Below are 115,343 nucleotides of genomic sequence, written 5' to 3' on the forward strand. Positions count from 1 at the left end.
TTCATCCAGGAAAAATTCATGTATTGTAAAGTATTCGAATAATTCATTAGTAAAAGTATGTAGGTCTAAATCTTTCATTTGAATAATAGCTTCTATTAATTGCTCTTCAAGTTTAGCTGGGTAAGATTGAACGGTATCCCGTCTCAATTGTTCTGAAACTATGAGGCTAGTACACTCAGTGAAAGCTAAATACCTTCCTTTATTTAGTAGTTCTGTTAGTACGACCATGAGTTCTTCAACAGGAATCCACTCATCGCTCCAAACAAATTGAAGGTTTAATCCATCATTTCGAATCAAACTTTGCCGGATATCCGACGTCATTTTCCGACCATCATCACTATGAACACAGGTAACTAGTATATTTTTTTCAGTAAAGAACGAATAAGAGGTAAGTCCATATTCTTGTAGTTTCCTCTCAATGCTTTTCTCCCATCCTCTTAAAAACTCTTCATATTCCCCTTCTGACAAACTAGTTATTTTTCGTTTATAATTTTGATGCATACTAATAAATGGATAAATCATGAAGTCGTTATAGTCGTCTGATTTAACAGGTGAAGACCTTTGTAAATTTGTAACTTGTTGGAGGATTGCATTTCTCAATCCTATTTTGTCCCGTTCTTTTTTTTGCTGCCGCTTTTGCTTCATTTCGTTGGTTATTTCTTTAACATTTTCCACGAGCTCATTAATATCAACCGGTTTAAGAAAATAGTTATCTACACCCAATTTAATAGCTTGCTGGGCATATTCAAATTCTTCAAATCCACTAAGAATAATCGTCCGAATATGAGGGTAGTTTGTATACAGAAAACGTGCCAGCTGCAGTCCATCCATTTTTGGCATCCTTATATCTGTAATAACGATATCAATATTCCCATATTGCATGACCTTCGCTATGGCATCCTCTCCGTCATGTGCTGTGTCTACTACTTCGACTTCGATGGTCTCCCAGGGAATCGTTAAACGCAGACCACGGGAAATAATAGGTTCATCATCCACTATTAACATTTTAAAAGTCACGAGTGTTCACCTGATTTCTCCATGTTTATGGGCTGCCAAAGTAGTGGCAGGATTAGCCTTACCAATGCACCGGATTCAGCTTCTAACACCAGCAAACCATATGGTTCTCCAAACGCAATCTCTAAACGTTCTTTTAGATTTTCCATTGCATAACCAGTTTCTTGCGCACCTTTTTCGAAACCCTTACCATTATCAATCACATCAATCCATAACTGATCTTCCGCTTGATAACAGTGAATAGTAATGATTCCTTGCCTGGGTAATTCTTCAAAACCATGCTGGATGCAATTTTCAACTAGTGGTTGCATTAATTGTTTCATTATGTAAGAGCGTTTGATTTGCTCATCAATAAAAATGTAAAAAGACAGTCGTTCTCCTAAGCGGCTTTTCTGTAATTCTAAATAGGATTCAATATAGGTTATTTCCTCTTCTATTGTAACCCACATTTTACCATTATTTAAATTCATACGGAAAACTTTTGAAAGCTGTTCAATTTGTTGACCTGTTTCCATCGCATTTTCCAGGCGTGCGGTCCATCGAATCATGTCTAATGTATTGTAAAGAAAATGTGGATCAATTTGATTCTGAAGCGCCTTTAATTCAGATTCCTTTTGTTTAATAGTCAGTTTGTATTCTGTATCAATATGTCTTTGGATTGTTTTGACCATTTTATTAAACTGTTTCCCTAGTTGACCAATTTCATCATTTGTTGAAACGCCCACATTCGCCGAGAAGTCCCCTTTCTCAAGCTGGTGTGTTTGGCCAGTTAATTCAATTACTCTTTTTATATTAGAGCGATAGAATCCATAAAAAGCGATAATTCCACATATGAGAAGAAGAAAAATCATATTACGAATCGAATTTCGAACGGTATACAGTTCCTTGACCAAGTGCTCCTCATTTACAATCACGATAGATGTCCAATTTGTCCCACTCAGCTTTTTTTTAACAGCTTTATAGTTATGGTTGTTTTTTGTAAAATCATAGGCTAGGTTCTCACTATGATTGACCCAATCGATAAAGGCAGGATCATTGTATTTTTTTCCTATTAGCTCTTGATTTGAATGAAGAATAACTTCACCGGACTTTGACATGACCAGGTAATTACCTTGTTTTACTTCTAAATTTCTCTTAATTTTTTCCTGATCAAGACGGATTCTTACGATGCCAATTGGTTGATTAATCTTATTTAAATCGTTAATGACTCTAGAGAGGCTAATAACATATTTTTTCCCATCCCACCCACTTGTAACCCCATAGGTATCGCTCCAAATGGGAGATCCTTTTCCGTCTATGGCAGCCTGATCTAACTTATCCTCGTTTCCAAAAACAGGTTCACCAAATGCCAGCTCCTCACTATTTCCTCCTTTTAATAAGATGGAGGATATATACTCATTTGACATCAATTGAAAAGTAAAATAGCCTTTTATCCCGTCCATACTACTTTTATCCGCAATAGGGATTTCATCTGTAGTTTTAAAAAATGTTCGAAAGTCCTCGCTGTAAATCATATAGGAGGACATACTTTCAACATCTCGTATGATGGACAAAAAGCTCTGTTCATCTTTTTCTAGTATTTCAAGGATATCCTCTTCCAGCTGTCTTTTAAGTACTTCCGTTGTTTGGTAGTAAATGAGAATTCCATAGCATACTGTTGGTAGTGTGATGAATACAAGGAATATAATCATAAACTTCTTTTTTAGGCCCCAATTTCGAATCATATTCATTTACCCTTTTACCGCACCAGCTGTCATACCTTTAACAATATTCTTTTCAAAAATCATGTAGAAAATGACAATTGGAATTAAAGACATCGTTAAACCAGCCATTTGGGCACCATAGTCGGTTGTAAATTGACCTGCAAAGTTTGCTAAACCTAGTGGCAATGTTTGAAGCTCTGGGTCATTAATTAACACTAGCGCAAATGAAAATTCATTCCAATTGTAGATGAAATTAAGAATGACAGTTGTAGCGATTGCCGGACGTGACATGGGCAGGATGATGGACCAAAATATTCTAAAAACTCCGCACCCGTCCATGATTGCAGATTCTTCAATATCCTTAGGAAAGCCCTTCATAAAGCTGGTGAGGATAAAGATCGTAATGGGTAAATGAAAAGCGATATAGGGAAAGAGTAAGGTGATGGGTGTATTCAATAGTCCTAAATTTTTCATTAGAATAAACATAGGTACTAATGTGGCATGAATCGGTATTAATAATCCAAAGATGAAAAATCCATATAACCACTTGCTCATCCTGAAATCAAATCGAGATAAGAAATAAGATGCTAACGCCCCGATAAAAACGGTTAATACAGTCGCTGTTACAGTAATAAAAATACTATTCTTAAACAGGACACCTAAGTTAGCAATATCCCAAGCGGCAGTATAGTTTTCTATTATAAATTTCTTTGGAAACCCAAATTGGTTTGTTGCAAACTCCTTTTCAGATTTAAAGGAGTTGATTGCCATCCAAATAATTGGATACGCATTAATAATTGCAAATATGATTAATGCTATATAGATGCTTACTTTTTTGAAGCTTCTTTTCTTAGGTATTTCATTTGTTTTCGCCATCTATACCTACCTCCTAAATCATTTTCTTTCCTAATACTTTGTTTATAATTGCTATTAAGATTAGACTAAAGAAGAAAATAAATACGGACACTGCACTACCATAACCATACTGCAATTTTGAAAATGTTTCATTAAACATATAGAGCGCCATAACATCCGTTGAATGTGCTGGACCACCATGTGTCATGACATAGATTAAATCAAATGTTTTTAAACTGCCTGCAATACAAAGCGTAATTGCAACGAGAATGGTTTCCCATATCATTGGAATCGTAATCTTCCAGGTTGTTGCCCATTCTGATGCACCATCCATTTTAGCGGCTTCTAATACTTCAGTAGGTATATTTTGTAATGCGGCCAGAAAAATAATTAAGTATAGACCAACAAACTGCCAAACAACAACTACTAAGACAGATGCCATTGCCCACTTTGTATCTCCTAACCAATTTTGTGCGAGTGAATCTAACCCGATTGATCGTAGAAATTCATTGATTAATCCATTACGGGAATTGAAAATCAAACTCCAAGTTAAGGAGATCACTACGGTTGATAAAACAACTGGCAGAAACCCAATTGTTCTAAATAATTTCGCGCCCTTCATTTTACGGTTCAATAAAAGGGCAAAAAATAAAGCAAGTGGAACTTGGCCTAGCACAGAGACTAATACTACGTATATATTATTTTTGACAGAGTTCCAAAATAGCGAATCAGCAAATAACTTTTTAAAATTATCTAACCCTACAAAGGTCATTTCATTAAATCCGTTCCAATCCATGAATGAATAATAGAAGGATTGGAGAATCGGATAAATGGCAAAAACAATATATAGTAAGAAAGCAGGCAGTATACCTAGTATAAACGCCCCTTTAGTCTTCTTAGTTAATTTCATTTTCTTCCCCCCTAAACATTCACAGGTTACTTGCATGAAGTAACCTGTGAAAGAACTTATAGACGATTATTTACTTTTGTTTTCTTTCTGCATCTCTTCCGCTAATTGTTCAGGTGTTTTGTCACCTAATGTAATAGATTGCAAGCCATTGTTAATAATATCTGTAAGTTCAGGAGTTAAGGTTGCATCATATACAGGCACTAGTCCACCTTGAGCAAAGCTGTTAGCATCCTGGAATATTTGTGGAATGCTGTCATCCATTTCAACAGTAGCTGGAACGATAATATTCGCTTTGATTAAGCCTTGGTATAGTTCATCACCATAGTAGTATTTTAAGAATGTGAAAGCAGCCTCTTGCTCTTCTTTACTTAACTTGCTGTTAACGGCAATCCCCCCGCCAGCAGCACCAGCAATCTTGGCAGGATCCCCTTTACCACCTTCAAATGTAGGAAATGGAGCTACACCAATGTTATCAATATTTTCTACACTGTCTAAAATTGGCCCAAGTGCCCATGAACCAGCAAAGTGGAGCGCTGCAGTTCCTTTAATGAATTCATTTCGCGATTGAGCTTCATCAAGGGTATTCATATCCTCATTAAATGCCTTTAATTTTGTTAATTCGTCGATTACGGATAATGCATTAATAAATTGAGGATCCTCGAAGCTGCCATCTCCGTTTAATGTATTCTCTAAGAAATCACTTCCAGTAAAACGATCAGCAATTGTAGAGATGTAAACAGATTGCAATGGCCAGATTGCTTTGTTACCTAAAGAGATTGGAGTAGTGCCTTTATCATTAAGTGCTTTTACTAGTTTTTTAAATTCCTCATATGTTTTTGGAAACTCATCAAACCCTACATCTTGAAGAATGTCCTTATGATAGTAGATTAATCCTGTAATACTAATGTTTGAAGGGATTGCGTAATAATTATCATCTAACGCATAGTCTTGTAGAATGGCATCAGGAATGACTCCATCCCAGTTCTCAATGATTGGGTTCAACGGAAGAATCGCTCCGCCTTCAGCAAGAGGCTCTGTTCTCGCCCCAGGCCATACACGCATCATGTCAGGTAATTGGTTACCAGCAGCTTGTGTTCTTAATTTTGTTTCATATTGGTCATGTGGTATGGCCTCTACCTTAACCTGAATATCATCGTGTTCTTTATTGAATTTAGAAATAATGTCTTTGTAAAGTGTGTTTTCCGGCCGATCCTCGGTCCAGTCAGTCCAAAGCGTAAGCTCAATTGCCCCATCCTTCGTGGATTGTCCTGCTTTATTATCATCATCGCTACACGCAGCTAAAGCTAGCACCGTCAGTAACCCCATTAGGACTAAACCTAATTTCTTCATCGTCATTTCCCCCTTTATCCTATAAATTAAAGCGCTTACAAAATTCATTATAACGCTTACCTATTGATTGAAATATCCTACAAACCTATAAAAATATCTAAAATTCTTGGGAAAGGTGATTGGGATGCAATGGTTAAGTACAAGGACTGTTTCCTCTCCCCTTTTTCAGTCTAAATTAGAAAGAGTGCTTGTACATCTTATGCAGCCGAAGGTCTATATACTCTTAAAAAGCGTTTTTCTGAGTTCTGTATTATTTCCAGTACTAATCTGTTGTTAAAGATGGATTATCTGGATCCTCGACCGAATTTATCTTTATATACTCCACACAAGAAGAGACAAAAATAGAGAAGTACTTTTATATAATTATTTTTATCAACGGAGGTATTTAAATGAAGAAATTATTAGTAGGTTGTACAAAATTCCCGAACATGAAAGCTGGACAGATTACTTCGCTTCCAATAGTAAAGAAAATGGTATGGAGCCACAGAATTATTAAAGGATTCTATTAGAAATATGGACGGTTATCCGCAAGTGCTGAAAAACCTAGTTTTGATAACAATAATATCAATTAAACAATTAGCACAGTCAGATAAATAACTTATAATATTAGTATAATACTGAGAGGTAAGGTGAATATATAGTGGACGAGAAAAAAAGTATAACCCACGATGCTATAATGAATGCCTTAGATTGGTCTTATGATAAAGCAATTAATGGCGGAATAGCTGGAATGGATACAGCCATAGAGTTAGCTGAAAGTTATTTACAAAAAAGTGGTACACTTGATCAAAAAGTTCAAAGTTTAATTAATTGGCAAAATACTAAAAGTGCCACAAGTGGCTTCTTAACAGGAGTAGGAGGACTTATTACTTTGCCAGTTGCTGTCCCAGCAAATATAACTAGTGTTATATTCGTACAAATGAGAATGGTAGCAGCTATTGCACATATGGGTGGATATGATCTAAAAGATGATCAGGTTAAAACTTTTGTTTATGTATGTTTAGCAGGAAACGGAGCTAAAGACATTCTTAAAAATACGGGTATTCAAATTGGTAGGAAGCTTGCAGTAACGGGGATAAAAAAAATACCTTTTGAGGTTATTAAAAAAATTAATCAAGCTGTAGGATTTCGTTTACTAACAAAGTTTGGAGAAAAAGGAGTCATTAATTTAAGTAAAATGGTTCCTGTAGCAGGTGGAATTATTGGAGGAACTGTAGATGCTTTTGCAACCAATACAATAGGTAACTTAGCCAAGAAGATGTTTATTCAAGAGCCTAAATCATATAATGATGACGAACCTGATATTATTGATATGTTGTAATAACCTTACCTTAATGTACATTTTAATGTTAGATAAATACTCGGTTTTCCAAGTAACGTATTCTACCTCCATTCTCTAATATTCATCATACAGAGGTAATATAATATGTATTTTTTATCTTCAATTATTACACTCTAGAATGCCAATGAATGACCTATTACCTTTCAATGGTATTCTTAATTTATAATTTGTTGAATGAACTCATCAATATAAACCTAAGCACAAGTATCCTAATATTTACAATTAGCATCTTCAATATTTTTAGGAAAATGAAATATTATCTCGATATCACGACCGTACTTAATATATTGTGCATACTCAACGTTTTGAAAAGACAGATCAATAATATGAATATCTTTTTACAAAAATACTCCTCCCAAGGTAGGCTGATTTTAAACAAATCAACTCTCTTAGGCGGAGTATTTTAAACTTCTCTATTTCAACTATTAATATGGATTTGAGACGATACTGCGGAAATGGTCTCTTGATAGATTTTTTTCCTATTTGGGTCCTCCAGGAAATGCATACAAATTAAATCGATGAGGTAAAGCGCGCTTAAATCAAGACCAGTCGACAGATAGGCATTGCGAACGGGATGGACGGTCCATAGCACTTCATCCGATAATTTTGTTAGATATGTATGATCATAAGCCGTTAGAGAGATTAATTTAACATCTTTTTTCTTCGCTTCATTTACGGATGAAATTAACTCTCTGGTTTGTCCAGAACGTGAAATAGCTAATAGCAAGTCCCCTTTTTTTAATAAGGTACTTCTAATAATCATTAAATGTGGATCGGTTACAGCTTCACTTGCAAAACCCATCCTACTCAATCGGTAATTTAATTCCTGTGCGGCAAGTCCCGAACTTCCTAAACCATAGATAAAAATCCGCTTAGCATTTGTAACTAATTTGAGTGCTTTCATGATCGATTTGCGACTGTTTAGACCCTGTATATCGCGGATTACATCCATATACTGACTCCTAATTTTGGAATCCATATCTTCCGCTTCTTCGTGGTGCGTCTCTCTTGCCAGGTTCATTTTTAATTCCACGAAATTTTTACAGGATACTTTTCTACAGAATCGTGTTATCGTTGCAACGGATACATTCGTCTTTTCAGCTATTTCTTTGATCGTGCACTTGGAAGCTTCTGATGGCGAAGAAAGCAAATAATCAGCTAAGCCTTTTTCTTTATCGGAGAATGAAGAATATTTCGATTGAATTTCCTTCAAGAGCGTAACCATAGATGACTCCTTCCTCCTTAATGATTGATCAGCAACCCCTCTTTATTTCTTCAACAAAGCGACTTGTTATTTGCTGTGGCCGAGTGATTGCTCCCCCGACTACAACGGAGTAAGCTCCAAGGTCAAGTACCCTTCCCGCCATTTCAGGAGTGATAACATTTCCTTCAGCTATAACAGGGATTGAGACATTTTTTAAGACTGTTTTGATAAATTCAAAATCATTCTCATATAATTTACATCCTTTTGTCTCATTTGTATAGCCATAAAGGGTTGTGGAAACACAATCAAAGCCCAATCGTTCCGCATTCATTACATCTTCCAACGAGGAGATATCTGCCATCAACTGAACCCCTGGATAATACTCTTTTACATATGAAACTAGATCAGCTAATGTTTCTCCATTCGGACGTTCTCTTAGTGTTGCGTCCATCGCAATCATTTCACAGCCTGTCTCAATTAGTTCATTGACTTCTTGTTTTGTTGCTGTGATAAAAACTTCACTATTTGGATAATTTCGCTTTACAATTCCTACGACAGGTAAATCTACTTCTTTTTTAATCGCGATAATATCCGGTTTCGATTCTGCCCGAATACCAGCCGCTCCACCTTGCTTGGCAGCCAGAGCAAGCTTTGACATGATAAATGAGCTATGAAGAGGCTCACTCTCTTGGGCCTGACATGAAACTACAAGACCCTTTTTTATTTGTTCTAACATTTTTTATTCACCTACTATTTCTGTTTTTCTACCTTGATGATTACTATTGGAACACGATCCTAATATAGCAAATCCAATTAACGAAACTTAAATAGTGGAGGTAGCTTAGCATTAATATATAGATTAAAGAAAGAAAAAACATAATACCGCTACAGCTCCACCTATTAACCTTTTAGTATTATTTAACGTTGTTTATCTCATTCTTTAAGATCTCTGCGAGGGCTCCATATACGACTTGAACACCCTTGCCTTTCTTAAAGAGTCCCTTTGCCTTCAGTTCATCTTTCCAAACTGAATCTTCGGCAACTTTATCGATATCCTTAACGGTTACTCTTAATCTTGTTATACATGCATCCACGTCCACTAGGTTTTCTCTTCCACCTAAGGCTGTGATTACATCCTCGATATCAATATCTTTTAATAAAGCATCTTTCTTCGTATATAACTTATTCTCAGATTCCTCCCCACGACCTGGAGTTTTTAGATTCAATTTTAGAATAAGAGTTTTAAATACAAAGTAGTAGATAAGTGCTGTTGGAATTCCGAGAATAAGAATCCAAATGTAATTCGTTTTATCATTACCCTGCAATAGACCGAATAATGTAAAATCAATGATACCCCTTGAAAAAGTAACCCCTACCGATACATCTAAAGCATATAAAGCAGCATAGGAAATCCCCTCTAGGATGGCGTGGATCCCGTAAAGTAATGGTGCTACAAAAAGAAATGTAAATTCGATTGGTTCAGTAATCCCTGTTAGGAAGGATGTTAAGGCAGCTGAAAATAGAATACCACCCACAATTTTCTTATTTTTACTGTTAGCTGTATGATACATAGCAAGTGCAGCTGCCGGGAGACCAAACATCATTGGTAAGTATCCACCTGTGAAATACTTCGTTGCTTCAGCTGAAAATTTGGTAACAGTCGGATCAGCCAATTGGGCGAAGAAAATGCTTTGTCCACCTTGTATGATTTTCCCTGCAACCTCTAATTCTCCACCAAGTGAGGTATACCAGAATAGCGGATAAATAGCATGATGAAGTCCAAAAATATTGAGAAGTCGCATAAGGGATCCATAGAAGAACATTCCGATCGGGCCTGTTCGTCCAAAGAATTCTGAGAAGGTTGAAATTCCAAGGTGGACATATGGCCAAATAAATGGAATTATCACCCCTACTACACTGATTGCAAATACTGAAATAATTGGAATAAATCTTACTCCAGAGAAAAACGAAAGTGCTTCTGGAAGCTGCTTGTTGTAATATCTATTGGCTAAAAAGGCTACTAGTAAACCAACAATAATTCCTCCAAGCACGCCAATTCTAACTGTAAAAATACCAAGCTCGTACCCATATACGTTTGCCTGCTTCGCTGCTTCAACTGGATCTAGACCCTGAGATAAGAAATAGTCTACAGTTGTCGTCTCTGGTGTATGGCCCAGGAAACCTAGAATGGTACCAACGATAACATGCATGACAAGAAAAGCGATTGCTGCCGATAAACCCGCTGCACCTTTTTCCTGTAATGCTAACCCCGAAGCAATCCCGACAGCAAATATCAAAGGCAAGTTAGCAAAAACAATATTACCAATTGCAGACATGGTGCTTAAAATATAAAACAAAAATGTCCCTTCCCCGAGTATTCCTTCCAACCCATAGGTTTCTACCATAAGGGGGTTGGTAAAAGCTGCACCAATACCAAGCATAATCCCCGCTATTGGCAAAACAGCAATAGGAATCATAAAGGCTTTTCCTAAACGTTGTAGTTTTTCAAACATTCGTATCCCTCCATTTTCAATCAATTATAGAACCCTTTGCCCAATCATTTGTTACTTTTGAAAATAATTATCATAAATCACATTTTATGTAATTTATTATCTTCTATTATATGAAAGTACCAGATTAATATGCAAATAATTTTTAGAATTATTTTACTATATTGATAAGATTTATGATTCTTCCAAATTCCATATGTACTGTTCGCCCTTTGGTAGATTATTTGTAGGGCAATAGATATGGATATAGGACTAGAAAGGAACTGAACTCAAAAAATATATGTATTTTGATTGGTTATTTTTGCTTTTGGTAAGATCACTGATTAAATTTGTCAGTAACACATTTCTTGGATCAACACTCTCGATAGTTTAAGAACATACGTTCACAAACTATACAAACAAACACCAGATGTTTATTATCCATCTGGTGTTTGTTTGAAAATATATTTTATTTCTCTCATTTGATTTATATTTTTACTGCAGGTGGTCCAAATAATCCGCGCTGAAAATCGCGGAACGCCTCCCTGATTTCTTCCTGTGTATTCATTACAAATGGTCCACCAAGAGCTATTTCTTCCCGGATTGGAACGCCTGAATAAATCAATACTTTAGAACGAGATAATGCTTTTATTTTTAATTCACTTGAGTTAGAATCTGAGCCTTCATCATTAAAGGAAAGGGTAGCCGCCCCTGTTTTAGCTATCTTTGTCTTACTTTCTCCGAACTCCATCTCCCCCGCCAACATATACAAGAATGCATTATGATTCTCAGGCAAAATATGAGTGTAATCAGATCCTTCACGGAGGCTAATTTCTGTCATCGTAATAGGAACCAAACTATTCATAGGTCCTGTTACCCCTGCAATATCGCCTGAGTAAACTCGAATGTAACCCCCTTCAACGTTCACAACTGGAGCATCTTCTACATAGATGTTTTGATAACTTGTTTCTGTATGCTTCAGACTTTTTGGCAGATTCAGCCACAGCTGTAAGGTATGAATAAGATCATCATCAAAAGCCTCTTCCGCATGCCTAGCTGCCCAACCAGCATTCATGTATTGGGCATCACCAGCATCCAAAATGCTATACCCTCCTGCATTATCTATATGTTCAAGCCTTCCATCAATAACATACGTTATAGTTTGAAAGCCTCTGTGGGGATGGTCGGAGAAGGTTCCACGCTTAAACCAGTCTTCAGCCATTAGAATAAACGGGGAAAATTCCTCATTCCTCTCAGGATTTAAAATCATTCCTTGTTGAACATGAGGGTATCCATTTTTGTTGTATTCAGGATACCAAAAATCTTTTACTTCTCTCTGAAATGTTGATTCATTAGACATTTCAATACCTCCTTTATTTTAAAACCAATTACTATTTCCCCCTATTGATATCCCACTATCTTACTTACCACAAACATATTACCATAATATTCCCATTCTTTGTCCGCTAAAAGCCCCGTTCACTACTAAATTCTGAGTCTAGCATTTCTTTTGTTACTACATTTCCTTTACATGTTCTATCTTCAATTGTTAAAAGAACATTATTATTAACATCTTTCAAACTATAAATATTGCTATTCTGCACCCAGTAAACTTTATTACGCATATTATTTTCCTCCTAAAATAATTGCAGCTTTTTCAACTTTTTATAATAAAAAAAGACCAGGCGATTAACCTGGCATAAAGAAGATTCGAATATGGAACTCACTACTTCAAGAAGGAATTCGATTTGGAAAGAGAGATAATGTTATTTACCTCTCTATTATTCATATATATAATTCTACAGAAATGTACGTATTTTTTATCTTTTTGCAACCTTTATGTCTCTAATAAATAATATATGTAACTTCAATTAACCAGACACTTTTTGATAATAAACTTTTAAAAGGCTGTTTTTGCAAGGATTCTTGCTATTGAATAGTATTTTTCTAAGTTGTGAAAACAGCCCCCTCTAGAAAGGATGTAGCTGTACTCGTTAATTAACTAAAGCCATAAATAATTTAAGTACGTTTATTTACAAACTTGACCCGCACCTATCATTGATTACGGAATGCCCCGATAGTTTAAGAATACCCATTCACAAACTCTCCTGTATCACTTTAAAGGGAAAATGACACGGTTACACAATTAAGAAAATACTAGTCACTGCTTCTAGTGAACGATTTCAAATCATTTATTTTATAATTCCAACATCCTTGAATAAGAAAACCTCCAAAACGATATCCCTTTAATATATACTTCAGAAAAGGAAGTTACTCAATCTGTGTCTTTATCCATTTAACCATCTCGGATATATTTTGTTTATTTTTGCTATTTCGATAATCATTGCTATATATATTAAATAAATCTGTAAATTCATTAAATGTAGCTTTATTTACTCTTACTTTTTCTTTTTTCACCCAAGCGTGGTATAGTCGGTGCACATTAACATGGAGTGGTATACCCAAAGGTTCCGTTTGATGCAGGATTTTAAATTTTGTAAAAACTCTTTCTTGCTCTTCAACGCTGAAGGAGTGCCAATCTCCAATGTTTAATCCAACCTTTTCCACTGTTATATGAATTAAATCAATAAAGGAAGTTTCACAATGATGTACTTCAATTTTAACTGTCTCATTGTTTTCCCCTTCTATAGATCCCTTAAGAGAATTTGTTAAAGCACATCTATATCCTGTTGACTCAAGTGACTCTTTTTTCCATCTACTAGATGATACCGAAGATCTTAATCTTTTATATAATTCACCGTTTAATGTACTTTCGTCAACTTTACGTATCTTTCCAGGGTGCCCTTTTCCAGCTTTAAATGCATCCCAACTCGTCAAAAAAACAGGATTTTCACCACGATAAAGGTCTTCCCAAAGATATTCGAAATATAGTTTACTTTTTGCATTTATATATTTTTGATCAGGACAGAGTCTATAATTCGGGCGCTCTAAGCTGCAATACCGTTCAATATTATATATAACATTTGAGTTACTTGCCGAGAATATTAAAGGACGTTTCCCGTTTTTTATTTCTTGATGTCGCAATTCAACAAGATAACCTTCACTAGTTATCCCTGCTTTTTTATTTTTATCCACTTTAATATCATCCATACCTTGTTCATTTAAAAGTAATTGTAGGTTTTCATAGTAGTATTTACATCTACTGTCAAATGGGATTGGATGACTAATAATCTCACTATCTAATTGGTAAACGCATACTGTAATTGAATACCCTTCAGAATTTATCGCATCTACAGTTTTTTTTGTAGGATTAAGAGTATTAGGGATAATGGTGTATCCGTGTTTTTTTAATGTTATATTAATATTATCTAGTAGATAGGGGCTGTCCTTATCATATTTAAAAAAAGAACTTATATCCCTTGACAACAAATTACCAATGTACACCTTATATTTATAGCAATCCTTATCTTCTACAATATATGGTGCATCATAATCAATGTATGATTTTGATAATAATTTACTGAATCCCACTTTCTTACATAAGACACCTAGGTTGTGATATTTGTATTTGTTGTAACGGCTAAATGGGGAAGGAAAGTTACTACCTACACTTTCTTTAATGTTTTTTTCAGTAACTAAGACAATATAACCTTCTTTAGTTATACAATGAATAGCACTTCTATTATCAAAATATTCATCTTCAATATTAATTGGTTCAAGTCCAAAAGATTTTAGTTTGCTTTTTGCATTTTCTCGTGATTCTTTAAGACGACAACATTTACAAGGGTTTAATCCATTTTCGATATTTTTATTTATAGTAGCTAGATAATATTTATTAATTGTTCCTTGAGGACATCTCATATTGAAAATAATAGCTTTATTATTTGGAATTTTTTCAAGAACTTTAAATTTATAACCTTTATTACTTAATGTCCGCTCTACAATTTCACAACTGTAAATTTCTTTTGCCATTATTCACATCACCTCTTTACATTAGGAAGACATTTATAAATTCCCACAAAAAAATACCATCTTGCTATTCACAAGAAGGCTATATTTTAAGCGTATCGACCGCTCGTTTAAGATTTTTAATCATGTCAGAACTACAGGGTGTAACTGCATATGTCATATTACATTTTGGATAGTTCATAATAACGGTTTTAAAAACAAAAGTCTCTCCACATTCACAGTTAATATTATGAGCTACTTTAGGTTGATGAGTCTCTGTCTCTCATACTTTCACATGGTCAACCACAACTCTACCATCATTTTATGTCGAACAATTCACAACCTATTAAAAATGCCTCTATCTGGTTTCTAAAGATTCAAAATTATTATAACATAATAAAATAGTTTGTGATAAACGCATAAGAATTACAATAAAAAGGGCATAAACCCTTCTTGGATTACTGCCCATTCGCTTCATAAAATTATTTATAAATAATATAATAAGTTGATTTTACATAGTTCTCATTTCTTCATTTTACACTTACAACATATCTGTTATGCATCATCAAACCCCTTTTTATCCAACATAATGTTACAAGATAAAGTGACCTACATCATATGTACTAAAGTAACATAACAATAAATAACAAAAGAAATCCCAACCTCTTCCCGTGTCTCCATCATAAATTCCTCTTTTACCTGGATATAATGAAATATAAAAAGTAATCCTTTTAATTAAAGAAAAAGTTAATAACTAATTTTTGCGAAGTGTCGTGTAATTCACTTCCTTTTTATCTTTTAAAACATTGTCTTTGATAATAGCTTTAAAAGAGTGCCGATGAATCTAATTATTTATTTTCTATATCATTCTTTGAAGATAAATGAAGAACCATATCGTAACCATCACTTTTCTCAACATTTAGTTGGTCGTCAACCCTTTCTATTATCCACATTTGTCCAATTGCTAATGCGAGTTCAATAGTGTTTTCCTCTTCACTTATAACATTAAATGAATAACCCAGCGGACTTAGCTTATCATCCCACCAGATTCATCAAAAGTTATTTCCATAGTATTGCCCATCTCTTGGTAATGCCGAAACCCAATTATTTCTTTTAAAGATGAAAAAATGGGACAAACCTATTTAGGTAGTCCCATCTAATAATTAAAGATATAATTTTCCATGCCCAAGGATAATGTGGTCAAGAAGCTCTATCCAAAGGATAGTTACAGTGTAATGTCTGTTTTAAATTAGTGATTATAAACCACTGTGCTATACTTAGCCTACCATTTGATATTACTAGTTTCATACGTTTGTTACAGAGGCTCTATTCATTTCTTGAATTGAATAGGGCTTTATTTTTATTCTCAAAATTATTGATTAAACAAAAAATAGACCCTACTAATGTAGGGTCTATCTATTAGCTGTTATTAAGCTTTTTGAACGTTTGTAGCTTGTGGGCCACGTTGTCCTTGTTCTACTTCAAACGTTACACTTTGACCTTCGTCTAAAGATTTGAAGCCTTCGCTTTGGATTGCTGAGAAATGTACGAATACGTCTTCTCCACCTTCACGTTCAATAAATCCAAAACCTTTATCTGCATTAAACCATTTCACTTTACCTTGTTCCATAATTGTTGCCTCCTAGTGTGTTTCCACACAATGTGTTACTATCCTTGCTCAAAAACCTTAGACGAAAATCAAAATCGCTTCTCAATCTGAAAACGAACAAAAATAATTCTTCTTTAGAATAACAGATAAATTCTAAAATAGCAAATTATTAGACTTATACCTTCTATATCACACTAAACATGTGAGTTAATATTCTTCAAGGAGAAATGTTTACATTTGGTAATTTCAGGCGTATCACCAAATAAATCAATGATTCACTAGTGAACTGAGATAATTATAGTCATTGGCTCTCAATCTTCTGTGAATTTTATTACTTAAAAACCTTCATTAACGTAAAACAAGGTAAACCATTAGATTTACCCTGCTCTCTTTAAACATTATACCGGTAAGCTTAAATCATTTTCTTAATCTTACCTTTTTTCTTCTATTATATTTGTTTCTCTAATGCACTTTTAGCAAGTAAGGTCAATGTAGAATCATCCATAGGAGGATTATGCAGACCAGCTCGAACATCACGATAATATCTTTGCATTGGATTTTTCCGTTGCAGGCTTTGTGCGCCGACTATTCGCATGGCTGTATCGACAATCGAGATTGCTTGATTGGTTATAGCCGTTTTAACAGCTGCCAATTCAGGACCCATTTGTTCACGTTTCTCAGGATACTGCTCCCATCTTTGAGCAATAGAATATAAAAAGCTCCTAGACTGCATCAGCTCAAGCTCCATTTGACCAATCTTTGCCTGAATATGCGGCAGTTCAGAGATTGTGCCCTTTAAACTGTTTGGTGAATACGTTTTTGCAAATTGAATCGCATAGTTACGCGCTCCCATTGCAATGCCGATATAACAGGCAGGTATATGTAAAAGCCAGCCTGATGCTTTTCTAGCAGAAGCTCTTTCCACAAAATCTTCTTCACGAAGCACTACATTTTCCATAAGTAAATCATGGCTGCCAGTTCCCTGCATCGAGATCATATCCCATGTTTCATCAATACTCACACCGCTCTGGTTTTTGTATACTTTAAACCAACCAATCGTTTCCTCGTCAGGAATCCATGCACTTACAAGAAAAATATCCAAAACCGGAGCCAGTGAGGTGTACGTTTTTCTTCCGTTAAGAATCCATTTATCTCCTTTTCTAAGAGCGATCGTCTCTGGTCTACCTCCCCTTGTTGGGCTACCTGTCGCTGGTTCAGATGCGGCACGATTAACCAAAGCTCCGTCAGCGATTTCGTTAAATAGTTTCTTTTTATTTTCTTCTGTCCATGTTTTATTTTCTAAGAGCTCCAGGATCACCATATTGTGCCACCCAATTGCTAGTGACGTTGAACCGCAATGCTGGGCGATGATCTCCTGGCCAAGCAAAAAAGTCGTTAACCCTTCCCCTGCTCCTCCAAATTCCTGTGGCAAGGTTAAGGTTGTATACTTCATTTTTTTCAAATCGGTAATATTCTCGGCTGGAAATGAGCGTTCCTCGTCATATTTTTGTGCACTTACAGAAAACTCTTTTGCTACGTCTTTTAATTGCTGCAAAATAGTTTCTTGTTGCTTTGTTAAATATTCCTCCATGTTGCCAGCTCCCTTATCGAAAAAACTATTCTGGGTTGAATAGTATGGTTTATATGTTTATCATATCACTTTGCCGTTTCTATACCATTACCAAACTATAATTATTCCCCTATTCCCTAAGCAAAACGCCTATGCAAATGATCTATAACGTGCATTAACTAATTATAAAGAGAGGGGAGACTACATTTGAGTAATGAAAGTGATAAAGATTTTTTTGATTATGCTTCTGATCTAATTAGTGAACAAGTCCAGGTTATTACAGTTGAAGGTTCATATTACGGGGAATTAAAGGCGTTAAAGAGCGACTTTTTGTTGCTGCTTACCACAAATAGAGGTCAAACTAGCATAATAGCCATCCGCTTCAAGAAAATAATTGGCATTTCAAGAAACCTATACAAGGAAAGAAGACGTCCATTATTCTTCGGTCAACAATGGAACCAAGAGCAGGATCATACAGACGACCAATATGATGATCATGTAGAGGATCATTATGAACATTCAGCAGACAATGATCATGGTGAGCATGAAAATCATGATTTTCATGACGAAAAATAATTCAAAAGAAGTAAGGACTCTGCTTTTACCTCCGCGAGTCCTTTCTTTGTTTTACTAATTGCCTTAGAGCAGACCTTAAATCCGGATAGATAAATGAGTATCCGGCTTCGATTAATTTTTTGGGTATCACCTTTTGCCCTTGCAGTATTAACGTACTCATTTCTCCAAGAGCTGTCTTCATGAAAATAGAAGGAATGGTTGTCCAATGCGGTTTATTAAGTACCTCACCCAGAGTTCTACCGAAATCCTCCATTCTCATTGGATGCGGAGCTGTAAAATTCACCGAGCCTTTTATTTGGTTATTTCGGATACAGAATAACATTGCATTTGCTACATCCTCAACATGAATCCACGAATACCATTGTCGGCCTGAACCTAAATTACCTCCGACAAATAGCTTATAGGGCAAAACCAATTTTGGAAAAGCCCCTTCTTTGGCACCAAGAATTAGGCCAAAACGGGCAAATACGACTCGCATCCCAAAATCCGTTAACTTTTGTGCACCCTGTTCCCACTGAACAACAGTTTCCGCTAAAAAATTGTCACCTGCTTGTGCCCATTCCTCATGATAGGTTTGTTCTAGAGATGGCTCATAATAACCAATAGCACTTGCATTTATTAAAATGCGAGGTTTAGGGTCAAGCTTTGCTATTATCCTATAGATCTCATTTGTTGCATTTATACGGCTTTTTAAAATTTGCTTTTTTCTTTTCTCCGTCCAACGACCAGAATTCAGGGATGTCCCAGCTAAATTAACAATAGCTTCAATCCCTTCCAATTCCTCTTCTGGTTTACTATATTCATTAAGCCATTCGACTGGTTTAACAGTTGACATTGTCAGCTTATTTTTATTACGGGTCAAAATATAAACCTCGTGACCTTCCCTGACTAATAATGCAGCAAGTTCCTTCCCAACAAAACCGCTACCGCCGGCAATCGCTATCTTCATCCTCCGCACCCCCCATTCATTTGCGACTATCAATTCAGAAAGACTTTTAATCTATTTTTGCTTACTTTTCTACTTCCCTCAAAAGAAAAAGATGTAAACATCATAATAATTACAACGTGGTATTCTCTCTATAAGTCTTCCTTTCCTAAATAATAGGGTTCCAGGATTTTTTCCTCAATGCCATCTTCAGAAATTTTAACACTATAGGCGGCGGCGTTCGGTCTGGAGCTCACTACTTTTACCAGCTCTCCATTTACATAATGAAGCCCTACCCCTTCATCAGCAGCAATACCTGGATTTATTAATCTATCTTTAACCATTTGTAAATAGGCAGGTCTTCTATTCATTTCACCGTCGTAGTGAGGTGAATGACTCCCCTTTAATATCCCCAATGCCTTTATTGGTTCAAGTGTATCTCCAAATGAATCGGTCAATCCTTCCTCATACCAGCAAATTGCACCTGCACTTATACCGCACAATAGGATTCCTTGGTCATAAGCAGTTTTCAGTATTCGATCCAATCCCCACTCTTTCCAGAGAATTAATAAGTTCTTCGTATTACCTCCACCTACATAGATAATATCCTGTTCGAGTATGTAATCCTGCAAATTTTTGGTTGGAGGCTTAAATAATGATAAGTGAGTTGGTTCGCACTCCTGCTCATTAAAAAAGGTATAAAACCTTTGTACATACCCGTCCGCATCCCCGCTGGCAGTTGGTACAAAGCATATTTTTGGCCTATTTACAGTAGCCTGTTTTAAAATATATCGATCCAATAACGGATTATCCGGTTCCATTGAGAAACCTCCGCCTCCTAAGGCAATAATCTGTCGCATAGCTCAATCCTCCCTAACTTTTGACGACCAATAACGTTCAGGCAAAACTTAGTCTATAAATAACGTTTAATATATGTTTGTTAACAGCGTTTATAATGAACAAATGCATAAAAAAGCCTTACTTAAGGCTTCTTTAAAACTTCAGTACTATTGATTTACCATCATCCTTAGAATGAATAGTTACTTGTTTTTGTACAGAGCGATTTTTTTCTAAATGGACATCATATGAACCAGGTTCTATGGTCAACTCATATTCACCTTTACTATTAGTTTGAACATTTAAGGGTTTCTTGTCTTGATTCTTAGAGTTTTTCTTAATCAAAATATCAGTTTCACCAAGTGCATGACCGGATGAATTCAAAAGGATAAATTTTATTTGAACATTTCTTCTGATATCCTCATCCGAGGAAGCAGTGATTTGTTTACTAGACGTGTGATTTAAATTCAAATCATGATCCCCAAAAGAATAGAAAATGGCATACAGATAAATCGAAAATACGATTACTGCATAAAATATGAGTTTAACCTTCGCCATCATATTCACATCTGATCGCCCCTTCATTCCCTTTAAAAAGTAATCATGAGCCTGCCTACTACCATTATATTTCCATCCTTAAGCTATCATTCCCTTCCAGTAATTTAAATTTGTTACGAAAATACTAATAAGTGGCTCTAATAATCAGTTTGATAAACAGTATTGGAAGAGCAGAAAAAATGAACGAATTTGAACATTTAATTAGTCTATTACAACATGGAGCGATCTGGTCCATATTTACAACCATAGGATATTTATTTTTATTAGTTTGGTGGTTTTTGTTCTTATTCAAAAGTAAAAATAAAAGATAAATTATAAATTTACAAACTGGTTCAGAATCCCTTTTGATTCTTCTTGAAGAGATTGTATTAATTCTTTAACCGATACTTCCCTGCTTAATCTTGGGCTCTGCCCAGACCAAAGTGACATATATTCCTTATTATTTTGTTCAATTGCTACCCTTCTTATTTCTTTAGTTAATGCATTTTGATAAGGATAAGCCGGCAATTCATTTTCGTACTCTCTCATATTTTCCATGAATTTATTGTTAACACCCCGGGCTGTCTTACCAGAAAAGACCCTGGTTAATAATACATCTTCTTCTGATGCATTAAGAATAGCCTTCTTATGTAATGGATGTGCTCCACTCTCTTTTGTAGTTAAAAAAGCTGTGCCTAATTGAACTGCTTTTGCACCAAGGCATAAAGCTGCTATGATACCTCTCCCATCCATAATCCCTCCTGCAGCAATAACAGGTATGGAAACATTGTCTACAACTTGTGGAATTAAAGACATTAATCCTATTAAGCTATCTGGATTCATAAATGATCCTCTATGTCCTCCTGCTTCGCTCCCTTGAACAACCACTGCATCCATTCCTATACTCTCAACTATTTGGGCTTCTTTTACATTTGTTGCAGTACCTATAACAACTGTTCCGACCTTTTTTAATTCTTTCACAATCTCTTTACTTGGAATACCAAATGTGAACGAGCAAACCTTCAATTTTTCTTTTAATACTATTTCAATTTGTTCATCGAATTCTGATTTAGTAGAAATCGACAAATCCTTTACTATCTGAAGTTCTTTTCGATATTGGTCTAATAAACTATTCGTTTTTAAAATTTTATCTTCTATTAATTCATGATTTTCAGGTACAAAAAGATTTATACCAAATGGATGTTTAGTTAACTTTTTTACATTATGTATGAATTCTCTTGTTTTATCTGCTGTTAAATAACCGGCTCCAATACTACCTAAACAATTATTATTTGAAACTGATGAAACTAGTTCCGGAGTGGTCACGCCTGCCATAGGAGCTTGTAAGATGGGATATTTAATCCCTAACTCTTGAATCAATTTATTCTCCATAACGAGTTCCCCCTCATTTTTTTGAATTTATAATAAAGTTTTTCCCCAGGATGTATTGTATTTTTTACTTTTCATTGCTAGGTTGCCAAACGTTGAATAACCTTGAATGGATATTGCAATAATTCTCTGATAAAACAAGAAATATTTAGCTTTTGTAGCTTCTTAACTGATTAATGCTAATATCAATTAACCGTTTGATAACGGTTGATAGGCCGTCCTATCCCGCCATACTGTAATACAATTTCTACTTTGTTTTGCTTTTCGAGATGTTCCAGATAACGACGAGCTGTGACTCTTGCAAGTCCAGTCCCTTCGGCAACTTCTTCTGCCGAGATTGGTTTCTTTTTCTCTTCGATGAATAGAAGTATTTTCTCCATTGTTGCCGGGTTAAGTCCTTTAGGGAGTACTTCCTTCTTCATTTTATGCCCCTGTTCAGGTTGGCTGCGCAAGAGACGGTCCAATTCATCCTGAGTCAACTCCTCTTTCTGTTTGAATTGCTCCCTGTATGCCTTATAGTTTTCGAGCGCTTGCTTCATTCGCTCAAAGGTGAATGGCTTCATGACATAGTCAAAAGCTCCAAACTGCAGAATTTCCCGAATTGTCTGCTGGTCATTAGCTGCCGTAACGACGATGACCTCTGTCGAAATGGCCTTTTCCCTGATTTTGCGGATAGTAGCAAGCCCATCCTGTTCAGGCATGAATATATCCATTAAAACAAGTTCTGGCTTCAAGATTTCTATTTGTTCAAGCCCCACCTTACCGTTCGGGGCAAAACCGACGACATGGAAGCCTTCTATTTTCTCAATAAACCCACGATTAACCTCGCGTACCATTGGATCGTCCTCAATTAGTAATACAGTAACTGTTTCCATTTCATTTCCCCCTTAAAAAGTAATGACAATGCTGGTCCCTTCACCAGGAGAACTATCCACTTCAATATTGCCGCCGCCTTTGGCGACAATTTCATGAATCAAGTACATGCCAATCCCATGTCCTTCTTCTTGTTTGGTGGTGTATCCATTTTTGAATAGATTATTGATGACGGCTTCATCCATCCCAATTCCATTATCCTCCACCAAAATTGATGTAGATTCATCCGTTTGGTCCAAGCTAATAGACACTTTACGCTCTTTTTGGATAGATTTCTGTACAGCCTCGAATGCATTTTCAATAAGATTTCCGATAATGACGACAAAATCATGATGGTCAAGCCCATTGGGAAAATGAGTCCAATTGCTGTTCTTATCTATTTCGACTTCGATACCTAGTTCTTTCCCATGGCTAACCTTACTTAAAAGCAAACCTGATAGATTGTCATCTTTAATGCGTTCATGTAGGAAATCAGTGAGCATTTCTTGTTCTTCTTTAGCTTGGAAGATATATTCAGTTGCTTTTTTATATTTACCAAGCTGAAGCAAGCCTGCGATTGTATGCATCTTATTTTTATGTTCATGATTTTGAACACGGAGAGCCTGAACAAAAGCCTTTACGCCTGTAAGCTCCTCGGCTAGCTTCTTCACGTCTGTCCTGTCCTGAAAGACTGCGACGGCTCCAATCGTTTTGCCCCTTACCTGAATAGGAATACGATTACTCAAAATGGAATGCTGGTTGACCAATAACTCCTTATTATAGACCGGGTGATTAAAATCAATGATTTCTGGCAATCTTGTATCAGGCAGAACATCATAAATATTCTTGCCGATTAGATTTTGCTTATCTACACCAAGGATACGATAGGCCTTTTCATTAAAAACCGTAATGGTCATATCATTATCAATAGCGATAATTCCTTCATGCATGGCATTGAAGGTTTCATTCCGTTCGGCATAGAGACGAGCTATTTCATGTGGCTCAAGCCCAAACATTTGGTTTTTAACATGCCGTGCCAGTGACCATGCTCCCCATGCGCCAAGTAGCAGCGAAAAACCAATAGCCAAGAAGATTTCAATCCTTGTCCCCCATACAATTTCCCATAGAGTTGGGGTCAGATATCCTGTGATAACCACCCCTACCTGATTATGTTCATCATCCATAATAGGAACAAATCCGCGCATAACTGTGCCTGCTTCTCCATTCGCTTTAGAGACATAGCTGTGTTCCGTAAACGCAGCATCCTCATCTGCCGTTTTTGACACTGTACCTATCATCCTTTTGACAGGATGGGACAGTCGGATACGATTATTATTGAGCACAACAATATAATCAGCATTATTGATAACCCTAATCCGCTCAACAACTGGGTTTATTTCTTCCGCTCTGCTTTTGTCACCGCCTTCTGAAAGCAGCTTCCTCACCTCAGGCAATTCAGCAACCGTTCTTGAGAGGAGCAGGCTCCGTTCGCTGATTTCTGCCTCCTTCTTTTCCATGAAACTTCCGAGCACAAAGATACCTGCAACAGCAAAAGAACAGATAATGATGAAGAAAGTCATAGTCATAATCTTCCAATGGATAGATATTTGCTTCATGCCCAAAACTCCTCGAGTAACTTTTTTCCATTGTACCACCAAAAAACATGGTAGAATATTGAAAAGAATAATATGGCGGGGATATGATATGAAAAGTTTTTTAATAACAGCTGTTTCCATCATTGCTGTATTGGTGATATACATGGGAGTTCGGCATGATTTTGGGCAGAAAGCAAGCTTACCGCCTGATTTTGAACAAGAGGGCTTAAACGAACAAATTGTCATCAACTTTAGTCATGTTGTTGCCGAAAATACACCAAAAGGGCTCACCGCTGATAAATTTGCAACGCTAGTCGAGAAGAAGACTAACGGAGCTATCCAGGTAGAGGTATATCCAAACAGCACACTCTACTCAGATGGGGAGGAACTGCAAGCTTTGCAAAATGGCGATATCGAGATGATTGCTCCCTCCTTCTCAAAAGTGACAGATTGGATTCCCGAATGGCAAGTTCTCGATCTGCCGTATTTATTGAAGAATTATAAAGATATAGAAGAGATTTTCACAGGTCCCATAAAGGGAGAGCTATTAGGGATGCTTGATGAGTATGGTGTAAAGGGCTTGGCCTTTTGGAATAATGGATTTAAACAAATTACAACGGCCCATTCTCCTGTTAAACTGCCAGATAATCTTGAGGGACTTACTCTGCGTACCATGCCAAGTAACATGCTCAAAAGGCAGCTGAACCTTGTTGGTGCAGAGAACCGAAGCGCTTCCTTTGACCAGGTTTATAGTTTATTAGAAAGGGAGAAGCTTGACGGCCAAGAAAATACGATCTCTAACATTGATTCTAAGGGTTTCTATCAAGTGCAAGATCATATGATACTATCCAACCATGGTATTCTTGGATATGCAGTCATGATTAACAATGAGTTTTGGAACAGTCTTCCAAAGAATTTACAGCAGGCAGTCATCGAAGCAATGGACGAAGCGACAGCTTGGAACTTAACGCAATCCGAGCAAATGAACAGAGAATCCTTAGCGAAATTGGAAGCTTCCGCTGAGCTTGAAATCTATCATCTAAGTGGCGAAGAATTACGGCAATGGCAGCAAACTTTCTTGCCACTGTATGATTACTATAAGACCCAATTCGACGAAAAACTATTAAAAAAGATTCAAGAGTCGATTGACTGATGAGGCCTTCCCCTACGGAAGGTCTTTCTTTTTCATATAGATTAGATGCTGATTAAAGAAATATGCTCATTCTTTCGATTAAGAAAATTATCCTGATGACCAAAAAGACCAAAAAGAACATTAAAACCATAATCCCACAATTCCTTCTTTATCCTTTAAGATAAACACAATAAATTGTAAGCGCTAACAATAAAACAGAAAGAAGGGGCGGCTTTGAAAATCTTTAAGAATCTAACTGTCCAAGTTGTCACCGGTATCATTTTAGGGATTATGGTAGGGGCAATTTTCCCTGAGTTCGGTGCCAGTTTAAAAATCCTTGCTGATTTATTCATAAAATTAATTAAAATGTTGATTGCTCCAATTATCTTTTTGACAGTAATCATTGGGATTGGAAGCATGGGCAACCTAAAGAAAATCGGGAAGATTGGCGGCAAGGCTTTATTGTATTTCGAAATTGTATCCACTCTTGCTTTAGCAATCGGTATTCTTGTCGTCAACTTTGTTCAGCCTGGAAGCGGGCTTAATACAGAGAATTTAAAAACTGGCGATGTATCTCAATATACGGCACAGGCTGCTGAATCGGATCAGGGCTTCGGAGCATTCATTCTGAACTTGATTCCTGAGAATGTTGTCGGCGCCCTTGCTTCAGGGGAACTGCTTCCGGTCTTGTTCTCAGCAATTCTATTCGGACTGGCTGCTGCTTCTGTCGGCGAAAGAGCCAAACCAGTCATCACCTTCTTTGAAATAGTAGCTGATATATTCTTTAAGATTGTCAATATGGTTATGAAAATATCCCCTATCGCCGCGTTTGCCGCAATGGCCTATACAATCGGAAATTTCGGTCTTGGATCGCTTGTTTCACTCGGAAAATTGATGGGCTCTGTGTACCTCACTATGTTTTTATTCGTCGTCTTGGTCCTCGGCTCAATTGCAAAATATTACGGTTTTAATATCTTTAAGTTCATGGCCTATATTAAAGAAGAGATTCTGCTGGTTCTTGGTACATCATCTTCCGAATCTGCCCTGCCGGGAATGATGCGAAAGCTAGAAAACTACGGCTGTTCAAAGCAAGTCGTCGGTTTGGTCATCCCTACAGGGTACTCCTTTAACCTTGATGGTACATCTATATATCTATCAATGGCCGCCATCTTTATCGCCCAGGCCTATGGGATTGATTTGACCATCTGGCAAGAACTGACCTTGCTTGGCATATTAATGCTAACCTCAAAAGGCGCTGCAGGGGTGACAGGATCCGGCTTTATCACACTGGCCGCCACTTTGGCTGCCTTCCCAATGATTCCGGTAGAAGGAATGGCGTTATTAATTGGTGTCGATCGTTTCATGTCTGAAGCACGTGCAATTACGAACCTAATTGGCAACGGTGTGGCAACTGTTGTTGTTTCTAAATCAGAGAAAGAATTCAATGCGGATTTTGTGCCTGATGAACAAGCAAAGAGGTATGATGCCACTTCTCCTGCAGACAATCTATAAAACAAAGAGAAAGACAAGCCGTGCCTCCATCTGCCAGCTTGTCTTTCTTTTTAAATACTTTTTCTAATTTTCCATTCATATACGGATGATCAACCTGTGATACTTATTATTTTTCATTTTCAGGTTAATTTAATTATTGCTCTTAATCCATACCTGAGAAGATAGCTGCATAATGAAAAGACTGCCTATCTGACGTCCCGTCTCTGAAGAACAGTTAAATAAAAAAAACGCCGAATCAATCGGCGTTTCAGTAGTATATTCGATTTCCTTTTTCCTTCTGCTTTTTATAATACTTGTCGTATGCAACCAATGTTAAGACTGCTAGGATGGGATAACACAGTACCATGGAGTTGTATGAAGTGTATCCTGCAAAATTAAAATGGAATAGCAGGAAACCAATCGTATTAATGACAAGCAACCTCATTTTCAATGAATGGTTTTCTTTCATTTTCATAAAGAATAAGCCAAATAAAAGAATTGTAATCCCGATGGACATGGAAATATAGGAACCCAGGAACATTCCAAATGAATCAAAGAATACCACTGGTATCAATCCACTGAACATCACGGTCAAATAACAGGTTAGCAGCAAGAGAGAATATCTAACATATTGCATGGTTTCTTCCCCCTTATTGATTTAATAACTTCGTTTTCATTTCTCTGTTCATATCATCCAGCTTCGTTACAAACTCTTTACTGCTGGCGATAATCCTTCTGCTGGATGCTTCCTGGGTCTCAATAGCAGAATAAATATCCTGGTAAGCCTTTTGAAGCTTTTCAATCGAGATAGATGGATTCTCCAGGAGCTTCGTTGTTTTTTCTGTGTTTTCTTTTAGCATTTGCGCGTTTGCCAAAATCATGTTTTCTGTAGCTTCATTTACGTCATTGATTGCTGTAATGATTCTTTCCTGATTTTGCAGTGCCAAATGAATAGCAGATGTAACGGGAGCTAAGTTCTTAGTCGTATCAATTGCATTCCGAATGGCTTCTTTCAATTTATCATTATTTTTCTTGATAATATCAACAGAAGCAAGGGATTGCTGTAGCACATTTACCATAGAGCTCATATTCTTTGTTCGCACAATAATTTTCTCCTGTGCCTCCATGACAAGCTGCTGCTTATTCTGCCATTCTGGATCGTTCTTTTTATCCTCAATCATTTGGAAAAGATGCTGACCCATATAGATTTGTTTATCTAAGAGATAAATTTTTTCATGGACATCTTTTTTGATGACATCAAGCTCAGCATTATCCTCCTGAAGCATATCTCTTCCTCTAAGTAAGGACTGGACGATTTCATCAATATTCTTTTCCACTGTTTGATACTTTGCAATAAACTTTTCATTTGAACTCTTGCGCAAAAACTTCGGAACAATCTTTGCTATTCCTTTTGTCTGATAGGCATTTGGATTTAGGTCAGAAACCGCCTCGCGAAGCTTGAGCAGATTAGTTGGTATATCGTGATTGTCCTTGTTGTCCATCATGTCCTTGACTGGTCTGCGTAGACTGTTTAATGATTCCCCAGCCATACGTTGCTCATTGCCGCCGAAATTGCTTAAATGCTCTAGGACGGAGTCAATATTATGTGCATCCGTGTCAGATATTTTTTTGACGACCTGAGTTGCTTCATCATTTAATTTTTTCATATCTTCGGGATTTATGAATGATTGAATCGCTGTTTCATCAAATTCCCTATTTTGTTCACTCATCGGTTTTCCACCTCTTGTCCAACATTATTTTTCGTATCTTTGATCGATTGTAGTCAATGTTTTCTTTAAGTCAAATTCCCTTGTATTGTCAATATGTCTGCGAATTTGTGTAATTCGCTCCTGTATGATAATCAGTCGATTTAATGTATCATGTTCATACTTTTCTTGTTGTTTGGATTCCAATTGACTAAAGTCAGCTATCAGCTTTCGTAAATCTTTAATTATTGTCTCCTTAACCTGATGCTCATAATCAACATCAGAGATGAGATCCACATGCTCCAGTAAATAACCCAGGCTTGGGATAATTTGAGTAAAGGCATGATCAATCGGTGATGAGAGATAGTTTCTTTTTCTCGCATCTTCCAGCTCGTTTATAAGAGCAGTAAAGTTATTGTTATTTTGATATATCATTTTCATTTTTTCCGGCTGAAAACTCATAATAGCCCATCTTAAAAACAGGTCAATCTTTTCTAGATCGCTTTCTTTCTTTAATAACTGTTCAGAGATTTTCTTTTCTGTATAAACTCTAGATCTTGTATCGTATCGAACATCCAGTAAAGGCTGTTTGGTTTTAGCTTTTTGCGCATTAATCGTAATGTAATCCGGTCCAGCCAAGATAGATAGTATATTTGAATCCAATTCATATACATAATGGGCATAACGATCATCCAATTGAGTGCATACAAACTGGTCTTTTTGATTTTTACCTGCTATTCGCTTCATCACATTTGCCAAACGTTCCTGTTTTGGTCCTGCTGGTTTTGCGTCCTGCAGAAAAACTACAGCTGTAGCTCCTACCAATCCAAGAAGGATCATATAGAACATAAACAGTCACCCCTTTCTAAGGCAATTTTACCATACTATACATACGAACAAACAGACAGATAGTTTCAAAAAACATTGGTAATTTTCATTTCCTGTAGCACTTTTATCAAAAATAATGGATATCTCAAGAAAAACTATATTTATATATTATTTCTTTCCCTAAGCGAATATCTTAATTTAAAATTTCAGAATAGAAACTATTTTACACACCTAAAATATGGATTGTTTTGGTAAAATACAAATTGAAAGCTGACCCAAATCGTAAAACGGCCAATCGACGGCGAATTTCCATTAATTCACCTGTTAATTTGAAGGGTAAATTACATCTACATACGTACCACCAAGAAAGTATAAATTCAAACGAATAGAGGATGATAGCATGTATTTTTCATCAAAAAGAGACTTATGGATAACCGCTACCATTTGGTTATTCGCATTTATTTTTATTCTTTCACCCATTTTCTTTCCAGACCTTGGTGTTTGGATGACCCCTGAGTTCTTAGACAAGCAATGGATTAAAATCGTACTCTTAGTACCAGTTGGTTTTTGTTTAATGTGGATATGGCTTAAAACGGGATATACAATTGCGGAAAATCTCCTCACCATACACTACGGTCCATTTAAGAAGGAAATTAAGATTGATACGATTAGTAGTATAAGAAAAACCAGAAATCCTTTTACAGATCCTGCCCAATCTATGAATAAAATAGAAATTAATTTTACAGGATTTAATACGATTGCCATTTCACCAAAAAACCAAACTGAATTTGTTCGTCAATTATTAAAGCAAAATCCACATATAAAAACGGATTACCATTTTGAAAATCGTACGGAGAGTTAGGATAAGAATTAATAGATTAGCCTTTTTAAGTGCAATCTGCCTGCAGCGTCGGTCTAATACCATGAGCACATAAAAAACACCGGAAAACACCGGTGTTTTAATTAATTATCTATTTGTTGTCGATTAGCTTAAAAGGAAAATGCAGTTCAAAATTGGCTTTTCTTTTTTCAGGCTCTTTCTTAATCACTTCCCCTGTATTCAGCCAAGATGCTACATCAAAGTATTTCTTATAATCCGTTAGCTCATTTTGTAATTTGGTTTCTATGTGTTGATTTGAAAAACAAATCACATTGTCTAAATGTCCCATTGGCCTAGCCGTAAAACAGACTTTGTTTTTTAAAGGCAACTGATTGAACGTTTCAATACATTCTTTTCTGCACTGATACTGATCGCTGAATTTAAAAAACAACTGATCCCAATTTATGCGTTTAACTCTTTCATTCCAGTCATTTAATGCTGTCTGTTTATACTTATAGGAATAGAAATGGATCTCCACTTTCTGGTCCAACAGCCCAATGGGATAGATATCCGTTATTCCATCATATTTTGAATGGAGTGTAAATTTAAGGGGAGATTTCATATAATGCTCAAAGTTAGATAAAAGCTCAATATAGTCCGGTGCAAATATGAACATTCCAATAAATGGAGAGTTGTATTCCATACCTAAATCATCGTATACTTTCTTGCCCCAATCATTGTCTGAGACAATCGTGAAATGACTGTTTTTCACTTTCTTTTTCATATCCAGATGAAAACAATAACTAGATATCTTTTTCGTTATTTTTTGTAGATAACCTTCCATTTTATCTCCCCCTTTCTACATTATTATTACCTTTATTCCTTTTTTTAATGAAAAAATAACATCTAAATTATGGAATCTTACATTTCTCGCTAAAGATTTCCCAAATTATGCCGATATGTGATATAGCACCCTCTATGACATTTTATGATGGAGACATTTTTTAGTTACTCATTTTATCCTTAAATTTGTTTGGGATTGATTTAACTGGTCTTTGCAGTTGTCTGACAAAAATATATGCCATACAGCCTTGTAAAACTGAGGGAGAATAAAGGAGGATGTACATTTGCAAAATCAAAAGGCAAGCCATAAGCCATTGGTCTATAAGGGTACAACACTTTTATTATCTGCAGGATTTATCCTATATAGCGGGGATACATCATTAAAATTATTGGACACCAAAAAGGCAGAAGCATCTAGTGTTACGTATTACGAAACCACTTCTAATTTAAATTTACGAGTCAGTAATTCTACTAAAAGCACTGTACTCTTAACCATCCCTAAAGGGGAAAAGATTAGCTACCTTGCAAAAAGTGGTTCTTGGTTCAAAGTGAAATTTAACAATCGCACAGGATGGGTCAATAATAAGTATGTGAAGAAAGCTGAAAATATTACTTCTAGTAAAGCAATTGTCTCTGGCTATCAAACTACAGCTAATCTTAATTTACGATCCAAAGCGTCAACCAATGGGAAAATCCTGAAAACCATACCTAAAGGGAAAACCCTAACCTATATTTCCACTAGCGGTTCTTGGATTAAAGTAAAATATCAAACTACTACGGGCTGGGTTAGTTCAGATTATGTAAAAAAAATAAATAAGAAAGCTAAGGTTGAACCTGCTGCTGTGGTGAAATCTGCTGTTGTTACCAGCAGTTCATCAGCCTATACAACGAAAGCTAACCTTAATTTACGATCATCCGCTTCAACAAAAGGAGCTATTTTAACGACCATTCCTAAAGGGAAATCCGTAACTTATGTTTCCAAAAGCGGTTCTTGGTTCAAAGTAAAATATGGCGGTAAAACCGGTTGGGTCAGCTCCAGTTATTTAAAAGCTAACTCAGCTGCTGCTAAACCAACGAGCAGCACCCCTTCCGCTGTGGCAAAACCACAGCAAGAGGTTACGTACCGAGCAACAGCTAATTTAAATTTACGATCCTCTTCTTCAACAAAAGGATCTATTCTTACGACGATTCCTAAAGGGAAATCCGTTACTTATGTTTCTAAAGGCGGTTCTTGGTTCAAGGTGAAATATAGCGGTAAAACCGGTTGGGTCAGCTCCAGTTATTTAACTGCTGCTATACCAACAAACGGTACAGGCACACCATCTACCGTGGCAAAACCACAGCAAGAGGTGAAGTATCAAGCCACAGCAAATTTAAATTTACGTTCTTCTGCTTCAACGAAAGGATCCATTTTAACGACAATTCCTAAAGGGAAATCTGTTACTTATGTTTCCAAGAGCGGTTCTTGGTTCAAGGTGAAATATAGCGGTAAAACCGGTTGGGTCAGCTCCAGTTATTTAAAAGGTGTTACACCGGTTAAAAATGAGAGCCCCTCCCCTTCTGTTGAAAAACCAAAGGCGAATTTGACTTATCAAACTACTGCTAAACTGAATCTAAGAACTGAGGCTTCTACCCAGGGGTCTGTATTAACGCTTATACCAAAAGGAGAGAAAGTTACCTATCTATCAAAAAACAGTTTTTGGTTTAAGGTGAAGTATGGAAACAAAACAGGTTGGGTCAGCTCTGAATTCCTAAAGGAAACAACTGAAGATAAAAAAGAGGAAGTAAAGAATAAAGAGATTTATACGACAACTGCTAATTTGAAGTTTCGAATTTCAGGCTCTACCAGTGCAACAGTCATTACTACTATACCTAAAGGAAAGCAGGTTACGTATTTATCCAAAAAAGGGTCATGGTATAAGGTTTCCTTTAACTCACTTACAGGCTGGGTCAACTCATCCTACCTGGTAAAAGGAGCATCTACCTCCGATTCCTCTAATCCAATCAGTTCAGATTCCTATGTAACGATGGATTTAAGGACAAAATCATCCGTAACAGCTGCTCAGATTAATACGTATATTGCGAAAAATGCAACCTCCTCCAACAGTGTTCTATATAACAGGGGAAGCATATTTATTGATGCAGCAAACAAGTATGGCGTGAACGCTTTGTATCTTGCAGCACATGCCATTCATGAGAGCAATTTCGGTAAATCGACTATATCATTGGCAAAAAATAATCTGTTTGGTTACGGAGCCTACGATGCAGCTCCATTCGTGGGTGCTGTCAAATTTAATACAATCAAATCAAATATTGAATTTATTGCTCAAATGATGAAAGCAACGTATTTAAATGAAGGATACTGGTCCTATAAAGGTGCTTATCTTGGTTCTACCGTTAAAGATAGTAATGGGAATAGAATCGACAGCCTAAGCAGCGGGATGAATTTTTATTATGCGACCGATTCAAATTGGGGAAAAGCGATTGCCAAACATATGTCGGCGATGCTTGATTACAGTAACGAGGGTGCAAAAAATGCCACCCCGAATAAAACGGTGCCAAGCAGACCCTCTTATCCTGATGCAAAAGATGTCTTTCCTACCGGTACTCTTGCTGTAGCCCATAAAACAATTAATCTGACATCAGCAGATAACACAGGTTCAACCGTTTATCAGACAACTTCAAACCTAAATTTGCGATCAAGTGCTTCAACAGATGGTTCTATTCTGCTCACCATTCCTAATGGGAAAACGATAACCTATCTTAGTGCAAGTGGTAGCTGGTATAAGGTTCAATATAACGGAAAAACCGGCTGGGTCAGTTCTGAATATGTCACAAAAACAAACTCAGGATCTTCTGTCAGCATTCAAGCTGGTGAAACCTTTAATTTACTAGAAAAACATAACAATGAGTCTTTAAAAGTAAAATACAAAGGGGAAATGTATTATACATCCAGTTTTGGATTAAGCAGTTATTATAACTACATGTCCGTTAAAAATCTGGCGCGTGTGGATGCTACATCCTTAAATGTCCGTTCTGCTGCGAATACAGGCAGCAGTATAGTCGGTACCCTATCTAATTATCAATATATTGAGCTATCGGTTGATTCAAAAAACAATCCGGAAACCAGCAATGGATGGTATAAGGTGAAACTTTCAAATGGTACACAAGGATGGGTTTCCGGAATGCATATTATCCGTGAATTGAATAAATAATAGATTGTGAGATTGTCATATCTTAGTTTTTAGCCCAGAGATTCACTCTGGGCTTTTTTCTATAAGGATATATTTGTTTTGTCACAACAGCCCATTAGAAAACAAAAGGAAACATTCACTATTTATCCGCCCTTACGTTTTGTCCGACTCCTCATATATTAATTATAAAGATTTATATGGAGGTGGAAGTATGCAAAGAAGAAGACGTGCAGGCAAAGGACTATGTTATCCAGGATATAATTGGTGCGGTCCTGGCTGTTCTGGTCCATGGGGACCTACTAATCAAGTAGACTCATGCTGCAAGAAACATGATGACTGTTATAAGAGATTTGGACCCACCAAACAGTGTGACGAGATGCTGTTAAACTGCCTTCAATCACAAATAAATCCTCGAACAAAAATGGGACGAGATGCTCGATTGTTTTACAATGTCATGCGCCTTAGGTGTGATCTCCGATAATTTAATCAGAAACTATAAAAAGCCTCTCAAATCTTTCTGATTAGAGAGGTCTTTATTTTTACCTATACATTACATCAGTACTATTAGATCTGGAAATTTTATATTTAACTCCATATTTCCCTCAGCTATAATCACTCTTAAATATTATGTAAATTGCATTCCCTCTTGTTCTATTCTTTTTATTATGCCGTGTTGCTTTATCGGAATGTTTAATATCTATATATATGGGCAAAACATTTAATATACCTAGAGAAATGAGGCGGAATTTATGTATTTTGAGTTGAAAGAAACGAAACATCGCCCTTTCCCTTTACCGAAATCACCGTGGGTACTGACCCAGGTATGGAATGATATGCTATTTTTACATTATCAAATAGACCCCACCCTTCTTCGTCCATATGTGCCGGAGGAATTGGAGATTGATTTATATGAAGGAAAAGCATGGATTTCGATTATTCCCTTTAAGATAACTAAAATGAGAGCAAGAGGGCTTCCACATTTTCCATATCTTCATACTTATTTAGAGCTGAATGTACGTACATATGTTAAATACAAGGGTGTTCCTGGTATTTATTTTTTTAGTTTGGATGCTGATAAACTATTAACCGTCTTGGGAGCACAAGTGGGCTTGGGCCTACCTTATAAAAAAGCACATATGTACTTTCAACAGGAAAGGGATCAATTTTATTTTCAAAGTGTACGAGATAGCAGTAAACAAACCTATCAACTCGATGTTCAATATGAGCGTAAACAGATTTTATACGAACCCCTGCCGGACTCTTTGGATTTTTGGTTATTAGAACGATACAGTATGTATAGTATTTGGGGAAATTTAATCATACGCGGAGATATTCATCACGATCAATGGAAAGTAAGTATGGTTCATGCGCATATTTCAACTAATACTATGCTCGACTTTTTAGGAGATGAAACACTCGATCCTGCACCACAGCATATGCATTACTCGAGAAGAAAGCGATTTTTATTTTTCCCTCCAAAAATTGTGGGCAAAATTAAACACTCCACAGACAAATAATCTATACAATAGGTGTAATCTCGACTATATTATGTTAAACGAAAATATACTCTCTTTAGTCTGGTTAGATAAAAGGATTCAAAGAATTTAACTGAATCCTTCTTAATTCATTCTCCCTTTTATCATACCCATCAGTTGGGTAAATGATTGCTACCGTAACTTAATCCTATCTTTTCGGTAAATTGGCTTTCTTTTGACTTCTTAATAATATTAAAATGTAAACTCCTATTAATCTATTCGTAACATTGTAACTATATAATGGTACTATAATAGTTTTCCAGAAGGATAGATGCTAAAAATGGACATAAAAGAGCCAACGAAAAAAACGAATTCAATAACCATACCTCCGGTGATTAAAGATTATATCGGAAATAAAACTACATTAGAAGATTTAGAGCAACTGAAGCATTTGGTTGCAAAAAGATATGCTGAACTTAAAGTACCCCGTCTCGATTAACGGGGTTTTTTATTTGCCTACATTCAACCTCTATTCTTACTTTTCCTACTTAGTGTTTTCTCTTCATTTTTTCTATAATTCTTACCCCGTATTTTCCTATCCTAGTTCATCAAATCTGCACCTTAACTTCATTAAGATGTTAATCTATTGAAAATAAAAAGCTCTCTCCTAGGCTCATTCTGGCTATAGTATTCTCTCAGCCCTATATTTAATAGAAGAAACTCGATATTTTTTACTAAACGATATTTCTAACTTCAAAAAATTGAGGATTCGGAGTCAATACCTTTCTAAAAAACAATAGAATCATGACTTTTTACTTATATTGACTATAACTTTCAATTGAAAAATGAATCTAACCACCCTGTACTAATTGCCCTCTTTTTTGTAGTATATGGGAGAAATGATAGAAATTTAAAGGAGAGTGTCGAATGTCAAAATCCAATATTAATCGTTTCTTCGTCCCAGCCTTTCTCGTGTTCCTGCTCCTCTTATCGTTCATTCCTGCGGTAACACCCAAGGCAGATGGACCAATTACTGTAACAGAGGCAATAGCAAACAATACAGGCAATGCTACTGTTGAAGGCTATATCGTTGCCCATACGACAGGAAATAATAGCTACGATTTTGAAGCACCATTCAGCAGTGATTTTAATATTGCGCTAGCTGATTCACCCAATGAAACGGATAAAGAAAAACTGCTTCCTATCCAGCTCCCGGCTAAATTCCGAGCAGAATTTGGGCTGCAGTCTAATCCATCCATCATCGGCAGTAAAATTCACGTTACTGGAAATCTTGAGGCTTACTATACAGTGCCTGGATTAAAATCACCTACCTCCATTGTTTTTGCAGAAGAACATGATCCAACTCCGAAAGCTGCCGCTGCTGCGAGCTCAGTCTCTCCCGGACCAGTATCAGTCGGTACAGCTATTTCCTTAACAACAGAGACGGAAAACGCAACCATCCACTATACAACAAATGGGATGGAACCTACCATAGACAGCGAAGTGTACACGACCCCCATCATCATCACAGAAAACACGACAGTTAAAGCAATCGTCGTAGCAGACGGCTATAAAAACAGTGATATTGTATCACTAGCCTATTACATTGCCACTAGTGGTTTACAGATACATGACATTCAAGGTGCCGAGCACTACTCCCTATTTCAGGATCAATATGTGGCAGATGTTGAAGGCATCGTAACTTATATTGCCGATGCTAACAACTTTTACATGCAATCTCTAACGCCTGATAAAAACCCTGCCACCTCAGAAGGCATACTTGTCTATAAAAGAAACCATGCTGCACAAGTTGGTAATACCATTAAAGCAAGCGGTCAGGTTAAAGAATGGGTACTTGAAGGTTATGCAGAAAAATTAACAACGGATTTACCGGTTACAGAAATCAATGCTACTAACATTACGATTGTAAATGACTCACAACCGCTCCCTAAGCCGATTGAGATTAGCCCGCTTAAAGGACAGCCAACACGAATCATCGATAACGACCAGTTCAGCAAGTTTGATCCATATCAGGACGGGATTGATTATTACGAGAGCCTAGAGGGAATGCTCGTAAACATTAAACAGCCGAAGGTTATTGCACCGCAGGATTATGGCGAACTATATGTAGTGTCAAAATATACTTTACTCAACACCCTGGCAAAAGGCTTGAGGATTTCAGAAAACGATTATAACCCAGAGCGACTCATCATTGATACTGGTGATTCAAGCTTTGTTACCAAGACAGGCGATTCATTTACTGGAGATATTCATGGAGTTGTAAGCTATGGTTTCAGCAATTACCGGATCTTATCTGATAAAGAAAATTTACCAGAGCTTAAAAATGGTAGCCTGACACAAGAGGTAACGAAATTTAAGCAACATGCAAAAAAACTTACAGTCGCTTCCTATAACGTAGAAAATTTCTCCCCGAAGGAAAGAGACGAGAAAACTACTAAACTTGCAAAAGCCATTACAGACAATCTAAATCAGCCTGACATCATTGGACTTACTGAAATTCAGGATAATGATGGTGCCACAAATAGCGGTAATACAGATGCAAGTGCAAGCTATCAAACATTGATTGATAAAATCAAAGAGTTGGGCGGTCCTGCTTATTCATTCACAGATATTGCGCCGGTTAATAATCAAGACGGAGGCGCTCCTGGAGCGAATATTCGCGTTGGATTTTTATATAACCCAGAGCGAGTGTCACTCACTCCTGCTCCAAAAGGCAGTGCGAATGAAGCAGTCAGCTATGAAGATGGCAAACTGACAGCTAATCCAGGACGAATTGATCCTGAAAATCCTGCTTTCGATAGTAGTCGTAAGCCTTTAGCTGCCCAATTCACCTTTAATGGGAAGGATGTTATCGTCATCGCTAACCATTTTAATTCAAAAGGCGGAGATGAGCCGCTCTTTGGAAAAAACCAGCCGGCTATATTGTCTAGTGAGGAGCAGCGCATTAGCATAGCAAATGTGGTGAATCAATTTGTAAAAGAAATCCAGTCCAAGAACAAGAATGCCAATATTATTGCTCTCGGAGACTTAAATGACTTTGAATTTACAGATACACTCAAAACACTGAAGGGAAGGGAACTGACGAATATGATTGATTTGATTCCCTCAATTGACCGCTATACGTACGCCTATCAAGGGAATTTACAAGTGCTAGACCATATCCTTGTTTCGAAACCACTAACATTGCGTACAGCTGTTGATATTGTTCACATCAACGCTGCCTTCATGGAAGAACACGGACGGGCAAGTGATCATGACCCTGTATTAATCCAAACCATGCTAAAATAATGCTCAATAAATTCTTGAGAAGGCGGTCCTAAAAGGATTGCCTTCTCTTCTTTTATGTAAGGCAGAGTTTTGAGAGGATACGTCTTAGGTAACGTATATTATGAACACAAGAAACCCAATGGTACATATACATCGGGTTTGTCATCTCTTGGCACTTCATAAGTCAAGGCTTGTCTACTGTTTCCTATTCCTTTAATGGCAGGATCCTGAACAATACCAATTCAGCTAAAATAACCACAAAAATCAAAACTAATTGTGGTGTAACATCATCTTCTGCGACAGACGGCATGACTCCTATTAAACCGAGCAATTTATATATAAAGCTGGTGACTAAAGTAGCAAATGCAATAATAAGGTTGGGTTTTTAAAACGTACTTTCCAATTCATTCTATCACTCCATTAACTTAGTATGCTTAACTTCAAATATATTTAAAAGGCTGAATGCTGACAGTAAAAAGAAAATCCCTGCCCCCCAATTTAAGGACATTTCACTCGTGGCATAAGAAACAGCAATGATTAAATAAATTAAGGCGGATAACCCTAACCCAAACTTTCTCATTACATAACTATTAATAACCAGCCCAATAACCTTAATGGTAGCTGCAGAAAAGAAAATGAGAGCAAACAATGTCTCGCTTCCCAACTGACTTAAAGTTCCATATAACTCTGGCAATTGCTGAAACATATCATTGTTGAACATACATACCATAGCAAGGTAATAGCTCAATATACTGACTAGTGCCTCAAAATATGGTATAGATCTTTTCATCATGCACCCTCCTTAGTTCAGTTTTTGTATAGCAAACACAATAAAACCGATAACCGCTGGAATAGTTCCACCTATAACGGCAGCGGTCACAGTTCTTCTTAACCATACAGTATCTCCTTTAATGTCTTTTAGGGTTTCTAAAATACCAGCAATCTGCTGATCGTGTACAATTTGTGTACTACGCATTTGGTCCAACCGATCCTCCTGCTTGTCCATCCGGAGTTCATGTTTTTCAAAACGCACGTCCTGTTTATCAAATTGCCCTTCCGTCTGACGCTTGTACTCTTTGAACTCTTCTAACATATTGATCACCAACTGTTTTAACATCTGTAACCTTCACCCTCATCATATGCGAAGAATCTTTCTTTTGTGCCATAATTAGACTATATAACTATCATTTAATGTCTGAATAGTTGGCCAAGAGAATGGCTCACTTTACACGAGCATCACTTTAGGCAAAAAAAGAGGACTCCAACTAGAAGTCCCCTCATACTATGTGATTTGATCATTATTACCCGTGAAAAAACTCAATGGTTTATTACTTATAATTGCATTCAAGTCTACATTACCAGCATATCCATCTACTATTCCTTTGTCTGTAAACTGCCATAAGTCGCAAGCATAGTCAGGTTTCCTGCTACTTGCTCGCCTGCCATTGTTACGCCCATAAGAAGGTATCCAAACAGCATCAAAGTCTCTTATATCGATATTAAAGGATTTATAGAGATGATTGGCAATATATATCCCTACTTTCTTTGCCCCAAGAGCTCTCAATTTCTTTGCACAGGCCTTAACCCCTGTTCTCATATCTTTCATGCTCTTCTCCTCAACATCAAGCCAGTAAACAGGCGGGCTAAATTCTTTAGTCCGGTTATAAAAATCAGTAGCCTCTTTCTCCATATCAGAGATCGAAATACCTCTTACCCACGCATAGGCATTAGTTGGTACACCACGCTTATTAAATTCCTTGTGATGAGTTTTATAATGTCTGTCGATTGTAGAAGATCCATACTGAGTACGAACAATAACTAAATCCACTTCCTTGGCTAGTTTGTCATAATTTATAGACGATGGTGGCTGGTGATGTGAAATATCTATAATTTTCCCCATTTTTATCAGTACCCCCTTTTATTAGAATATATAAAAAGAGCCCTGGGGGACACTTAAAATAAATTAAACGGCAACTATAGTTTTTGACAGAGGCGAGCAATTTTGCTGGGCATAAAAACTGCCTCGGTTTTTTTATATTAAATCCTTAAATGGTAAGACTTCTCCCCTTCCCTTAAGGGATTGTGTGCACTATATCGGCAGAGCATACACCTGGATTCTGCTTGCCGTTTTTTATCCAACTAAGGCGATCTATAAAGGGCTTTTCGCTATGTCCTTCACCGCTATAACAGCAAACTTCTCTTTAGAGTATATTCTTAGTTGTTTCTCCAGAAATTCATCCGCTTCCGGTTCCCATGGAATTCTAGCATCAGTTTTCCATGTGTCTCTCATTTTTATCGCCTCCTACTTTTATAATATCAGTCAGAGGCGATTTATTAATAAGAGGGGAAAAGTTTTTATAAAAAAGAGGACTTCCAGAGTGGAAAGTCCCTTTAATTTTAAATTTTCAGCTTTTCTAATTCGTTTAATTTTAAATGCAAAAGAAGAATTTTTTGATTAACTTCCTTAGATGATTCCACATGTTGAAGCAAATAGCGTAACCGCATGGTGTGGAAAATACACAAAAGTTTCTTCATATATAATCATCCTTTATCCGACTTACGTTAATAATAGCGTTGGTATATAACTTCAACAAGAGGCTCAAGATGCGGTTCATTTGTCATATACAAATAAGAGGAATCCCACTTAGGAACCCTCTTATTTTATTCTTCTCATGTTACCGTATAGTATGTTCCAATTATACTTTAAATCCACGAAACCTTTCGCACAGGATATTCATTACCTGTAACTATTTAATGCTATGGAACGAATCCATAAAAGAGCCGGATTGCCAAAGATACCAATTCACGCTTTAAGGCATACTCATGCTGTTCTACTCCCATAATCAGGAGCTTCGATGAAATACATCCAAGTACGATTGGGTCATGGATCCATGCAGATCACTCACCGCTGATCTGTACTCTCACATATCGAAGAAGATTGAAGCAGATAGCATGAATAAATTCGAGGATTACACCAAGGACATATTAAATTAAATGAAAATTCGTGGGCGGTTTTTCAAAACATCATGAATTAACGTATTTGACCACAAAAAGAAAAAACCCTCAATACCGCAGTATCAAGGGTTTCAGCTATTAATACATTTGAAGATATTGTTCTCTCTCCCATGGATGAACTTGAGTTCTAAACATATCCCATTCAATCTCTTTTGCTTCTACAAAGTGTTCCAGAATATGATCACCTAGACCATTCATGATGACTGGGTTTTTTTGTAATTCTACTAACGCTTGATATAATGTAGACGGAAGATCTTTAATACCTTCTTCAGCACGTTCTTGTGCAGACATTACATAGATATTACGGTCAATTGGTGCCGGAGCTTTTTTCTGATTTCTAATGCCATCAAGACCAGCGCTAAGTAATACTGCCATAGCTAGGTATGGATTTGCTGTTGGGTCAACAGAACGTACCTCAACACGTGTGCTCAATCCACGGGAAGCCGGAATACGGATTAGTGGGCTACGGTTACGAGCAGACCATGCAACATAACAAGGTGCTTCGTATCCAGGAACTAGACGTTTGTATGAGTTAACTGTTGGATTTGTTACTGCCGTGAACGCAGGCGCATGCTCAATGATACCAGCTATGAATTGATGAGCTGTCTCGCTCAATTCGATATTTCCTTTTGTATCGTAGAAAGCATTCTTTCCATCAGAGAATAAAGATAAGTTCATGTGCATACCGGAACCATTCACACCGAACAATGGTTTTGCCATGAAAGTTGCGTGCAAGCCATGTTTACGAGCAATTGTTTTTACTACCAATTTGAACGTTTGGATTTGGTCACATGCTGTAATCGCATCAGCATATTTAAAATCAATCTCATGTTGTCCTGGAGCTACCTCATGGTGGGAAGCTTCAATTTCAAATCCCATCTCTTCTAGCTCAAGAACGATATCGCGACGGCAATTTTCACCTAAATCTGTAGGAGCAAGGTCAAAGTATCCGCCTTTATCATTTAACTCCAAAGTTGGTTCCCCTGCTTGATCCAATTTGAATAAGAAGAATTCTGGTTCAGGCCCAAGATTGAAATCTGTGAAACCTAGCTCTTTCATTTCCTCTAACACACGTTTTAAATTAGCACGTGGGTCACCTGAGAAAGGTGTGCCATCCGGATTGTAAATATCGCAGATTAAACGAGCCACTTTTCCTTTTTCAGCAGTCCAAGGAAAAATTACCCATGTATCAAGATCTGGATATAAAAGCATATCAGATTCTTCGATACGAACGAACCCTTCAATGGATGAACCATCAAACATCATTTTATTTTCTAATGCTTTATCAAGCTGACTTACTGGAATTTCTACGTTTTTAATTGTTCCCAGAATGTCGGTAAATTGTAATCGAATAAATTTCACATTTTCATCTTTAGCTAACTTTCTAATATCATCCGCAGTGTATTTCCCCATCTTCCTTTTTCCTCCTTAAATAATAAAGCTTTTTATATTTTAATTTTTAATTAAAAAACCGATGCATATCACCAGATTGGTTGCTGCCTCTCGTTGTAAAGCGGCCAGCCTTCAAAATTTCATCACGCAATAATTTTCTTAATTGCGCATTGGTCAATTCTGGTTTTGTTTCTTCTTTAGAATGTTCATCTTTAGCAATTATTTCAGTTTCATTATAAATAGAAGGTTCAAGAATTTTTTTAATCCCAGCCATATTTATGCCTTGATCAAGCAATTCTTTAATTTCCAAAAGACGATCAATATCGTTTAACGAAAACATCCTTCGATTACCCTCTGTTCTGGCTGGATAAACCAATTTGTGTTCTTCATAATAACGGATTTGACGTGCAGTTAAATCGGTCAGCTGCATGACAATACTCATTGGAAAAAGTGGCATGGTTCTTCTGATGTTACCGCTCACCACTACATCCTCCTTCAATACCTCTTCTTGATATTGTTAGTTTATGCCATGTAAACTTCTTTGTCAATCATATGTAAGGTTTTCTGACATGGAATCTCTGGAGTAATGTATCATTTTAACTGCTTTACTTCTTTTACCCCAAACTCAGACAATTAACCTATTAATTTATAAATAAAAGCAACAAGCTGGTCCTTATTGAATTTCACATAAAAAAGCACTTCTATTTACACATTAATTCAACTCTTTTCCACTAAAAAGTATACCTACCTCTATGGAGCAAATAGACCAAGATACAGAAAAGATATTGCACAGACACACTAGAGGTGTATAGAAGATGCAGGAAAGCCACGGTATCCTACGCCTATCTTACATCTATCAAACACCTTTAATTAGGAATAGGTGTAACAAAGATGTAGCATAGCATCTATTCAGCACCTTCCAGACACCTTTGACCCCGCATAGGTGCGGCATAGGTGTGCCATGGGTGCAGCATAACACCTATCCTCCACCCTTCAGACACCTATGCTATGCGATGCCATTCAATAAACAGCTAATATGATATAGATAAACAGAGTTCACTTTGAATCCCACTCTGCAAATAATCGGTTACTTGTAACTCACACTGACCATTTTTACTAATAAAAAACTCCCCTATTCCAAAAATAAGGGAGTTATTATTAGTTACTTTATTAATCCTTTTTCAATCATCTGATCAATTGCTTTGCAAATGGCTATTTTAACATGGGAGTACGTTAGTCCGCCCTGTACAAAAGCGGTATATGGCGGTCTTAACGGACCGTCAGCGGTTAATTCGATACTCGCTCCCTGAATAAACGTTCCGGCAGCCATGATTACATCATCCTCATATCCTGGCATATAAGCAGGATATGGTGTTACATGAGAGTTAATTGGTGAAGCAAACTGAATCTGCTGACAGAACAGCACCATCTTATCTCTGTCATGAAATTGGACTGATTGAATGAGATCTGTTCTTGGTTCGTTCCATGTAGGTGAAGCGTTAAATCCCCATTTTTCTAGCATGGCAGCTGTAAAGATTGCTCCTTTTAAGGATTGTCCAACAACATGCGGAGCCAAGAAGAATCCTTGGTACATTTCTAATAAACTGTACAAGGAAGCACCCGCTTCAGCACCAATACCCGGTGTTGTTAAACGATATGCGCATCGTTCTACCAAATCAGCTCTACCGGCAATATAACCACCCGTTTTCGCTAAACCGCCGCCAGGATTTTTAATTAAGGAACCAGCCATTAGGTCCGCACCAACCTCAGTAGGCTCCATTTTCTCAGCAAACTCTCCATAGCAGTTATCAACAAAGACAACGACATCCTGTTTGATAGCTTTTACAAACTGAATCATTTCCTTGATTTCTGCAATTTTAAATGATGGGCGGTTATCATAGCCTTTTGAGCGTTGAATTCCAATTACCTTCGTATTTGGTTTAATGGCTTTTGCTACTGCATCAAAGTCAACATACCCATCTTCCTTTAAAGCGACAGATTGATAGGATATTTGATATTCCTTTAAGGATCCTATACCACTTCCGCGTATGCCAACAATCTCTTCAAGCGTGTCATATGGCTTTCCAGTGATGTATAAAAGCTCATCTCCAGGGCGTAACACGCCGAATAAGGAAGTTGAAATAGCATGTGTTCCAGATATGATTTGCGGGCGGACAAGTGCCGCTTCGGCTCCAAATACATGAGCAAACACCTTTTCCAATGTATCTCTTCCCATATCATCATACCCATAACCTGTTGATGGATTAAAATGGGCATCACTAACCTGATTTTCCTGGAAGGCTTTCAATACCTTCGCTGTATTAAAGTCTACATTTTCTTCAATTTCTAAAAATCTTTCAGCAATCATTTTTTCAGTTTCCTGAACAGTTTCTTTAATTCTCTCACCGTTCTTTAATTGTTCAAACATGTTGCATTCCTACTCCTACTCATAATTTTTAATAATTCCCATGATTGCATGGTCTGCTAAAGCAAGTCCCTTTAGATGATAGGTCTCATTGCTTTCATGAAACTCGGTTGATTTAACGATTGTCTCATCCTTTAACCGGGCTATAATTTTCCCTTCATTAGCTGGAATCATTACGGAATATGGTTCCATAAAGCTTTCAACCAATTTTTCCATTTCTAAAAGGAGTTGTTGAATCCCTTCATCCTGACGAGCAGATATATGAATGGATTTTTCCTTGGATGTCGGTACAAATTCAGAATGGGCGGCATCTTTTTTGTTATAGACAATCAATTGAGGAATATCCTCAGCACCCAAATCCTCGATAATTTTTTGAACGGTCTTCTCATGATTATAAGCATCAGGATGAGAAGAATCCACTACATGTAAAATGGCATCGGATTCTGTCACTTCTTCAAGCGTGGATCTAAATGCCGCAACAAGGGAGGTAGGTAAATCCTGAATAAATCCAACAGTATCACTGATAAGGACCTTGTATCCAGATGGAAGAAGACATTCCCTGGTCATCGGATCAAGGGTAGCGAACAGTTGATTTTCCTCATAAGAATCCGCTTCAGCCAGACGGTTAAACAAGGTTGATTTACCGGCATTCGTATAGCCAGCCAATGCAATTTGGAAACGATTATTTCGTTTTCTGCGCGCTCTGTAACGTTCCCTATGCTTAACAACTGAATCCAACTGCCTTTTGATCTCATCCAAGCGACGTCGAATGTGGCGTCTGTCAGATTCCAGTTTGGTTTCCCCCGGTCCCCTCGTTCCAATACCGCCGCCGAGTCTTGATAATTCAGTACCTTGCCCCGCCAATCTTGGCAGCATATATTGCAATTGGGCTAACTCTACTTGCATTTGACCTTCGCGAGAACGCGCACGTTGAGCAAAAATATCTAAAATCAACTGGGTACGGTCAACGATTCTAGTTCCCAGCTCTTTACCTAGATTTCGTATTTGACTGGGAGACAATTCATCGTTAAAGATTACGACATCCGGTTCTAGCTCTTCAACTAATGCAATAAGCTCCTCGACTTTCCCTTTCCCGATATATGTAGCAGGATGAGGCTTAACTCTCTTTTGAGACACTAATACAAGAGCCTGCCCTCCGGCAGTTTCCGTTAGTGATTCAAGTTCCTCCATAGAGGATTCAAATCGACTGTCATCAATATCTTCTCGCTGACAACCAACTAGTATAGCTTTTTCATATGTTTCTTCCATTATGTCACTTCCCTCAATAGTTCACTATTCTTCTTATCATACCAAAAAAATCACCCGTTCCAAACACTGTATTCAAATGATATGATAAATTAGCCAGATTTTAAATGATTATTTGAATTTTATTTAAGGAGAAAAAGAAAAAAGTATGACATGGGATGTATTAAGCATTATCGGAACAATCGCTTTTGCGATTAGCGGAGCCTTAGTGGCAACAGAAGAGGAATATGACTTATTTGGCCTTTATTTACTCGGATTTGTAACAGCCTTTGGGGGAGGTGCCATTCGCAATTTGCTGCTCGGGATCCCAATAATCCATATTTGGGAACAAAACGGATTATTTTTTATCGCATTCATTTCTATAACTATTGTTTGTTTATTTCAGCATTCGCTTTTAAAGCATTGGAACAGGTGGGGGAATTTTTTTGACGCTATCGGTTTAAGCGCATTCGCTGTACAGGGCGCTTTACTAGCAACGGAAATGAACTTACCGCTTATTGCGGTTGTATTTGCTGCTATCCTGACAGGAAGTGGCGGCGGTATCGTACGAGATGTCCTCGCAGGCAGGAAGCCAATACTGTTAAGATCTGAGATTTACGCAATTTGGGCAGGTATTGCAGGTCTCTTAATCGGCCTCGGAGCGATGACATCCAACCTTGAATTATACCTTTTATTTATTATTATTACCTTTTTACGAATGCTTTCTTATCTATACGAATGGCATTTACCTGTTGTTAAAAGAAGTTACTGATTAAGAGTTACTACATAAATATCCTACTAATCCACTTTCATAGATTCGTATTTATATAGGATAAATGATAAGGGCCTTGCTGTTTTCTTAGCAAGGCTCTTTAATCTGTATTGATGATTATCTTAAGTGCCATACTCCACAACTGGCATGAATCCTTTTACCTCATAATCAGAAATCTCTATAAATGAAAAATTATGACGATGAAAAATAGCTCTGATTTTAGAAGAGAACTCCCTCTTATACTCAAGAATGCGTTTTGTTGTTTCAAATTCCCATACACATAGTTTATTTTCTTCTATAAATAAGCCGTATTTGTAGGTAAGTGCAAAGGTAATTAAATTTCCTGTATCAAAAGGAATTTTCATCGTTTTTTCTTCTTCAAGCTGCTCGTTTAGTATTACTAACTCATTTCTCTCCGAGTTGATACAAGCATAGGGCTTATAACGAGTAACCAGAGGGTCATAGAGAAGATCATATTGGATAGCATTGTTATAAAAAGACTCTAAACCACTGAATGGAGATACACAGTTCAATATATTTACTCCAGCACCCTTTCCGTATACACCTTGATCTCCATATGTACATAGAACGCCATCTTTGTAAGGAAATAACTCATGAATATGTGAACCAACCTCAAATTCAGATACAAATTTACCCGTTAATGAATAAAAAGATAGAGTCGTATTGTATAAAAGACAGAAATGGTCTTTTGTGAATCGAATAATATGGTGACCCTTGGGAAGAGTTAAAATAAGTTCTCCGTTTAATTGAACCGTATTTTCACCGGTGTTTTTTAACAAAACAATCAAATCTTCTTTTTTACAATCTGCATCAATTATTACCTGTTTGCTTGTAAATATAATTTCTTCTATCAAATTCATCTCGTTTAACCTTCTACTCTCATTCCACTTCTCGATCTTTATGGCAAGAGATTGTTAATATAAAATCTACCATTCCAACCTATGCAACTAACTAAAATTTACCACAAAATATAGATTACTTAGACGTGGTAGTTCGTTAATTCCCTGCGTTTGATTTTAGTATTCTAACCTACTAATAATCACCATCTTAGAAATATTTCATTATGACTATTTCTCAAAAAAACAAATGCCCCAAAAGCTTTATGACAGCTTACGGGGCACTCATATTTATTCGTATCTCTTACTCAAACGTATCGAACACTAGGTCATCACTTCGGATGGTCATTAATTCCCGACGTTCATATTGATCCGACAGCAAAAGACGCATTGCCTGAGTTCTGATTGATTTTTCTATTACATTCCTTACATATCTACCATTGGAAAAGGATTTAAGATGTAGAACATTTGTTAAATAATATAGATGATCGCGCAGTTTTCTTTCCGCGTCCAGACTATAAACGTATTGCCTGGCACTTAACATTCGGTTCCCTATATCCATTAATTGATCAACCGTGTAATCCGGAAAATCAATGACAATCGGAAAACGGGATTGCAGGCCTGGATTCAAGGTTAAAAAATACTCCATTTCCCGTGAATATCCGGCAAGAATAAGAATAAATTCATGCTGCCGATCCTCCATATGCTTTACCAATGTATCAATCGCTTCCTTACCAAAATCCTTTTCACCACCCCTTCCCAAAGAATAGGCTTCATCAATGAAAAGAATACCCCCAATTGCCTTTTTGATTAAATCTCTCGTCTTTTGAGCTGTGTGTCCTATATATTCTCCTACAAGATCTGCCCGCTCAGCCTCGATTAAGTGGCCTTTGCTCAAGACATTCATCTTTACAAATAAATCTCCTATAAGCCGTGCGACCGTCGTTTTTCCAGTACCGGGATTACCTTTAAACATCATATGAAGCGCCTGTTTTTCAGCCTTAAGGCCAGCTACTTCCCGTTGTTTATTCACATAAATCCATGCATAAATTTCCTTTATAACTTTTTTCATTTCCTCCATGCCTACGAGACTATTCAATTCAGCTTCAATTTCTTTTAGGGCTATATGATGAGAAGGTATATCCTTTGGTAATGGAGGAACATTTAGAATCGGCTTAACCTGAGCCTTTGCTTGACCATTTTTCAATACAACATTAATTTGCCCATTATTTCTCACTCGCATTGGCTGTTGCTCCATTTGATCACCTCTTTAATGAAGCCGTGTCCCCCCTTTTTTACCTAACACATTCGACAAAGTGAAGGCAAAATAGACAAGGGCACCCCTGAAACTACAATATAAATTTATTTTTTACCAATAAAGGTGTGCCTGATTGTCACATACTGCGATTGCCCGGAAAATAATTATATTTCCTCTCCTTATTTATATTCCGGGCACCCTCCATACAGAATGAAAAAATCAGTTAAATAAAAAACAGACTCACCGTAGAGGGAGTCTGCCGTACTTATCCTTAACCTTCAAGGTCAACTTGTACATTTTTTTGAGGAGCAAATGTTGAAATCGCATGTTTGTAGACCAGTTGATGTTTACCCTCTGTTTCAATTAAGACTGTAAAATTATCAAACCCTTTTATCAGTCCGCGTAACTGAAATCCATTAAGTAAAAAGATTGTTACATATACATTTTCCTTACGCAATTGATTTAAAATTTGATCTTGAATATTGATTCCTTGTTTCATTTTTTTGCCTCCTCTTTTCTCTCTATAGTTTATCTATTCGCCTTTAAAGCGAGCATTCCTGCCACTTCAAGCGATATTTCTTCAGAAATTTTTTCGAAATCAGCCAAATTGGTCATATCAAACCAGTGAACATCCATCTTATTTCGGAACCAAGTAAATTGTCTTTTTGCAAACCGACGGGAATTCCGCTGTATTTGAGCTATAACATTTTCTCGTGTTTCAGTTCCTTCAAAGAGTCCCTCAAATTCCTTATATCCAATTGCTTGCATGGATTGTGCATCTTTTAATCCTTTTGCATATAGTTTTCTGACTTCCTCTTCAAGACCCTGCTGCATCATTGCTTCCACTCGTTCATTGATCCTTTTATATAAAAGATCGCGGTCCATCGTTAATCCAATCAAAGCCACATCATATAATAATGTTCTCTCTGTGGATTGTTCCTGTTCACTGAAACGCTTTCCTGAATCATAAAATACCTCTAAAGCACGGATAACTCTTTTTGTGTTATTAGGATGTATTTTTTCTGCAGCAACGGGATCAATCTCAACAAGTGTTTGATAAACAGCATCAGGCCCTTCTTGTTCAATTCGTTCTTCCAGCTCTTCTCGAATATTAGGATTTGCTGTGGTTTCAGGGAACTGGTAATCATAGAGGACGGATTGAATATACAAACCGGTACCACCCACTAATATAGGAAGCTTTCCCCTATTCGTTATATCATTAATCTTCTGCTGCACTTCTTGCTTAAAATCATAAACATTATAGGATTCAGATGGTTCCCTGCAATCAATTAAATAATGAGGAATCCCTTCCATTTCGTCCTTTGTAACTTTAGCAGTTCCTATATCCATACCCTTAAAAATCTGTGCTGAATCGCCACTTATAATTTCACCATTGAACTTCTTGGCCAAATTGATTGATAATTTGGTTTTTCCCACTGCCGTTGGTCCAATAATCACGACCAATTTCTGTTTTTCCATTTATGCTTCACACTGCCCTATTCATTTTTTTCTTATCTTAACATAAATCATTATAATCTGAACATGAGCGAGTAACATCTAACCAGTATAGTCAGTTTAAATGGTCTTTATTCAATTCTTTTTTCACACTTTTATTATTTTTAAATAATTTTTAGATGAACTTTAACCTTAAGATAAGTTCTATTAATACTAACCCTATAATTAAGGTGCTTCAGTAATCAATCATATAACAATTACCTAATCAATATTTATTATAGAGGTTTCATACATTTGAAGGCGTAAACGATATTACGCGCAGCAAATTGCTGAGGATGGAGAAAGGTATCTTACATATATAGAAATGAGGAGATTGTTTTCATGCTCCGGTTCATACAGGTGTTAACCGGCTTACTTACGTTTTTCTTACTGGGTTATATTTTTTCATATAGAGTCTTCTCCTTGGTGCAATTACTTTTTGTTTATTTATTCGTCCTATTTTTAATAACCGGTATTAGAGAACTTTATAACTATAAGACTTTTATAGGATCCATGTATGTTCTTGTCTCGCTTCTTCTTTTCTTATTTTTTATCCACAGATGAAATAGCGGGTTCAATATGACCACTGGCATCTCGATTCCATAGGAAACTTACAAACCCATCTAATTCTTCACGTTGGAAAGTTCTTTCTACAAGGCTTACATTTATCTGTAAGATCCTGAATTTAAATCTACAATAGTTACTTTAAAATAGATTAATAATATAAAATCATTTCAATTTAACGGTATAATAGGTATTAATTAGGTTGTTTCTCTCCATGTAAAATTGCAAAATCAATGCTAATTCTCATGATGTTTTTTTAAACTTTTGATGTAGTTTTACTTAACTTCAGTAAAGTGGTAACGATTATTTTAGAAGGAGTTCAATTCCAAAAAAAATGTTAAGGAAGTGATGGCTTTGGAAGAACAACTAAAGCTCGATAAAAACCAATGGGATGACAGTCATCGTCCATGGGCTCTCCCGAATTTACCTTGGACAATGAAGCAGACATGGAGCGATCTTTTATTTGCCCATTATCCAATTAAATATGAAGTATTACGAAAGTTAGTACCTGAAGTGCTCCCTTTGGATTCATATAATGGCATATGCTGGATTGGGGTTGTACCGTTTCGTATGTCGGGTATTAGACTCCGGGGATTACCCCCTATTCCAGGAACAGATCAATTTCCTGAGCTAAATGTTCGTACATATGTCATTCTCGATGGAAAGCCAGGTGTGTACTTTTTTAGTTTGGATGCTTCCAATTGGCTTGCTGTAAAAGGGGCTAGAACACTATACCACTTACCGTATTGGTACACTGATATGAAGATCCAGACTAATGATACAAACATTGAATTTAAAAGTAAGAGACTACATGACCATGAAATCGAGTTAGCCTGTAGCTATAGACCAATTTCAGAACCATTTCAGGCAGCTAAAGGGTCTTTCGAGGAATGGATGGCCGAGCGTTACTGCTTTTATACCTTAAATTTATCAGGAGTACCGCTTCGCTGTGATATTTTACATGACCCTTGGATATTACAAGAGGCAGAAGCAGAATTCAGTAAGAATTCCGTTCTATCCAAGCAAGGTATTGATATTAATGGTGAAATGCCTATATTTCATTTTGCAAAAAAAATTGAGGTGCGTGCTTGGCCTTTGGTTCACCATTTCACTAATCGTTTCAGTACATAGAATAGTATAAGGTCTCAGTGCCATGGACTAAAATACTGACTCCTTTTATACACATCTCCTTAGAGCCAAAAAAAAAGAGATTCCCTCATCCTTTGTTAGATGCTGAAATCTCTTTTTATGTTTAAATTGTTCCATTTTATCCTTCTTTGTTTTCGTCATTCTTGTACTCAAATCAATTGTATATAGGCCGCCCCGTAGAGTCTCAGGATTGCGCTTGCCTTCCCTCTCCAATTTCAACCTATATTTTTTAGCCCGACTTTTACTCATAACTCTATACACCTCAATTTTTCTCAGGATAGGATTAGTATACACAAATTTAGGGAAAAAGACATTAAGCAGCACTTCTAATGAGAGGTATTTAATTTATTTTCAAGCCAATCACTGAAATGTTGTTAGTTGAAGAAATATACCTTAAAATGTAAACAAGTTGTCGTTTAGGAGGAATGAGTAATGGAAGAACAAAACAAAGGAATACATAAATATAAAAAATACATCGATTCAGCCAAAACCTATTTAAATAATACAAAAAAATCAAATGAGCTATTAGATGAAGCAACTACGAAATCAAATACAAACAAAAATGCACTGGAAGAGGTATGGGACAATCTTCAATTACTTATCACCATGTTTCGCTCTTGGGTAAAGGGTGATTATAAAGAGATTCCTAAAAAGTCGATTATTTCTATAATCGCAGCCATTATCTATTTTGTATCACCTATTGATTTTATCCCTGATTTTATTGTAGGTCTTGGTTTTGCTGATGATGCAGCCATTATCGGATTTACGATTAAGCAAATAACTGAAGATCTCGAGAAATTCAAACTATGGCAAGCGAAGCAAGAGCAAACTATTGATATTGAGTAATTAAAAAGGTGTCTGATCAGTATTATAGACTGATTTGACACCTTTTTTGATTTTCAAGATTGATTTCTCGGGTCTGATACACATATATTTGATGAAAATAATAAGCTAAGCAGTTTGGCACATCCCTTGCAACTAATAGTAGCTGCTCATAAATTATATATTCACGAAGATGACTATGACTACCTTTTAGACACCTTTACCCGGTATAGGTCGGGCATAGCTGCCTCGTAGGTGGAGCATAGCTCCTTTCCTACATACTTCACCTACCTTTCAACCACCTTTACCCGGGTATAGGTCGGGCATAGCTGCCTCATAGCTGGGGCATAGCTCCCTTCCTCCATACTTCACCTACCTTTCAGGCACCTATACCCGGGTATAGGTCGGGCATAGGTGCCTCATAGCTGAGGCATAGCGCTTTCCTCCATACTTCACCCACCTTTCAGACACCTTTACCCCGGTATAGGTCGGTCATAGATGCCTCGTAGGTGGAGCATAGCTCCTTTCCTACATACTTCACCTACCTTTCAACCACCTATACCCGGGTATAGGCCGGTCATAGGTGCCTCATAGCTGGGAGATAGCTCCTTTCCTCCATACTTCACCTACCTTTCAGACACCTTCACCCCGGTATAGGTCGGTCATAGGTGCCTCATAGCTGGAGGATAGGCCCCAAAAAAGCGCAGCTTAGGAGCTTTTTTGTATCCAAACTTATATTATAAACACAAAAAAAGCGGAGGAAAACGACTTGTTCCCCCGCTTAATTAAAGTTTAATGCATTTTTATTTACTTACTACATTACATAACCCGTTTAAACATTTTCTCCAGCTCATAAATCGAATAATGAACGATAATTGGACGGCCATGCGGGCATGTGAATGGATCATTTGTATGACGCAATTCATCCAGTAATGCACTGATTTCATCATTACGCAAATGCCGGTTGGCTTTAATTGACCCCTTACAGCTCATCATAATTGCCGCTTCCTCACGCAATTTCTTGATATCCACCTTTTTCATCGTTAATACTTGGTGGACCATTTCATCGATGATCGTTTCTTCCATGCCTGCTGGGAACCAGGTTGGATGGGCGCGGACAATATAACTATTTAATCCAAATGGTTCTAAAAATACTCCGACCGCTTCCAGCTCTTCTTTATGTTCTTCCAGCTTCACAAACTCATCTGTTGAATACTCCAGTGTCATCGGTACCAACATTTCTTGCAGTTCTTTGTTGACCTCTCCCACCTTATGCTTGAAGAACTCATACTTAATCCGCTCTTGGGCAGCATGCTGGTCAATCATATAGAGCCCTTGTTCATTTTGGGCCAAAATATACGTTCCATGCAGCTGTCCAATCGGATATAAAGGCGGAATTCGGCTTTCTTGCATGTCCTGATTGTCTTGAATCGGCTCTAATTCCTCTTCTTTTTGCTCTACGATCGTTCCGACACGTTCGGAACCCGCTTCTGAACTGATAAACGGTTCAGTTTCTACCTGTTCTTCTACTGATTCCCTTCCAGGCTCGTTCAACTCGATAGGACTAGGAGCCTCGAATTCCCGCTTCGGCTGTTCAATCTCAGGCGGATCATAAATCACTGAAAATCCTTCAGTTGCCTTTACCATTGGAGGAGTCTGCTTTGGCGGCTCAGGCCGCTTGGCTCTTTCCTCCGTAAACGTAAATTGAGCTTGTTCCGTTTTTGCTTTTTCCTCACGTTTAACAGGAGCGCCTGTCGGAATTAATGTCTCTTTTTTAAACGTATTCCGGATGGCCTCGCTAATTAATGTCATCAGCTCTTGCTCTTTACTGAAACGAACCTCCATTTTGGAAGGATGCACATTCACATCAACCAATAAAGGATCCATTTCAATATTGAGCATCGCAATTGGATAACGTCCAATAGGCAATAAAGTATGGTACCCTTCCATGACTGCTTTGGCGATCAAATAATTCTTAATAAATCTTCCATTTACCAAAATGGTCATATAGTTACGCGAAGCCCTCGTCATTTCCGGATGTCCGGCATAGCCTTTTATTGAAAAATCAAGTGTTGATGCTTCAAACGGCAGCATTTTTTGAGCAGTTTGTATCCCATATATCCCGGCAAGCACCTGAAGTGGATTGCCGTTGCCTGATGTTTGTAATAAGGTACGGTCGTTGTGAACCAGCTTAAACGATACATCCGGATGCGACAGTGCCAGCCTATTTACGACATCGGTTATATTCCCAAGCTCTGTATGAACGCTTTTAACATATTTCAGACGAGCCGGTGTATTAAAGAACAGTTCACTCACCGTTATATCGGTTCCTTTACGGCTTGAATAGGACTCATGAGTAAGGACCTTGCCGCCCTCGAGTAAAAGACGGGTTCCAGGTCCATCACCTGTTGAGGTCTTTAATTCGAATTTGGAAACAGAAGCGATTGAAGGCAATGCCTCACCCCGGAAACCTAGCGTACGAATTCTGAATAAATCGTTTTCGTCCTTTATTTTACTGGTCGCGTGCCTGTGAAAAGCATTGAGGGCATCGTCCTCTTCCATCCCTTCCCCATTATCAATAATGCGAATGGATTCTAGACCGGCTTCCGTAGCATAAATCTCAATTACCGTACTGTTAGCATCTATTGAGTTTTCCACTAACTCTTTTACAACAGATGCAGGTCTCTCTACTACTTCTCCGGCAGCGATTTTATTGGATAATAGATCATCTAACAGTACAATTTTCCCCATATCGTTCTCTCCTTCCTACTTTAATTTTTTCTGTAATGCATATAAGGCGTTTAAAGCTTCTAAAGGATTCATCTCTAATATAGATAAGGATTTAAGCTCTTCCGCTACCTTCCACTCTTTTGAGTGTCGGGATGATGAAGTCGTTTTTTCCTTTTTATCTTCTGTGAAAAAGGATAATTGCGCCTGTTCACTGACAATTTCAGCATCAGTTTCAGTTTTTACAGGCGGCGTAGGTTTTGGTTGCTTGTCCCCTTGTTCAAGGACGTTTAATATCTCTTGCGCTCGCTTAATCACCGTCTCCGGCATTTCCGCAAGCTTGGCAACATGAATACCATAACTGCGATCAGCAGGTCCATCGACTACTTTATGAAGGAAAATGACTGTGCCATTTTGCTCAATTGCACGAACATGTACGTTACTCAGCTTGCTGAGTTGATCAGCTAGAGCTGTTAACTCATGATAATGCGTGGAGAAGAGGGTAGCTGCACCAATATGATGATGAATATATTCTATGATTGATTGGGCCAATGCCATTCCATCATAGGTTGACGTTCCTCTTCCGATTTCATCGAATAGAAGCAAACTGTTTTCTGTTGCATTCGTAATCGCATGGTTCGCTTCAAGCATTTCGACCATAAAGGTACTTTGTCCTGATATCAAATCATCTGCTGCACCGATTCTCGTAAATACCTGATCGAATATTGGCAGGATTGCTTCGTCTGCAGGTACAAAGCAGCCGATTTGGGCCATAATCGCTGTCAAGGCAACCTGGCGCATATACGTACTCTTACCGGACATATTTGGTCCAGTAATTAATAAGATTTCCTTCTTTTTATCCAAGAAGCAATCATTCGGTACATATTCCTGTGCTTTTAAAACCTTTTCTACGACTGGATGTCGGCCATTTTTTATACTCATTTGACGTGTATGAGAGAATTGTGGTTTTACATAGTGGTAACGTTCACTAATAGTAGAGAAACATTGTAAAACATCCAATTCACTGATTTCCATCGCTAATTTTTGCAGACGAGGTATATAATCTTTAATTTGATCACGTAATTCACAGAACAAATCGTATTCCAGACCTGTACTTTTTTCCTCTGCTTCGAGGATGATTGTTTCTTTTTCTTTTAATTCTGGAGTGATATAACGTTCTGCATTTGCAAGAGTTTGTTTTCTGTCATATCGATCATCATTCAGAAGGTGGAGATTTGCCTTTGTTACTTCCAAGTAATAACCAAATACACGATTATAACCAATTTTTAGAGAACGGATACCTGTTCTTTCTCTTTCCTTTTGTTCCAACTGAGCGATCCAGGTTTTCCCGTTCTTGGAAGCATCGCGATAACGATCTAAATCTTCGTTATACCCTTCGCGAATAATGCCTCCCTCTTTAATGGAAATCGGCGGGTTCTCATGCAGCGCCTGCTCGAGTAAATCCGTCACTTCTTCACACGGATCCATCCGGGATGCGATTTCTTTAGCCGTATCAATAGGCAGCCTTCCAATCACATCAATAATAGCCGGTACTTGCTGCAGGGAACGCTTCAGCTGCAATAAATCCCGTGCATTTACATTGCCATAGGAAACACGGCCTGTTAAACGTTCCAAATCATACACTTCATGTAATAGCTCACGCAGCTCTTCCCGTTCAAAAAATTGATTCATAAATGTTTCAACCATCGATAACCGAGCTTCTATTTCAGATTCGCTGACTAATGGGCGTTCAATCCATTGCTTTAGTCTTCTGCCGCCCATGGCCGTCTTGGTTTCATCAAGAAGCCATAAAAGAGAGCCTTTTTTACCTTTTGAACGAATAGTTTCCGTGAGCTCTAAATTTCTTTTTGAATAGTAATCAATTTTTAAATATTGTTCCGTTTCATATAATTCAACTGGTTGAATATGTTCAATCGTCCTCTTTTGAGTACGCTGTATATAATTGAGCAAACGGGCTACCGTATGCTTTAGGTCTTTTTTCGGAAGCTCATTTACCAGATGGTTAAACTCGTCTTTCGTTTCCGAATCGGCTTCATAAGAAATCGTGACAATCCCTCTGTCTTTTAATAAAATTTCTTTTTCATCGCCGATATCGGGCTGAACCACAACTTCTTTAGATCCTATAACGGAAACTTCATTTAACACATCTTTAAAATTGGAAAAATGGGTTACTCGATTTTCGCCAGTCGTTAAATCAATATGAGCCACTCCAAATCCCAAGCCATCTATGGAAGAAATAGTCGCAAGATAGTTATTCTCTTTTTCGGCGAGACTCTTTCCTTCCATCACCGTACCTGGAGTAATTAATTGGACAACTTCACGTTTAACGACCCCTTTTGCCGCTTTTGGGTCCTCTGTTTGTTCGCAGATGGCCACTTTAAAACCACGATCTACCAGTGTTTCAATATAAGACTGCGCTGAATGATAAGGAACCCCGCACATTGGAATTTTTTGTTCTCCTCCACCATTCTTCGCTGTTAAGGTTATCTCCAATTCTTTTGATGCCTTAATGGCATCCTCAAAGAACATTTCATAAAAATCACCGAGACGGAAAAACAAGAATGCATCTTGATAATCTGCCTTTATACTCAAGTATTGTTGAATCATAGGAGTATAGGTTGCTACTGCCATTTTCCCAAAACCTTTCTTTCAATCAAATATATAATAGAAGTATTATATCATAGGAGCCAAGCTCATCTAACAACAAAAAAACTAGAGAGTTTTTCTCTCTAGTTCCTTAATCCCGCTTGCTTTTGCTTTTTTTCCTGCCTGATTCATAGGAGCTGGACTCTTCACTGGATGACTCACTATGATCAAGGAAATCAGGATTAATTTCCTCCAGTTCGTCATCATCTACCTCAAGCTCCCAGCTTTCCTCATCGGTGTCTGCATTTTCCCTGATTGAAACAGTTACTTTTGTTTCACCAATAATCTCCACTAAAAATTCACGTTCAACATGAACAGAGATCTTTTCGCCATCTGGAGTGATGAGACATTCAATACAATTTGGTTGCTGAATTACTTTGGCTATGACTTCATTATCATCATAAACTGTTTGGTCCCGATACTTTAATTTTATGGTGTCTTTATATGGAACCTTTTCTGTTCTTACTTCTGTCTTTGTATTATTGCAATATGAATACCAAACATTGATATCATAATATCCTGCAATTTCTACCTTTTTACCCTGTTTCTTAGCTTCGTACGTATGATTAATAATCCAGCAGCCCAGTATACTGGTAGGATCGTTGTCCGGACAAACCGTATGATTTGCCTTGGTAAACTTACGCCCCTTTGCTACTACTGCCTTCGTGATAATTTCTCTATATTGCGACATACAAGGTTACCCTCCTCAACCATTTTCATTTCATCCTATGCATGATAAATGTCTAGCGTGCAAATTAATTATCAGTTCAACAAGGATTGCATGCTACAGTTTATGCCCATGCTGAAGAAAGGTGACCTTGATTTAAAAATAGGAGCAAGTTATACAGAATTTAAATAAGAAAGCTAGGAATGATAAAGTGTTACTACTCATTTCCCTTTACTATTAAAAATAGAGGATAGACTTTAAAGCTCTCAACAGATGAACAAGCATTATTACTGAAAATATAATTAACAGAAGAAATGAGGCATTTATCTCCGGAGATCATGCCTTTTTGAGTTTTAGTTTTATCTGGAATTAAAGGACAGGTAGAATTATGACAGTTTTTCACTTAAATAGTACAATAAGGAGTATAAATAACACATATTTATAATAATACAAAAGTTCTGTACTCAAACATTAGTACTTAATTATGTAAAGAGGAGGAAATTATTATCATGAAAAAACAGGAGGATGTAATCTTTCGAGAAGTTCAATACCCTCGCCAACCCTTGCTATGGATTTTTATTATAGCTCTCGCTACATTATTTTGGTATGCATTTATTCAACAGGTCATTTTCGGAATTCCATTCGGTGATAAACCTGCATCTAATCCGTTTTTAACAATTCTTTGGCTTGTTTTTGGAATAGCAATCCCATTAGGACTATTACTGGGATTCTGTAAGCTAGAAACTGAGGTGCGTAAGGATGGATTGTATGTGCGTTATATGCCGTTTCACCTCCATTATAAATCATTTTTATTTAAAGATATGGTTCAATATTCTAGTATTACCTACAATTCGTTACTACAATTCGGAGGCTGGGGCATAAGATTTAATTTAAATGGGGATACAGCATATAATATAGGCGGCAACAAGGGAATAGAATTGCAATTAAGAGGAAAAGGAAATGGAAAAGTGGTAGTGGGTTCACAAAATCCGGATGAATTAATAAAAGCATTAAATTCAAAGTGAATATTTTCCACCTTACTCGATATTATGTATGTTTCTTGAGTTTGATGGTGTATTTTTTTGCTTTTTCACAGAGATATTCGGAAATTATCCATACTATATATAGAGAGAACACAAGAAGTCAGCCAAAAAAATGTTTCTTTTGAATGCATCTCTTCACAATGAGTTTTCAGACTATTGATTATATTCAGATATTAATATATAATTTCCCATATTAAACAAATTTATCCCTGAGGTGAAATATGAAAGCTTTAGAACGTTTCAGTCAATTTGTAAGTAACACCTTTGCAGTATGGGTACTTATTTTTGCAGCACTTGCCTTCTTTATTCCAGATGGTTTTTCTTGGATTGCAGCCTATATTACCGTTTTATTAGGGATTGTCATGTTTGGGATGGGATTAACAATTTCACCTGCTGATTTTAAAGAAGTATTAACAAGACCGAAGGATGTTCTCATCGGTGTAGTCGGTCAATTCTTGATTATGCCCACATTGGCATTTTTATTGGTCAAGCTATTCGATCTTCCACCAGAAATTGCAGTCGGCGTCATTTTAGTAGGCTGCTGCCCAGGAGGAACGGCTTCTAATGTCATGACCTTTCTTTCAAAAGGAGATGTTGCATTATCCGTAACCATTACTTCCATCACAACATTGCTGGCTCCAGTTGTCACACCTGCACTCATTTTCTTATTCGCAAGCGAATACATCGATGTTGCACCTACTAGCTTATTTATCTCGATTGTGCAAGTAATTGTTATACCAATCGCACTTGGCTTTATTGTTCAGAAATTGTTTAATAAGCAGGCGAAAGCAAGTGTTAAAGTAATGCCTCTTGTTTCTGTTATTGCCATAGTTGCTATTGTTGCAGCTGTAGTTGCGGCAAATCAGCAAAAAATTGCTGAAACAGGATTGCTCATTTTCGCTGTAGTCATTTTACATAATGGCTTAGGCTATTTAATCGGATACTTATTCGGTAAATTATTAGGCATGAATCTGGCGAAAAGGAAAGCAGTCGCGATTGAAGTCGGTATGCAAAATTCAGGATTGGGTGCTTCATTAGCGGTAGCACATTTCTCACCTTTGGCAGCTGTTCCAAGTGCCATCTTTAGTGTATGGCACAATATATCAGGACCGATTTTAGCAACGATCTTCAGTAGAATGAAGGATAAAAATGAACCTGTTGATCTGGATGAATCGCAATCTATTTAAGTTGGAGCCTCTGCAAAGCGATAGCCTTGCGGGGGTTTTTAATTAAGTCGTTAGCAATAATTCTACGATTCTGCCCAGAAAAAAGGATCCTGCGATAGCATGCAAGATCCTTTTCCTTCTTTTAAACTGTTTTATTTACTGATTTCTTATACCTATATTGCTGCCACTGGAAACGAATAAAACAACCAATACAGAATCCAAGAATAGCTACAAATGAAGCAATAGCAACCATGGCCGTAAATACATATCCAGCAATCACCCAATCAAGTAGATAACTGATCAGGCCGCCTGCAAGACAAATAACAGCGATCACTTGATTAAATTGTTGCTGAGCCCACTCTTCCGGGATATAATCAGAAGGTTTTTTTCTTAAAAATAACTTACCTCCTTGCATGATTGGATTGAATCCAAAGACTAAACCCATAATTCCTGCAAATAAAGGCAGTGCTAAAATCCATTCTATACCTGTTACCCAAGTAGCGACCACGCTAAGAAAAATCACCCATTGGTTTAAACGTACCAATGGTCTCGGAACTGTGCGGACCGTTTCTCCCATTATTTCACACCTCTCCAATATGTTTTATATGTTATTTTTCATCTTACTCTGTTTAACCATAAATGGGAAAGTATAAGAATTTAATTAAATTATATTTCTCATCAATACTTTTAGTCATTAATTGTATTTAGAGGAAGAATCATGAACCATTCTAATTGACAGCAAGGAAGTTGATAAAGGATAATAACTTTCCCATTCATTTTGTAAACGAACTAGTTCGATAGTAGATTTTTTATAAACTTGATAATTTTATACTCTAATTAAAAGAACATAAATAAGAATACCTGCTTCTTAATTGAGAATCTCCTTGCTGCCTCTCTTGCTTGCTTTATTTCTAAAGGTAAAACCCCTACCTGTAAGAGCTCTCTCACAATGAATTAAATAAGCATCCTTTCACTAAATCTCCTTTTATTTATAATTATTTTAAATAAATAGTAGTTTTTAATTGATAATATTATAAAAAATAAATATAATAGGTTTATCATACGAAAAAGGTGGTATAAATAATGTCCAAAAAATTAACAACTAGTTGGGGAGCTCCTGTAGGAGATAACCAGAATTCCATCACAGCTGGAAGACGCGGACCAACTTTAATTCAAGACGTACATTTATTAGAAAAATTAGCTCATTTTAACAGAGAACGTGTACCTGAGCGTGTAGTTCATGCAAAAGGCGGCGGAGCACATGGTTATTTCGAAGTTACAAACGATCTAACTGAATATACAAAAGCTGCTTTCTTATCTGAAGTTGGCAAAAAAACTCCTTTGTTCATTCGTTTCTCTACAGTTGCAGGTGAACTTGGTTCTGCTGATACATTACGTGATCCACGTGGATTTGCTGTAAAACTTTATACTGAAGAAGGTAACTATGATATCGTTGGTAACAATACTCCTGTCTTCTTTATCCGTGATGCAATCAAATTCCCTGATTTCATACATACACAAAAAAGAGATCCAAAAACACATTTGAAAAACCCTAATGCTGTTTGGGATTTCTGGTCACTTTCACCAGAATCTTTACATCAAATAACGATTCTTATGTCTGATCGTGGTATTCCTGCTACTTGGCGTCATATGCACGGATTTGGTAGCCACACGTTCAAATGGACGAATGCTGAAGGTAAATCCGTATGGGTTAAATACCACTGGAAAACAGAACAAGGGGTAAAAAATCTATCTACTGATTTGGCTGCTGAGCTTGCAGGTACAAATCCAGACTACCATATCGAAGACTTACACAATGCAATTGAAGCTGGCGATTATCCTGCATGGAAATTATGCGTACAAATCATGCCGCTTGAAGATGCCAACACATATCGTTTCGATCCATTCGATGTAACAAAAGTTTGGTCTCAAAAAGACTATCCTTTAATCGAAGTTGGCCGCATGGTATTAGACAGAAATCCAGAAAACTATTTTGCAGAAGTAGAACAAGCTACATTCTCTCCTGGTAATTTTGTTCCTGGTATTGATGTATCACCGGATAAATTATTGCAAGGTCGTTTATTCGCTTATGCAGATGCTCACCGTTACCGTGTGGGAGCAAACCATAATCACTTACCAGTCAACCGTCCTAAAGTTGAAGTAAATAACTATCAACGTGACGGCCAAATGAACCCAAGTATAAATGGCGGTTCTTCTGTCTACTACGAGCCAAACAGCTTCGGAGGTCCACAAGAATCTCCTGAAGATCAACAAGCAACATTTGAAGTGGAAGGCTATGCTGCAAGCACTTCTTATGATAATGATGATTTCTACACTCAAGCTGGTGATCTTTACAGATTGTTAAGCAGTGAAGAACGCGCTAACCTGGTTAACAACATCGTTGGATCTATGCAAGGTGTGACTGTACCTGAAATTATCGAACGTCAAATCCAGCATTTCTACAAAGCTGATCCTGAATACGGAACACTTGTAGCTGCAGGACTTGGTTTAACAGTAACTGAAGAAGTTTAATAGAATAATTTAATCGTATTTTACATTTTCAATTATATTCTCATATTCTCAATTAAAAAAAGGTGCTGCTACTTGCAGTACCTTTTTTATCTAAAACTCTATCTCCCCTTCTCATTTCTAAGCCATATTTTTCAACCAAGTAAGGACTCGAATGAAATAAAACGGCTCAAACCAGCTAATCACAAAGAACACAATAAAAAAAGAACTGAGTGAAATGAATTTTAACCAACCTTCTTCCTGTTTTGCAATCGCCACAAAACTGAAGACTATTCCAACTACAAAAGAAAGACTTCCTAAAAGAAATAAAAGTTCCACATGTTTTTCTATACCTGCGGTTAAACCGAATAATATCAGCCCTGCTATCATCATTCCCATCGACCATAAACTGAATTTTCTCAACACTCCACCTCCATTCATAAGAGTATCACCATTTGGAATAATATTACAAAACGTTTTCCATTTAGATTTCATTTAAATTTAATAACTCGGAAAATAAAGATCTGTAAAATTTAAGATCAAAATTAATAACCTTTCTCCTTCATCTTGAACACATACACTATATGATAAGGTTAATCAGATTTCTAAGGCTTAATTATTAAACAAAACATTACAGATACTAAATAAATATCTCTTAAAAGAATTGATTATTAATATATAGTTCAAATTTACCATTTATTTGAAAATTATGTCGATTGCCTCGAAAACTAATTTATAATCAGATATGAGGCCTATATCTTGGCCATATCAAACAAAAGGGGAGCGGTATATGAAGTTTCGATTGAAGTTTTCTCGTATGTTGGCCATTATGACAATGGTTGTTGCGCTTGCTGGAACATTGCTTGCGCCGGCAGTCGATGCAAAAACATCTGATCGCCAGAATGAAGCACGTTTTATTCAGGAACTGGGCGTTTCGTCCCAAAGTATGAAGAAACAGAAATCCATATCTAGAATTGATGCAGCTGCTCTGATGGCGCGTGCATTAAAACTCGATAGCCAAAAAGCTCCAAAGACAAGCTTTACGGATGTGCCAAAATCGTCCCAAAAAGCTGTAAACTCATTAGTCTATGCCGGTATTCTTGATGGGAAAAGCAAGAATAAATTTGGCAGCTATGAGCCCTTAACTCGTGGGGAGCTTGCTGTTTGGATTGCGAAGGCTTTCGATTTGAAAGGAAGCACAGTAACAAACTTCTCTGATGTACCTGCTAAACACGCTGAAAGAATCGGTTCTATCCTTCTATACGACATCGCTGAAGGTATTTCCGATACTGAATTTGGTTATAACCAAAAGGCTAGCTTATCCGAGCTTATTTCCATGCTGCAACTAGCCCTAAAAGCCCCAGATTATCAGTTGCGTGTTCTTCATGTGAACGATACACATGCTAATATTGAAAATACACCAAGACAAATAACCGCAATTAATGAACATCGCAATGGAAATACGAATAATCTTCTTCTCCATGCTGGTGATGTATTCTCTGGCACCCTTTATTTTAATGAATTTAAGGGACTAGCCGATCTTGAATTGATGAATCTTGCCGGATTCGATGCTTTTACCTTTGGTAACCATGAATTTGATCTTGGCACTGAGACCTTGCTGCTATTCGTTCAAAGCGCTGAGTTCCCATTTGTGAGTGCAAATGTTGACTTCAGCGATGATGCCCTCATGAAAAGACTTCAGAATAACACATATACTGCTAAACCACATGATGGAAAAATATACGACGGTATTATTAAAAATGTAAACGGTGAGAAAGTTGGTATTTTCGGCTTAACGACCGCTGAGACTACCAGTATCTCTAGTCCTGGTGATGTTAAATTCGAAGAATATATCAATTCAGCCAAAGCCTCCGTTAAAGCATTCAAGAAACAAGGAGTCGATAAAATCATCGCCCTTACCCATATTGGCTACAATGACGGCGGCGGTGACAATGACCTTGAGCTTGCTAATCAAGTCGAAGGCATTGATATTATTGTTGGCGGCCACTCTCATTCACAGCTGAATGAGCCAGTCGTTGTAGATAAATACAAAGAACCGACAGTTATCGTCCAAGCAAACGAGTATTCCAAATATCTTGGTGAGCTTGATGTGAGCTTTGATAAAAAAGGAAAAGTTATTGCCTATGATGGCGAACTGATTAGCATTGATGCTAAGAACACAGAAGGATCTTATATCTTTGCTGAAGACCCGGCAGCAGCTCAAATCCTAGCGAAGTATAAGCCTATTGTTGACGCAAAGAAAAAACAAGTTGTCGGAACAACAGCTGTCGATCTGATTGGTGGCAATCCTGCTGCAAGGACAGGCGAAACAAATCTTGGCAACTTGATTGCTGATGGAATGCTCGATAAGGCAAAAGCCATCAACCCAAATACTGTCATCGCCCTACAAAATGGCGGCGGTGTCCGGACAACCTTAAAGGCAGGACCAATCACTTTAGCTGACGTTATGACAGTCCTCCCCTTCAGCAATGCACTCGCAATCATGGAAATAAGCGGAGCGGAATTGAAAACAGCTCTTGAACATAGCGTTAGTGCTGCTCCAAGCGCTAGCGGCGGATACCTGCAGGTCGCAGGCATGCGGTTTATCTATGATAGCTCTAAACCTGCTGGCACACGCGTGCAATCAGTCGAAATAAACCAGAATGGCGAATATACATCACTCGTGGATACACAGAACTACTTCGCTGCTACGAACATCTTCACTGCCAAAGGCGGGGATGGCTATTCTGTCTTTGCTGATATTTATGCAGATGGACGCGTAAGCGAACCTGGCTTCGTTGATTGGGAAATTTTCTCCGATTACATCCAGTCCTTCCCTGAACAAACTGTTTCACCTAATGTTGAAGGCAGGATTATTGATTTAGCTAATTAAGATAAAGCTATTCGAGATAAAGAATATTAAAGGCATCAGTTTAAGACTGATGCCTTTTTTCAATGAATTTTACATTAATTTTGTTAACCTGAAATAAGTTTGCTGAAGGGACATGCCTTTTTACTTATTCCATAAATACCCATTTTAACTTTATAATGAGATAGGATGTTCAATATATTAAATAAATCGAGATAGGATGCGGTGATTATGGATTATATTAATTATACTGAGATTATCTTGAGGTACGCTCTCCTGGCGTTTTCCTTTTTTTGCGTTTATGCAGTAACCAGGCAAGGGAGTAAAAGCGAGCGTTATGCAGCACTATTAATCTACCTAGCTACCTTTGGCTTGTATACGTTCTTAATTATTGCTGAAGTGATTACCCCCTCTGAAGATGCGAACATTGGATTAGGCTTTTCTATATTGCTAATGGGATTTGTGAGCATCGCAGGAATCATCTTAGCAGGCATCATCTACCTGGTGAGGAGAATTAAATCCCGTTAATCGATTTACATCACTATTATTTTTTCAGATTACTAGTTTATCTATTTAAGGTGCACTCAGCAGAAGATAGTAAATAACTAAAAGTATTGATGAAAAAATAAAAAAAACTATTAACTTGGATGATGCAAAAATAAAACCTGTAAAGAAGCGTGAAAAAAGAAGCTCCCACCCTTACTTGAAAGATACCCCCGGATAGTGGCACTTTTTTATCAGTGTCCGCTATCCAGAGTATCGTTCATGTTCTGAATGGAAGCTTCTTTTCTATTTTTTGTTTACCTTTTTAATTAATCAATTTCAGAGGAATCCCAATCCAAGAATGTCTTTTGAACAATGGATTGAACATTTTTACCTCCGCCATTATTTTGTACATCTTCTATTAACAGTGCCATGACAGCCTTCGGATTTTTTTGATCATAGGCTACGAATAACCCATTTTCAATACCTTCTTCTCCTTGTGTGCTTTTCAGCTCAGCTGTACCTGTCTTACCTGCTAATTCCAGTTTAGGTGTGTTTGCAGCCTTTCCTGTGCCGCTTGTAACAACCTTCCTCAAGTCAGTTTTCAATGTTTTAGCCTGTTCAGCAGTAATAAAAGAATCATGCCAAACGGCAGTTTCAGTATCAAGGTAAAGACGAGGCTTCATCAATTTTCCATCATTGACAATTGTACCGTAAATACTGGATAAATGAACCGCACTCATTAATACTTCTCCTTGACCATAGCCAGTATCAGCTAATAATTTACTGCTCTCCAATTTGCCGCTATTTGAATATTGTGATGCGCGGACTGGATATTCGAGCGGGAATTTTTCTTCGCCAATCCCTAATTCCTTAAATCCATTAATCAAATCAGTCTCACCAATCGAAAGAGCTGTCTGTGCGAAATAAATATTATCTGAAATTTGTAAGGCAGTTTGAAGATTAACAGGTTTTCCTGGATCGCTTACTCTTGTAATAGAGGCATTTCCCCATTCTTTCCCTTTAGACCATTTTAAGCCTTTAATATTCAGCTGTTTTTCTGGGTCAAGCTTACCCGTTTTTAAACCAATTGCTGCAATAATCGGCTTGATCGTTGAACCAGGTGAATAAGCGGCCGCAAATCGATTTAACAATGGCAGTTTTTTATCATTTTCCAGCTGACTATACTTCTCTGAGCTAATTCCCAGTACAAAGTCGTTTGGATTAAACGACGGAGAACTTACAAGCGCCAATACATCTCCTGTATTTGGATGTACCGCAGCAAATGTCCCCGCAGCTCCCTTCATATTTTGAAATGCTTGTTTTTGTAATTCACCATCCAATACTAACCTAAAGCTTTCCCCATCCTCTGCTTCTGTTTCAGCAATGACTATAGGGTCATCTTCGCGGTTAATATAAATCGTATTGCCATCTTTCGGGCGCAGTTTATCCTCTAATAATTGCTCAAGCCCTCTTTTGCCAATTATACTGTCATTTGAATAGCCCTTATCTTTATTTTTCTCTAGCTCTTCAGCAGTAATAGTACCTACATATCCTGTCAAATGGGCTGCACTTTCACCATATGGATATTCCCGAATCTCTTTTTCTTGGAAACTGACACCATTAATAACTTTTAATTTTTCAATCAGCTCTGTTTGGTTATTTTGGATTGTTTTAATTGGCACAAAATAACCTGGCTGAACCCAGCTTTGATTAAGCTGTTTATCAATATAGTCATTGCTAAGATTCAATAATTTTGTTAACTCAGCTTTTTTGGATTCATCAAACTTCTCTGGTGTTATACCTACAGTTTGAGCAATTCCATTTATCGCAAGTCCATTTCCATTACGATCAAGGATTTCGCCCCTTTTACCAGTTGTCGTTTTAATCCCAATCTTATCGTCTGGCTGAAGTTCAGGGAAAATATAAGTTGTATCCCAGTCTACATACCAATTCTCTTCCTTATCCTTCGTTTCAAGCTTCATGGTTAATTCTTTTTCAAATTCAATCGGTCCTGCAAGGGAATTCATTTTTACTTGAATGGGAAGTGTTATACTTTTTTGATCCCTCTTCAGCTCTTTCTCATCCTTGAATTCGCTTTTAACTGATAAATCGGAAATCTCCAGGTCCTTATAGACCTTTTGATATCGATCGACATATTGTTCTTTTTTAAACTTGTCTTTGGCTGAGTCTGCTACATAGTTCGAATACATCTTATCAAATTTCTGATCGTTCCACAGGTTTATGTATTCCTTCAATCGCTCTTCTGGACTGACAGTTTCATTACAACCAGCCAAGATAAGAACCATTAATAACATTCCTATACTTCCCCATATGGTTTTTTTAACCTTCAACGTGAGAGCCCCCTTTCACATACAAGACTATTATACTAAACTAATCAATGATTTTCACAATGTTTCATCTTCAAAATAAAGCTTATAAACAATTTTACTAAAGCGAATAGACAAAAAAACCTTTTAAGTTTAACTACAAAGAGTTAATTTAAAAGGAATTAATTAGAATAAACTATTTATTTTTTGTGTATTTTAATTGAAGTTATGCTTATATTTTTTTATCAATTTAATAAAATCAGGAAGAGTCTTACAAATATGAGTAGGCTTTGTTCCATACAAGCTCGTTTGAACTGTGCTAAACCATTGAGCTGCGATGGTCGTTACGTGCGCTGAAGCTCCTGCAGCGATATCAGCCTGGCTATCTCCAACAACGATGACCTCAGATGGATCATTATGGAGTAAAAATAGTGATTTCTGTATCCCTTCAGGATCGGGTTTAGGTGCTTTAACTTCATCGCCAGAAATGGTCACATCGAAATAGTCGTATAGATTCAACAACTCTAGTGAGAGTGTTAATGATCTTCTGCTTTTTCCAGTAACAATTCCCAGATTTATATCCATGTCCTTTAAAACATCCAGCATTTCCTGAATTTCTGTTAAGTATTCAAACTCACGATTATGCCCTTTTTCATATAAATCATAAAAATCTTCTATGGCATGCTCCACCTTTTCCTTATTACGTAAATGATTTCTTATAATAACATCCTCAATGGGACCAAATAATTGAATAATCTCTTCATCAGTTAAACTTCTTTGATCATATTTATTAAACACATACCTAAAAGCTTCAAAACTAACAGGTAAAGTATCGGCAATAGTTCCATCAAAATCAAACAGAACGGTCTGGAGACTCACCGTGCCACTTCCTCTCTGTATTAGCCCTATCAATAGTTTATTACCCTTTTTGTAAGAAGGTTAATACAGAACTAAAATAAAGTTTTACTCCCACCGAATGAAAGCGCTTTAAATTTAAATAAAAAAATTATTTATCATATTCATAGGCTTTGTAAATCTCAGTTGCTTCTTCCACAGATATCTGAAATGAATCACTTGCCATTTTCATAAGCCGATCATCATAGACTGCCGGATTATAATTAGGAGCTGTACTGAGATGAGCTTTTGCTTTCTTAATATATGTATGTACGGCTTTTTGTCCAACAGAACTCTCAATTTCCACCTTTTCGTTTACCTTTATTGAACTATCGCTAGCACTGCACCCTGTAAATAATAATGTTACACCTAATGTGATTAACATCTTTTTCATTATATGGACCCCCCTTCCATTTGCCTATTTCTAGTATAAAAGACTTATAGAAGGAACGTATATACTGTTTTTGAATTTGTCATATTTCATTATTTTCTAAATCAATATTCAACACATCTCTTAACCCCTATCTTCGCAGCAAAAAAGCCCCAAGCTTGGATGTTTATACTCTTAACATTAATAATCGGTTATTAAAAAATCAGCTCTCCCTCTAATAGTTATATCGCCAATTCTATCATTTACCAAATTTGTATAAATCCCTTTCTAGAGGGGTTCAAATGGCAATATTAGTAGATTCCTGATATTGACAACCAATTCTCTTCCATTCTTTTATATAATCGAACCCGTAATAAAAAATTTTAAGGAGAGGAAAGATGAAGAAAAAAATCACATCAGTTATACTCACAACCACTTTACTGCTACCTACAGCCACCGCTTTTGCAGACTATCAATATACGGTTGTCTCCGGTGATACTTTATGGAAGATTGCTGTTAAAACAGAGACAGGAATCAGCGAAATTATTGCAGCCAATTCTCAAATTTCAAATATAAACTTGATTTATCCTGGTCAAAAGATCAATATTCCTACTCAAGACGATGTTAAATCCTATGAGCAAGAAGTTATCAGACTCGTCAATGTTGAAAGAGCAAAACAAGGTTTGCAGGAATTAAAATATGATTGGGAGCTTGCTAGAGTAGCTAGATACAAATCAGAAGATATGAGAGATAATAATTATTTTAGTCACACTAGTCCTGTATATGGTTCACCATTCGACATGATGAAAAACTTTGGTATCAGCTATAAATCTGCTGGTGAAAACATCGCAAAAGGTCAAACAACACCTGAACAAGTTGTAAAGGCGTGGATGAATAGCACAGGCCACAGAGCAAATATTTTAAGCTCGAAGTTTACTCATATTGGTGTAGGTTATGCGAAATCTGGTCACATTTGGACTCAGCAATTTATATCTAAGTAAAAAGAAAGCCTATTTTGGCTTTCTTTTTTCGTTTTCTAAACCTTCCTTTACTTGTCTTAGGGGATAAACTGGCGGGAGAGGTGGGTTTGATACCCGGGGCATAGGTGTTGCATAGGTGTTCGATAGCTGCTTTCCTTCACCTTTGACACACCTTTGCTCCGCCTTTGACCGGGGATACCCGGGGCATAGGTACTGTATAGGTGTTTGATAGCTGCTTTCCTTCACCTTTGACACACCTTTGCTCTGCCTTTGACCGTGGATACCCGGGGCATAGGTACTGTATAGGTGTTTGATAGCTGCTTTCCTTCACCTTTGACACACCTTTGCTCTGCCTTTGACCGTGGATACCCGGGGCATAGGTACTGTATAGGTGTTTGATAGCTGCTTTCCTTCACCTTTGATACACCTTTGCTCCGCCTTTGACCGGGGATACCCGGGGCATAGGTTGGTTATTGAAGCCTTAGCTAATTCGTTTTATAAAAAACAAACAGCCCTGTCATTATGATGACAGGGCTGTTTGGCCTTGGATAAACTATGCATCAGCGCTTCTTTTTATATCTTTTCCCCTTTTCTTGAAGCACAACAGTACTTAATGCAGGAATGGTCACCTTTTCCCCTTTCAGTTTATATATGGGTTTCGAGGAAGCCTCATTTGCATTTACGAGTACATTCCATACAGCGTTTCGTGGAAGTACAACTTCAACATCATTTGTGTTGGCATTATGTGCTACAAAATAGCTCCCATTTTGCTTTCCTCTTGATGGTTCAGTAATCGTATAGGCAATCGTATTTACCGGTGCATTTAAAAAGCGAATACTATCCTTTATTGCGCTGGCCTCCGTCATTCTGAATACTGGATGGTTTTTACGAAGTTCTATCAAACCCGACATATATTTCACTTCATTCACAAATTCTGCATTCCGTTTCCAATCTAATTGATTAATTGCATCTGGGGATTTATAGCTATTATGGTCTCCATACTTCGTTCGCATAAATTCCTGTCCGGCGTGAATAAATGGGATCCCCTGTGAAGTTAAAATGATAGACGTGGCCAGTTTATGCCTTTGCTTTTTCTCTTCGTAACTTGCATTTGGATTCGTTAATTCCAACTTGTCCCAAAGGGTATGATTATCATGTGCTTCGACATAGGTGATGACCTGTTCCGGATCACGATATGTTGCCTGATTATCATCATAATCAAGACCGGCCATAATGCCTTTTTTGATCCGATCTTCCATATTCAATTTTCCATTTACGAATCCATTATCCTGCTCTTCAAATACACTGCCCTTCAGTCCGTCTCGAATGTCATCATTAAAATGAGCAATGCCGGGCATTTTTTCAGCATTTTTCTGATTTGCCTTTATGTCTGCTGCAAGCGGAGTATTTAAATCCCAACCTTCCCCATGGATAATAAATGATGGGTCAATACGCTTCAAAGCCTTCCTTACATCATTCATTGTCTCAATATCATGAATTCCCATTAAATCAAATCGAAATCCATCCAGTTTATATTCCTTCGCCCAATAGGTTGAGGAGTCGACGATGAATTTACGCATCATTCTTCGCTCGGAGGCAGTATCATTGCCGACACCGGTACCATTTGCCAATGTACCATCCTCGTTGTAGCGGTAGTAATAGCCAGGAACTAACTTTTGGAAGTTTGACTCTGCAGCATCATACATATGGTTGTAGACAACATCCATTACTACACGTAGGTCCTCCTTATGGAGCGTTTGGATCATTTGCTTCAGTTCTTTTATTCTCACTTTAGGCTCATAGGGATTGGTAGAATAAGACCCTTCCGGTACATTGTAGTTTTGTGGGTCATACCCCCAGTTATACTGTGGCTCATCAAGCCTTGTTTCATCTACTGTTTTATAATCATAGATTGGCAGAAATTGAACATGAGTTACTCCCAATGATTGTATATGATCAAGACCGGTTGGAAGCCCATTTGGTCCCTTTGTACCTTTCTCGGTAACGCCTAAATATTTCCCCTTTTGCTTAATTCCGCTTTCAGGCTGGATGGACAAGTCGCGTACATGCAATTCATAAATAATTGAACTCTCTGGATTCGCTAACTTTGGTTTCTTATGTTTATTCCAGCCCTTCGGATTTGTTTTCGATAAATCTATCACGGCTCCTTTTTGACCATTGACTGACGCTGCCCTTACATATGGATCAACAGCCTCTGTCCATTTCCCACCTATATTCACTTTATATGTGTAAAAAAGACCATCCTGATTTCCTTTTAATTTAGCCGTCCAAGTCCCCTTCTTATCCGGCTTCATTGTAATTTCCTTTCCCTTAGGATCATTCCAATTTTCATAAAGTACGAGCTTTGCCTCTTGAGCTGTTGGAGCCCATAAACGGAAGTTGGTCGAAAAACGTGAGTAAGTGTTCCCAAGATCCTTGCCACTATAGTAATACTGGCGATCAAACTCCTCTGTCCGCACCACTTCTCCTATCTCAACGGCCTGCTCTCCATAGCCTTCAATTTTTACAGCATAGCTGCCACGCACATCAAGCCTATTGTTTGTTTTTATCTTAAACTTATTTGTTACTGAGTTATTCCCATCCTCAGGGATAATTGCTTGAATGGGTGCATTTTCAAGCTCAATCGCTGTCCCATTTATATCAAGTGGCTTATTTGTCGTAACAGTAATTTCTGTAAAGCTGTCCATCTCTGCCTTTTTGATGCTCGGATCACTGTTTGGTTCTGAATAGTACACTTCATCATCTCCTGAAATAACCCATACCTCCGACTTTCCATCCTTTATTCCTTCAATCCAACGGTCGCCTCCATCTTTTTCCCATGAATCAGTACGAATAATAAAGCCAACCCGCTCATGAAGTCCCTCCAATGTAAATCTCGCAACCTTTCCAAATGCATCCTCGTCCTCAAACTGTTCGACATGGCCTTCTCCATTTTCAGGCCATACCCATAGATTCCAATCCTTTGCATCATCATTTCCTTGATAATGGATGACAATCTCCGTGTTTCCATCTTCTGCTTTTGCACTTAGCTGAGGGAGCATTGTCAATAACAAGCAAAATGTGCCTAGCAACGCGATAATTCTCTTCTTTCTCATAAACATCTTCCACTCCTCCTTCATTCTTCTCTTAGTAGGCAAACGATTGCATAAACTACTATATGTAATCGTTTTCATAGTTACACCCTTCCATTCTAGTAAACTAACTTTCTGAAGAACAGTTTACGTTTTCCTATTTTTAGAAGAATATGATTAAGAAATATGGACTTTATGCCTATACCTTTATATAAATTAAACGAAAATAGGATCATCAGAGTTGAATCATTCTTCCTTACCAAACAAATCCAGCAATTCTTGAATACGTCCCCTTTGGTAGAAAAAACATTCAAATATCAATAACTATGTGTGTCTGCTACTCTATTGCTGAATTCTCTTAAATAATCGAGCTAATTTTCTCTCCAATAATAATCTGATTATTGATTACGAAGTCATAAACCACCCCAAAGAATAATCGTAATATATTGTAGCCATATTCTTAAACTCATGGCCTACTTGAAACGTTCTTTGGACTTAAAAGTAAACTGAAGTACTTTATATTTTAAATCAACAAGCAACTAAGCTATCATTCTGTACACAAAGAAAGATGGTCTCTGCATCATACAGAAACCATCTACCCACCACACGTAAAATTTTTATATGTTCATTACAAATGAAGATATAATAACTTTCTCTATGCATTGTTTAGGTTCATTTTTAGCATATTTTCTCAAAATAGATTCTCTTCTTCGGTTTACACAAACCCTATCTGAGTCAATATGTCAAAAGAGACAAAGCAGACAACTATTGAACTTCAAGATGAAGATCACCTGCTTTAACCTTTCCAGCCATTTTTAGGAGACGGTGAATCGCAAGAGCAATCATAACAGGAAGCACCATCCCTATTCCAACATAGATGAGGAATATGCCTATCCCTTGATTAGCTAGGATGTTTATTGGTGCAATCAACGAGCTTAGCCCCATCCCGCCTAATTCATACGGTACTTTAAAATCAAAGACCATCGTAGCTATTGGCGCAGCAATTGCGGCAGCTGTAAACGCAGGTATAATATAGATTGGGTTTTTTATCAAATTAGGAAACTGTACCTTTGGTGTCACGATTGATTGGGCAAGGAAGCCACCTAAATCATTATCTTTATAGCTCATTGCTGTAAAGGCTACAAATTGTACTGTACAGCCAATCAAAGCTGCTGCACTTGATACTGGATCCAACTGCAGAGCAATCGCAAGCGCAGCTGATGAAGCTGGAGTCATTAATAAAAGACTAAATACCAAGGATAGGACAATCGATCCAATTAAAGGAGAGCCTTCTACAGAGGCTGTAATTTGTGCACTTATCCATGTTAGTAATGGTGTCGTCACCGCCGCTAATCCAACTCCTGAAACCCCGCCAATAAAAATAGCTGTAATTGGAATTGCCATAATATCCAATTTCGTTTTACCAACCATCCTCTTGCCTATATATGTAGCGATGAGTGCAGCCAATACAGCCGATATGGGTTGTCCAGTAACGATTGTAAAAGCACCTTCTGCTGTTTTTTGTATAGCTGCTCCACCAACTGTGGCACATGCCATTGCACTAAATTGTACTAATGAGTTACCTCCAAGCTGATAGGCAATCCCTGCACCAAGAGCAGGCGCTAGCAAAACCTTTGCCGCTCCTCCAATAGTAAGGAACATTTGCCAATCAAAATAACCCCCAATTGATTCAAATAATAGACCGATTCCCAATGTTACTAAAACGGCATTTGCGATTCCCGTTGACGCCTTATACATTCGATTAACTATATATTCTTTTCTCTTCATCCCCATCGCCCCTTAGTAGTTAATTAAATATTCTGAAAAATAAAGGTATTATGTTTTCTTTTTCTTATCTATGCATCCTTCCTTTATTGGAGATATTAGTATTTAGATATATTAACACACCTAAAATAAAAATAGCAAAATATTTTGAAAATTTTATCTAAATTAATAATTTGTACTTCAAAATAATTCCATAACGTTTTTATCTACTGAATTTTCATATTCATATTATATTTTTAACTTGCAGCCACAGTTGGTTTCCGGCATTTTCCTTTTTTTATTCTCCACTTTCCACAGCCAATAATTCTATTTTTAAATATAATCTAATATACACATTTTGATTTACGAATACTTATTAATTATTTTAGTCGTAAAGTAACATAAAAACGGACAAATACACAAAACTTGTCCTACCTCATAACCAGTGCGAAGTATCTATGAATGATTTTGATCTGCGTCTAACCTTTCTGGTCCAAAAAAAGGATTTCCGCACTTTTACGGAAATCCTCGCTCTTCTTTATAATGATAATGTTAACTTGATTGTCCCATCATTCATCTCATACGATTTAATTTTTCCAACGGGTATCTTTTTCACGATATCCCAAGAATTAAAATCCATTTTAACCGTCTGATTTGTAGAATCTGAAAATGGCGGACTGTTAAAAATTTTAATTTCATCTTTATTCATATCAGTAGGCTTCAAACTCTCAATTTCAAAAATAATCATTCTTTTTTCCATATGAATAGGTTTCAGACTTATCATATATGAAACATTTTTATCTGTTGTACCGCGAATATTCAAGTGGCCTGTTGTTATTTCTACTTTTATATCTTTTTGGCCAGACTGTCTTTTTATTAGTTGTTCTAACATTACTGGCTTAATAGGAACGGTCACTCCATTTTTACTTATTTCGTTAAATTTCTGTTTAAATTTATCCAGCACGGTGGCAACACTCCTAAAGTATTTAGTTTCCGGTTTAATTAAACTCAAATTTTACTTCTGCTTGTTTCTTTTTAATATAACTTAATCGTAACATGGCTAGAATTACATTCCCTACTAATGTGTCCTCTTTTCATCCATAAAAAAGCACGATTCTTTCTTTGGTTATGAAAGAATCGTGCTTTTCTTTTTATCAAATCATACATTCTCTCTTCATTAAAAATGGATAACAAGATCTATCTAACTCTATTATTTTAGATGTAGGCTTAAACATTCATTTCTTTTTCACAGCATATGATTTACTGACAAAAGGAATTTCCTGTATGCCGTTCACCTGATTTACATAAACAGCCATCACAAAACAAACATTTGCGAGCAATCCTAGGAAATCAAATAAGATGTCTAGCACTTCTCGCTCTTCACTAACTTTATGCAGGGCACGATAGGATTTCTTGGCCTCACTGCGTACGACATGAAGTGCGCATGCAGCGTTGCTTCCTTGCGGTAATACGAATTGTTTTACCTTTTCCCCTGTTTTCTCAACATAAAAATCATATCTATCACTCAACCACTGTAAATCTGCTTCAGTTATCGCCAATTTTCCGCGCACAGAACCGTTCACATGATAGCATAGCGCTTGAACCTTACGAAGGTCATCAATGACTGCTTGCTCTTTCTCAGTCAATAACGGGAAAACAGCTCCAAGCCTTGTGGTTAAACTATCAGTGCGAATCTCATAATCAACTAAACAGCTTTTTTCTCTCATGAATGGATAACTGGAGTAGCGCCAGTCTTTTTTCAAGGTTCATTCCTCCTTATTTAAAACTTAGGTTTTAGTATGAAATAATGGTAACTCCGCGACGCCTTCACATAGAAGGCCATCGCACATGAATTCTTCATGCCTCCCCTTTTATATCTATGGCATAAGGAATCATCTGCCTTTTTCCAAAATAGGAATCATTGTATGTATACGTATGAGTTTTAAAAATACGCATCAAGTTAAGATCCGTAATGACTTGTTCGGGTTCCCCTGCTGCAACGAGTTCTCCATTTCCCATAAGTATGAGTCGATCACAATAGCGAGTGGCTAAATTAATATCATGGATGGCCGCGAAGACAGCCTTTCCCTCTTTTACAAGCTCCCGGATGACCTCGGCAATTTGGACCTGATGATAAATATCCAGATCTGAAGTTGGCTCATCCAACAAAATAACCTCAGAATTCTGAGTGATGGCTTTAGCTAAGAAAACAAGCTGACGTTCTCCTCCTGAAAGGGATGTGATATAACGGTCTCTTAAATGATAAATTCCTGTTTGTTTCATCGCTTTCTCTGCCAATTGATTATCATCTTTTTGTGAGAATTGCCATTTCTTCCGATGCGGATGCCTTCCCATAAGTACTACCTGACTCACTGTAAATTCATAGTCAAGGACCGTGCTTTGTGGCATATAGGTGATTGCTTTGGCCACTTCAAGAGTAGTCATCTCAGAGAGAGCATGATTCTTAAAGGCTATTGACCCTGCAGGTGGCTTTAGCAATCCTGCCATTAAGCGCAGTAAAGTAGATTTTCCGGTACCGTTCGGACCAATCAAGCAGGTAAATTGGTTAGTTTCCAAAGAGATATCCATTGCTTTTAAAATCACCTGTTTGCCACGGCTAAAGCTGAGTTTCTCCGCATTCAAAATAGCTGTCATCTCAGATTTCCCCCTTCTTTTTATTTTTTAAAATTAAATAAAGGAAAAACGGAGCGCCAAAAAAAGCTGTAATAATACCGATTTGAATCTCAGCAGGCCTAATGGCCAAACGGGATATTAAGTCAGCAAGAATCAAGAAACTCGCTCCCCCTAAGACACTAGCCAGTAGTAAATTTCGATGCGAGGGCCCAATGATCATACGGATCATATGAGGGACAATCAGACCAACAAAACCGATGGCTCCCGTTAATGAGACACTCATTCCAGTTACTAATGAAGCAGTAATTAACAATAGATTACGGGTGCGCTGAACGGAAATCCCCATATTCTGGGCCTGCTCTTCACCCAGCAGAAAGATATCTAAGTCGTTGGCATGGTACAAAAAGACACAAATCGAAAATAAAACAGGAACAGTTAATATTTGTACATGACTCCAATCACGCCCGTTTAAGTTCCCCATCATCCATTGGACAATCTGCTGCATCACTCCTGCATTCGAAAAAGAGATTAGCAGAGAGGTACAGGCTGATAAAAAAGAACTAATCGCAATACCCGTCAGCAGCAATGTCAGTACTGAGGTCCTTCCTTGATTGGTCGCAATCATATAAATTGCAAACAAAGTCAATGCAGCCAGGATAAAGCCCATTAATGGGACGAAAAGAGAATGGATCGCGGCCAAACCAAAATAGATGGCCAGTACACCTCCGAATGCTCCACCTGATGAAACACCAATTATGCCGGGGTCAGCCATCGGGTTGCGAAACACACTTTGCATCACGACTCCCGATATTGCCAAGGCTGCCCCGACTAATCCAGCCACAACAACCCGCCCCAGGCGAATCTGCACAAGGATTGTTTCATACATTGGGTTATAGTCAAACTCTATAAATGGAAGCAGTGAGAGTAATACTTTCACAGTTTCCGTAAATGGAACGATGACCCCGCCATACATGGTTGCTAAAAGTAACGATACGAGCAAGGAACAAATCAGGATTCCAAAAATAAGAACCTGTTTAGACTGTTTACAAACCATATTATTCTCCATATAAAACTTGATAAATATCTTCTGCTCCCTCAATCACAAAATGGGAAGCCGTTGTTAAATTTGCGCTATCTATCACATGCACTTCATTATTCTTAAAGGCTTTAAGATTTTTAAGTGCCGGATCCTTTTGCCATTCCTCGACGAATGTTGCTTTTGAACCGTCATACTGCCAATCGCTTGTAATAATCACATCTGGATTTATCTCAACTAATTTTTCCTTTGAAAGATTTGGATAATCAGGATACTCTTCACCGGTAATGCCCGCTTCTGTAATGGCATTTATCCCGCCTGCTAAGGTGATGATTTCTCCTATTGTAGTATTCTCAGTAACTGAAGAATTTTGCTGTGTCCAGTAAACCACTCGTTTTTTATCTGTTTGTGCTTTTGCTTTCGTTTGTAAATCTGACATCCTCTTTTTGACATCAGCTATGATTTCTTCTGCTTTATCTTCCTCGCCAACAATGGTACCAACCTCCATTAGACCATCCAATACACCTGATATAGAGGAATCATCTTTAAGTTGGTAGGTGGTGATGTCTGCAGCATCAATTTGTTTAAGAACCTCAGGATCTACATAGGAAGGAATCAGCACTAAATCAGGCTGAAGTGACAGCACCAATTCAGATGTGACTGATTCAATTTTTGTATCAATTCCATCTGTTAGATCTGCTACATTCGAAATCCCTGAGTCTGTAGACATTTTCGTTACCGCGGCAATCCGCTCCTCATCAACCAAAGGCAATAAATATTCATCAATAGCCAATGTGGTCGAAACAATCCTTGAAGGTTTTTCTTTAAGGGTCACCTCTTCCCCACGACCGTCTGTTAAGGTTTTCGGATACTCACTTGTTTCCTGGTTTGTTTCTTTTTCCTGGTTGTTTACTGTCTCATCATTTCCGCATGCAAACAATGCAAAAACGGATAAGAACACCAAAAGTGATAAGCTTGCAATCTTTTTCATCTCACTATTCTCCCTTTTTCAAAATTTATTTATATTTAGCGAATTTACGCTGAAATATTAAACATAAAAAAGCCTGTCTTCCCGATTAAGGAAAACAGGCTTGATTCATGCACAGACAAAAAAACGCTGTCAAAATCAGCGCAAAGACACAATCATCTCTACGTTCGCCATCCCTTTTCCCACCGAAAAGTAAGCAATACACATTCATAAGCAGGTTTCCTGACTCTGAGCTTCACTTTACTCTCACACCTTCCCTCTTTTAAAGGTGGTCACGTGATTTCATCAGCTCTTACAGTAGCGGGGGCTGTTCCAGATTTACACTGGATTCCCTTTTACCTCACAAAAGTGAGCACTTATGATTGTTTTAAATTTTCGTACTATTAATATATCATGTTGAAAATGTAAACGGAAGATATTTTTGATATATAGGAATTCACATAAATTTAAACAAGTGAAATGACTGTTCTAATTGACCAACTGAATTACACGCATCTTCTAGTCGATCTATCACTTTTATCACCATCCAATATATGGATTCCCTTTCTGTCCAACCCATATATCGGATTGCTCTAACAACGCTCCTATTTTAAGAAGCCAATCTTCCCTTCCCTTTGGAGCCATCAATTGCACTCCAAGGGGTAAGCCAGAATCTGTCATATGAACAGGCAAGCTAATCGCAGGCTGTCCGATGATGTTCGCCAACTGTGTAAAAGGCGTATACGTTAAACTTGGTTTAAACATTTCATAGACCATTGCTAACTGTTCAGAGGGTTTTAGTTCATTTACTTTCAATAACTGCAAGCTCTGTTCATCCGTATGCGTCAATTCGCCCACCTTTGGAGCTGAGAAAGCTGTTGCCGGCGTCAAATACAAATCATAATCCTCATTGAACCTGGCCATTTGTGCAGCTGCCGTATCCCATTCAGCTAAACTGCGTGTAAATTGAACAGCTGATACATTCTGCCCGGCAGTTCTGAGTACCCATGTGACTATCTCTATATCATTAACGGTAATCGGCCGTCCAATGGCTTCCTCAATGGACAGTATATCTGCTGCCATTTCTCCGCTATTCATAATATAGTAATTTTCCATAAGGCGGATTCCATCTACCCCATTATCACATTCTTCAACGGTGAACCCTGCCTGTTCCAGCCATTTGACTGTCTTATGTACCGCTTCTACAGCTTCTTCACTAACGGGTGTTCCCACCGGAGACTTTGTGGAAAAAGCAATTTTAAACCTTTCTTTCAATGGATTCGAAAGCTCCTTCAAATAGCTCCCATTATATAAAGGTACCTGAAAGGCAGTATCCGGCTGAATGATTTGCAAGGCATCCAGCATAGCTGCACTATCACGAACCGTTTTGGTTAAGGCAAAATCTACCGCAGCTCCATGCCATTGGCGGCCCACACCTGGACCAACGGGTGTCCTTCCCCTTGTTGGCTTCAAGCCTACTAATCCAGTGAATGATGCCGGTATACGAATAGAGCCGCCGCCATCACTGGCACCGCTAATTGGGACCATACCTGAAGTTATACTGGCTGATGCTCCGCCGCTTGATCCACCCGATGAATGCTGCAGGTTCCATGGATTACGTGTCGCTCCATATACAGCTGGCTCAGTAATATTTTTCAGACCAAACTCCGGAGAACTCGTCTGTCCAATAATGACAAATCCTGCCTCACGAATTTTTTTCACAAAATTAGAATCCCGTTTAGCAATCCGATTTACATGTAATTTTGAACCCGCTGTAATCGGTTCGCCTTTAATAGATTGTGATAAGTCTTTTAATAAGATAGGTACTCCTGCAAAAGGTCCGTATATAGATTCAGACTTTCCAGTTTCCATCATTGCCTTTTCGAATCTAGTTCGAACAACTGCATTTGTTTTAGGATTTAGTTCATTTATTTGTTCAAATGCGTCCTCTATTAATTCTATTGCGGATACTTGTTTTTCCTTTACAAGCTTCGCTAACCCAAGTCCATCATATTGGGTATAACATTTAAGATTCATTGCTCCGACACTCCTACTTTTTGGCTACAAATCCTGTTTAGTGTTCTGTTTTAATGCTTTTTTCGTATATAGAATAATACTTATCATTTCAACATTAAATTTTATAGGTATCAATCAATTCATACAAGCGTTCCAGTCCATCTTCTTCCTCAAAATTGTTCATTTTATCGATAATCATCTGTTTGTTTTTAAATATAGTTTCTACCTTATCAGCTAACGTGTTTAACGAAAGCTCATCCTCTTCAATAACATAGGCAAAACCCTGCTTTTTAAATGATTCAGCATTCATGATTTGATCGCCTCTGCTGGCTTTCCTTGATAACGGGATTAAGACCATTGGAATTTTTAAACTTAAAAATTCAAAAATAGAATTTGAACCGGCCCTTGAAACAGCCACAGCTGTCATAGCCAATATATCTGCCAAGCCTTGGTTAATATATTCAAACTGAGCATATCCATCACGATGTAGGGTGGAATCTACCTTTCCTTTTCCGCATAAATGAATGACATTAAAGGTTTTGAGCAATCGATCCAAGTCCTTACGCACAGCCTTATTCACTGCTTCAGAACCCTGACTGCCTCCCATGATCAATAATCCAGGTTTCCTTGTATTAAATTGGCATATTTTCATTCCAATCGATGGGTCACCCTGACGCAGTTCATCTCTTACGATGGGCCCTAAGAAAAAAGACTTTTCTGCAGGAATATGATTTTTAGCCTCCGGAAAGGTATAACAAATTTTTTGAACAAAAGGCAATGATAGCTTATTGGCCAACCCTGGTGTAATGTCTGACTCATGCGAAATGATCGGTACTTTTCTACTCGCCGCAGCAAGAATGACAGGAACGGAAACAAAGCCACCTTTTGAAAAGATTATGGACGGCTGTAATCGCTTAATAATCTTTCTTGATTGCATAAAGCCTTTCAAAATATTAAAAGGGTCTTTTACATTTTTTATATCCATATATCTGCGAAGTTTACCTGTGGATATTGGAAAATAAGTGACACGATCAAACTCCTTTATCAAAGAGACTTCAATTCCCTCTTTAGATCCTATATAGTAAATCTCCCAATCCCTTTCAATCAAATAGGGAATGAGCGCCAAATTGACAGCAACATGCCCAGTTGATCCCCCACCTGTTAAAATGATTCTTTTTTTCATTTTATAAACCTCCGACAAATTTAAACGAGTCATGGAAAGTAACCATTAATATGTATGCTAAGACATGAAATCTAAATTTTATTCTCTCCTATTCACCTTGCTAATCAAAAACGGAGATGTCATCAGTGACTTACTTCCACACCCTTGTGATATTGCTTTGATCCTCATCTATCTTTAAACAATACACATCCGGATTAGTCAGACCCAACCAAGTTTCGTAACCAAAGGATTCATCCAGATGATTTAGGATTAAAGTCAGTAAGTTACCATGTGTTACGATTAATATATTGAGATTCTCGCTATCCAATGCCTCCTTTATTACAGTAAAACCTCTTTTAGCAGCCTCATTGCTGGATTCTCCTCCGGCTAATTTAACATCACGTTCCAAAAACGATTGGTATAATCTATTTTTCCAATCAGGTAAATCATGTCCAGATAAGATCCGTTCCTTTAAACGATCATCATATTCGAGCTGTATATTCTTTTCTTCAGCAATTGCTTCAGAAGACTCAATTGCCCTTTTATATGGACTGCAGACTATACGCTCTATTGAAATAGAGTTAAAAAAATCAGCTAGTTCCCTCGCCTGTATTTTCCCTTTTTCTGTTAAATCACATTCAGAACCCTGTCCGGTAGCCTCACAATGTCGAACTAAATATATGTATTTCAACACGACACTCTCCTACTCCCTATAAATTTTATTTACTATATTCTACCATATAAGGAATTCCATTAGAGCTTTGGTTAGTACGTCATCCTATTGTTGATAGTTAAATAAAAAATAAGTACCATTAAAATATAGAAATATGAATTCTTAAAACAAGTAGTGCTGAAGCACCTAGTCTTGTACACTCATGTAAATTCTAAATATTTGAGATGCTTGGGATTAAAGATATTGGGATTCTATCTATATATCAGAATAGGAGGATAAATAATGAAGCAATATCACATAATTGTCTCTGGGATTGTTCAAGGTGTAGGATTTCGCTATTTTACTCTGCTTACAGCAAAAGATTATGATATACATGGGTGGGTGCGTAATTTAGTAAATGGTGATGTAGAAATTGTTGCACAAGGAACAGAAGAAGCATTGGATCATTTTCTTGGCAAAATTAGAATAGGCCCAAAATATAGTCGAATAAACCATGTAGAGGTTAACACTCAGGTCGCTACTGAATATAAAAATTTTACAATTAAGTAAACTTATCCAAAACACAGAAAACTCACTTTTATTACAATAAACTTTCTGTTTTGTTACATTTAGGAAACATACCTAGTAATTTTTTGTCGAATCTACTACACTAGGCTAGTACTTTAAAATTTTACTAAGTTTAGTGGGGGTCAACATGAAGAATAAAGTTTTATCTATTACTGCTACCGCTGTCCTGGCGTCTTCTATTTTTGCTGGTGCTGCTTCTGCTGCTACCGTCACAGTTTCTAAAGGTGATTCTTTATGGAAATTAGCAGTTAAATATAATACTACTGTGTCTGCAATCAAAAAGGAAAACAACCTAACGTCTGATACTATTTACATAGGTCAAACACTTAATATTGGTGAAAATACGACTGCAAGCACTTCTACAAAGAAATATACAGTAAAATCCGGTGATTCTTTATGGAAAATTGCAAATACCTATAATACAACTGTTGCAAACTTAAAATCTTGGAATAATTTAAAAAGCGACACCATTTATGTTGGACAAGTATTGGTTGTAAGCAAATCAACTACTTCAACTGGTACCACTTCAGGCAGTACGGTTACAAAATCAGAAGCTGAGCGCATGGTTGCTACGGCAAAAAGTTTAATTGGCACTCCTTATAAATGGGGTGGAACAACACCATCAGGATTCGATTGCAGCGGGTTCATTTACTATATCGTTAAACAAGAACGCCCAAGCTTTACACGTACTAACACAGCAACTTACTTCTCTACTATGAAGAAAGTAAACACACCTTCTGTAGGTGACTTTGTATTCTTTGAAACATATACTTCCGGTGCTTCTCATATGGGAATCTATGTTGGAAACAATAAATTCATCCACGCTGGCTCCAGCGGTGTTGTACAGGCTGATATGACATCATCCTATTGGAAACCAAAATACTTAGGTGCAAGAAGCCTATAAGCATATCTTTATCAATCAAAATCGGTAAGCTACTATTGCTTGCCGATTTTTTATTTTTTCTTCTGAATTATGATTTCATTATTTGAGGATTTATCTAAATTTATACAATTAGGAATTAGCCGTATAGCTGAATATCATTCGGACATCATATTCTTAAATCGGTTATGTAAGGAGATTGTCAGATGGCTAAAGTATTTGGAAATGACCCATTACATATACTATTTGCATCCATTCAAGGAGAAACTGAACGAGATTACTGGGAGCAACTAAATGATGGCTTATCCTATCATAAAGGAATATCATGCTTGGAAGATGGCAGCTATCTGATTATTGAACAAAGGCAATGGATTGAACAAGAAAGCATTGGCTACCCCATTTCAAAGGAAGATGCCCTAAAAGAAATTCTCTTATCAGATAATCTTCATTTATTAAATCACCCTAAATTTTATGATTTAAAAATTCTTTATGAAAAAACAAGGAATACTCCATAATCGAAAGGAGTATTCCTCTTAAATTAGCCTATTCTTTTTCTACCCATTCGCCATCATCGTTTTTCTTGTATTTATTTTTCACCGCACTCCAGGCTACTTTAAAAGCTGTTTCTTCTTCATCATATTCTTCTCTTGCCGAATTAAAGGCTTCTTTAAATATTTCCTGAGCATGATGCGGTAACGAGTCCTTTACGGAATCTGGGAGTTCACTAACAGATTTGTAGGGCATATGATAAACCTCCAGTAATAAATGTTTTAACATTTTATTACCTTGTATCCCCCTTCTTTAAACAAAAAGTCTCTCCAAAGGAATACCCCGGAGAGACATTAAATAAAATTATTCACCAAGATCAACATTATGATAAACTTGCTGAACATCCTCTAAATCTTCAATTGCATCAATCATTTTTTCAAATTGCGCCTGTGCATCTGGATCCAATGTTACATCATTTTGAGCAAGCATGGTAAGCTCTGCCACAGTGAATTCTGTAATTCCCACATTTTTCAATGCTTCTTGAACAGCATGGAATTGATGCGGTTCTGCATAGATGATAACCGCCTCATCTTCTTCCAGGATATCACGAACATCTATATCTGCTTCCATTAGCAATTCAAGCACTTCATCAGATGTTTTCCCTTCAATACCAAAAACTGCTGTAGCATCAAACATATAGGCAACAGATCCGCTGACACCCATATTCCCGCCATTCTTACCAAACGCTGCACGGACTTCTGAAGCTGTACGATTAACATTATTCGTTAATGCATCCACAATCACCATGGAACCATTTGGCCCAAAACCTTCATAACGAAGCTCATCATAGTTTTCTTCTGCTCCGCCTTTAGCTTTCTCAATCGCACGATCAATAATTGCTTTTGGTACACTGTATGTTTTTGCACGTTCAAGTACCATTTTTAATGCTTGGTTAGATTCGGGGCTTGGTTCACCCTGTTTTGCAGCTACGTATATTTCACGTCCAAATTTGGCATAAATACGACTGGTATTAGCATCCTTAGAAGCCTTTTTCTCTTTAATGTTATTCCATTTACGTCCCATTATGAACACTCTCTTTCCACTATATATCTACTTAAAAATAGTAATACGAATAAGCTTTTACTTCAATACTTTTTGTTACAATCCCTAAGTTTCTCCAAGTTTCTATGTATAAATGAAGCAACTTTACTATTATACCTCATATATTATACATTTAATGGTTAAGATAATGAAGGAATAGAGATTTTAAATTTAATATCAGGGAGCGATTCACTCAGTAAAGAAACCCTTTAATTAATCTTATTAATGCTACTCAATATCTAACACAAATGTATAAGATATCGTTCCATCATTCCATTCAGCTAATACTTCATCCGCGACAATTACTGAGCTGCTATCGAACCAATCAATGGCTCATCTAACTCAGCAGTAAGTTCAATTTAATATTCTGATTTTTTGACATGGGCTCAAGAAAATCAGGAATAATCTTATCATCTCCGCTGTATATCAAGTTAAATCCCCCATACAATAATTTGAGGTATCCATATTTTAAATAACATCTTACTTAATAATAAAATAAGCGTTACATCTGTTACACTCAGTATTTACAAGAGATTCAAGTGTTTCACTGTTTCATTTTTTATACATCCTTGTTTTTAAGTTTAAAATACATGTTATATTAAAGAATTAAAGTCTGGTGCATTCAAAAAATAAGAGGAGCTAAATAAGCTCCTCAAAAATTTATTACTCCAGATATTTTACTACCAATTTTTGCAATAACGTTATAGATAACATTAATAATATAAGATAAAATAAGAGAGCAACAAAATACAACTGGTACTATAATGAAATAATATGGAGTTTTGTCACCTACATTTTCGATATTAGCATTAAGAATCGCATAAAAATGTTTGTCAAAAATCCATGAGACTATATAAATTCCAAAAGACAAATCAGCTATTACTTTAAAAATTTTTCTTACAACTAAATTAACTGATTTAGTATTTATTCTGATAAAAAATATAAACACCAAAACAGAGTTAATAACGTTCCCTACGCTTCCCCATGAACTCCATATACCCCATATAAAATTGGAATCATATGATCTCCAATATGAAAACAGACCAAATACTATCATACAAATAATTATTGCAAAGAAATTCTTTCTGAGTGATAACTTTATTGAGTCTTTATATTCTCTAATATAAGCACCAATAAAGTAATAAACTAATGGGTAAAAGCCAGACCACCAAAACGGTAATATTTTTTGATAATCATTAGAAATACTAGGCTTATCAATCCAATTCATTGTAAAAAAATCATATATATTTGTCATTGTTGGTATAGTAACCAATATCAATAATGTAATAATTAAGTATAATTTATGTTTTTTTTCTGAAAGATTATTATATATCAAATTTAAGAAAGGTATTAGCATAAAAAGTCCTATATACATTTCTACATACCAAGAATATTGCTTAAAAGACAAAATGTTAAAAATACCTTGATTTATACTAATTTCACTTTTCAAAAAAATACCTTGATATATTAATATACATATTGTAGCTAGTACATAAATAGAAAGTGTTTTTATAATACCAAAATAATAACTTTTAGATAATTTCTTATAACACATTAGATAGCCTGTTAAAATTATAAATAATGGTACACATATCATAAAAGAGCTTCTCATTATTGTAGCAATTAACATATCTCTTCCCTGAATATTTTCTGAATAAAAACCATTATTCAAGAAAAAATGAACTGAGAGTACAGCAAAAACAGCAATAGTTCTAATAATGTCAACATTTAGATTTCTATTGTATAATTTTTGCTTTTCATTATCTAATTTAATCAAAAACTTCCACATCTCCTGTATTAAACTATATTAAAATAATATATATTTTAGTATAAGAATCAACACCTGTAAAGGCGCATATTCCTATATATTAATAAGCGCTTTAGGATTATTACATCAATTTATATTGTTTAATTTAGAGAGAGAACGATAGAGGGTGGTTTAAAGTACCTATATCCTCCAGAGAAATGTTAGGAAATATACATGAGGTTAAAGTACCACTTAAGTTCGACAAACAAAAGTAAAAGTCATCTATGAATTAAGGTATAAATACCCGGTAAAAGCACTAGTGGCAGTTTCACACACCCCACGTGGTACATATTACAATTTAGTAAGGAAGATGGAGCGTCCATACCCAGATTTCGATTTAAAGACTGAAATTCAAGCGATTTATGAGGAACATGAAGGGCTTGGACGTTATTGCTACCGCCGTATACGGGATGAGTTAGCGAACCGTGGGCAAAAAGTGAATTATAAGAAGGTTCAATGCTCGAATTACTTTATTGGAAAGAAATTTGAATGTGTAGAGCATTTTAAAATCGAATTAGAAAAATCATAACCTATTACAACACGAAACGAATGAAGGCGAATTTAAAATTAAATCCGGTGTAATACCTAACACATTTTACCCAAGTTGCCTAATGAAAACCATGTCTAACTTCTTGGGATCACCTTAATGCTAGTCAATTTCTAACACAAATGTATAAGATATCGTTCCATCATTCCATTCAGCTAATACTTCATATATATAACGGCCTTTACTTGCAGGAATATAAAACTGTTTATTTTTATGTTCGATTTCTTGTCCTCTGCCCTTTTCATTCCATAAATAAATTTTAATATCTGGGTTATCGTCAATTTGGATAGTGGCTTTTTGATTAGATTTAACCTTAATTGATTCTATGCTGTCCGCCATCCGATAAGGAGAGGCGTGATCTGTTTCCACCATTTCTTCTTCTTCTCCGTTAATCCTTTTCCATTTATAATTTCCTTTTTCCAGCTGATACTCTATCCCATTAATTATTACTTCTCCCTTCATATGTGGAGGAAATTCATTAGCATTAGCTTCATTTTCTTTACCTGTATTATTTGAACAACCTGTAATCAGAAGTAAAACGAAAATTAACATCCCCATAAAAAAGTTTCTCATCGACTGGTTCCTCCATTCTCTTACCCTCTAAGATGAGTTTTTTATATTTTTAAACGGTCTACTTTTATATAAGTACAAAACCATAATTATATTATGTAAATTAAAATCCATCTAACGCATATGGTTAGCTTAATAAATCTCTTCCTATAGCGGACATTGCTGATGAACAATTTCCAGTAGATGTTTAGATTTTCCCTTGGAAACATGCTCTGCTAATCTTGCTCCAGCAATAATTGGGATCCACTGCAAAACCTCCTTTTCTGATAACCCGCTTCTCACGCAATACAGATGCAAATACATTTCGGCCAACTCCATTGAAACTTCTGAATACAAAAGATACGTCCGACATACATCAGCACGAATATCTCCTACGCTGCTATCTACCCAATCAATAATCGTTACTTTATTGTCTGAATCGATTAAATTAAATAAATGGAAATCACCATGGCAAAGTCGCTTATCATATGACATTTCATTCATTTTTTGTATCAAAATATCCTTATGTTTTCTTTTTAAAACTGCTGCCTGTTCAATTTGGCGTATTAATTTATCTGTCATGAATTCAAGAGAATCAGCAATAACCGAATGTATTTCCTGTTGTATATCAATCGACATACTCATGTAATATTCAGCTTTACTCATGTTTTCAGATACGATACTGCCAAATGTTCTGCCCTTAATGTACTCCATTATGATTGCTTGTTTTCCATCTATTACTGTCACATCCACTATTTCTGGAACAGAAAGTCCCAAAGAGAAAACTAGCTTTTGCTTATTAGCTTCATACCTTGCTTCCGTCGCTGGTAAATACTCTTTAAATACTTTGATAATCTTATTATCCCAAAGATATATATTTGCTGTATTCCCCATCGCGAATGGAGCGGCTAATTCCATTGAATATCTCCCCTTGATTCATACTCATGTAGCTTCCACTGTAGACATTACTCTAAAAAACAATATATATATTGCCTGATTACTTCTTTATATTTCAACAAATACTGTGTAATTCCTCTTTCTATAGTACGTTTAATGCCGCTTATCAACAAAAGAGCCTCATTTAAGGATGAATTTATACAAAAATAAAGATTGCAATTAACTTCTTATAATTGCATCCTATCTATATTTCCTGAGGTTCATCAATCAAATAGAGCTATTCCCCTCCAGTCATATTATTAGATAATGCGGAATGTTATGGTGGTTAACTGATAAATTTAAACATTTCCTGTGTTTTATTTATACATTCATTCTGGCAATAGGGACATTCGGAAGTTTCTTTGGCCTAATCCGTAAGTATTCGAATTCTCTTTGCCTTAGCGCAGTCATCAAGAAAATGTAACTTATTACCAAAAGGCATAAAACTATTTCTTTCTTCCCTGATGTTCATTAAAATGTAATTACAAAAATAGGTATCTTACGTGAGAAAGGAAAAAAAACATGAAGAAATTTTTTTTCATAATACTTGCACTTGTAATGTGCACGGGGTTAGTTGCATGTGGCGGTTCATCTAGTAGTAAACAGGAGGGATATACACCTGCTAAACCACTAGATCTTTCAGGTACATGGGTTCAAATTAATAGCAATTCTGATGAAGCTTGGCAGGAAGCCACTATTGCAGATGGCACAATTGAAATCAACTGGATCAGTGATAAAGGGGAAACAAAATCATTGTACTGGTCTGGCACATATGAAGCGCCAACTAAATCCACTAATGAATATGAATGGACATCTAAAAATGATAAAGAAAAAACTGACAGTGCCTTGTTAGCATCTGGTGCTGACACTAAAGATTTCACTTATAAAGATGGTGTGATTTCCTATGAAGCATCAGCTATGGGAACAACTACTACTATCAAATTGGAAAGACAGTAAATCATCTTAGCATAAATTGAAAGCCCATGAAAAAAAACAGGTCAGAGGCCAAATGCCCTCTGGCCTTTTCTCATGAACATCTTTTTTGATTTCATTAATTTGGATACCTTTTCAAAGAAAGTATCCCCTCTAAATTAGCAACGCCAACTTTCGCTACTATATAAGATCCTTTGGGTTTTACTTTCGCAAACTAAATACATCACTGCACCGATTGCTAATAACAAAATCTAAATGATTCATTTTTCACCTTTTTACTTCCGTAAATTTTATGCTCAACAAACAATGAATTCCTGGAAATCAGCCCTGCGTAATTAAGGATATCTTAACAAAAAAATAATTAAGCATTATTTGTTCACAAAATATACACAATCTGTTACGATAATTGTAACAATTTAAATTTTTTTACTATTCCTACAAAGGGTGGGGTTCAAATGAAATTAAAAACATACGGGTTATTTATACTTTCCATTATTTTTGCTGTTATAGGACATTTTAAAGTTTCCGGAAGCATACAGCCAAATGGTATTGAGGTATACTCCAACACAACCGTTCTTGAGAGTATTTCCAACGGAGTTTTGTTAGGCGGGTTTGTCTTCTTTATCGGAATGGCAATGCTAGGATATTCTGTTTATAACTTTGTAAAAGAACATTCTTAATGTTTGGCCCTCAGGTACTTGCTGAGGGTTTTTTTATTTGCTTTTTTTGTCCTACACCTTTTTACTGTTAAGCTACAAACTTCACTTTTTTCTACCGCAAAATATTTCAACCTATCCTGTTTCCCCCTTTATCGTGCATATAATTGCCATGCCTCGTCCGTATTATGAATCCTTCCCAGCATTCTCTGTTTTTAGATAGGTAAACCTCCCGAAATGAACATAAAAACAAGGACTCTGAAGAAATACAACTTGTTTTGATAGCTTTTGTCATGCAGCAGGAAAAGTATATTGCCTGTGAAGAATACATGTATTAGAAAGATACAAATATACCTAAACGACAAAGGGAAAGGATTGTTAATTATGAAAGATAATCAAATCTTACGAGCATATTCCATTAAAGAAGTTTCACGGAGAATAAATGTACCTGCAGGAACAATCCGCCAATGGGAAAAGGACTTAAATGGCGTATTAATTATTCCGCGTTCTAAACAGGGAGCCCGTTTTTATACTGAAGTTGAAATTTCAATTTTAAAAAGAATAAAGGAAATGCGTGATAAAAATCTTAGTAAGGAAATTATTAAGGACATGCTACAAAAACATTTAACTCAAGAAAAACAGCCTGTTTCAGAACCCCCTTCTGAAGATTCCGGAACCTCTTTGGCTGTTGTAGAAAAACCAGCTGAACCAAGGATGGAGGATTTCTTGGTAGCCATGGATGATTATAAGAATAATTTAATGAAAGAAATGTCAGCAGAGTTACGAAATAATCGGAACCTTATGATTGAAGAGGTAAAAAAAGAAATTTCACAAGGTTCAATTGATACGATTAAAGGCCTATCGAAAACGATTCAACGATCCAATATAAAAACAAACGGAGAGTTACGAAAACTTTCTCTAAATGTTTCAAAAGCATCAGAGCGTACATCCGAAACATTCGGAGCACTAACGACCACCATTGCGAGGTCTTCAGAGGGAGCCTTTGAATCGTTTTCCAAACGGATATCCGAAGCGGCCGCAGATGGTTATCGTGACTTACTTGCAGACCTCTCTGCGTCCGTAACTGAAACACAACAAGAAATTAAAAGTGTAACAGAGGCCATGTATCAGGATCGCGAGCAGTATTTCGAAACGATGAATAATGAATTAGACCAGTATCGAAATGACATCCGTCAACGAGAGGAAGCTTTTAAACAAATGGTCATGAGCTTCCGAGATGCGGCACCTACAAAAGAATTAGAAAAACCAAAAACAGTGAAATTTAAAGACGTTAAAAAGAATAAAACAAAGGAAAAGGGAAAAGTCAAAACAGAAAAAAATAAGCAAGATAAACAGACTTTAAAGGAAAAGGATATGGTTCCAGCAGAAAAGAAATGGTGGAGTTTTCGACGCAAGAAGTAAAATCTAAAGGTGGTATTAAAAATGAATACAAACGAAGTAGCTAAAATCTTAGGAGTTTCATCGAGTACAGTTAAACGTTGGGTTAAACACCTATCTATTGAACCTGCCAGAAATTCTAAAGGGCACTTTATCTTTACAAAGGAAGAATTCAGCCAATTGGAACACTATCATAATCAAGATCAAATTCAATCCGTTCAAATGCTCTCTCATCCAAATAACGAAGAGGTAGAGAAACTAAAACTAAAAGTTAATGAACTTGAATTAAAACTGTATAAAAAAGCGGATGGTGTTGTGTCCATCCAGCTACTCCAACATCGAAATGAACTTGAGGATTTACTGTCCATCGTAAATGAACTAACAACTCGAATGGATCATCTTGAGACCCAATTAAGCGGAACAAAAAAACCTCCCGCTATTTCTAAGCCGATTGCACTTGATACAATAAAATCCAGGCGAAAAAGGAAACGGAAAATAACACAAATCATGTTTGGGTTATAAGGATATTAACTTAGAAGTATAACGGGACTTTTTCAATAAGTTCCGTTATTTTCTTTATTAATGTCTGTATACGTCCAACCGCCGAAAAATAATACAGCGGAGTATTTATCAGTGTTTCCATTCCGGTTTCGTAATTGAAAATACATAGGCATCATGTGATTGATTTCTCTGATATAAATATCCTCGAAGTGTCCCTTCTAATGTAAAACCCATTTTCAGCAACAAATGATTAGATGAAGTATTAGCCGGATACGTAATAGCCCCTATCCGGAATAAATCAAGTTGATGAAAGGAATAGTTTACTACTGATATAATAGCTTCTGTTGCATATCCTAACCGCCAAAAATCCGGATGAATCTCATACCCAATCTCGGCACGTTTGCTTTTTAAACTAAGATTATTTAAGCCAACTGTACCAATTAACTGACCAGATTCCTTTAAAGTAATACCCCACCTTATGGATTGCCCAAGTGCCAGCCCTCTATCCAGAGTTGCAAAAATTAAAGCAGCATCTTCCTTTTTGGTCAAAGGCTCCATCCCATAATACTCCATTACTTCTTGTTTAGACATGATCGTAAAATACTGGTTTAGATGAGAGGTATTTAATCTTACTAATTGTAAACGCTTAGTTTCTAATTCTACAAAATCCATTTAAACTCCTCCATTTCTTATCCCCTTTAAATCTTCAAATGCAAAACCATTTGTTCTCCTCTTTTCCCCATCCTCCTCTCCCCCATATCCTTAAAGCCGCAGTTTATGTATAAGGATTGAGCAGGGATATTTTTCATATTCACTAGCAGAACAACTTCATCAATTTCCTCAAAATGATTTTTGATAAAGTTGGAGATCGAGTATAATGCTTGTTTGGCAAACCCTCTCTTTTGGTATTTATAATTAACTGAAAAACTGGTTAATAACAGTGCTCTATGGTTTGTCGTCACTTCAGCCACCCTTTTGCCACTGTATAAACAGAAAAAGCCGACTGCCTTTCCGTTATTAAGAATCAACACTGGAAACTTATCACAACCCTGATATACTTGTTCTAATGCTTCGAGCGGATATGATGTAAATAGATATTGTTCAGGGGGTAGCTTATAATCTCTTATACCTTCTATATATTCGTCGGAATAACTAGCTAATGTAATTTTAGAAGTATCCAAATGTTTCATCCTCCATATTTTTCAAAATAGAAGTAATAATTTATAATACCTAATTTATTTTAAAGATTCAATTTTTTATGAACAATATACTTTTGACGAACATATTAATTAGAGTATAGAATTATAATCTATAGAGTTATATTTTGATTTTACTTGATTCAAAAAGGTACACTATGTTTAAGTTATAAGGTTAGAGAGGTTTTCATAATGGATCAAACTATTTTATTTGCCTTTGCATTAACACTCATGGCTGGTTTAGCAACAGGAATCGGGAGCTTGATTGCTCTGTTAACATCTCGTACCAATAAAGTATTTTTATCCGTTTCCCTTGGCTTTTCTGCCGGCGTCATGATTTATGTTTCAATGGTTGAAATTTTTGTTAAGGCAAAAGATTCTCTTGTCAGTGCTTTAGGCTATGAAAAGGGCTATACAATGACTGTGGTTGGTTTTTTTGGCGGTATCTTACTTATCGCCTTAATTGACCGTTTTATCCCAAAGCAAGGGAATCCTCATGAACCAAAAAAAGTGGAGGACATGAATAAGCCGCGAAGTGAAATTCATAGTGATGAGCTTATGAAAATGGGTGTGTTTACCGCTTTGGCAATTGGTATTCACAATTTCCCGGAAGGTATCGCTACATTTACATCAGCAATACAGGATCCTGGCTTAGGAATTGCTATTGCAGTCGCCATCGCTATTCACAATATTCCCGAGGGGATAGCGGTTGCCGTGCCTATCTATTTTGCGACCGGGGACAAACGAAAAGCCTTTAAACTTTCATTTCTCTCCGGATTGGCAGAGCCAGTCGGTGCTCTAGTAGCTTACTTACTGTTAATGCCATTCTTAACTGATATGTTGTTTGGAATTATCTTTTCGGCGGTTGCAGGGATTATGGTATTCATTTCGTTGGATGAATTATTACCTGCAGCTAAAAAGTATGATGAAGGTCACCATGCCATTTATGGGTTGATAGCAGGGATGGCGTTAATGGCAATTAGTTTATTATTATTTATTTAACCAGCTATTTCAAAAAAAGTAGGTCCTGAATTTTCAGGGCCTACTTTTCTTTTACTTAAAAGTTTTAAAGAAATCTTTTGATAGCTTGTTGAAGACTGCCCATTGTAGTAGCTTTGTTTTCAAAATTAATCCCCATATGGATAATTTGCTGTACAATATCGGGGCGAAGTCCTGTGATAATGGATTCACACCCCATCATTGAAGTACCCTCAATTAACTTCATTAATTGATCAATAACATCAGGATCCATCTCAGCTATACCGGATAAATCAATAATTAAGGTTTGGATATGGTGTTCTCCAACTGCTTGTAACGCTTTCTTTTCTATAATTTTGGACCTATTATCATCCCATACACCGATTAGTGGTAAGATACAAATCGTCGGTGTGATCGGTATAATCGGGACGGATAAATTTTCAACCATTTTAGTCTGCTTTTCAATTAATATATCTTTATAATTCGAATAGCTGATAAAGAAAGTATTCAAGAAACTATCAATTTGATTGTTAATTTGTTTTTCCATAATAAAAAAATCTTCCATATTAAAAGATTCTTCTGATTGTTGAACAAATTGATTGATAAATGCCCACATCGTTCTTCTTATTGCCTGTACCCATTCCAATTTAAAATTCAAAGTAAGGGAATGAGTAGCCCAAGCTATGCCTTCTTGCTTAGCAAAATCAATAACTTCTTTCTTCTCCTGGTCAAGAACGTATATAACCAGTTTATGGGCGTTATTTATCAAATCAATATTGCCAATCAGTAAGATTTCTTCTATTTTCCGCCTGACATTTACTGCTTCAGATAATAACATATCGCTAAAGGACTGGCGATTTTCCACGATATATTCTTTGATCATGGCAGCTTTATCCAAGGTTGTATCCATTCTATCCCTCCTATTATAGTCGTCTGGCTACATAAATTTTATCAGACACTTCAATAATCGTAAAATATTAACTCTTCCTTTCTAAAGTATTTAATAGGTCATCTTATTAATTCGTATGACAGAAAAGCTACAAAGGATTTTACCCTTTATAAAGGCTTTTCGTATAGTTTGTTGTTAGTAGTCAAAGGTTGAGTGCGAAAACCCAAATTAGAGGAAAATAAAGTGAAAAAATCCAATAAATACAAAGAGAAATGTGATATAAATACTTGTAGTATTTTAATTAGATGGGGGATTCAATGTATAAAAGATATTGGGGATCTTTGACATTTTTGAGCTTGTATGTAGTTGTGTCTATACGTGTTTTCCACACCTAAACTCTTTCCTAATTTAAGCCAGCGAAACCAATTGAGGCAGTTATCAAATATTAAGTTGCAACAACTTAAATATGCTAACGGATCTTCAGTCTACTATAAAAAATATCGTTATTCCCTCTTTAAGCTTAATATATCAACCCCCATTTGGTATAACCATCACGAAAACAGCCTTTAAAAAAGAAAAGTCATGAAGGGTTAGTATTCTGGAACGAATCGTTGGTCACTTAGAAGAACATAAAAAAAACTAGAATGAACCCATATAATCTCGCTTACAGAGTTCATTTTAGTCTCATAGCATTTGTTTGATTAAAAATTGTTACTCTTAATTTCTACTACTTTTTTGTAAATTCAATCATATACTAATATGGATTATGAAAATTTTTAACGGAGGTTAAGGATGATAACGATAAAATCCTTATATGGAGTCACAGCTATGAATTTATTTATCCTTTTACCCTTATTAACAGAGTCCTTACTTCAGGATTGGACATTTTCTTTTTCCCAGCTCGCTTATTTTGTCTGTCCCATTATTACCATGATAACACTTATTAAGATTATCCAATTAGATATATTAAAAACCTATCATGGTGCCTTCAACTTTATTGTTCAATTACTTATTGGAGGCACTTCAATTATTATCGCGTTCAATCATTCTGGCTAAGTCACCTCTATTTACTCTTTTAGTTCTATCAATTAAAGTTTTAAAGAGTAATCTCTCGTTTATACGGTACTGTTCGCAGCCGAATGACTCCTTTTTTGAATAGCATTTACACCCATGACAACAGCTATCATTTCACCTATTTCGATTTCATTGGAAGTTTTAGATAATTCATAGGCAGGACTTGATAAGATGGAGTTGACTTTTCTAAATCGGCCAACTTGCTTTCCTTTTTCACTGAGGATTTCATATCTTTTGGAAAAGGTTTCTGAATCAATGCGGAATACTCCCCGGTTATGAGCTGTGTACTCGTATTTTTTGGCAAAAAAGCTAAATCTTGCACGTACGAAGCCAAGTTCATCCCCCTCTTGATTTGTAACGATCCACCTGTTGCTGAAAAGCGGGAATTTGCCGCTAATCAAAATATTTCCCTTCAAATCTAATACATCGATTGTGGAAGTAAAGGCACTTTTTAAATCTAATTTACCAACAATGTGTTCATCCCTTGTATAAATATCTTTTTGGCCAGATGAAAAAAAACTATCTGTAAAGTATAAATTCTTATAATCCATATTGCCACTCCCTGACATTCTTAATTCCCTCTTCATTAACATTTCTACATCTAAAACCGTATTCCTGCCTTAAAATATATATTGCCACTGAAGTTTGTCTACCTTTATAATGAATACAAAATTATCCATTTTCACGATGTACCCCTAAATGATTGGCATTCGTTAATGAAGCCCTTTATCCGCCCTGCCCACCAATCATTTTTCATATATTAAAAGAATAACTAATAAAGGAGTGGAGACATTGGATTGGAATTTATTTGGCGCCCTAGCGATTGCTCTCTTTCTTATTCGCTGGGATCAGAACAACATTAAACTTATTAATTTATTTAAAGAACTGTTAATGATAGGCTTGTTTGTACTTATTTTATCTTTTAGCCTTAAAGTTGAGAATCTAGCATTTTCCGTTTTCAACTATGTTCCTGAACAATTTGAAATTTGGACTGGCGCTCTCCTCTTCATTTCCTTTATTGGCGCATTGACTCACAGAGGCTGGCGCATCTTCAACACAAACCATATCAATCGTCATCATTAAAAAAGAATGCTAATCCATTTCCTACATAAACGAAAGGACTGCCATACTGAGCTAGCTATTCAGTGTGGCGGTCCTTTTTATGGTTACGCGGCCAATCTTACTATCACTGTTATAATGAAGCTTTTCAAATCTTCTCATTCGCATCATAAATCTTTTTAACGATTCAAGAATACTTTTGTACTGTCAACAATCTACATATTTATAGCATCATCTAAGGACAGTTTATTAACCAGCTCTGTTAAATAGTCAGGGGCTGTCAAATACAGCAAGCCATTTCCCTCTAATTTAGGTGAGTTCCCAAGCGGTATTGTTCTCTTTATTAATTGTGCATATATTTCCGGCTCACTTAAGTTACGTTCAAAGCTGTTATTGGTCATAACCTTAATAAGAGCCATTGCTCCTGCCACATGAGGCGTAGCCATAGATGTTCCACTTAAAGTCGCATATTTTCCGTTCAAATAAGTGGATAGAATTTTCTCACCAGGTGCTACCAAATCAATCTCCTTATTCGAATTAGAGAATCGGGATGACCGGTGTTCGAGATCAATTGCGCCAACACTGATGACTTCGTTGTAAACTGCCGGATAGCAAAGCTCTTCCGTCTCTTCATTACCATCTCCATCATTGCCTGCGGCACAAATAACTGCAATATTATTCATTACTGCCTTCTTAATTGCTTCATGCAGCTCAGGTACATCTTCTGTTCCCCCTAGAGACATAGAAATAATATCTGCTTTTTGCTCGATTGCATAAAGAATCCCGTTAATAATCCAGTCATATTCACCGAAGCCATCCTTATCCAATACTTTCAGAATAAGCAGCTTGGCAGCTGGAGCAACCCCAACTACCCCACTTTTATCTTGCGTGGCTGCAATTGTTCCCGCCACATGTGTACCATGCCCGTTATAATCCTGGAATTTATCAGGGTCACTATCATCGTCTGTAGTAAAATTCCGGCCGCCAATAATTTGCTTTGCCAAATCAGGATGGTTCACATCACAACCAGTATCCAACACTGCAATGGTTACACCTTCACCCATCGTAACATTCCAGATTTCAGGGGCTTCAATCATTTCAATGCCCTTTGGCACCTCATTGACTGAATCAAGCTGTTGATCAATATGATATGGTATAACTTGCACTTCTCTCTTCATCTTATCTCCTCCACTTGAGATTAATTTGAAGCCGGTACCAGTTGTTACCCATATTTTAACAATATATATAAAAATATCATAGGTACATTCGCACTGATTTTTAATTAGCTTATTTACATAATTATTCATGATTCATGGTTACTACTTATCAATCGTTATATTTTGACAAGTTAACATTATAATTAACCTGAGTGTAACAATGGGCGTGATTCAAAAATGAAAGACAAAATCGTATTTTATCACTAATACAAAAAACGATTATCCGACCTCTTCACTGATTCAAAACCGATAAATAGTATAATGAATATTCAGAAAATGGTATGTAATAACGCTGACTGATTATTTTACTTAATATTGATTTTTATACCATGTACGTTTTTTAAACCCTTAATAAGCTTCCAGCTTCCTGATCTAATAAGAAAGTTGTATTTTGGTGTAAAACTTTCTTTTGTGTATGTAAATGTAAATTCTCCTTTAACGTTTTCCTGATTATTTGCGCTTTATGCAAACCATTCGCCAACACAATAACTTCCCGTGCTCCCATTATATGTTTATATCCTACCAAGTAAGCTGCAGGCAGATCCTGTGTATCAGACTGATTATAATAATCCTTATCTCCTATGCGGCGAACATGTGAATAACAAGAAAAAGAACTACTGGGACTAATAAAACCAATCTTGCAATCTCCGCCAATTCCCAATAGGACTAAATCTAATCCCCCGTTTTTAATAATATCATTGTCAATTCTCTTACATTCCTTATGAGGTATCTCAGATTTTCCGTTAAAAAAAACCAATTGTGAAGCTTTGACATTAACTTTAGAAAAAAATTCTTTATAGAGGAATTGATTGCAGCTGCCTTCATCATAAGTGCTTCTGCCCATCCATTCATACATAACTGCAAAACGGCACTCTGAAAAATCAACCAACCCCAATGAATATTGGTTCGCTAATATCTCCAATACTCGCCTTAGACTATTTTCGGCAGGGAGACCTATAAAAAGGTTTGGTTTTTCATTGATTTCTTGTATGATTATTTCAGCCGCGGATGTGGACATTTCTTCGTAATCTTTAAAAATTGTATAGTTCATTTTCTCACAATACTCCTTCCAATATTTAAGCATTTAATTCATTATCCTAAAGATGTATTTCTATTCAGTCATTCATTAACTAGTCCAATTTGTGAAATTTAAGAGAAAGTACAGAGGCGGAGTAAGTAATCATTTATGTACTAAACAGAGGAGGTTATAAACTGTATTGAAGTTAGAAGTTATAAGAAATTGTTGGTTTTATCAAACTACCTTTCCAATAATACAATGCTTCCATCCTCCTAGGCAAGAAAGATGTCTGAAATTTTTGTTAAATTAATCAGAATAAAGTCTTACTAGGAGATAAAAAAAGAAAAAATGTCAATTTCAGCAGAATTAACATTTTAGAAGGATTACTATTTATATATTTCTACCTTTTTATATTTCTTTTGCAGTAATCGTATTCTCTTTCTTCTCAACAGAACTTAAGCTATGCAAGACTAATCCAAACATGACAATAAATATTCCAATCATAGCCGAGATGGACGGAAATAAAATAGATAAGAATATCATCTCTCCTGCTAAAGCAAACAAAATTTCCATGGATTGAGTGGCCTCCACCGCTGCCATCTTTTTCATATCACGGTTAACGAGATCGGTTGCTTTAAAAAATAGAACGGTGGCAATGACTCCTGAAGAAATAGCAACTATCAATGTTTGAATATTTTGCATAGGGCTTGGTGGTCCAACTGTAGACAGCGCCAGAATGGAGACGATAATCCAAAGAGGTAAGCTGGCTATGGTCATTCCTAGTACTCGTTGATATGCATCCAACCGACCTTTTGTAATTTCCATCATTTTACGGTTTCCTAATGGATAAGCAAATGCTGCTATCAGGATTGGGATAAAACCAAATAAGAATTCCTTTATTGTTAACTGATTCATATTTTCCATCTGTATCAATAAAATCCCCAGTAAAATAAAGCATGAGAAAAACAATTGCTTTTTAGGTATGATACCTTTTTTTGAATAAATCCCCTCTTTAAATTCAAAAAACAATGGTGTCAATAAAGTACCTGCCACTATTGTAATTTGCCAGGTTCCTGCTGTAAGCCACCCTGGAGAATATGCTGCAGCAAAACATAAAGGCAGATAGAACATCCCAAAACCAATAAAGCTCCAAAAAAACCATGCCTTTAAGTTTTCTCGCATAATAACAAACAATTGCCATAAATTCTTTCGGAAATAAACAATTGCCATTAAAAATGGAATCATATAAATATAGCGCAATGACACACTCCAAAGCCAGCTACCTCCTGAGAGTTCCATTGACCTGTTTAGTATAAATGTCACCGCAAAGAAAAAAGATGCCAATATACCTAACAATATGGATTGCACTCACATCAACTCCCTATACTAAATTCTTCTCAAAATGGCTATGCCTTTCTCTTAAACCATCTATTATAAAAGGTTTTACAAATGTAAAAGATGCGTAGGTAAAATAAAATGTACATTTGGAATTATTAACAACCTTCTAATAACAAGAAAATCATTCTTTTCCTCAAACGTTTATCTATGAAACGTGTAATATTCGTAACGGCAAAAAAGTTAGAATTAAGGAACAAGTTTCAATCATTTTATCTTTTTTTAAATGCTGCGTGAATACATTATCATTGGCATCCAAGCTTAATAAATATAGAATAATGATTACTTTAAGCTGCTTTCACATCAACTAAAAAAACTTCATATGGGTTTTCGCTTCTTTATAATAGGAAAGACGATCATCAAGATTCCCAGTATGGAACTCAAATTTATGTCCATCAGGATCAGTAAAATAAACGGATCGCTGATCTTTTAGATCTCTTATTCTTCCTGGAAGAATATTCACGTTTAACTTTTTTAAGTGATTTATACACTCATCGAAATCTGCTTCTTCTACGGAGAAAGCTATGTGGGTATATGAATATTCTATGTCCCTCCGAGGTATCATTTTTTCTTCATTCAATGCTAACCATAAACCATTAAAATTAAAATATGCAGTTGTTCTCCCTTTTACAAGTAATTTCGCTTCGAACACTTGTTCATAAAATAAAATGGATTGATCCAGATTGGATACGGAAAATAACAAATGATTAATCCCTTTTATATTCATCCTTTATTCACCCTTTGTTTTTGGTTCATTATACTTGAAAGCGAACCAAATCCCCCAGATAAAAGATACTTCCAAAAGATAAAACTCATGTTTTCATAATCTCTTCTATACATATAATGGTAAAGTATTATAGAATGATTTATTAGGTGTTTAATTTAAACTAAAGGAGTCAGACGGATTGGTAAATACAGAAAATTTAAAAAATCAATCGCTTTTTTCTATATCATGGCCTTTATTTATAGAGCTTAGCTTACATATAGCAATGGGGTTACTGGCTACATTGATGCTTGGACATTATTCTGACCTAGCTGCAGCAGGAGTAGGTGTCGCCAACCAATTAATAAGTATTTTTATCTTAGTTTTTAATGTCTCTTCTATTGGTGCGATGATCTTAATTGGACAAAGGATCGGGGCACAGCGTCTTGATAAAGCAAGACAATTATCAAGATCTGCATTTAGCATTAATGTATGGTTTGGTGTCCTCATATCTCTTATTGTAGTTATTTTCGGGCAGAGTTTATTGAATTTATTTGACATTAGCGGAGAGGTTTATGACTATGCTCTTCTATTCATAAGGATTGTTGGATTTTCTTTATTTCTTGAGTCAATTTCACTTGTTCTAAGCGCTATTCTCAGGAGCCATGGAAGAACAAAGGAACCTATGTATGTTTCACTCTTTATGAATATTATCAGTACACTAGGCTATGTCATTAGTATTTACGGAGTATTCAATCTTCCGATAACCGGTGTGACTGGTGTTTCATGGACGATGGTTATTGCTCGAAGTTTTGCAGTGGTCGCTTTAATAATGATCGTTGCCAAAGAGCTTGCATTGCGCTTCCGATTAAGTGATTTATTTCATATTAACACTGAAGACATGAAAAATCTTTTTCAAATAGGTATTCCCTCTGCCGGTGAAAATTTATCCTATCATTTTTCACAGCTGTTGGTAACTGCTTTCGTTGCCACCCTCGGTGATGCTTCATTAGTTGCACGTGTTTATTTAACGAATATTACAATGCTCTGTTATTTATTCAGCGTTGCGATTGGCGAGGGAACACAACTGTTGGTTGCAAGATATATAGGGGGCGGTCACTTTGATCAGGCCTTAAAAAGAGGAATGAAAACCGTAAAAATAGCTGTATTTGCCTCTACAGCTGTGTCACTGACATTTGCACTAATGGGAAATTCATTGATTGAGTTATTTACATCTAATGCGGCCATTTTAGCGATTGCTTTGCCTGTTCTCTGGGGAATTGCCTTTGTTGAACCTGGCAGAGCTGTCAACATTGTTTTAATGAGCTCATTAAAATCAGCAGGGGATGTTCGTTTCCCAGTCATTATCGGCATTTTATCTATGTGGACATTTACTGTAGGTTTCGGGTATTTGTTTGGCATTACATTCGGGCTTGGTTTACTCGGAATATGGATTGCTCAGGGAATTGACGAATGGTTCCGTGCAATCTTTGCAGTCAAACGCTGGCACAGCCGTCCATGGGAGAAAAAATTCGCTCATCAGACAAAAAAACAAGATCCTATTCATATTTCCTAACTGACAAAAAGCCTCTAAATCCGTTGTTGTGGATTAGAGGCTTTTTAATCAATATTTGAACTTTCTTATTGAATACGATCCCAGTGGCGATGCTTAGCAACCGCTTCAATAAACTGCTCAACTGACTTATTTATTGGTTCATCAGAAGCCGAGGTAATAATACCGGCAGCTCCATTAGATGTCCGGATAAATGGAGCAACCAAATCTGCAGCTTCTTTTGGGGCACCTATTGCTTTAAAGTGATTGAATGCATCCATTATAAACTCATTCACCTTGTTGATCGTTTTTAGAGCATCTACACTATGTTGACCCGAAGCAAGATAGACAGCATCATATAAAACTGAATCTGTTGTCAAAAACGTCTGGTCTACCTTTAACACAGCTCCATTAGCGCTAGTTATTTCTCCTTGGTTCTCAGAAACAATTTCAGCAATTAAACCAGCCTCCTCAAAGGCTACCAGCGCCTGTTTTAAATCAATTCCATCAAATCCATTATGGACAAGGACAGCAACCTTTCTTGTCGCGGCACCCATGGTTGTATTCAATTGACTGAGTGCAGGTGATGAATCAATTACTTTTGATTCTTTAACTTCAGTATTTGATGGTACCTCAAGACCTAAACCAATCGCAATTTGTTCAGCCAAATAATGATCCACATTCGCATACATATTAACAACTTGTTGTTGGATATCCTTACTTAGACATTTACCAAGCTCAAAGCGGAATGCATCGATGATATGTTGTTTTTCTACTGAAGACATGCTGTTCCAAAATAATTTAGCTTGGCTGTAGTGATCCTTAAAACTTTCACTTCTCTTCCGAACTTTAGATCCATCTACCTTTTCCTGATAATGCTCGAAACCGCCTTCTTCAGGAGAGGCCGGTGATGGAGAATTATTGGCTAACCCATTTTTATTGTAGCTAACCTGTCCTTTATCGATACGCATTTGATGATATCCGTCACGTTGGTGATTGTGTACGGGTGAAATCGGGCGGTTAATCGGAATTTGTTGGAAGTTCGGTCCCCCAAGCCTTAACAGCTGTGTATCCGTATAAGAGAATAGACGCCCCTGTAATAATGGATCATTGGTAAAATCAATTCCCGGTACAATATGACCAATATGGAATGCCGCCTGTTCCGTTTCCGCAAATACATTATCCACATTTTTATTAAGCGTCATTTTACCTATTTTCTGTACAGGTATGAGTTCTTCTGGCCACACTTTAGTAGGATCCAGTATATCGAAATCAAACTTAAATTCATCTTCTTCCTTAACTACCTGAATACCAAACTCATACTCTGGATAATTTCCCATTTCAATCGCTTCATATAAATCACGACGATGAAAATCAGGATCTTTACCTGCGATTTTTTGCGCTTCATCCCAGACAAGAGAATGGACCCCAAGTATTGGTTTCCAATGGAATTTAACAAAATGGGCTTCTCCTTGTTCATTTACAAGTCTAAATGTATGGACACCAAACCCTTCCATCATCCGATAGCTTCTAGGTATACCCCTATCAGAGTTCGTCCATAGAACCATATGTGCAGATTCAGTATTATTTACAACAAAATCATAAAAAGTATCGTGGGCTGTTGCTGCTTGAGGCATCTCATTGTGTGGCTCAGGCTTAAAGGAATGAACTAAATCTGGAAACTTAATCGCATCCTGAATGAAAAATACAGGAATATTATTTCCTACGAGATCAAAATTACCTTCATCCGTATAAAATTTGGTTGCAAATCCACGGGCATCCCTTACAGAATCAGCAGATCCCCTGGAGCCTGCCACAGTGGAAAATCGTACAAAGACTGGTGTTTTTTTAGATGGATCCTGCAAAAAACTTGCTTTGGTCAGCTTCGTCATTGGTTCATACACCTGAAAATAACCATGTGCACCAAAACCACGAGCGTGGACAATTCGTTCCGGAATTCTCTCATGGTCAAAATGCGTCATTTTTTCCCGAAAATGAAAATCCTCCATGAGAGTCGGTCCACGGTCACCCGCTTTTAAAGAATGTTCATCTTCAGAAACTCGTACACCATGATTGGTTGTTAATTTTTTTTCACTATTATCCACTCTAAAATCATCTAATTGCTTGTCTTTTTTGTTTTGAATATGGTTATCAGCCATCATCTCTACCTCATCTCTTTGTCTAATGGTTTCATATATACATAAACATATATAAAAATACACATTTTTCAAAAAATACCACTGATTCATTATTTTTAAACCTTAAAAAGTTAAAAGGAATTAATATAGAAATGTTAATTAGGTAGAAAATAAAACATATAGGATAAAACTAGAAAGCCGAAGCCAGAGAGCTGTATTGGTGTTGAAAGCGGTTGTTATTTCATACGTATCACTTGCACTTACTACACTGGCACTTAGTATTCGCAATGAGTGATGGCCCAATAAAAAAAGCTTGCCATTCTTACTGATGGCAAGCCTTATAATTATTTTTTGATCAGTTCACTAAGCATTAAAGGCAATGATTGTATGGAATTATTCAGCATCTCCAGCTTCCCTTCAATACGGTATAAAAGATAAACGGTTACCACAATAGGGAAACCCACATCTTTAATTAACGGAATTAAATCGTTCACGGATTGCCACCTCCTCGCTCAATCCTTAAAAAATGGCTAATCCAGCTTATTTGGATTAGCCATCTGTTCATCAATTACATAAATGAATATTCGGTTTTTGCTGTTTCAACTAACTGTGCTTCTTCTTTACTAACGTAAAAACCTGATTTTGTTAAGAATACTTTCGATTCAATAATGATATCCATTGCCTGTCTAACCGCTTCTTGGTCAACTGGCATTTTTGGGTTATCAATTGATAGTTTAGCAGTTTTACCTTCTTCTGTTAGAAAATATAATTCTAGAACATTTTCCATCTGTAGCCCCTCCTTTCTATCCGATATTCCCTTCTACCGATACTAGATTTGCCAAGTATCCAAGCGCCTTACTCCTGCTACTTCATGGACTTGAAGAGAGATAATCGCATTTGCACATCGTTTTAATGCTTCACCATCCGCCCCATTATTAATATTGGATAGTGTTCTTTTCTGGGTGATTGGTTCCCCTTGTGCATCGACCCCAACAACAAATTCAATTTGCAGCTTTGTTAACTCTAAGAATTGATTTTCCATGTTCTCACCTCCTTTTCACCTCTTATATATAAATAAAGAAACTAAAAAGGAGCATCTATAAAAATATTATTTCTCTATTCTTAGCTAGTTTGGTATTTCTCGGCAACCGATGTATTTTTCTCGATATCGTGCTGTTTATATAAATGCAATTTGTACTTTTTTGGAAGTGAAGTACAGTTTTATTCTTGGCAGAAATATCGCTGTACTGATGAATGTAAGTGTAAGACTGAAAACAAGATAGCATACATGCTTGGTGCGGGGCTTTAGCATCAGTTGAACCAATCCGCTTGTCTCCCACAATTCGTTATTGCTTCTCATTCGTTTAAAGTGAGGATTTTGGCTCCAGTTTGAACAAAAAAAAGAGCAACAGAAGTAAATCCATTGCTCTTCTTTAAAAAAGGATATTATTTAGTGAAATCAAATCGTGAATTGGCTTTCATATAGTCTGTGATAATACCCTTTATTTTGAATAAGCTCTTCATGGGTTCCATGTTCCACAATCAACCCATCATCGATGACATATATACAGTCAGCATTCTCGATTGTTTTTAAGCGGTGTGCAATTACAAAGGTTGTACGACCCTTAGTCAAATTTTTCATTCCGTTTTGAATGGCTATTTCTGTACGTGTATCAATACTCGAAGTGGCTTCATCCAATATTAAAATATCTGAATCTGCTAAAACCGCTCGTGCAATCGAGATTAATTGCCTTTGACCCTGGCTTAAGTTGATACCACCCGATGTGATGACTGTATTATATTGATTTGGCAAATGTTTAATAAACTGGTGTGCAGCAGCAATCTTAGCAGCTCGAATGACCTCCTCATCAGAGGCATCCAGTTTGCCATAACGGATATTCTCCATGATTGTTCCAGAAAACAAATATGTTTCCTGTAGAACGATTCCTATCCTTTTTCTTAAATCTTCGACTAAATAATCCTCTATTAATCTGTCATCAATCCAAATTTCACCGCTTAATCGATCATAGAATCTTGATAGCAGATTAATAATAGTCGTTTTTCCTGAACCGGTTTTACCTACCAATGCTATGGTTTGTCCGCTTTTAGCTTCTAAGGAAATACCTTTTATAATTTCCTTCTCTTTCTCATAGCCAAATCGAACACCTTTAAATAGGACATTCCCTTTTATAGAAGTCGCTGGTATTGCTCCCTTTTTATTCTTTAAATCAGGTACTTCATCCATTATCTCAAACACACGCTCAGCTCCTGCAATAGCAGATTGAATCGTATTCATCAAATTGGATAACTGATTGATCGGTCTGAAAAATAATCTTGAATACGTAACAAAAGCAGCGATTACACCTATTGTTGTCAGCCCATGCACCGACATGATAGCCCCAGTGCCAATGATCAAGCTAAGGCCGAGATTATTGATAAAGTTATTGACAGGTCCTAGAAAACCACCATATGTATCAGCCTGTATAGCCGATTCACGCAAGTCCTCATTGATCTTTTTAAACTCCTTGATGGTCTCCTGCTCTCGTCCAAAAAGAGTGATGACCTCTTTGCCGCTTATTGCTTCTTCTACATACCCATTCAGGTTACCTAAATTTTGCTGCCTCTTGGCATAATTACGGCTGCTCACTTGGATAATCTTTTTGGATGTAAAGATCATAAGGGGTATCACCAGAAATGAGACAATTGCCAACACCCAATTTAATGCAAACATGGCGATTGAGACACCAATGATTGTCAGTAAGGAAGAAAAAATTTGGACTACACTTTGGCTTAATGCATTATTTAAATTATCAATATCGTTGGTTACCCGGCTCATTAAATCGCCGGATGAGCGTTTATCAAAAAATCGGAGGCTTAATGTATGCAGGGTTGAAAATAATTCTTCTCTAATTGTCCGAATCGTTTTTAATGAAATATGTATCATCAAGTTTTGCTGGAGCCAGGTAAGAATCGCACCTGCTATATAAATAACAGCTAATAACAAAGTCATTCGAATAGAACCATCCACATCTTTAACAAGTACATATTCATCAATCGTGATTCCAATATAATAAGGACCAAGTAAACTGAATACAGTCGAAAATAGCACGCATATAATTGACGCATACAGTGTCAATTTTCGCCTTTTAAGATAAGACCATATTCTTAGAACCGTTTCCTTTTGATGTTTTGCCTTGCTTTTAGGCCCAAATGAATGTCTGTGACCTGGTCTCATATTCACTTGTTTCTGAGCTTGTGTTTGCTGGCTCATTAATGGCTCACCCCCTGCTCACTCTGTATAGAACATAATTCACGATAGAGTTCATTTTTTCGGTAAAGGTCATTATGGCTGCCAATTCCAGTTACTTTACCATCCTCAAGAACCAAAATTTGATCCGCATGTTTTAAAGATGAAAGCTTTGAGGAAATAATAATTTTAGTTGAATCCGGATATTTATTTATCAATACTTTTCGGATACGGCTTTCAGATATCGCATCCACAGCTGAAGTAGAATCATCCAATATAATAATGGATGGCTTCCGGATAAAAGCTCGGGCAATGGATATTCTTTGTCTTTGTCCACCTGACAGGTTAGTTGCCCCCTGAGTGAGTTCATAAGCATAATCCGGGTCTAATTGTTCTACAAATTGAAGGGCTTCAGCATTTTGAAGAGCTTCTGTCATGTCGCCCTTTGTTGCATTTTCATTACCCTGAGTTAAATTCTGGCTAATGGTTCCAGAAAACAACAATGCTTTCTGCGGTACAAACCCGATGGACTTTCGTAATTCTTGTATATCCATGTCTTTGATATCTATTCCATTCAACAAAATTTGTCCTTCATCCACGTCATAAAGTCTCGGTACTAATTTTACCAGTGTTGTCTTTCCGCTACCTGTTGTTCCAATGATTCCAAGTGTTTGTCCACTCGGTACACTAAAAGAAACATTAGAAAGAACTCTCTCCCCATTTTTGCTATAACTAAAGCTCACATTTTTGAATTCCAAAGTACCTTTATCCGGTATAGGTACAAACGGTTGTTCAGATTGTTTAATGTCTTGCTCTGTATTCAATACATCAACAATTCGCCCAGCAGATGGAAAGGCTCTAGTGATTTGCATAAGGACATTACTGCTTGTCATAAGAGAGTTCAAAATGATAGTTAAATAATTAATAAATGCGACAATTACTCCCACATTCAAGCTTCCGTTATCAACCTTTATTGCACCCATCCAAATAGCCGCAACTATTCCCATGTTAACGATAAACAATAGTATGGGCATTAAACCCATAATGACTTGATCAGCACGGATATTGACTGCTGTTAATTCTTTATTAACAATCTGAAATTGTTTTATTTCATGGTTCTGTGTGCCGAATGCTTTAATTACCCGGATTCCAGCAAGGTTTTCCTGTAATTTCGTATTGACACGATCAATTGCCTTCTGCACCAATTGAAAAAGATGACCGGCCTTCCATGTAAATAAAACGATTAATATCGTTAATAAAGGTACAACTGCCAGAAGAATTGGAAAAAGTTCTCTGGCAGTGAAAAATACAATAATAATACTGCCAATAAACATAATCGGGCCACGAACAAATATCCGTAAGGTCATCATAACAGCCTGCTGCACGGCTGTTATATCATTCGTCATGATGGTAATCAATTTTCCAGCACCGAATTTATCCGTATTTTCACCAGAAAAGTAATCAATCTTCTCGAAAACATCTCTGCGGAGCTCAGTTGAAAAATGAATCGCTGAACGCGTACTGAATATCGTACTTCCCATACCACCAAGCAGCCCTATAATTGCAGAGAACAGCATAAATATACTCATTGTTACTACATAACGACTATCACTCGAAGCAATCCCTTTATCAATAATATTTTGCATGATTGTCGGCTGAATCAGGTCCATAGTTACTTCCACAATCATACATAAGGGGCCAAGCAATACAATTAACTTGTATGACTTTAGATATTTGATTAATGCTAAAAAAGAATTCATAAAAATACCCACCTTCACTTATGCTGTCAAACAATCAATTTCATTTACTTAGGATAATAGCTAGAAATAGTTGCAGGATAGCTTATCTCGGATGTCTTAATTTTCAGACTCCATATCTAAATCTGAATCCTACCCTTTCTTTCCGATTGTTACATAGGATTCTTCCCCAGCTATCCATTTCTCAAAAATTAACCATAAATAAACACCCCAAAAGTCAGATTCGAAATCCAACATTTGGGGTGTGAAAAAGCTCAGAGGATCATAAAACG

General features: G+C 36.8%; 105 protein-coding genes, 2 pseudogenes and 1 riboswitch (1 of these 108 only partly in view). Of the genes and pseudogenes, 32 read left to right on the forward strand and 75 right to left on the reverse strand.

Annotated elements, in window-relative coordinates; translation table 11 throughout:
- The 5 genes from AC4G3N_RS06150 to AC4G3N_RS06170 all read right to left on the reverse strand — a co-directional run.
- Positions 1-1,017 carry the 5' portion of a response regulator transcription factor gene (locus AC4G3N_RS06150; protein WP_491089911.1) on the reverse strand. The gene continues 555 nt to the left of window position 1, outside the view, so only the first 1,017 of its 1,572 coding nucleotides appear in the window; the start codon lies at positions 1,015-1,017; its stop codon lies beyond the left edge, outside the window.
- Positions 1,014-2,738: a cache domain-containing sensor histidine kinase gene (locus AC4G3N_RS06155; RefSeq protein WP_491089912.1), complete on the reverse strand. Its 1,725-nt coding sequence runs from the start codon at positions 2,736-2,738 to the stop codon at positions 1,014-1,016. Before AC4G3N_RS06155 ends, AC4G3N_RS06150 begins: the two co-directional genes overlap by 4 nt.
- 6 nt (positions 2,739-2,744) lie before the next feature.
- Positions 2,745-3,593, reverse strand: a complete 849-nt coding sequence (locus tag AC4G3N_RS06160; RefSeq protein ID WP_491089913.1) for a carbohydrate ABC transporter permease — start codon at positions 3,591-3,593, stop codon at positions 2,745-2,747.
- Positions 3,594-3,606: 13 nt separating this feature from the next.
- Positions 3,607-4,482, reverse strand: coding sequence for a carbohydrate ABC transporter permease (locus AC4G3N_RS06165; RefSeq protein ID WP_491089914.1), 876 nt, complete (start codon positions 4,480-4,482; stop codon positions 3,607-3,609).
- Between the two features lie 66 nt (positions 4,483-4,548).
- Positions 4,549-5,832, reverse strand: a complete 1,284-nt coding sequence (locus tag AC4G3N_RS06170) for an extracellular solute-binding protein (protein ID WP_491089915.1) — start codon at positions 5,830-5,832, stop codon at positions 4,549-4,551.
- A 640-nt stretch (positions 5,833-6,472) separates the two neighbouring features.
- On the opposite strand from AC4G3N_RS06170, the gene AC4G3N_RS06175 reads away from it, so the two are divergent.
- The gene (locus AC4G3N_RS06175; RefSeq protein WP_491089916.1) at positions 6,473-7,153 is read left to right on the forward strand and encodes an EcsC family protein; all 681 of its coding nucleotides are present in this window, start codon (positions 6,473-6,475) and stop codon (positions 7,151-7,153) included.
- A 439-nt stretch (positions 7,154-7,592) separates the two neighbouring features.
- Here AC4G3N_RS06175 and AC4G3N_RS06180 read toward each other — a convergent pair whose 3' ends face one another.
- The 8 genes from AC4G3N_RS06180 to AC4G3N_RS06215 form a co-directional block, all read right to left on the reverse strand.
- Complete coding sequence (locus AC4G3N_RS06180; protein ID WP_491089917.1) at positions 7,593-8,399, reverse strand: MurR/RpiR family transcriptional regulator; 807 nt, start codon at positions 8,397-8,399, stop codon at positions 7,593-7,595.
- A 28-nt stretch (positions 8,400-8,427) separates the two neighbouring features.
- The gene (locus AC4G3N_RS06185) at positions 8,428-9,114 is read right to left on the reverse strand and encodes an N-acetylmannosamine-6-phosphate 2-epimerase (RefSeq protein WP_491089918.1); all 687 of its coding nucleotides are present in this window, start codon (positions 9,112-9,114) and stop codon (positions 8,428-8,430) included.
- Between the two features lie 178 nt (positions 9,115-9,292).
- Positions 9,293-10,891, reverse strand: coding sequence for a PTS transporter subunit EIIC (locus tag AC4G3N_RS06190; protein ID WP_491089919.1), 1,599 nt, complete (start codon positions 10,889-10,891; stop codon positions 9,293-9,295).
- A 463-nt stretch (positions 10,892-11,354) separates the two neighbouring features.
- The gene (locus tag AC4G3N_RS06195; RefSeq protein ID WP_491089920.1) at positions 11,355-12,227 is read right to left on the reverse strand and encodes a pirin family protein; all 873 of its coding nucleotides are present in this window, start codon (positions 12,225-12,227) and stop codon (positions 11,355-11,357) included.
- A gap of 106 nt (positions 12,228-12,333) precedes the next feature.
- A complete protein-coding gene (locus AC4G3N_RS06200; RefSeq protein ID WP_491089921.1) occupies positions 12,334-12,492 on the reverse strand; it encodes a hypothetical protein in 159 nt (52 codons plus the stop codon).
- A 646-nt stretch (positions 12,493-13,138) separates the two neighbouring features.
- Positions 13,139-14,800: a hypothetical protein gene (locus AC4G3N_RS06205; RefSeq protein ID WP_491089922.1), complete on the reverse strand. Its 1,662-nt coding sequence runs from the start codon at positions 14,798-14,800 to the stop codon at positions 13,139-13,141.
- 1,405 nt (positions 14,801-16,205) lie between these two features.
- The gene (locus AC4G3N_RS06210; RefSeq protein WP_050614125.1) at positions 16,206-16,406 is read right to left on the reverse strand and encodes a cold-shock protein; all 201 of its coding nucleotides are present in this window, start codon (positions 16,404-16,406) and stop codon (positions 16,206-16,208) included.
- Positions 16,407-16,833: 427 nt separating this feature from the next.
- The gene (locus AC4G3N_RS06215) at positions 16,834-17,976 is read right to left on the reverse strand and encodes an acyl-CoA dehydrogenase family protein (RefSeq protein ID WP_491089923.1); all 1,143 of its coding nucleotides are present in this window, start codon (positions 17,974-17,976) and stop codon (positions 16,834-16,836) included.
- 186 nt (positions 17,977-18,162) lie between these two features.
- Here AC4G3N_RS06215 and AC4G3N_RS06220 point away from each other — a divergent pair, with 186 nt between their 5' ends.
- Positions 18,163-18,531: a hypothetical protein gene (locus tag AC4G3N_RS06220; RefSeq protein ID WP_139891090.1), complete on the forward strand. Its 369-nt coding sequence runs from the start codon at positions 18,163-18,165 to the stop codon at positions 18,529-18,531.
- A 25-nt stretch (positions 18,532-18,556) separates the two neighbouring features.
- Here the strand turns inward: AC4G3N_RS06220 and AC4G3N_RS06225 are convergent, their stop codons facing one another.
- From AC4G3N_RS06225 to AC4G3N_RS06250, 6 genes are all read right to left on the reverse strand, one after another.
- Positions 18,557-19,480, reverse strand: coding sequence for a TIGR01777 family oxidoreductase (locus AC4G3N_RS06225; protein ID WP_491089924.1), 924 nt, complete (start codon positions 19,478-19,480; stop codon positions 18,557-18,559).
- A gap of 128 nt (positions 19,481-19,608) precedes the next feature.
- The gene (locus tag AC4G3N_RS06230) at positions 19,609-20,316 is read right to left on the reverse strand and encodes a Type 1 glutamine amidotransferase-like domain-containing protein (protein ID WP_491089925.1); all 708 of its coding nucleotides are present in this window, start codon (positions 20,314-20,316) and stop codon (positions 19,609-19,611) included.
- A 133-nt stretch (positions 20,317-20,449) separates the two neighbouring features.
- Positions 20,450-20,860 (reverse strand): hypothetical protein, encoded by a 411-nt coding sequence (locus AC4G3N_RS06235; protein ID WP_140461378.1) that lies wholly within the window; start codon positions 20,858-20,860, stop codon positions 20,450-20,452.
- Between the two features lie 303 nt (positions 20,861-21,163).
- Positions 21,164-22,222, reverse strand: coding sequence for an NAD(P)H-dependent flavin oxidoreductase (locus AC4G3N_RS06240; protein ID WP_491089926.1), 1,059 nt, complete (start codon positions 22,220-22,222; stop codon positions 21,164-21,166).
- A gap of 182 nt (positions 22,223-22,404) precedes the next feature.
- The gene (locus AC4G3N_RS06245) at positions 22,405-23,094 is read right to left on the reverse strand and encodes a response regulator (RefSeq protein ID WP_066104175.1); all 690 of its coding nucleotides are present in this window, start codon (positions 23,092-23,094) and stop codon (positions 22,405-22,407) included.
- A gap of 12 nt (positions 23,095-23,106) precedes the next feature.
- On the reverse strand, positions 23,107-24,687 hold the full coding sequence (locus tag AC4G3N_RS06250; protein ID WP_139891100.1) for an ATP-binding protein: 1,581 nt from the start codon (positions 24,685-24,687) through the stop codon (positions 23,107-23,109).
- Between the two features lie 88 nt (positions 24,688-24,775).
- On the opposite strand from AC4G3N_RS06250, the gene AC4G3N_RS06255 reads away from it, so the two are divergent.
- Together AC4G3N_RS06255 and AC4G3N_RS06260 are read left to right on the forward strand one after the other, a co-directional pair.
- The gene (locus AC4G3N_RS06255) at positions 24,776-25,819 is read left to right on the forward strand and encodes a DctP family TRAP transporter solute-binding subunit (protein WP_491089927.1); all 1,044 of its coding nucleotides are present in this window, start codon (positions 24,776-24,778) and stop codon (positions 25,817-25,819) included.
- A gap of 213 nt (positions 25,820-26,032) precedes the next feature.
- Positions 26,033-27,310: a dicarboxylate/amino acid:cation symporter gene (locus AC4G3N_RS06260; RefSeq protein ID WP_140461376.1), complete on the forward strand. Its 1,278-nt coding sequence runs from the start codon at positions 26,033-26,035 to the stop codon at positions 27,308-27,310.
- Positions 27,311-27,557: 247 nt separating this feature from the next.
- Here AC4G3N_RS06260 and AC4G3N_RS06265 read toward each other — a convergent pair whose 3' ends face one another.
- Genes AC4G3N_RS06265 through AC4G3N_RS06275 form a run of 3 tightly spaced genes read right to left on the reverse strand, consistent with a single transcriptional unit; the run spans position 27,558 to position 29,844 of the window.
- Entirely contained in the window at positions 27,558-27,926 is a 369-nt protein-coding gene (locus tag AC4G3N_RS06265; protein ID WP_066104187.1) for a hypothetical protein, read from the reverse strand.
- A 13-nt stretch (positions 27,927-27,939) separates the two neighbouring features.
- The gene (locus tag AC4G3N_RS06270) at positions 27,940-29,019 is read right to left on the reverse strand and encodes a toxic anion resistance protein (protein ID WP_066104191.1); all 1,080 of its coding nucleotides are present in this window, start codon (positions 29,017-29,019) and stop codon (positions 27,940-27,942) included.
- 24 nt (positions 29,020-29,043) lie between these two features.
- On the reverse strand, positions 29,044-29,844 hold the full coding sequence (locus tag AC4G3N_RS06275) for a hypothetical protein (protein WP_066104194.1): 801 nt from the start codon (positions 29,842-29,844) through the stop codon (positions 29,044-29,046).
- Between the two features lie 379 nt (positions 29,845-30,223).
- Between AC4G3N_RS06275 and AC4G3N_RS06280 the strand changes: the two genes are divergently transcribed.
- Positions 30,224-30,685: a PH domain-containing protein gene (locus tag AC4G3N_RS06280; protein WP_066104197.1), complete on the forward strand. Its 462-nt coding sequence runs from the start codon at positions 30,224-30,226 to the stop codon at positions 30,683-30,685.
- A gap of 109 nt (positions 30,686-30,794) precedes the next feature.
- Here the strand turns inward: AC4G3N_RS06280 and AC4G3N_RS06285 are convergent, their stop codons facing one another.
- Positions 30,795-31,487 (reverse strand): DUF1919 domain-containing protein, encoded by a 693-nt coding sequence (locus AC4G3N_RS06285; protein WP_139891103.1) that lies wholly within the window; start codon positions 31,485-31,487, stop codon positions 30,795-30,797.
- 283 nt (positions 31,488-31,770) lie between these two features.
- Here AC4G3N_RS06285 and AC4G3N_RS06290 point away from each other — a divergent pair, with 283 nt between their 5' ends.
- From AC4G3N_RS06290 to AC4G3N_RS06310, 5 genes are all read left to right on the forward strand, one after another.
- Positions 31,771-34,701, forward strand: coding sequence for an SH3 domain-containing protein (locus AC4G3N_RS06290; RefSeq protein WP_491089928.1), 2,931 nt, complete (start codon positions 31,771-31,773; stop codon positions 34,699-34,701).
- Positions 34,702-34,891: 190 nt separating this feature from the next.
- Positions 34,892-35,161 carry a Parvovirus coat protein VP1-like protein gene (locus AC4G3N_RS06295; protein ID WP_491089929.1) on the forward strand — a complete coding sequence of 90 codons (270 nt, stop codon included), beginning with the start codon at positions 34,892-34,894 and terminating at the stop codon, positions 35,159-35,161.
- A 268-nt stretch (positions 35,162-35,429) separates the two neighbouring features.
- Positions 35,430-36,197 (forward strand): YqjF family protein, encoded by a 768-nt coding sequence (locus AC4G3N_RS06300; protein WP_491089930.1) that lies wholly within the window; start codon positions 35,430-35,432, stop codon positions 36,195-36,197.
- A 298-nt stretch (positions 36,198-36,495) separates the two neighbouring features.
- On the forward strand, positions 36,496-36,654 hold the full coding sequence (locus AC4G3N_RS06305) for a hypothetical protein (RefSeq protein WP_175354261.1): 159 nt from the start codon (positions 36,496-36,498) through the stop codon (positions 36,652-36,654).
- A gap of 428 nt (positions 36,655-37,082) precedes the next feature.
- A complete protein-coding gene (locus tag AC4G3N_RS06310; protein ID WP_491089931.1) occupies positions 37,083-39,464 on the forward strand; it encodes a DUF8508 domain-containing protein in 2,382 nt (793 codons plus the stop codon).
- A gap of 98 nt (positions 39,465-39,562) precedes the next feature.
- Here AC4G3N_RS06310 and AC4G3N_RS06315 read toward each other — a convergent pair whose 3' ends face one another.
- From AC4G3N_RS06315 to AC4G3N_RS06340, 6 genes are all read right to left on the reverse strand, one after another.
- On the reverse strand, positions 39,563-39,685 hold the full coding sequence (locus AC4G3N_RS06315; RefSeq protein ID WP_491090079.1) for a phage holin: 123 nt from the start codon (positions 39,683-39,685) through the stop codon (positions 39,563-39,565).
- Positions 39,686-39,855: 170 nt separating this feature from the next.
- The gene (locus tag AC4G3N_RS06320) at positions 39,856-40,233 is read right to left on the reverse strand and encodes a hypothetical protein (RefSeq protein ID WP_491089932.1); all 378 of its coding nucleotides are present in this window, start codon (positions 40,231-40,233) and stop codon (positions 39,856-39,858) included.
- Between the two features lie 12 nt (positions 40,234-40,245).
- Entirely contained in the window at positions 40,246-40,560 is a 315-nt protein-coding gene (locus tag AC4G3N_RS06325) for a hemolysin XhlA family protein (protein WP_491089933.1), read from the reverse strand.
- A gap of 165 nt (positions 40,561-40,725) precedes the next feature.
- On the reverse strand, positions 40,726-41,343 hold the full coding sequence (locus AC4G3N_RS06330) for a glycoside hydrolase family 25 protein (protein ID WP_491089934.1): 618 nt from the start codon (positions 41,341-41,343) through the stop codon (positions 40,726-40,728).
- A gap of 249 nt (positions 41,344-41,592) precedes the next feature.
- Positions 41,593-41,733, reverse strand: a complete 141-nt coding sequence (locus AC4G3N_RS06335; RefSeq protein ID WP_491089935.1) for a hypothetical protein — start codon at positions 41,731-41,733, stop codon at positions 41,593-41,595.
- 107 nt (positions 41,734-41,840) lie between these two features.
- On the reverse strand, positions 41,841-41,978 hold the full coding sequence (locus tag AC4G3N_RS06340; protein WP_180349899.1) for a hypothetical protein: 138 nt from the start codon (positions 41,976-41,978) through the stop codon (positions 41,841-41,843).
- 212 nt (positions 41,979-42,190) lie between these two features.
- On the opposite strand from AC4G3N_RS06340, the pseudogene AC4G3N_RS06345 reads away from it, so the two are divergent.
- Positions 42,191-42,437: pseudogene (locus AC4G3N_RS06345) on the forward strand (tyrosine-type recombinase/integrase); the annotation flags it as partial.
- A 99-nt stretch (positions 42,438-42,536) separates the two neighbouring features.
- Here the strand turns inward: AC4G3N_RS06345 and glnA are convergent.
- From glnA to hflX, 4 genes are all read right to left on the reverse strand, one after another.
- Positions 42,537-43,871: a type I glutamate--ammonia ligase gene (glnA, locus tag AC4G3N_RS06350; RefSeq protein WP_066104225.1), complete on the reverse strand. Its 1,335-nt coding sequence runs from the start codon at positions 43,869-43,871 to the stop codon at positions 42,537-42,539.
- A 46-nt stretch (positions 43,872-43,917) separates the two neighbouring features.
- Positions 43,918-44,331 (reverse strand): MerR family transcriptional regulator, encoded by a 414-nt coding sequence (locus tag AC4G3N_RS06355; RefSeq protein ID WP_066104229.1) that lies wholly within the window; start codon positions 44,329-44,331, stop codon positions 43,918-43,920.
- 681 nt (positions 44,332-45,012) lie between these two features.
- Positions 45,013-46,278, reverse strand: a complete 1,266-nt coding sequence (locus AC4G3N_RS06360; RefSeq protein ID WP_491089936.1) for a methionine gamma-lyase family protein — start codon at positions 46,276-46,278, stop codon at positions 45,013-45,015.
- 15 nt (positions 46,279-46,293) lie between these two features.
- Complete coding sequence (gene hflX / locus AC4G3N_RS06365; RefSeq protein ID WP_066104235.1) at positions 46,294-47,544, reverse strand: GTPase HflX; 1,251 nt, start codon at positions 47,542-47,544, stop codon at positions 46,294-46,296.
- A 145-nt stretch (positions 47,545-47,689) separates the two neighbouring features.
- Between hflX and AC4G3N_RS06370 the strand changes: the two genes are divergently transcribed.
- A complete protein-coding gene (locus tag AC4G3N_RS06370) occupies positions 47,690-48,292 on the forward strand; it encodes a trimeric intracellular cation channel family protein (RefSeq protein WP_139891111.1) in 603 nt (200 codons plus the stop codon).
- 122 nt (positions 48,293-48,414) lie between these two features.
- Here the strand turns inward: AC4G3N_RS06370 and AC4G3N_RS06375 are convergent, their stop codons facing one another.
- The 4 genes from AC4G3N_RS06375 to miaA all read right to left on the reverse strand — a co-directional run bounded on the left by AC4G3N_RS06375 (position 48,415) and on the right by miaA (position 51,886).
- Positions 48,415-49,173: a hypothetical protein gene (locus tag AC4G3N_RS06375; RefSeq protein ID WP_139891112.1), complete on the reverse strand. Its 759-nt coding sequence runs from the start codon at positions 49,171-49,173 to the stop codon at positions 48,415-48,417.
- Between the two features lie 280 nt (positions 49,174-49,453).
- Complete coding sequence (spoVK, locus tag AC4G3N_RS06380; RefSeq protein WP_066104245.1) at positions 49,454-50,407, reverse strand: stage V sporulation protein K; 954 nt, start codon at positions 50,405-50,407, stop codon at positions 49,454-49,456.
- 271 nt (positions 50,408-50,678) lie between these two features.
- Complete coding sequence (gene hfq / locus AC4G3N_RS06385) at positions 50,679-50,906, reverse strand: RNA chaperone Hfq (RefSeq protein ID WP_066104248.1); 228 nt, start codon at positions 50,904-50,906, stop codon at positions 50,679-50,681.
- Between the two features lie 29 nt (positions 50,907-50,935).
- The gene (gene miaA / locus AC4G3N_RS06390) at positions 50,936-51,886 is read right to left on the reverse strand and encodes a tRNA (adenosine(37)-N6)-dimethylallyltransferase MiaA (RefSeq protein WP_139891113.1); all 951 of its coding nucleotides are present in this window, start codon (positions 51,884-51,886) and stop codon (positions 50,936-50,938) included.
- 933 nt (positions 51,887-52,819) lie between these two features.
- Between miaA and AC4G3N_RS06395 the strand changes: the two genes are divergently transcribed.
- Positions 52,820-53,596, forward strand: coding sequence for a YqjF family protein (locus AC4G3N_RS06395; RefSeq protein ID WP_491089937.1), 777 nt, complete (start codon positions 52,820-52,822; stop codon positions 53,594-53,596).
- Between the two features lie 45 nt (positions 53,597-53,641).
- On the opposite strand, the gene brfA is transcribed toward AC4G3N_RS06395, so the two are convergent.
- Positions 53,642-53,863: a ribosome rescue factor BrfA gene (brfA, locus tag AC4G3N_RS06400; protein WP_491089938.1), complete on the reverse strand. Its 222-nt coding sequence runs from the start codon at positions 53,861-53,863 to the stop codon at positions 53,642-53,644.
- A gap of 183 nt (positions 53,864-54,046) precedes the next feature.
- On the opposite strand from brfA, the gene AC4G3N_RS06405 reads away from it, so the two are divergent.
- On the forward strand, positions 54,047-54,460 hold the full coding sequence (locus AC4G3N_RS06405; protein WP_066104258.1) for a YkvA family protein: 414 nt from the start codon (positions 54,047-54,049) through the stop codon (positions 54,458-54,460).
- Between the two features lie 795 nt (positions 54,461-55,255).
- Here the strand turns inward: AC4G3N_RS06405 and mutL are convergent.
- The 3 genes from mutL to cotE all read right to left on the reverse strand — a co-directional run bounded on the left by mutL (position 55,256) and on the right by cotE (position 60,521).
- On the reverse strand, positions 55,256-57,187 hold the full coding sequence (mutL, locus tag AC4G3N_RS06410) for a DNA mismatch repair endonuclease MutL (RefSeq protein WP_066099697.1): 1,932 nt from the start codon (positions 57,185-57,187) through the stop codon (positions 55,256-55,258).
- A 15-nt stretch (positions 57,188-57,202) separates the two neighbouring features.
- On the reverse strand, positions 57,203-59,815 hold the full coding sequence (gene mutS / locus AC4G3N_RS06415; protein ID WP_491089939.1) for a DNA mismatch repair protein MutS: 2,613 nt from the start codon (positions 59,813-59,815) through the stop codon (positions 57,203-57,205).
- A 106-nt stretch (positions 59,816-59,921) separates the two neighbouring features.
- A complete protein-coding gene (gene cotE / locus AC4G3N_RS06420; protein WP_491089940.1) occupies positions 59,922-60,521 on the reverse strand; it encodes an outer spore coat protein CotE in 600 nt (199 codons plus the stop codon).
- A gap of 485 nt (positions 60,522-61,006) precedes the next feature.
- Between cotE and AC4G3N_RS06425 the strand changes: the two genes are divergently transcribed.
- A complete protein-coding gene (locus AC4G3N_RS06425; protein WP_139891118.1) occupies positions 61,007-61,522 on the forward strand; it encodes a DUF6141 family protein in 516 nt (171 codons plus the stop codon).
- Between the two features lie 239 nt (positions 61,523-61,761).
- Positions 61,762-62,727: a bile acid:sodium symporter family protein gene (locus AC4G3N_RS06430; protein ID WP_490558339.1), complete on the forward strand. Its 966-nt coding sequence runs from the start codon at positions 61,762-61,764 to the stop codon at positions 62,725-62,727.
- A gap of 121 nt (positions 62,728-62,848) precedes the next feature.
- On the opposite strand, the gene AC4G3N_RS06435 is transcribed toward AC4G3N_RS06430, so the two are convergent.
- Positions 62,849-63,283 (reverse strand): DUF4395 domain-containing protein, encoded by a 435-nt coding sequence (locus AC4G3N_RS06435; protein ID WP_139891120.1) that lies wholly within the window; start codon positions 63,281-63,283, stop codon positions 62,849-62,851.
- Between the two features lie 503 nt (positions 63,284-63,786).
- Here AC4G3N_RS06435 and katA point away from each other — a divergent pair.
- Positions 63,787-65,238 (forward strand): catalase KatA, encoded by a 1,452-nt coding sequence (gene katA, locus AC4G3N_RS06440; RefSeq protein WP_491090080.1) that lies wholly within the window; start codon positions 63,787-63,789, stop codon positions 65,236-65,238.
- A gap of 117 nt (positions 65,239-65,355) precedes the next feature.
- On the opposite strand, the gene AC4G3N_RS06445 is transcribed toward katA, so the two are convergent.
- A complete protein-coding gene (locus AC4G3N_RS06445; RefSeq protein WP_491089941.1) occupies positions 65,356-65,637 on the reverse strand; it encodes a hypothetical protein in 282 nt (93 codons plus the stop codon).
- A gap of 367 nt (positions 65,638-66,004) precedes the next feature.
- On the opposite strand from AC4G3N_RS06445, the gene AC4G3N_RS06450 reads away from it, so the two are divergent.
- Both AC4G3N_RS06450 and AC4G3N_RS06455 read left to right on the forward strand, forming a co-directional pair.
- On the forward strand, positions 66,005-68,107 hold the full coding sequence (locus tag AC4G3N_RS06450) for a 5'-nucleotidase C-terminal domain-containing protein (RefSeq protein WP_491089942.1): 2,103 nt from the start codon (positions 66,005-66,007) through the stop codon (positions 68,105-68,107).
- Positions 68,108-68,314: 207 nt separating this feature from the next.
- Positions 68,315-68,611, forward strand: a complete 297-nt coding sequence (locus tag AC4G3N_RS06455) for a hypothetical protein (RefSeq protein ID WP_140461352.1) — start codon at positions 68,315-68,317, stop codon at positions 68,609-68,611.
- A gap of 284 nt (positions 68,612-68,895) precedes the next feature.
- Here AC4G3N_RS06455 and AC4G3N_RS06460 read toward each other — a convergent pair whose 3' ends face one another.
- From AC4G3N_RS06460 to AC4G3N_RS06470, 3 genes are all read right to left on the reverse strand, one after another.
- A complete protein-coding gene (locus AC4G3N_RS06460) occupies positions 68,896-70,920 on the reverse strand; it encodes a penicillin-binding transpeptidase domain-containing protein (RefSeq protein WP_491089943.1) in 2,025 nt (674 codons plus the stop codon).
- Positions 70,921-71,112: 192 nt separating this feature from the next.
- A complete protein-coding gene (locus AC4G3N_RS06465; RefSeq protein WP_139891125.1) occupies positions 71,113-71,775 on the reverse strand; it encodes an HAD family hydrolase in 663 nt (220 codons plus the stop codon).
- Positions 71,776-71,902: 127 nt separating this feature from the next.
- Positions 71,903-72,184 (reverse strand): hypothetical protein, encoded by a 282-nt coding sequence (locus AC4G3N_RS06470; protein WP_491089944.1) that lies wholly within the window; start codon positions 72,182-72,184, stop codon positions 71,903-71,905.
- A 374-nt stretch (positions 72,185-72,558) separates the two neighbouring features.
- On the opposite strand from AC4G3N_RS06470, the gene safA reads away from it, so the two are divergent.
- Positions 72,559-73,161 (forward strand): SafA/ExsA family spore coat assembly protein, encoded by a 603-nt coding sequence (safA, locus tag AC4G3N_RS06475; protein ID WP_139891127.1) that lies wholly within the window; start codon positions 72,559-72,561, stop codon positions 73,159-73,161.
- 539 nt (positions 73,162-73,700) lie between these two features.
- Here safA and pulA read toward each other — a convergent pair.
- The 10 genes from pulA to AC4G3N_RS06525 form a co-directional block, all read right to left on the reverse strand.
- Positions 73,701-76,262 carry a type I pullulanase gene (pulA, locus tag AC4G3N_RS06480; protein ID WP_491090081.1) on the reverse strand — a complete coding sequence of 854 codons (2,562 nt, stop codon included), beginning with the start codon at positions 76,260-76,262 and terminating at the stop codon, positions 73,701-73,703.
- Positions 76,263-76,997: 735 nt separating this feature from the next.
- Entirely contained in the window at positions 76,998-78,026 is a 1,029-nt protein-coding gene (locus AC4G3N_RS06485) for a PTS sugar transporter subunit IIC (protein ID WP_490551752.1), read from the reverse strand.
- 508 nt (positions 78,027-78,534) lie between these two features.
- The gene (locus tag AC4G3N_RS06490) at positions 78,535-78,960 is read right to left on the reverse strand and encodes a hypothetical protein (protein WP_491089945.1); all 426 of its coding nucleotides are present in this window, start codon (positions 78,958-78,960) and stop codon (positions 78,535-78,537) included.
- A 271-nt stretch (positions 78,961-79,231) separates the two neighbouring features.
- Complete coding sequence (locus AC4G3N_RS06495) at positions 79,232-79,759, reverse strand: hypothetical protein (protein ID WP_066099799.1); 528 nt, start codon at positions 79,757-79,759, stop codon at positions 79,232-79,234.
- Between the two features lie 94 nt (positions 79,760-79,853).
- Positions 79,854-80,651 (reverse strand): ABC transporter ATP-binding protein, encoded by a 798-nt coding sequence (locus AC4G3N_RS06500; protein ID WP_066099802.1) that lies wholly within the window; start codon positions 80,649-80,651, stop codon positions 79,854-79,856.
- 1 nt (position 80,652) lies between these two features.
- Positions 80,653-81,684, reverse strand: coding sequence for a FecCD family ABC transporter permease (locus AC4G3N_RS06505; RefSeq protein ID WP_181161991.1), 1,032 nt, complete (start codon positions 81,682-81,684; stop codon positions 80,653-80,655).
- 1 nt (position 81,685) lies between these two features.
- A complete protein-coding gene (locus tag AC4G3N_RS06510) occupies positions 81,686-82,657 on the reverse strand; it encodes an ABC transporter substrate-binding protein (RefSeq protein ID WP_066099809.1) in 972 nt (323 codons plus the stop codon).
- A gap of 192 nt (positions 82,658-82,849) precedes the next feature.
- A riboswitch (cobalamin riboswitch) is annotated at positions 82,850-83,029 on the reverse strand.
- A 144-nt stretch (positions 83,030-83,173) separates the two neighbouring features.
- A complete protein-coding gene (locus AC4G3N_RS06515) occupies positions 83,174-84,670 on the reverse strand; it encodes an amidase (protein ID WP_066099812.1) in 1,497 nt (498 codons plus the stop codon).
- A 94-nt stretch (positions 84,671-84,764) separates the two neighbouring features.
- The gene (gene murG / locus AC4G3N_RS06520; protein ID WP_066099816.1) at positions 84,765-85,832 is read right to left on the reverse strand and encodes an undecaprenyldiphospho-muramoylpentapeptide beta-N-acetylglucosaminyltransferase; all 1,068 of its coding nucleotides are present in this window, start codon (positions 85,830-85,832) and stop codon (positions 84,765-84,767) included.
- Positions 85,833-85,962: 130 nt separating this feature from the next.
- Positions 85,963-86,505 carry a histidine phosphatase family protein gene (locus AC4G3N_RS06525; protein ID WP_254654674.1) on the reverse strand — a complete coding sequence of 181 codons (543 nt, stop codon included), beginning with the start codon at positions 86,503-86,505 and terminating at the stop codon, positions 85,963-85,965.
- Between the two features lie 261 nt (positions 86,506-86,766).
- Between AC4G3N_RS06525 and AC4G3N_RS06530 the strand changes: the two genes are divergently transcribed.
- From AC4G3N_RS06530 to AC4G3N_RS06540, 3 genes are all read left to right on the forward strand, one after another.
- The gene (locus AC4G3N_RS06530) at positions 86,767-87,033 is read left to right on the forward strand and encodes an acylphosphatase (RefSeq protein WP_066099827.1); all 267 of its coding nucleotides are present in this window, start codon (positions 86,767-86,769) and stop codon (positions 87,031-87,033) included.
- 145 nt (positions 87,034-87,178) lie between these two features.
- Positions 87,179-87,955 carry a C40 family peptidase gene (locus AC4G3N_RS06535; RefSeq protein ID WP_066099829.1) on the forward strand — a complete coding sequence of 259 codons (777 nt, stop codon included), beginning with the start codon at positions 87,179-87,181 and terminating at the stop codon, positions 87,953-87,955.
- A 182-nt stretch (positions 87,956-88,137) separates the two neighbouring features.
- Positions 88,138-88,446: a hypothetical protein gene (locus AC4G3N_RS06540; protein WP_066099832.1), complete on the forward strand. Its 309-nt coding sequence runs from the start codon at positions 88,138-88,140 to the stop codon at positions 88,444-88,446.
- Positions 88,447-88,474: 28 nt separating this feature from the next.
- Here AC4G3N_RS06540 and AC4G3N_RS06545 read toward each other — a convergent pair whose 3' ends face one another.
- The 3 genes from AC4G3N_RS06545 to AC4G3N_RS06555 form a co-directional block, all read right to left on the reverse strand.
- Positions 88,475-88,675: a ChaB family protein gene (locus AC4G3N_RS06545; protein ID WP_066102205.1), complete on the reverse strand. Its 201-nt coding sequence runs from the start codon at positions 88,673-88,675 to the stop codon at positions 88,475-88,477.
- Positions 88,676-88,783: 108 nt separating this feature from the next.
- Positions 88,784-89,503: a YebC/PmpR family DNA-binding transcriptional regulator gene (locus tag AC4G3N_RS06550; RefSeq protein WP_066099835.1), complete on the reverse strand. Its 720-nt coding sequence runs from the start codon at positions 89,501-89,503 to the stop codon at positions 88,784-88,786.
- Positions 89,504-90,173: 670 nt separating this feature from the next.
- The gene (locus AC4G3N_RS06555; RefSeq protein WP_491089946.1) at positions 90,174-91,298 is read right to left on the reverse strand and encodes an acyltransferase; all 1,125 of its coding nucleotides are present in this window, start codon (positions 91,296-91,298) and stop codon (positions 90,174-90,176) included.
- Positions 91,299-91,527: 229 nt separating this feature from the next.
- Here AC4G3N_RS06555 and AC4G3N_RS06560 point away from each other — a divergent pair.
- Positions 91,528-91,785 (forward strand): annotated as a pseudogene (locus AC4G3N_RS06560) (IS3 family transposase); the annotation flags it as partial.
- A 192-nt stretch (positions 91,786-91,977) separates the two neighbouring features.
- Here the strand turns inward: AC4G3N_RS06560 and AC4G3N_RS06565 are convergent.
- Together AC4G3N_RS06565 and AC4G3N_RS06570 are read right to left on the reverse strand one after the other, a co-directional pair.
- Positions 91,978-92,448, reverse strand: coding sequence for a hypothetical protein (locus AC4G3N_RS06565; protein WP_490558327.1), 471 nt, complete (start codon positions 92,446-92,448; stop codon positions 91,978-91,980).
- A 144-nt stretch (positions 92,449-92,592) separates the two neighbouring features.
- Positions 92,593-93,342, reverse strand: a complete 750-nt coding sequence (locus AC4G3N_RS06570; protein ID WP_491089947.1) for an aminoglycoside phosphotransferase family protein — start codon at positions 93,340-93,342, stop codon at positions 92,593-92,595.
- A 540-nt stretch (positions 93,343-93,882) separates the two neighbouring features.
- Between AC4G3N_RS06570 and AC4G3N_RS06575 the strand changes: the two genes are divergently transcribed.
- From AC4G3N_RS06575 to AC4G3N_RS06590, 4 genes are all read left to right on the forward strand, one after another.
- Positions 93,883-94,317: an LptM family lipoprotein gene (locus AC4G3N_RS06575; protein WP_066099846.1), complete on the forward strand. Its 435-nt coding sequence runs from the start codon at positions 93,883-93,885 to the stop codon at positions 94,315-94,317.
- 431 nt (positions 94,318-94,748) lie between these two features.
- The gene (locus AC4G3N_RS06580) at positions 94,749-94,973 is read left to right on the forward strand and encodes a hypothetical protein (protein ID WP_139891144.1); all 225 of its coding nucleotides are present in this window, start codon (positions 94,749-94,751) and stop codon (positions 94,971-94,973) included.
- A 360-nt stretch (positions 94,974-95,333) separates the two neighbouring features.
- The gene (locus AC4G3N_RS06585) at positions 95,334-96,371 is read left to right on the forward strand and encodes a MerR family transcriptional regulator (protein WP_491089948.1); all 1,038 of its coding nucleotides are present in this window, start codon (positions 95,334-95,336) and stop codon (positions 96,369-96,371) included.
- A gap of 21 nt (positions 96,372-96,392) precedes the next feature.
- Positions 96,393-96,869, forward strand: a complete 477-nt coding sequence (locus AC4G3N_RS06590; RefSeq protein ID WP_491089949.1) for a MerR family transcriptional regulator — start codon at positions 96,393-96,395, stop codon at positions 96,867-96,869.
- A 108-nt stretch (positions 96,870-96,977) separates the two neighbouring features.
- Here the strand turns inward: AC4G3N_RS06590 and AC4G3N_RS06595 are convergent, their stop codons facing one another.
- Both AC4G3N_RS06595 and AC4G3N_RS06600 read right to left on the reverse strand, forming a co-directional pair.
- A complete protein-coding gene (locus tag AC4G3N_RS06595; RefSeq protein WP_066099858.1) occupies positions 96,978-97,520 on the reverse strand; it encodes a GNAT family N-acetyltransferase in 543 nt (180 codons plus the stop codon).
- 26 nt (positions 97,521-97,546) lie between these two features.
- Positions 97,547-98,029: a GNAT family N-acetyltransferase gene (locus tag AC4G3N_RS06600; RefSeq protein WP_175354207.1), complete on the reverse strand. Its 483-nt coding sequence runs from the start codon at positions 98,027-98,029 to the stop codon at positions 97,547-97,549.
- Positions 98,030-98,236: 207 nt separating this feature from the next.
- On the opposite strand from AC4G3N_RS06600, the gene zupT reads away from it, so the two are divergent.
- Positions 98,237-99,046 (forward strand): zinc transporter ZupT, encoded by an 810-nt coding sequence (gene zupT, locus AC4G3N_RS06605; RefSeq protein WP_066099864.1) that lies wholly within the window; start codon positions 98,237-98,239, stop codon positions 99,044-99,046.
- A 64-nt stretch (positions 99,047-99,110) separates the two neighbouring features.
- Here zupT and AC4G3N_RS06610 read toward each other — a convergent pair whose 3' ends face one another.
- Positions 99,111-99,932, reverse strand: a complete 822-nt coding sequence (locus AC4G3N_RS06610; protein WP_066099869.1) for an STAS domain-containing protein — start codon at positions 99,930-99,932, stop codon at positions 99,111-99,113.
- A 771-nt stretch (positions 99,933-100,703) separates the two neighbouring features.
- On the opposite strand from AC4G3N_RS06610, the gene AC4G3N_RS06615 reads away from it, so the two are divergent.
- On the forward strand, positions 100,704-100,967 hold the full coding sequence (locus tag AC4G3N_RS06615) for a hypothetical protein (RefSeq protein WP_066099872.1): 264 nt from the start codon (positions 100,704-100,706) through the stop codon (positions 100,965-100,967).
- A 59-nt stretch (positions 100,968-101,026) separates the two neighbouring features.
- Here the strand turns inward: AC4G3N_RS06615 and AC4G3N_RS06620 are convergent, their stop codons facing one another.
- A complete protein-coding gene (locus AC4G3N_RS06620; protein WP_066102213.1) occupies positions 101,027-101,536 on the reverse strand; it encodes an LURP-one-related family protein in 510 nt (169 codons plus the stop codon).
- A 241-nt stretch (positions 101,537-101,777) separates the two neighbouring features.
- Between AC4G3N_RS06620 and AC4G3N_RS06625 the strand changes: the two genes are divergently transcribed.
- Positions 101,778-102,068, forward strand: a complete 291-nt coding sequence (locus AC4G3N_RS06625; RefSeq protein ID WP_066099877.1) for a hypothetical protein — start codon at positions 101,778-101,780, stop codon at positions 102,066-102,068.
- 191 nt (positions 102,069-102,259) lie between these two features.
- Here the strand turns inward: AC4G3N_RS06625 and AC4G3N_RS06630 are convergent, their stop codons facing one another.
- From AC4G3N_RS06630 to fosB, 4 genes are all read right to left on the reverse strand, one after another.
- Complete coding sequence (locus tag AC4G3N_RS06630; RefSeq protein WP_066099880.1) at positions 102,260-103,222, reverse strand: S8 family peptidase; 963 nt, start codon at positions 103,220-103,222, stop codon at positions 102,260-102,262.
- A 379-nt stretch (positions 103,223-103,601) separates the two neighbouring features.
- Positions 103,602-104,312 carry a 6-phosphogluconolactonase gene (locus AC4G3N_RS06635; RefSeq protein ID WP_066099884.1) on the reverse strand — a complete coding sequence of 237 codons (711 nt, stop codon included), beginning with the start codon at positions 104,310-104,312 and terminating at the stop codon, positions 103,602-103,604.
- A 375-nt stretch (positions 104,313-104,687) separates the two neighbouring features.
- Entirely contained in the window at positions 104,688-105,647 is a 960-nt protein-coding gene (locus AC4G3N_RS06640) for a DMT family transporter (protein ID WP_491089950.1), read from the reverse strand.
- 334 nt (positions 105,648-105,981) lie between these two features.
- Positions 105,982-106,401 carry a metallothiol transferase FosB gene (gene fosB / locus AC4G3N_RS06645; protein ID WP_140461336.1) on the reverse strand — a complete coding sequence of 140 codons (420 nt, stop codon included), beginning with the start codon at positions 106,399-106,401 and terminating at the stop codon, positions 105,982-105,984.
- A 178-nt stretch (positions 106,402-106,579) separates the two neighbouring features.
- On the opposite strand from fosB, the gene AC4G3N_RS06650 reads away from it, so the two are divergent.
- Positions 106,580-107,953 carry an MATE family efflux transporter gene (locus AC4G3N_RS06650; protein WP_225983684.1) on the forward strand — a complete coding sequence of 458 codons (1,374 nt, stop codon included), beginning with the start codon at positions 106,580-106,582 and terminating at the stop codon, positions 107,951-107,953.
- A 65-nt stretch (positions 107,954-108,018) separates the two neighbouring features.
- Here the strand turns inward: AC4G3N_RS06650 and AC4G3N_RS06655 are convergent, their stop codons facing one another.
- From AC4G3N_RS06655 to AC4G3N_RS06680, 6 genes are all read right to left on the reverse strand, one after another.
- A complete protein-coding gene (locus AC4G3N_RS06655; RefSeq protein WP_375138404.1) occupies positions 108,019-110,091 on the reverse strand; it encodes a catalase in 2,073 nt (690 codons plus the stop codon).
- A 320-nt stretch (positions 110,092-110,411) separates the two neighbouring features.
- Positions 110,412-110,561 carry a YvrJ family protein gene (locus AC4G3N_RS06660; protein ID WP_066099896.1) on the reverse strand — a complete coding sequence of 50 codons (150 nt, stop codon included), beginning with the start codon at positions 110,559-110,561 and terminating at the stop codon, positions 110,412-110,414.
- Between the two features lie 74 nt (positions 110,562-110,635).
- Positions 110,636-110,854 carry a DUF2922 domain-containing protein gene (locus AC4G3N_RS06665; protein WP_066099898.1) on the reverse strand — a complete coding sequence of 73 codons (219 nt, stop codon included), beginning with the start codon at positions 110,852-110,854 and terminating at the stop codon, positions 110,636-110,638.
- Between the two features lie 42 nt (positions 110,855-110,896).
- Positions 110,897-111,109, reverse strand: coding sequence for a DUF1659 domain-containing protein (locus AC4G3N_RS06670; protein WP_066099901.1), 213 nt, complete (start codon positions 111,107-111,109; stop codon positions 110,897-110,899).
- A 417-nt stretch (positions 111,110-111,526) separates the two neighbouring features.
- A complete protein-coding gene (locus AC4G3N_RS06675; RefSeq protein ID WP_491090082.1) occupies positions 111,527-113,302 on the reverse strand; it encodes an ABC transporter ATP-binding protein in 1,776 nt (591 codons plus the stop codon).
- A 35-nt stretch (positions 113,303-113,337) separates the two neighbouring features.
- Positions 113,338-115,074, reverse strand: coding sequence for an ABC transporter ATP-binding protein (locus tag AC4G3N_RS06680; RefSeq protein ID WP_491089951.1), 1,737 nt, complete (start codon positions 115,072-115,074; stop codon positions 113,338-113,340).
- Between the last annotated feature and the right edge of the window lie 269 nt (positions 115,075-115,343).

The organism is Bacillus sp. z50 (assembly GCF_058313585.1).

What these genes read in the sequence shown, in the direction of transcription:
- AC4G3N_RS06510 (WP_066099809.1), bottom strand. Translation starts at nt 82,657, where the DNA reads ATGAAAAAGATTGCAAGCTTATCACTTTTGGTGTTCTTATCCGTTTTT.
- AC4G3N_RS06155 (WP_491089912.1), bottom strand. Translation starts at nt 2,738, where the DNA reads ATGATTCGAAATTGGGGCCTAAAAAAGAAGTTTATGATTATATTCCTT.
- AC4G3N_RS06670 (WP_066099901.1), bottom strand. Translation starts at nt 111,109, where the DNA reads ATGGAAAATCAATTCTTAGAGTTAACAAAGCTGCAAATTGAATTTGTT.
- AC4G3N_RS06470 (WP_491089944.1), bottom strand. Translation starts at nt 72,184, where the DNA reads ATGAAAAAGATGTTAATCACATTAGGTGTAACATTATTATTTACAGGG.
- AC4G3N_RS06170 (WP_491089915.1), bottom strand. Translation starts at nt 5,832, where the DNA reads ATGAAGAAATTAGGTTTAGTCCTAATGGGGTTACTGACGGTGCTAGCT.
- AC4G3N_RS06310 (WP_491089931.1), top strand. Translation starts at nt 37,083, where the DNA reads ATGTCAAAATCCAATATTAATCGTTTCTTCGTCCCAGCCTTTCTCGTG.
- AC4G3N_RS06550 (WP_066099835.1), bottom strand. Translation starts at nt 89,503, where the DNA reads ATGGGACGTAAATGGAATAACATTAAAGAGAAAAAGGCTTCTAAGGAT.
- AC4G3N_RS06635 (WP_066099884.1), bottom strand. Translation starts at nt 104,312, where the DNA reads ATGAACTATACAATTTTTAAAGATTACGAAGAAATGTCCACATCCGCG.
- AC4G3N_RS06275 (WP_066104194.1), bottom strand. Translation starts at nt 29,844, where the DNA reads ATGTTCTATATGATCCTTCTTGGATTGGTAGGAGCTACAGCTGTAGTT.
- AC4G3N_RS06615 (WP_066099872.1), top strand. Translation starts at nt 100,704, where the DNA reads ATGATAACGATAAAATCCTTATATGGAGTCACAGCTATGAATTTATTT.
- AC4G3N_RS06620 (WP_066102213.1), bottom strand. Translation starts at nt 101,536, where the DNA reads ATGGATTATAAGAATTTATACTTTACAGATAGTTTTTTTTCATCTGGC.
- AC4G3N_RS06330 (WP_491089934.1), bottom strand. Translation starts at nt 41,343, where the DNA reads ATGGGGAAAATTATAGATATTTCACATCACCAGCCACCATCGTCTATA.
- AC4G3N_RS06570 (WP_491089947.1), bottom strand. Translation starts at nt 93,342, where the DNA reads ATGGAATTAGCCGCTCCATTCGCGATGGGGAATACAGCAAATATATAT.
- AC4G3N_RS06430 (WP_490558339.1), top strand. Translation starts at nt 61,762, where the DNA reads ATGAAAGCTTTAGAACGTTTCAGTCAATTTGTAAGTAACACCTTTGCA.
- AC4G3N_RS06435 (WP_139891120.1), bottom strand. Translation starts at nt 63,283, where the DNA reads ATGGGAGAAACGGTCCGCACAGTTCCGAGACCATTGGTACGTTTAAAC.
- AC4G3N_RS06405 (WP_066104258.1), top strand. Translation starts at nt 54,047, where the DNA reads ATGGAAGAACAAAACAAAGGAATACATAAATATAAAAAATACATCGAT.
- AC4G3N_RS06580 (WP_139891144.1), top strand. Translation starts at nt 94,749, where the DNA reads ATGAAATTAAAAACATACGGGTTATTTATACTTTCCATTATTTTTGCT.
- mutL (WP_066099697.1), bottom strand. Translation starts at nt 57,187, where the DNA reads ATGGGGAAAATTGTACTGTTAGATGATCTATTATCCAATAAAATCGCT.
- safA (WP_139891127.1), top strand. Translation starts at nt 72,559, where the DNA reads ATGAAGAAAAAAATCACATCAGTTATACTCACAACCACTTTACTGCTA.
- AC4G3N_RS06225 (WP_491089924.1), bottom strand. Translation starts at nt 19,480, where the DNA reads ATGAAGATAGCGATTGCCGGCGGTAGCGGTTTTGTTGGGAAGGAACTT.
- AC4G3N_RS06240 (WP_491089926.1), bottom strand. Translation starts at nt 22,222, where the DNA reads ATGGAGAATAAATTGATTCAAGAGTTAGGGATTAAATATCCCATCTTA.
- AC4G3N_RS06200 (WP_491089921.1), bottom strand. Translation starts at nt 12,492, where the DNA reads ATGCGTAATAAAGTTTACTGGGTGCAGAATAGCAATATTTATAGTTTG.
- AC4G3N_RS06230 (WP_491089925.1), bottom strand. Translation starts at nt 20,316, where the DNA reads ATGCGACAGATTATTGCCTTAGGAGGCGGAGGTTTCTCAATGGAACCG.
- murG (WP_066099816.1), bottom strand. Translation starts at nt 85,832, where the DNA reads ATGAAAAAAAGAATCATTTTAACAGGTGGGGGATCAACTGGGCATGTT.
- AC4G3N_RS06285 (WP_139891103.1), bottom strand. Translation starts at nt 31,487, where the DNA reads ATGGAAGGTTATCTACAAAAAATAACGAAAAAGATATCTAGTTATTGT.
- AC4G3N_RS06575 (WP_066099846.1), top strand. Translation starts at nt 93,883, where the DNA reads ATGAAGAAATTTTTTTTCATAATACTTGCACTTGTAATGTGCACGGGG.
- AC4G3N_RS06255 (WP_491089927.1), top strand. Translation starts at nt 24,776, where the DNA reads ATGAAAAGTTTTTTAATAACAGCTGTTTCCATCATTGCTGTATTGGTG.
- glnA (WP_066104225.1), bottom strand. Translation starts at nt 43,871, where the DNA reads ATGGGGAAATACACTGCGGATGATATTAGAAAGTTAGCTAAAGATGAA.
- AC4G3N_RS06665 (WP_066099898.1), bottom strand. Translation starts at nt 110,854, where the DNA reads ATGGAAAATGTTCTAGAATTATATTTTCTAACAGAAGAAGGTAAAACT.
- AC4G3N_RS06375 (WP_139891112.1), bottom strand. Translation starts at nt 49,173, where the DNA reads ATGAATTTGATAGAAGAAATTATATTTACAAGCAAACAGGTAATAATT.
- AC4G3N_RS06295 (WP_491089929.1), top strand. Translation starts at nt 34,892, where the DNA reads ATGCAAAGAAGAAGACGTGCAGGCAAAGGACTATGTTATCCAGGATAT.
- AC4G3N_RS06280 (WP_066104197.1), top strand. Translation starts at nt 30,224, where the DNA reads ATGTATTTTTCATCAAAAAGAGACTTATGGATAACCGCTACCATTTGG.
- AC4G3N_RS06535 (WP_066099829.1), top strand. Translation starts at nt 87,179, where the DNA reads ATGAAGAATAAAGTTTTATCTATTACTGCTACCGCTGTCCTGGCGTCT.
- spoVK (WP_066104245.1), bottom strand. Translation starts at nt 50,407, where the DNA reads ATGGAGCAACAGCCAATGCGAGTGAGAAATAATGGGCAAATTAATGTT.
- AC4G3N_RS06190 (WP_491089919.1), bottom strand. Translation starts at nt 10,891, where the DNA reads ATGTTTGAAAAACTACAACGTTTAGGAAAAGCCTTTATGATTCCTATT.
- AC4G3N_RS06610 (WP_066099869.1), bottom strand. Translation starts at nt 99,932, where the DNA reads ATGGATACAACCTTGGATAAAGCTGCCATGATCAAAGAATATATCGTG.
- brfA (WP_491089938.1), bottom strand. Translation starts at nt 53,863, where the DNA reads ATGAGTAAAAGTCGGGCTAAAAAATATAGGTTGAAATTGGAGAGGGAA.
- pulA (WP_491090081.1), bottom strand. Translation starts at nt 76,262, where the DNA reads ATGTTTATGAGAAAGAAGAGAATTATCGCGTTGCTAGGCACATTTTGC.
- AC4G3N_RS06590 (WP_491089949.1), top strand. Translation starts at nt 96,393, where the DNA reads ATGAATACAAACGAAGTAGCTAAAATCTTAGGAGTTTCATCGAGTACA.
- AC4G3N_RS06335 (WP_491089935.1), bottom strand. Translation starts at nt 41,733, where the DNA reads ATGAGAGACACATGGAAAACTGATGCTAGAATTCCATGGGAACCGGAA.
- AC4G3N_RS06325 (WP_491089933.1), bottom strand. Translation starts at nt 40,560, where the DNA reads ATGTTAAAACAGTTGGTGATCAATATGTTAGAAGAGTTCAAAGAGTAC.
- AC4G3N_RS06680 (WP_491089951.1), bottom strand. Translation starts at nt 115,074, where the DNA reads ATGAATTCTTTTTTAGCATTAATCAAATATCTAAAGTCATACAAGTTA.
- cotE (WP_491089940.1), bottom strand. Translation starts at nt 60,521, where the DNA reads ATGTCGCAATATAGAGAAATTATCACGAAGGCAGTAGTAGCAAAGGGG.
- AC4G3N_RS06425 (WP_139891118.1), top strand. Translation starts at nt 61,007, where the DNA reads ATGAAAAAACAGGAGGATGTAATCTTTCGAGAAGTTCAATACCCTCGC.
- AC4G3N_RS06505 (WP_181161991.1), bottom strand. Translation starts at nt 81,684, where the DNA reads ATGGTTTGTAAACAGTCTAAACAGGTTCTTATTTTTGGAATCCTGATT.
- AC4G3N_RS06530 (WP_066099827.1), top strand. Translation starts at nt 86,767, where the DNA reads ATGAAGCAATATCACATAATTGTCTCTGGGATTGTTCAAGGTGTAGGA.
- AC4G3N_RS06655 (WP_375138404.1), bottom strand. Translation starts at nt 110,091, where the DNA reads ATGATGGCTGATAACCATATTCAAAACAAAAAAGACAAGCAATTAGAT.
- AC4G3N_RS06215 (WP_491089923.1), bottom strand. Translation starts at nt 17,976, where the DNA reads ATGGAGGAATATTTAACAAAGCAACAAGAAACTATTTTGCAGCAATTA.
- AC4G3N_RS06540 (WP_066099832.1), top strand. Translation starts at nt 88,138, where the DNA reads ATGGCTAAAGTATTTGGAAATGACCCATTACATATACTATTTGCATCC.
- AC4G3N_RS06250 (WP_139891100.1), bottom strand. Translation starts at nt 24,687, where the DNA reads ATGAAGCAAATATCTATCCATTGGAAGATTATGACTATGACTTTCTTC.
- AC4G3N_RS06300 (WP_491089930.1), top strand. Translation starts at nt 35,430, where the DNA reads ATGTATTTTGAGTTGAAAGAAACGAAACATCGCCCTTTCCCTTTACCG.
- AC4G3N_RS06185 (WP_491089918.1), bottom strand. Translation starts at nt 9,114, where the DNA reads ATGTTAGAACAAATAAAAAAGGGTCTTGTAGTTTCATGTCAGGCCCAA.
- AC4G3N_RS06370 (WP_139891111.1), top strand. Translation starts at nt 47,690, where the DNA reads ATGACATGGGATGTATTAAGCATTATCGGAACAATCGCTTTTGCGATT.
- AC4G3N_RS06205 (WP_491089922.1), bottom strand. Translation starts at nt 14,800, where the DNA reads ATGGCAAAAGAAATTTACAGTTGTGAAATTGTAGAGCGGACATTAAGT.
- AC4G3N_RS06165 (WP_491089914.1), bottom strand. Translation starts at nt 4,482, where the DNA reads ATGAAATTAACTAAGAAGACTAAAGGGGCGTTTATACTAGGTATACTG.
- AC4G3N_RS06565 (WP_490558327.1), bottom strand. Translation starts at nt 92,448, where the DNA reads ATGAGAAACTTTTTTATGGGGATGTTAATTTTCGTTTTACTTCTGATT.
- AC4G3N_RS06160 (WP_491089913.1), bottom strand. Translation starts at nt 3,593, where the DNA reads ATGGCGAAAACAAATGAAATACCTAAGAAAAGAAGCTTCAAAAAAGTA.
- AC4G3N_RS06195 (WP_491089920.1), bottom strand. Translation starts at nt 12,227, where the DNA reads ATGTCTAATGAATCAACATTTCAGAGAGAAGTAAAAGATTTTTGGTAT.
- fosB (WP_140461336.1), bottom strand. Translation starts at nt 106,401, where the DNA reads ATGAATATAAAAGGGATTAATCATTTGTTATTTTCCGTATCCAATCTG.
- zupT (WP_066099864.1), top strand. Translation starts at nt 98,237, where the DNA reads ATGGATCAAACTATTTTATTTGCCTTTGCATTAACACTCATGGCTGGT.
- AC4G3N_RS06450 (WP_491089942.1), top strand. Translation starts at nt 66,005, where the DNA reads ATGAAGTTTCGATTGAAGTTTTCTCGTATGTTGGCCATTATGACAATG.
- AC4G3N_RS06630 (WP_066099880.1), bottom strand. Translation starts at nt 103,222, where the DNA reads ATGAAGAGAGAAGTGCAAGTTATACCATATCATATTGATCAACAGCTT.
- AC4G3N_RS06245 (WP_066104175.1), bottom strand. Translation starts at nt 23,094, where the DNA reads ATGGAAACAGTTACTGTATTACTAATTGAGGACGATCCAATGGTACGC.
- AC4G3N_RS06340 (WP_180349899.1), bottom strand. Translation starts at nt 41,978, where the DNA reads ATGAAGAAACTTTTGTGTATTTTCCACACCATGCGGTTACGCTATTTG.
- mutS (WP_491089939.1), bottom strand. Translation starts at nt 59,815, where the DNA reads ATGGCAGTAGCAACCTATACTCCTATGATTCAACAATACTTGAGTATA.
- AC4G3N_RS06360 (WP_491089936.1), bottom strand. Translation starts at nt 46,278, where the DNA reads ATGTTTGAACAATTAAAGAACGGTGAGAGAATTAAAGAAACTGTTCAG.
- hfq (WP_066104248.1), bottom strand. Translation starts at nt 50,906, where the DNA reads ATGAAACAAGGAATCAATATTCAAGATCAAATTTTAAATCAATTGCGT.
- AC4G3N_RS06210 (WP_050614125.1), bottom strand. Translation starts at nt 16,406, where the DNA reads ATGGAACAAGGTAAAGTGAAATGGTTTAATGCAGATAAAGGTTTTGGA.
- AC4G3N_RS06585 (WP_491089948.1), top strand. Translation starts at nt 95,334, where the DNA reads ATGAAAGATAATCAAATCTTACGAGCATATTCCATTAAAGAAGTTTCA.
- AC4G3N_RS06675 (WP_491090082.1), bottom strand. Translation starts at nt 113,302, where the DNA reads ATGAGACCAGGTCACAGACATTCATTTGGGCCTAAAAGCAAGGCAAAA.
- AC4G3N_RS06515 (WP_066099812.1), bottom strand. Translation starts at nt 84,670, where the DNA reads ATGAATCTTAAATGTTATACCCAATATGATGGACTTGGGTTAGCGAAG.
- AC4G3N_RS06485 (WP_490551752.1), bottom strand. Translation starts at nt 78,026, where the DNA reads ATGGGGATGAAGAGAAAAGAATATATAGTTAATCGAATGTATAAGGCG.
- AC4G3N_RS06305 (WP_175354261.1), top strand. Translation starts at nt 36,496, where the DNA reads ATGGACATAAAAGAGCCAACGAAAAAAACGAATTCAATAACCATACCT.
- AC4G3N_RS06545 (WP_066102205.1), bottom strand. Translation starts at nt 88,675, where the DNA reads ATGCCCTACAAATCTGTTAGTGAACTCCCAGATTCCGTAAAGGACTCG.
- AC4G3N_RS06265 (WP_066104187.1), bottom strand. Translation starts at nt 27,926, where the DNA reads ATGCAATATGTTAGATATTCTCTCTTGCTGCTAACCTGTTATTTGACC.
- AC4G3N_RS06500 (WP_066099802.1), bottom strand. Translation starts at nt 80,651, where the DNA reads ATGACAGCTATTTTGAATGCGGAGAAACTCAGCTTTAGCCGTGGCAAA.
- AC4G3N_RS06320 (WP_491089932.1), bottom strand. Translation starts at nt 40,233, where the DNA reads ATGAAAAGATCTATACCATATTTTGAGGCACTAGTCAGTATATTGAGC.
- AC4G3N_RS06455 (WP_140461352.1), top strand. Translation starts at nt 68,315, where the DNA reads ATGGATTATATTAATTATACTGAGATTATCTTGAGGTACGCTCTCCTG.
- AC4G3N_RS06180 (WP_491089917.1), bottom strand. Translation starts at nt 8,399, where the DNA reads ATGGTTACGCTCTTGAAGGAAATTCAATCGAAATATTCTTCATTCTCC.
- AC4G3N_RS06595 (WP_066099858.1), bottom strand. Translation starts at nt 97,520, where the DNA reads ATGGATTTTGTAGAATTAGAAACTAAGCGTTTACAATTAGTAAGATTA.
- AC4G3N_RS06270 (WP_066104191.1), bottom strand. Translation starts at nt 29,019, where the DNA reads ATGAGTGAACAAAATAGGGAATTTGATGAAACAGCGATTCAATCATTC.
- miaA (WP_139891113.1), bottom strand. Translation starts at nt 51,886, where the DNA reads ATGGAAAAACAGAAATTGGTCGTGATTATTGGACCAACGGCAGTGGGA.
- hflX (WP_066104235.1), bottom strand. Translation starts at nt 47,544, where the DNA reads ATGGAAGAAACATATGAAAAAGCTATACTAGTTGGTTGTCAGCGAGAA.